Below are 114182 nucleotides of genomic sequence, written 5' to 3'. Positions count from 1 at the left end.
GTTGCCGTCCTGATAGCCGTAGTTCATCAGGGGCAGGCCCGTGCCGCCCTCGCCGGCGCCGGCCAGGGACAGGGCAGTGACCAGACCGTTGGCGAGGGACAGCTCCACCCGGTGGCCCGCCGAGTGCACCAGGGCCAGCGGCAGGCCGTCCTCGCGGCGGTCGATGGTGATCGTGTGGCCGTTGCGTTCGGTGATGCTCGACAACCAGGCCGTACCGTCGCCCCCCGGTTCGCTGCCGGGCGGGGCGGTGAAGTGGCAGATCAGGCCGTTGTCGGGGTCGGTGACCATGTAGTCGCCGTCGGCGTCGCGGGCCAGCAGGGTGCGGGCTCTGCCCGATGCCGGGGTGGTGGGCGCGCCGGGGACCGGATGCGGGTACGTGATCAGGAGCCCGTCGGCGGTGACGTGGACGACTCCGATGGCGTCGACGCGCAGATGTTCGTCGACGGTGGACGTCCAGGAGGGACCGAGGAAGCGGCCGACCGCGCAGCCGGATTCGGTGCGGCGGGTGAAGACCAGCGGCAGGATGCCAGGGATCGCCAGATCGGTCTGGGGCAGGAACATCCGGCCCGAAGCGAGGTCGACGGGGTCGGTGCCGTCGGTGGTGCGCTCGCCGTCGGGGCGGTTGTGGGTGCCGTCGGGGGCGTCGTCGACCAGGCGGCGCAGCCGTGCGGCGTCGGCGGCCTCCTCGGCGACGCGGATGCCTTTTACCGCGGCGCCGCCGCCACCGGTGGCGGCGGTCAGCGCGAGGTCGGGAATCAGCCTGCCGAAGCCCTCGGCCGGGTCCTTCATGAAGTCGCCGACCATCTGCCTGCCGGTGCCGACCGGGTCGTTCGCGGCGATCACCAGGCCTGCGGCCAGGTTGTTGAGGGATGTGGCGTACTCGGCCGGGTGCGTGATGTTGTACGGGTCCATGGGGTTGACGCTGCGGACGAAGTTGAGGATCCCGGCCGTGCCCTTGATGATGCCGCCGCCGACATGATCGCCGATGATCTGCAGTTCCTGGAGCCCGTCGCTCAACTGGTCGGCGTACGACGGCTTCTTCGGGGCCATGTCGCGGGCGGCGCGGACCGCCGTGCGGGCGGTCTCCGCCGCCGAGTTCCGCTGCTTGCGGGCTTCGGCGAGGATGTCCTGGGCATCCTGCATGAGCTTCTTGCCGGGGTCGTCGAACGTCCCCGCCGGCCTGGGAGGGAGACAGGCAGGGTCGCGCTTGTCGGCGGGCTGGGAGTTGTAGCGATCGACAGCGCTGTTGTAGTCGTCGACCTTCTTGCGATGGGCGTCGGCGGCGTCCTCGGACGCTTTGACACCCTCCTTCCACTTCTCGATCGCCGTCTGTGCCTGTGTCTGCGCCCAGGTGACGGTGCCGGCGAACGCATCGAGCGCGCCGAGCGCCCTCGCGGCGGCATCGGCGGCGGCGTACCACCTGGGCGGCTGGGTGCTGACCGCGGTGCGCAGCGCGTCGGCCGCCTCGCCCTTCAGCCGGGAGGAGTCGAGGCCCTTGAGACCGTCGCCGGTGTCGTCGAAGGCCTTCTGGAAGGCTCGGAGCTTCTTGACGGTGGCGTCGAGCTTGTCCGCGCTGCCGTAGATCAGCTTGGTCTTGTCCTCGGTCTGCCCGAGGTCCATCTCGTCGACTTCGGCGCCCATCCGGTTGGCGACCGATCGGGACTGCTCGCGCACCCAGTCGGCGCCGGACTCCCAGCCGACGTCCTGCATCCGGTCGGCGGTCCAGTCACCCGCGTCCTCGATCCGGTCGCCGGCCCATTCGACACCGTCCTCGACGGCGTTCTCGACCGAGTCGGGTGTGATGTCGCTGATGAAGTCGCCCATACCCAACGTCAGTTCCCCCCGGACTCATCCTTCTGCTGTGCCTGCTGTGCCTGCTGGGCGCGCTCCTGCGGCGACGGGCCGAAGGTGTCGTCCAGCGCCTGGTTCCACTGCCCGTCGGAGATGCCGAGCGCGTCGTTGAGCATCTCGGACCGCTGGCCGCCCTGGCCCTCGGTGAGGACGGTGCGGCCGGTGTCCTTCCACGTCTGCTCCATCTCCTGACCTGCCTGACCCCACGACTCGACGCTCCAGTCCGGGGTCAGGGAGTCGGGCGTGAACACGTCGCCCCAGTCCTGCCGGGTGATCTCCTCCTCGGTGGCGTGCGGGTTGCCGCCCATGACGGAGTTGACGCCCACCTTCAGCGTGCCCTCGACGTACTGGTCGTGCTCCCACTGGGTGCCCGCCGCCAGACCGAGGCGGTTCGCGATCGCGCTGGCGTCGCTCACCAGGGCTCGCACGCCCCACTCCCAGCGCTCGCAGAAGTCCTCGAAGTCGGCCGAGAGGCCGTGGTGCCCGGCCTCCATCCCCGTCATCGACAGCTCCGAGAAGCCCTTGCCCAGCACCGAACCGGTGGCGCCCCCGAGATCACCGAGCTCATCGATGGTCGCGCCCACGCCCTGCGTGAACTTCGCGACAGACGCCCTGTCGAATTGCAGGTCGGACCCGTCACCACCCATGGCCGCGTCCCTCCTCCGCCTCGCCGGAGTCGACGGCGACGCTGTTTGGAACGACGCCGACGACCGGCGGGAAGAACATCGACCCGTCCTCCGTGGCGATGTCGACGGCGAGGCCGGCGGGCTCGCCCAGGGACGGCACGACCTCGTCGACGATGCGCGCGCCCAGCAGCGCCGCGTAGTCCATGGGCTGATCACCGGATCCGTGCAGCACGGCGAACCGGGCCAGTGCGGACTCGTCGGTGAATCCGCAGATCCACCGCACCCCGCCCGACCGCGCCGACCAGAGGCCTCCACCGGCCATGGGTACCAGAAGGACCGAGCGCCGCATCTCACCGACCAGCGCCCGAGGGTTACCGACTCCCCTTCTCTGCTCGGCGATTCGCTCGGCGAGCGCTGTACTCGTCTGCTCCACGGACCCCCCCGGTTGTGGGTGACTGGTAGCACCGTAGTTCAACGAGCACGGCAGGACAGGGTCGGTTCTCGTGAAGGTCTGCTCGGTGCCGGATGGCCTCAGGGCACGGGAGTGGTCGGCCGATGCCCGGTCCCCGCAGGCGGGGACACGGTAGTGGCCCCGGATGGTTCACCATCGGCAACCCCGACGGAATACGACCGTGCCCGGACCGGGCAGGCAGCGGTTGGGGCGAGGTGCACAGCCTGTGGTCGTTCGCTACAGCCGCAATGAGGACCAGTCTCCATACGGGCTTGTCGAGGATGAGACCAGTGCGGAGGACCGCGACTGATCGTGAGCAGGCGCTTCAGGGCGTGTGCGGGGGCGTCACCTGTACGGGGGTGAGCCGATGTGAGCGGTGATGTTCACAGGATCGTGGACAGATCGGTCCGGCAAGTTGAGGGTGTGGCCAGGCGTAGGGGATCGTCGGACTTCAAGGGCGCGGCGATCCAGCGGCAGCGGTAGGTACCGTGTGAGTTGTCTTCACGGAGGCTGGCGGACACGAATGTCGACAACGTCGAGCGTCAGGTGCGGTTGAGCTTCCTCGGCTGATCAAGGTCGTCCTGGGGCCGGCCGTCCGGTCTCCGTACTCTGCGCGTTCGCAACGGAAGAGAGTGCGCGCGGTACGGATCGGAACATGATCGAACGCCCCTGCGGCGGCTGCGGCACGTGCCTGCCCGGCCCGCGGGCTGTCCCGGATGAAGCTCGCCACGGCCTCCCCGGAGCGGCTGCGCGCCGCTGGGCCCGGTCGGCGGCTATGTCGCCGGCCGGGCCGGCGCCGGGCCGCGGGAACAGTGCGGGCCGAAGGATTGAACATATGACCGAATGATCATCCCTTCGGATGGTTGTGCCGGTGGCCGCGATCGGACCGGCGCGGGAGGCGCCACAGTGATCACCGGGGGTCAGGCCGATGGTGAAGGGGGCGGGTGCCGGTGGCACGTCGCCGGAGGTTCGCCGGGACGGGACGGAGAGTCCTCCCGGAGCCGGGTCACCACGGGGGCGGCTCCCCGGACGGCCATGCCGGAACTCCCGGCGGTGGCGGCCCGTTCCGGCTGCCGGGGAAGGGGCGGCGCAGGGACCGGCCCGCCCGGGAGCGTCGTCCCGACCGGCGGCTGCGAGCGCTTTCCGCACACGACCGGCCCGAAGGCAGCGCACCTCGCCGACAGCGACACCGGCACACACCGTGCCTCCGCCACCGCCTTGGCCCGCCGCCGCCCCGTGCGGCACCCGACCCGCCGCGCCACCGGCCCCGACCCACTTCCACGACATCACCACACGGGCACCCGGCCGGCCACCTGGCCATGTGCGCCCACGCCGGGGCCCGATGGGAGAGGAACCACCGTATGAGCCTGCCCACCACATCCGTCCGGCCCACATCCGTCCGGCCCTGGAAGCAGCCCGGCCGCCGGCTGCTCGCGATCGCCGGTTCCTGGGGCCTGGCGATGGCCTCGCTGACCGCGATGGCCCCCGCCGCGCACTCCGCCCCCGCCGCGCCCGCGACGCGGGCCGCGGCTGAAGCGCCGCTCGCCTATGTGACGAACTACAGCGACGACACGGTCTCCGTGATCGACACCGCCACCGAGACCGTCACGGCCACTTTCCCGGTCGGCGACGGCCCCAAAGGCGTGGCGGCCTCCCCCGACGGGGCCCGGCTCTACGTGAGCAACGGGAACGCCGACTCCGTCTCCGTGACCGACACCGCGACGGGAACGGTCACCGCGACCATCCCCGTCGGCAACGGCCCCAACGGCATCGCCGTCTCGCCCGGCGGGACCCGCGCCTATGTCGTCAACAGTGCCCTCCAACGGCTCACGGTGATCGACACCGCGACGAACACCGTGACCGCCACCATCGCCGTCGGCAGCGCCCCGCAGGAGGTGGCCGTCTCCCCGGACGGCAGCCGCGCCTACGTCACCAACTACAACGCCCGCTCGGTCTCCGTGATCGACACCGCGACGAACACCGTCTCCGCCACCATCAACGTCGGCGGATTCCCGCAGAGTGTCGCCGTCACCCCGGACGGCAGCCGCGCCTATGTCACCCGTCCCTACTCCAACTCCGTCGTGGTGATCAACACGGCCACCAACGCCGTGTCCGCCAACGTCCCCCTCACCGACGGTCCGTACGACGTCGCCGCGTCCCCGGACGGTGCGCGCGTCTACGTCTCCCGGGGCCAGGGCGCCACCGTCGCCACGATCGACACCGCGACGAACACCGTGACCGCGACCACCGCCTCCGGAAACACCCCCAGGGGGGTGGCCGTCACCCCGGACGGCGGCCATGTCTACACCGCCAACGGCAACTCGGCCACCGTCTCCGTGATCGACACCGTCACCCACACCACCAGCGGCATCCCCGTGGGCGCGACCCCCGTCGACATCGCGATCGCCGAGCGCCCCACGGCCGACCTGGGCGTGGAACTGGCCGCCACTCCCCGCCCCGGCCTGCTCAACGGCCGCATCGACTACACCGTGACCCTCACCAACCACGGACCGCGCACCCTCGCCTCCGCCACCGTCACCCTGGACCTGCCCACTCCCACAGGGGCGACCAGCCCCGACTGCACCCTCACCACCGGCGAGGCCACCTGCACCGCTGCCGGCCTCGCCCCCGGCGCGAGCACCACCCGCCGGGTCACCGTGCCCGTCGGCGTCCTCAGCCTCGGCACCCCCTACACCGTCACCGCCACCCGCACCAGCAGCGCCCCCACCGACCCCAACCCCGCCAACGACAGCGCATCCCGTACCTGCACCGCCACCACCGGACTCCTCATCAACTGCACCTGACAGGCCGGCTACCGGCACCTCACCGGCCGGTTCCTCCCCGCGCACGGGGAGGAACCGGCCGGTTCGTGTCTCTGCCCCGCGGCGACCTCCGGGCCCACGCCGTTCGCCGCCCGGCGTCCAGCGAACGGGGCCGCTGTCCAGCGGGACCCGGCAGATACGACGGGCAGCGCCATCGGGGACCGTACCCAGCCCCCTCCCGCCGGCGGGGGGCTGGGCACCACCGGAGGGAAACCCGCTCAGGCGGCGATCTCTCGCTGGGGTACGGGGAGTTCAGCGCCCGAGCCGGGAGTCGAGCCAGGTGAGGACCTCGGGGGTGACGGGGTCGGTGATGTCCGCGAACTCCCGGTGCTTGGTGAGGAACTTGGCCACGTAGGGGCAGACGGGCACGATCCGCATCCCGGCGGCACGGACGTCGGTGAGAGCCTGCTCGACGAGGATCGCGGCGAGTCCCCGGCCGGCGTAGGCATCGCCGATCTCGGTGTGGAAGAAGACCCGCCGGTCGTCGCGGTCGCGGTAGGCGGTCAGGCCGGCGCGGTCGTCGTCGACGAGGATCTCGTAGCGGTGGCGGGTGTCGACGTGGCGGACGACGGGGGCGCTGGTGGTCTGCTCGCTCATGAGGGCGGCCTTCCGGTTCGGGTCAGCGGGGGAGGGGTTCTTGCGGGGTGTGATGACGGCGTTGGGCAGGGCGGGGGCGGGCAGTCGCTCGCCGGGGTAGCCCTCGACGGTGCCGAAGCGGTCGGAGGCGCGCTCCCAGTCCTCCCGCGCCTCGACGGTGTCCTGGTGGCTGCGGCCGGTCAAGTTCCACCACATACCACGTAGATCCCGTCTTCGTGCAGGTCAGGGGCTTCGCGCACGATGCGCCGTCAGCAATAGGTCAGCATCGTACGCGGGAGGTACCCGACCATGGCCACCCAGGCACCGGCCCACGGCATGGGCGGCTTCCCCAAGGTTTGCGCGTACCCGAGAACCGGTTGGTCCCGGTGCCCCCGCACGTACACCATCCGGTGGACGAGGTGCTCAAGGTGACCGTCCTGTCCGGCTCTCAGCGTCGGTCGGGGCCGGAGGGCGTCCCCTTGGCGCGACCCGCCCGGCGAAGGAGACGCCCTCGTACGCGTGCGAGTGTCTCGCCCGGGTCCCGGACGGGGCCCCGGTGCCGGGTGAGCGGCCAGCAGGCCAGGCCGATGAGAACAGAGGTGAAGTGGCCGATGTCGGTGAAGGTCCGGCCGGTGACGAGCGGGATGCCGTAGACGACCAGGACGGCCGCCAGATACCCGTATCGCCAAGGTGGCGCGAGATGATACGTCAGGACCGCGATCACACCGGCGAGCGCGTAACTCACTCCGATATCGAGAGTGTCGACAGCCGAGTGCGGCGCGAGGCCGTGCCGGATCGCCCAGAGCAGAACCCCCTCGCTGACGAGGGTGGCCAGCACATGGGCGGCGACAGCCACCATCAGCCAGCGAAGGGTTCCGAGCCAGCGCTCGGCCGGCGCGTGGAAGAGGGTGTACAGGACCGCGTAGGAGAGCCATCCGCCGCCGTCGATCCAGAAGGCACTGGAGATCAGGACCCGTACCGGATGGGTCGACAGCTGATGGATGTTGGTCGAGCGCTCCTGGAGAAAGGCTGCCTCGAACGCCGGGGACATATGGCGCATCAGGACCGTGGTGACGAACAGGACACTCAGCCACATATAGGTGCCCGGTGCGCTGCGCACAGAGCGCCAGACGCGGATGGAGCACCTGCGGACGGCTGCGGCCAGGGCCGTGGCCCTTCGTGTGACGGTGGAGCGGGCGGGAACACGCATGGGAGTATTTCTCCACATTCCGAGCCCGGGCGGTGCGACGGGGACGGCGTGTCATCCACCGGTCCGAAGGGTCCGCGGGTGTTCGGCACCGTCGGTGGGCGCCGCGCCGAATCCCGCCGGGGCGAGTGCTCCTCCAACCGCCGCCGCGTACCCGGCGAATGCCGCCCCTCGCAGGCCCTCGCGAGAACGGTCGCCCAGCCAGGCGAGCGCCACCAGTGCCGGCCCGGCGCGGACCGCCCCCACCGCGGACCATTCGGCCCTGGCCGGCCGGGCACCCAGAGAACGGCCGGCGGCCACGGCTGTGACTGCCAGGCTCGCCGCGAGCGCCGCGCCCACCGCATAGAGGGGGATGGACCGCAGGGCGACAATCTGAAGCAGGAAGCCAAGGCCGTCGAGAGCGAGCCCGGCGACCGCCGCCGAGGGGCCGGTGTCGACGATCCAGGCGTCCGAGGCGGGCAGCCCGAGCAGACCATCGGGGCCGACGGCGACACCGAACCGCGCGTAGAGGGTCCCGGCGAGGGTGCGGACATAGGCGACGACCAGGGTGCGCACCCGGCCCAGAACGATCTCCGCAATGCCGAACACCACCAGTACCTGCACTATCGCGCCCCAGACCGGCAGGCTGAGCGCAGGCGCGAAGAGCGAGAGTGGGGTACGGAGGAGGGCGAGCCACAGCGGGTCCGCGGCCCGGACGAACCCGAGGTCCCGCAGCAGTCCGTACCCCTATGCGGTGCTCTGGAGGATCTGGCAGAGCGCGATAGGACCGACCGCAACCAGTGTCAGGGGCACGGCCCGCCACCCCTGGGTGGTCAGGGCCGTCCGTACGGCCTTGTGGAGTGTCCCCCACTCGTGCCGCGCGAACGATCCGACCGGCGTTCACCTGCGGCTGCCCGGACATCCGTGGTGCGGCCTGGCAGACAGTCGCGGCACCTCCAGGAAGCCCTCGGCGCGGGCGCTCGCGAGGGCGATCCGCGGGAGGTCGGTGCTCTGCGCGTACAGCAGGAAGCGGGGTTCCCAGATGGGCCGGTACTTGGCGTTGGCGCGGTAGAGCGACTCGATCTGCCACCAGCGGGAGAAGAAGGTGAGCAGCGAGTGCCAGAGTCGCAGCACCGGGCCGGCGCCGAGGCGGGAGCCGCGTTCGAAGACCGCGCGGAACATCGCGAAGTTCAGTGAGATCTGAGTGACGCCCAGCTCGTCCGCGCGCCGGATCAGCTCCAGCACCATGAACTCGAAGAGACCGTTGTCCGCGTCGCGGTCACGGCGCATCAGATCCAGGGAGAGTCCGTCGGCACCCCAGGGGACGAAACTCAGCAGCGCCCGCGGCTGCCCTTCGGCATCACAGCAGACGAGCATCACACAGCGGCCGTCCTGTGGATCGCCGAGACGGCCCAGCGCCATGGAGAAGCCGCGTTCCGTGGCTCCACCGCGCCATGCGTCGGCCAAACCGGTCATCTCGGCTATCTCGCCGGGGGCAGGTCCTCGTGCCGGCTCATACGGACGGTGTACCCCGCGCGCCCTACACGATGGTGCGCCTGCCGGACACCACGCATCGCGCGGCCCTCCAGGGTGAACTCGGCGATGTCGACGATCGCCTCGTCACCCAGTTCGAGTGCGCTCAGCCCGTGCCGTGCGTAGCTGGTGCCGCCCTCCTCGCCCGCCCCGATCACGGCGGGTGTCCAGCCGTGCTCACGGGCCTGGACCAGCCAGCGGTCGATCGCTCCGGGCCATGCCTCCGGGTCGCCGATCGGATCACCGGATGCCAGGGACACCCCACCGATCACCCGGTAGGCGATGGCGGACTTGCCCGACGGCGACCAGATGACGCTCTTGTCCCGGCGCAGGGCGAAGTAGCCGAGAGAGTCCCGGCGGCCGTGCCGCTCCAGCAGCGCGCGTAGCGCGTGCTCGTCCTCCGCCGTCTGCGGGTCGACGGCACGGCGGGACCGGAACGCCGCGTACAGGACCATCAGGATCAGTGCCGTGCTCATGAGGTTGATGAGCACATTGGCCCAGCCGGGGGTGGAGATGTCCGCGAAGTGGATGTCGTCGTAGGCGAGCGAGAACATCCGGAGCACGCCGTAGTGCCAGCGTTCCAGGAAGTCGGAACGTTCGGGGTGGGCGGCGGCATTGGTCACCGTGACCATGGTGGCCGCGAGCAGCGAGCCGGCCAGGAGCCCGCCGGCGCCGACCGCGACCGCGAGACCGGCGTTGGCGCGGTCGCCCTTCGCGTAGAACTCGCGCCGTCCGGCGAACAGGGCGGCGACGAAGAGCGCGGTCACCAGGACCGCGATCCAGTTCTGGAGATGCTGCCGGTATGCGGGCAGCCCCAGGGCCAGGGCGGTCAGTACCAGTGTCAGCCCGGAGAGGGCCAGATTCAGGATCCATGCGGCGCGTTTGCGTCGCCGCATGGTGATCGCGAGAAACACACAGAGGGCGCCGGAGAAGAATCCCGCGGTCAGCAGATACGGGGTGAAGTACTCGTCGTCGTTGTGGCGCCGGATGTCGTTGCCGAAGGACACCCACACCGCGCCGAGGAAGTTGACGCAGGCGGCGACCCGCAGATACCAGACCGCCGAGACATAGCCGCGCCGGGACCATGTGCTGTGCTCCGCGCCCGGTCGCGAACCCCGTCGTGCATGCCCCATGCGAGCGACCCTAGAGGCTGCGGGGTCCCCGGAGGCGCCCGGTGGGATGCGGTGAACGGATGAAACCGTTCAGCAGCCTGCGCATCGTCCGCTGCCGCGATGCGATGGCACGCCCAGTGGAAGGATCGGGTCACCTCACGCGAGAAGACGTCCTCGCCGGGCTGACCGTAGTCGTCCACCGTCGAGGCCGGCGGGATATGAGGGCGTCCTGCCCCGCCAGGTCCGGGCGGTGGGGGTGGCCGAACGATCCGGAGGCCGAGTCCCGGGGTCTTGGCCTGCTTGGCAGGTGCGCTCCGGAACCGGCCCGGTGTTCGGCAAACCACTCTTTCGAGGGGCCTTCAAGGAGGGGTGCGGGGATGTTTTCGGGCGCTGAAGGAGGGGCGGGGAGTGAGAAGTGCGCCCGGTGTGACGGAGGTGAAGTGCGAAGGGAGAGGGTTGTGCGAGGTGTCGGCGGAGCCGTCCGGCAAACCGGTGGGAGCGGTTTGGCGAGGAGCCGTCAGTGTCGCTTTTCGTACTTCTCCGGCTGTGTTCTGATCCTTCATCGGTCCCGGCTCCGCCGGGGCCGTGTCCGTGGTCCGGCTGTCCGGACGCACCCCCAGCAGCGCCGAACAAGGGGAAGAACTGTGACCACACCTCCCACCACTCCGCTCCGGGTCGCCCTGGTCAACGGCGGCTTTGAAGAGCCGGTCCTCAACTCCACCTTCGAGTACCTGCCGGACTCGACCCAGCCGCAGGCCAGAAAGGTCCCCGGCTGGATCACCACCGCGACCGACCATCTGATCGAGCTGTGGCGCTCCGGCCACAACGGCGTCCCGTCGGCCGTGGGCTCCCAGTTCGCCGAGCTCAACGCGTATCAGGTGTCCACGCTCTACCAGGACCTGCCGACCACCCCCGGCACCAGGCTCTACTGGAAGCTGTACCACCGGGGGCGGGCGGGCACGGATGTCATGGCGCTGGACATCGGCGCGCCGGGGGCTGTGGTCCAGCAGCGGACCTTCAGTGACGGGAACACCGCCTGGGGCTTCTACACCGGGACCTACACCGTCCCGGCGGGCCAGACCCTGACCCGCTTCGCCTTCCGCTCCGTCTCCTCCGTCGGGGGTGCGACGTCCGGGAACTTCCTGGACGGGGTCTTCTTCGGGACCGCCCCCGTCGTGGTCCTCGAAAAGAGCGTCTCCACGGCGGGGCCGGTGGAGGTCGGCGGCGTCCTCACCTACCGGGTCAGGGCGACGAACACCGGCGGCGACGCGGCCGAGGCCCTCGTCCTGACCGACGCCGTCCCGGCCGGCACCACCTTCCTGCCGGGCTCCCTGCGCATCGTGGACGGGCCGAACGCCGGCGCGAAGACCGACCAGAGCGGCGACGACCAGGCGAACTTCGACGCCACGGGCAACCGGGTGGTCTTCCGGCTCGGCACCGGCGCCTCCGCGACGCAGGGCGGCGCGCTGGCCAACACCGCCGCCCTGCCCGCGGGGACCACGGTGGAGTACAAGGTCACCGTGAACACCGCGAGCGGCGGCGGGCGGATCACCAACACGGCCTCGGCCACCTATGAGAACCGTCTCGCGGCGACCCCCGAACAGCTGACCGCCACCTCCAACCAGACGTCCGTCGACGTCCGCCCGGCCGCCGACCTGACCGTGACCAAGGCAGCCGACGCGACCAGCGTCACCGTCGGGCAGACCGTGACCTACCGGATCACCGTCCGTAATACCGGCCCCAATCCGGCGACCGGCGTCACCGTCACCGACCAGCTCCCCGCCTCCCTCGTCTTTCTCTCGGCCGAATCCTCCACCGGGGCCTACGACCTGGCGACCGGTCAATGGGCCGTCGGCGCGCTCGCCCACGGCGCCACCGCCACCCTGACCCTGCGGGCCAAGGCCATCACCACCGGCCGGGTCACCAACACCGCCACCGTGACCGGCAGCGAGAGCGACCCCGACCAGACGGACAACGCCGACAGCGTCATCGTCTGCGTCACCGCCGCGCCCGTCTGCGGCGCGTAGGCACAGGCCGCCGGGGCCGCCCCCGTGACGGCGCCGCCCGCCCGTGGCCTCCACGGAGGCGGGTGGAGGGCTGACCCACGACCCGGCGGTGCCTCCAGGTCCGGCCTACCCCCGATGAGGTGGGGCGGATCTCCCGCATGGCGGCGGTCTGCCGCTCCACCGCTTCAGCGATGACCGGGTCCACCCGGGAGGAAGGGCTGCCTGACGGTGAGCCTTGATCGCGCGGTGGTAACCGTGGGTGCCGAGGACGAACAGATCGATACGACCGTAGGTGGCCGCCCCCGGCGTCGTTGGGGGCGGCAGGCAGGCCGCCCCAGGTGATTGTCGATGGATGGTGACGAGGGCCGGATCATAGGCCGAGGTGCCGCCGAGGTTCTCCCAGCCGCCCCGGCCCGCTCGCCTCGTTCCAAGGGCCGAAGCACCATCTCGCTCTTCGGCCCCCGTCCCACCACGGCCATCGTCTCCTCGGAGCGGGAGGCGGCGCCGGACGCCGAGATGATGTCGCCCTCCAGATTGTTCCACCGACTCCAGTGCGAACTCGGCCAGGTGCAGCAAGCCGAAGACCGGCCCATCCGCCCGCCTCTTGTCGAGCAACGGCAAGCGCGGCAACAGCGAACAGAGAACAGCGGGCAGGTAAGCGCACACCGTGTCCACCCCTGTGCACGCCTGTTGCGCGCACGTGGCCTCCCCTGGCCCGTCCGGTCCCGGGACGGAGCCTGCGGAGTGATGCAAGAACCGGATCGCCGGGTCCGGCCACCGCGACGCTCCACTGGGCGGATGGAGACCTCGTGGTGGGACGGGCCCGCCCGGCAGCACCTGACGGCCGGCTCCGTCCCGGCACCGGTGCACCCGGACGGGTGGCGAGAAGAGGAGAGGGGGATCACGTTGCGGCGATGAAGGTCCAGCCGGTTTCGAAGGACTCCCACGCGCTGAGGGTGATCGGGGTGCCGGAGGTGGCGGGGGTCGCGTCGACGGGGTTGTAGTCGACGACGCGCAGGCGGGTGCCCCGGGAGCCGGTGGGGTGCGGCCGGGAGGGTTTGGCCGGGTCGAAGGTGCTGCCGGCGAAGCCGGGGTAGCCCATGACCCAGATCTGCCGGCGATAATCTGTGTGTTTCTGATGCTCTACCAGCTTGGGCTGCTGGGTGATCGTGCGGTCCGGGTGAACGGTCAGGACCAGGCCGCTGTGGACATTGACGAGATAAAAGAACGTGTACTTGGTCCCGTCGTGTTCGACTTCGAAGCGCCACCGCTGGTGGGCGCCGTTGTTGCGGGTGTAGATGATCGGGGCGGTGCCGGGCGCGGTGGACGCGCGCGGCATGTCCCACACCAGCGTGGGATGGGACGCCAGGGCGATGTAGAGCTCGCCGTCCGGGGCCTGGTGCGACTCGTCGAGGTCACGGAACTGTGCCATGTACTCCCCCTGCTCTGTCCGCGTTCCCGTCACGGGAACGGGACCCCTGACCGCGTCTCGCCCCGGGCTGGGCCCAGGGCCTGTCCGCCACACCGTAGAGAGCCCGCCCGCCGCTGCCCAGAAGGCCAATCCGGCCACCCGGTCCGCCCACGGCGGAACAGCGGCCCCCGGCTCGTACCGAACCGCGCGGCCGTCGTCCGGCGCCCCGCAGGACAGTGGCTCCCCCGTCGTCCAGGCCGACTGCGACAGCACCTCCCGCAGCCAGCGATTCTGGGAGAACAAGCTCACCAAGGGGTTCAACACCACGGACACCGCGCTTGAGTTCGGTCTCCTCACAGCCGAGGTCGGTGAGGCGTTCACCGCCTGGCGCAAGCACCTCCCTGACCTCGGCGAAGAACTCGCCGACGTCTTCCGCTATCTGGTAGCGGTCGCCGAGATGAACGGAATTGACCTGGGTGAAGAGGTAGTCCGGAAGATCGACAAAAATGCCCGGCGGGTGTACGAGCAGAATGCTCGCGGGGCGCTGGTCCGTACCAGTGATGAAGAGAAATATTCCCGATTAATCACTTCTTGACATATTGCGAGCCTCTGACCCATCGGGTCCCATCAGCAGTGCCGAGTCCAGGAAAATCTCTCCATCAGAGGGCAGTCGCGCTGATGGAGCCACGAGGGACATGGATCGATCGGGAACTGTCGAGAGCATGCTCACGGACCGGAACTGGGTGATCGTTAGAAGGCATGGTCGTAGGGCCTCCGATGCCGACCACAACCCTTACCGGTACACCATCGAGGCGCGTTCCCCGGCAGCCGCATCAATGCCGTCAGAGGCGCACGCGAACGCATCGAGGCCCTGGCGGACTCCTTGCTGCTGGACTCGAACGTCCTGGCCGTCGACCGTGTCGACCAGGACCCAGGCCTCCTGCCCCGTTGGTTCGCCTGCATCCGGCCTGATGCCCACCCTCGCGCCGCCGCCCATTCGCGGACCGCTCCGGCGGACCCGGCCCGTTCGCTGCGGCAGCCAAACGGCAACGCCTCGCGAAACGCCAGGTCAGCGCACTCGTCCGCGCTTCCTCAGCGGCACCGTCGGGAGTTCGGGGGCAGGCAGCGGATCGCCGTCGTACCCCTTCACCTCGCCGAAGCGCGTTCCTTCCATCCAGTCCTTGCGCGCCTGGATGATCTCGTCGTTGCTTCGTGCGATGAAGTTCCACCACATACCACGTAGATCCCGTCTTCGTGCAGGTCAGGGGCTTCGCGCACGATGCGCCGTCAGCAATAGGTCAGCATCGTACGCGGGAGGTACCGGACCATGGCCACCAAGGCACTGGCCCACGGCATGGGCAGCTTCTTCAAGGACTGCGAGCACCCCGAGAGCAGCTGGTCCCGGTGTCCCCACACCTACACCATCCGATATCGCAACGCGGCGGGTCGACAGGCCGAGGAGTCCGGGTTCACCACCCAGGACCAGGCCAAGGAGCGTTTGACGACCGTCTACAAAGCGAAGAAGGAAGCGGCTCGCGGCCAGACGAAGGCGGAGCGCATCCAGAAGTACGGCTCCATGCGGTTCGGTGAGTACGCGGCGGAGTGGAAGAAGGGCCAGCGCGACCTTGCCGCATCCTCCCTCCGTCACCTGGACTCGCTCCTGGAGCACCATCTGCTGCCCGCTCTGGAGAGCCGCCGGATGGAGACCTTCGACCACAAGGTCGTGGACGGCTTCATCCGCACGATGGAGCGCAACGGCGACGGCCTCGCCACTCAGGCCAACGCCTACGACAAGCTGAAGTCCATCCTGCTCGACGCCCACCGGCTCGGCCTCTACGAGGACAACCCGCTCGACGGCGTGAAGCCCCCGCAGTACGACCCCGCGCGTGCCGTCATCCCGTCCCTGCCCCAGCTCCACGGCATACGCACCGCTGGCGACGACGCCTTCCGCCTCGTCGCCGACCTCATGAGCGGCTGCGGCATGCGCAACGGCGAGGCCGCGGCCGTTAACCTGAAGAACATCGTCGCGGACGACGTCTACCGCATCACCGAACAGGTCAACCAGACGACGAAGCAGTACGCCCGCCTCAAGCACCGCAAGCCCGGCGACTACCGCGACGTGCCCCTGCCCGCCCGGGTGAAGTTGGGAATCGAGTGGTACGCCGACACGTACGGCACGACGGCGGACGGCTACCTCCTCCGCCACCCGAACAGGCCGGACCAGCCCTTCCCGTACCACCGCATCCAGAACCAGTGGCGCCGGATCAAGGCCAGCGGTGAGGTGGACATCCCCGAGGGCATGGTGGTGTACGGCTTCCGCCACTTCTTCGCCTCGAACTGCCTCGGCCACGGCATCCCGATCACCGATGTCGCCGAGTGGATGGGCCACAAGAGCCTGGACGTCACCTTCAAGATCTATCGCCACCTCATGCCGGGCTCCATCAGCAAGGCCGCCAAAATTCTCGACGTCGGCCTCGCGGCCTGATGCGCACGGCGCCCTCCGACGGAGTTCGGAGGGCGCCGCGTGTTCTGCAGACGGTTGGCTGACTCATCGGAGTGCCCCTAGCCGAGCTTCTGCTGCCTGACCCAGCCCTGCACCTCGGAGACCTTGAACTGGATCTTTGCATTGCGGCCTCGACCGAACTTGTACGGTGTGAGCCCGGACCTTGGTGCCTCCTTGTAGATCCAGGTCACGGACATGTTCAGATACTCGGCGGTCTCCTTGACATCCATGAACTGCGCTGCCACCCGTCCTCCAAGGACCGCTCGCCCACATCATTACGCCCGGACAGTCGTCCGGCCCATGGTCACCTTCATGGCTCTCAACCGGTTTGTCGCGACCGGTTACACCTGGTAGAAGGTCCCGTTGGCCAAACTCTCGGCGGATGCACACGAGGTCTTGCAAGATCAGGGCGAGGTGTTCTGGCCAGCGCCCGGCGGCCTGAACTCGACTGACCAGCGTTGCGCTGCTTTGCCATCAATACGTTCCATGACGGCACATGCGGTACACACGTACCGTGGCATCAAGAAAAATGAGGCTTCAGACACGGTACCGATGTCATCCTGTGCTGGTGGATGCATCCTTCCCCTCCCAGCTGGGCACGGTCACGCCGGAGGCCCGTACCGCTGCCCGAGCGGTGCTCCGGAACCTGAATCTCTCCGCGTCTCCTGTGCATGCCTCACGCCAAGAGGGGGTCGCTTATGTGTGGGTGACCCGTGGGCAGTGGAAGTCGGTGCTGAGAGATGCCGACCTGTCCGCGCTCCAGCGGGAATCCGACCAGAGAATCGCGGAGATCATGCTGCTTCGGACTGCTGGAGGAGGAAGGGTCGGGAAGGAACTTCCAAGGTTGTTGCGAGCCCTCCATGCATCGGTCGCGGCCATGGGCATCGCCGCACGGGAGGTATCCCGGTTTCGTCCGTCCCACACGAGCACAGCTGAGCAGCGACTGGCGGCCGACCTGGCACAAGCGAACCGGCTTGAGGCTCAGGCGTTGTCAGCCTGTCTGGAGCAAGGATGGGCAGAATCCGCGTGGTCCCAAGTACGCCAGCATGCCCTCGAGGCCCACGATGCCGGACGCAGCCTGGAAGCTGCTGCCAGGGTTGATCAAGCCGACCACCCCGACGAGGATGTCTATCAGCGGACACTCGGGCTCTCGGCTGAGCAACTTAACCGCGGATCCGGTGTGGCAGCACGATCTCGCCTACTGGCTGCTTGGGCGAACAACGCGAAAGCGCTTGATCGTAGGATGCGCCAGAGTATGAGGCATCTGATTGACGACTCGCTCCCGCTTACGGTGAAGCTGCTTCATCACCTCACCATGCTCGCGGTGTCCGATCGTCCGTTGGTGGCGCATCGCACCACGCTCCTGGCGCGTAATCTGGTGGCATCGCGTCTGGAATCCAACCCGGAGCAGACATGCTCCGTGATTGCGCAACACGTCTCTCGTGAGCCGGAAATGCTGTTCTCCCATCGTGGCCAGGTCTCCTACTGGAATACTTACACTCACGCGGAACACCAGGAGGAGAAAGCACGTGCGGTCATGGACCTTTACCGTGCCGTACTGGAAGGCGATGTCAAGCGCACGGCCACAGTGGTCATGGAGTTGATGGGCAAGACAGTTCCGCAGGGGGCCTCACTCTCTACCGTTCGGAACATGCTGTCAGCCGAGGATGACCAGCCACTGTGCAAACTCCTCGCTTCGACGATCCGCTCCGAGTGGCGCAACGCCAACGCCCACGAGGACTTCCACTGGGACCCCGTGAACAACGTCTTGCTCCTGAGTGGACAGTCATCCGACCTTGAGCAGGTCTTGGACGCAGCGGTCCACGCTCTCACCGTCTGTCACGGCTTCGAACATGGAGTTGCGGTGGCCTATGCACAGAACCCATCACTGATTACTTGGGGTTCGGAGGGCCCGAATCATGTCAGCCGCGACCTTTCCATAGCTCAGGCAGCAGGAGAAGCGAGGTTCCCTGTTCTGGACCTCCGACGCCAAGGCAATCTCATGCGGCTGGATATAGCCGACCTTTCCATTGAGACTCTCAGAGAGGCGCTTCGCGCCCTTCTCAGGTCCGCCATGGCAGACCCTGGCGTTGAACGATGGGAGTTGCGACAGACCTCCCCTGACCGGATCTCGCTATGCGTGGACCGCTCGGGGATGAGCGCCGGGCTTCAAGTTGCGGAACTTCTTTGGGGAACGATGGACCCTCTTCCCTTTGCCAGTCTTCCATTGCTGACCAATGCGATGGCCCTCGCGGGAGAACACGAGGAGGCCACAGCTTCAGTGATTCTCTGCTTGGCCGCTTCCCATGTAGTCGGAGAACGAGACCGTTTGTCCCCTGCCCTTGCGCAGAACGGTTCAGTCGCCAAGGATGAGCTGACCAACATTACAAAGCTGATCAGTGACGGCGTAAGAGCCGCCGCGCACCTACTGGATGGCGCGGCCCAACGGAAGTTGCTGGCCTTCGCCGAAGTGCTCGCCGGAGAGAGACACCGTTTGATAGGCGCGCCCCCGTACGAACTCGTCCACGGGTTCGTCCCGGCAGATCGAACCCTGCGGCGGCATGCGCCAGCTCGTCTGCCTTGGCTCACAGCACTCAGTGCCCCGGTTGTCTGAGGCTCCCCTTGAGACCGATGCCAGGGCTGGGATGACCCTGCTCGTCCTCCTCAGGCTCCCCGTACCCGCGCGGCGCGTTCTCGGCTCTCCGCCTCTCGCAGTGCAGCCTCCTGCTGTGCTCGGCCGGCTTCGGCGACGGCAGCAAGGGCAGGGACCCTGGTTGAGAGGGTGGTGAAGTATTCGAGGAGGTGTTGGTGTCGGGTCGAGTCTTCACCCCACCAGGAGTCGACCCAAGAAACGCTGGCCGCAATGTGTGAGGGAGGTACGCCTTGGTCGAGAAGGAGGGGACCGAGGTGCTCCAGGATCTCATTGCGCTGGCCGACGATGGCTTCAAGGAGGTTGTCAGAAGTGATGGCGTGGTCGCGCAGCAGGCGTTCGGCCAGGTTACGGTCGGCTCCGATGAGCTGGATGAGTGGGCTGTGACCGATGCGTGGAAGGCTGGCGCAGCGGACGGCAAGGCGGTGACGGTGTTCTTGTGGAAGGCGGTTGAGGTTGAGCTCGCAGCCCATGGGTTCGGGGGCGATGAAGATGCCGCGTTCGGTCATTTCATCGAGCCGCTCGGTGTACCACGCTTCAAGCAGGTCAGGGTCGTGGTCAGCTAGGTGGCTGAGCAACTGGCTGGCACGCCACTGGTCTTGTTGAGGTAGATCATCAGGGCGGAGAGCCTGCACGGCCCTGCGCCAGGCGGGGCGCCAGGGCTCCGGCATTGAAGGGCCATGTGGTTGTCCTATGGCAAAGGTGAGCGCCGCGCTGGCAGCAACTGTGGGGATTGGGTGGAGCAGTAGCCGGTGAAGCACTTGATTCGGCTCGTCCTGGATGAACAGCGAGTCGATTATCCAGGCGTCCTCTTTGCCCATCATCTTGATCACGAACTGGGTAGCCTGATTGTCTTCACCTCGCGCGAGAACGGTTGAGATAACGCCGTTCCTGAAGCGGTGGTCGTCCAGTAGCGGTGTAAGAATTTCCTCCGTCAAGGTGCTGGGTGAGGTGGTAAGCCATTGCGCTAGTGCGGCACGAAGCATGAGTGGGCTGCCAGCCACTTGTGCGGCTGCGTACCAGGCAGATGGGTCTGCAAGGTGGGGCGTCGTTCGGTCGGCGACCCAGATGCCGCCCCCTTGGTTACCAGCAAGCTCGGATTGCTCGACCAGCGCGTTGAATCTCGCAACTCCGTCGCGAGGGCCGAGTGCCACGATCTTCTGTGCAAGGACTTCCACTGCGAGGGAACGGTCTTGGGCAGCTTCCCTGCTGGTGTCCATGTCAGCCCAGCGGTCCCAGTCGGTGAAGGACTCCAGATCGGGGTGGACATCTGGCACAGGGATTCTGGAATCCGCGTCATCTCTGCGGACGTATGCAGCACTGAGCATGCGTCGGGCGCGAAGAGCCAGCCCGGGAGAGTCCTGGAGCAGCGGATTCAGTGTGCCCAGGATACGAGCCCCGCCTTTGGCTCCCTGGCTCTGCTGTACCTCGCTCGGCTCGGCGTTGCGCGGAGCGAAGCCTTCGCCAAGCCGCACCCATGCGCCCGCGAGGTCCAACAGTGGAATGACCGCAGACGGGGCGTTCTTCAGGTCTTCCCGTCCTTGCGACCCTGTGAGAACGGGTGCGACCTGATCCCACAGCGAGATGAGGCGGGCGAGGTTCTCTGCACTCTCGATGCCCTGCGCGAGGGTAAGAGTGTTCCGATCCTTCGGGTCGGTCCAGGTCCCTGAGGTCTCAACGGCGAAGACGCTGGCCAAGATTTCGGTGGCCACGGCCCACTCAGACGGGGCTCGGTGGGACCGCAACCACTCCAGCACCGACCGCAGCAGGAGCCCTCGCACTTCGAACATCGTGCCGAAGTCGGGGTCGATGAAGTTGGCCACCTCACTGAGCACACGGAGCGGGTGCTGTGGGTTGGAGTGGCGTGGACGTTCATCGCCAACAGCCAGATCAAGCAGACCGGTCACTGCTTCCGGGAGCAAGTACTGGGTGGCTGACTGGGCAAGCTGACGGGCAGCGGCATCTCCCTGTGGGTCCATAGTGATCCCGTGCCACTGCTCGGTCTGACGCGGGCCAGCAAGAACACTTCGGGCCTGAGTAACCGCGAACTTGGCTGCCTCCTTGTCCAGCCGGGCGTACTCGGACACCACGGCGAAGGTTCCGACACTCCACTCGATCGGCATGGGCAACGCTCGTACCCATGTATCGGCAGCCGACCGGGCAGCGGTGGAGGCCGAGACCCGGGCAGCGGACATCACGGCAGAAGCAAGGTCACGGTCCCGGTCCGGGAAGGCATCACAGAGGGTGGACCATGGCCTCTGCGCAGGCCGCGAAAAGAACCACCGGGCAACCAGTGGTGCGCACAGCGCCGGTTGCAGGCGCCAGATATCGTCGACGGTCTCAACCAGGCCGTTCCGCGCAAGGCTCTCCATGAGCCTGGACATGCGTGCCGGCGGTTCACCTACGAGAGGCGCGAGCGCGTAAAGGGTGTCGGTCGACGCTCCTCCCAGTGCTGCGATGCAAGCCAGTACGTCGACGGCCGTTTCGGATTCGGTGACACGGCGAAGATGGCGTTCCACATTCTCTAGGTGCGCCGCGCCGCTGGCCACGCGGTCACCCTCGCCGTTCGCGAACGTCTCGCACAAGGTGACTGCCCAACCAGGCCGGCCGGACGCCTGGTCGAGGACGGCAAACCGGGCCCGGTGGCCAGTCACTCCAAGGGACGTGATCAGCGTGTCCATGTGGGAGCGTTCCAGCAGGTCGACATCTATGCGGGTAGCGCCTGGGAGGGCCGCCAAGACCTCATCCGCCCTGTCAGGCCATGTGGTCGCGATGACAGCGAAGGCGTGCTCCGTCCCTCGGCGAGCCCTTCGCAGAACACGCATTTCGTCAAGGCGGACGTGGGCGTCGTCCACGACGACAGCCGCCGGCCGAGTGTCCAGCAGCTCATCCAGAACGCGGTCCGCTTGTGCCGACTCAAGGTATGCGACCTGGCCATCGAGTTCGGCGGTGAGCCGTGTCTTGCCCACACCAGGCACACCCACCAGCACGACGTCTCGACCATGGGAAGCCGATTCAGTGAGCAACGCCTGAGTGCTCTCTCGTCCGAGAAATCGTGTTCGATCGACATTTTCCTCTGACAGGTCCAGCGGCCGATCGAGCAGAGCCTCCAGCTCTCCTCTGATGCCAAGCAGAGTGAACCGCCACGCCGGTTCCTTGACGAGACGGCCAACGAACCAGTCCTGAGCATAGATGTGCGGTGCCGGCAGGTCACGGTCGGTGCACAACCGGTCCAAGGTCGCACGCTTAGTCGCGTCAACGGGCTGCGAACAAGCCATCACAACGAGATCAGCCCGCAGACCCTCTTCACTCATTCGGCGAAGGCCCCTGCGCAAGTTCGCCACCGGATCACCGGTAGTGATCAACAATCTGCCACGGGCTTCAGAGTCCTCGGAACCCGACGGAAAGTAGATATCGGCGTCGCGACCGAAGTCATGCCCGCCCTCAACAGCGGACAGCCCTGGGTACCTCGGCTGAAGGAGGGCACAAGCGCAGCGCTCGAACTCCGTCGGGTGGATAGCCTGTTCGCCCAATGCCCGGCGTACACGTGCCACGAGGTCCATGAGCGCCCATGCTACGCGCAACCCCGTGCACTGCTGAGACCTATCGCCAGCCGCCCAGTCCGAATCTGAATCGGGCCTACCCACCGCCAGGGCGCACGAACCCGAGACCTACGCATTACGAGAGCATGAGTGATCGTGCCGCCTGGTTCCAGACCGTGCCGCGTGGTCCGCGTTTTGCCTGATCAGAGCATGTGTGGCGTGTTGGACTCCGCTGGGGCGTGCTGCACAGTCCAGAGGCGTCCGGCCGCCCCTTGGCCACCCCTGGCGTCGGGGGAGCGGCCACGGAGCGCCTGGGTGATCGTTGCAGGGTTCCTCCAATGGAGGCGTGTGTACCAGTTTCTCTGGTCGCGGTGCCGCGCGGTGTGCCTGGGTCACTCCTCGGAGAGGTCCACGAGGATGGCTCCGGCTGCGTACGGGTCGGGAGCCGTGGCGACCTTCTCTGTGCGGATCATTTGGGTGATGCGTGTGGGCAGCGGCTGCAAGGGGCGGTCGGTCATGGCGTTGAAGTTCCAGTACACCGGTGTGTCCAGGTTCACATGCCGGGGCCGGGGTGAGGCCCTCTTCAGCAGGCCGACGGGCTCGTCCGGTTCTGCCGGGCGCCGGGATGCCTTCCGGTCTTTCTGAGGGTGCAGGTCAGGGGCTTCCGTGGGGGGTGGGGCGGTCATGGCGCGATGGAGGTCGTCCACCCCGTTCCAGTGGAGGTCGAGGATGCGCGCGTGGGCGGTCTCCAGGCGGGTGCTGCCCTTGTCGGCGGGCGGGGAGCCGCACAGCAGGCGGTTCCAGGGGATGCTGTGGTCCCGGACGTGATCGTTCGACCGGCGCTGGCCTGTGGCGAGGACGCCTTGGACGACCAGTGCGGAGGCGATGGTGCAGCCCAGTTGCCGCTGGTCGGCGCGGGTGTGCTCGCAGTCGGCGGGGGCCCGGTCGGGATGGGAGGGGGTCCAGCTCCTGTGGCTGTAGAAGACGTAGAAGGGAAGGCAGTCCGAGGCTGACGCGGCTTCGATGAGGCGGTCGCTCTGGAGCGCGCCGGTTTTGCCGATGACGTGGTGGAGCACATAGCGGCCGTCCCGGTATGCCTTCTTGGCCTGGACCCGGATGCCGAACCCGCGGGTGCCGTCGTGGAACCACCACTCCCAGTCGGCTCCGTTCCTGGCCTCCTGCTCGCGGGTGAAGCGGCGGGTGAGCACGCGGTCGCCGTGCGCTCGTCGGACGTCCTGGAGGTTGAAGTCGGTGAAGGAGTCCTCTCCGATCGCCTGGCCCACCAGGTGGCTCTCGGCGAGGCGTTCGTAGGTCCGCTCCGCGCACCGGCACAAGGTGCGGCACAGGTCGGACGAGGGCTGCCCTGTCGTACGGCTGCTCTGGAGCCGGAACCCGCAGGCGGGGCAGAACCGGTCGTCTTTGCTCACGGTGCGACCGCAGTCGCAAGTGCGCTCCCACCCGTCTTGTGCCGGTATCGGTGCTGGGCTGGTCAGGGTCATCCGGCGGCCGACTCGCTGAGGGTCCGGGCAAGGGCGGCGTGGTGGCGCATGACCGGGAGGGAACCGATGTCCACCTGCCGCTGCCCGTGGTCTTCGTCGCAGGGGCAGATGCTCCAGCCGTTCGTCTCCACGCGATCGGCTACCGATTCCACCAGGTCGGCGGTCTCCGTGAGCATCCCGACGGGAACCGTCGCGGTTCCGTCGCTGTAGCGCTTGACCTGGGCGGCACCGATCTCGGTGGCCAGGTCGAGCAGGTGGGCCGCAGCGGCACTGTCACCGTTGAACATGGCGTATTTCCCCGCCTGTGCCGTGGCCATGACCAGGTGTCCCAGTGAGGTCACGGGCACGTCCACCGTCCGGCCGTCGATCCGGACCGGTCGTACGGCGTGGGGCGAAGTGGCCCCGCCATGCTGGTCGGCGGCTGACTTCATGATCGTGTCGGCGACGGTCTCCGGTGTGACCAGGTGGACGGCTTCCTCCTCGTCCAGGCCGGTGGTCTGCGCCGCGAGGCCGACCAGGCGGGCGGCAACTCCGCGCACGGCGGTGGGCTCCACCTCGGATCCGCAGGTCAGCAGCACGGCTATCGCCTGGGTGACCAGTGTCTGGAGCGGGACGTTCTCTCGGGGATCTGCCACGGGCACCAGCCTACGAGGCGCTCCCCGCCCCTGCGGGCGGAATGATCCGGCCGGCGCGGGGCCGGAGACAGCGGCCGGGGCAGGGGTCTGTCCCGCAGGGCCGCCGGGGCCAGTGGCACCCCCCCGGTCCTCACGATCACGGTTTCATACCGGCGGAATATCCGCTGGCCCTGGGGGATTCTCTGCCCAGTCGATCTGCCGATGGGCTGGGGGTTCGTGTGGGTGATCTGAAGGCGTTCCGTGTGGATGGCGGGCGTGCGGTGGAGATGGCGGGTTCGTCGGTGGCGCTGGAGCGGGAGCTGCAGTCGCTGGTCGAGGGGAACATGGAGGCGATGCTGGGGATTCGGTTCCTGGTGTCGGAGTACGAGACGGGGCGGCACCGGGGTCGGATCGATTCGCTGGGGCTGGACGAGACCGGGGCTCCGGTGATCGTCGAGTACAAGCGGACCCGCGACAAAGAGGTGGTGACCCAGGCGCTGTCGTACCTGGCGTGGCTGAACGACAGCCACGCTGAGTTCGAGGGCCTGGTGCGGGACCGGCTGGGCGCGGAGGCGGCCGGGTCGGTGGACTGGAGCCGTCCGCGGATCGTGTGCGTGGCGGGGGATTTCACGCCGCACACGGTGGTGGCGCTGGAGATGATCCGGCAGCGGATCGACCTGGTGGCGTACCGGGTGTTCGAGGACGTGGTCACGCTGCGGCTGGTGGCCTCGTTCACCGGTACGCCGGTCGCTCCCGCCGTTCCTCGTCCCCGTACCGCCCCCGGGGCGGCCGGGTTGGTGGAGGAGGTGCCGGCTTCCGGTGGGGGAAGGACGGTGCGGCAGCACCTGGACGGGGCACCGCAGGAGCTGCGCGATCTGTTCGCAGATCTGGACGCGGTGCTGACGGAGTCGGGCTCGGTGCAGCGGGAGGCCCTGCAGCAGTACATCGCGTACCGGCGGATCAAGAACGTGGCGTCGGTGAAGGTCCAGCCCCGGAAGCGGACCTTGGTGGTGGTGCTGAAGGTGGACCCGGACTCGGTGGAGTTGGTCGAGGGCTTCACCCGCGATGTCCGGGGCATCGGGTTCCATGGCACGGGGGCTCTGGAGGTGCGGATCAGATCGCACGCCGATCTGGAGCGGGCCGGGGACCTGATCCGGCGGAGCGTCGAGGCCGGCTGACCCGGGCGCGAACATGCTGAGGGCGGTTGCCGTACCCCGGACCACCGGGGGCGGCAACCGCCCTCTTCTCGTTTCCGTCCCGGCCCGGGGCGGGGGTCTTCTCACTGCTCCGGTCCGGCGAGGTCGACGCCGTCCCGGGTCAGGGACGCCTCGCGCAGGCGCTGCTCGGCGACGTCGGCGTAGTGGTCGGACAGCTCGATCCCGACGAAGCTCCGGCCCTCCCGCAGGGCGGCGACTCCGATGGTGCCGGAGCCGGTGAAGGGGTCGAGGACGGTGCCGCCGGGGCGGGCGACCTGGACGAGCTGGCGCATCACCGAGGTGGGCTTCTGGGTGATGTGGACCCGGTCCTTGCGGGGCTGGGAGGCGACGTAGTGGCCGGGGAGGTAGAGGTCGCGGGTCTTGTCGAGGGTGCCCTTGACGCCCCAGAGGATGAACTCGGAGTCCTGCTTCGGCCCGCCCTTCCTCGGCCGGGACGCGGGCTTGATCCACGGGATGGTGCCGGACCAGGTCCAGCCCGCCATCTGCAGTGCGTCGGACGTCGTCGGCTCCTGCCGCCAGTCCGTGAACACCATCACCACGGCGTGCTCGCGGGCCGCCCGGTAGGACTCGGTGAGCAGGTCGGTCAGCCACGCCCGGTAGCTGCGCTGGTCGCGGTTCTCGCCGGGGAAGTTCGCCAGGTCGTGGCCGGCGTCGCCGCTGGTGTACTTCGCGCGGGCCGTGCGGGCGGTGCGTTCCGAGGACGTCCGGCCGCCGGAGTTGTACGGCGGGTCGGTGATCACGGCGTCGACGGACTCGTCGGGCAGGGTCTTCAGGACGGTGAGCGCGTCGCCTCGGTGCAGCGTGTACGGCACGGCGGTTTCTCCTTCGGGAAAAAGACGGCTGCACGCCCGCTGGATTCATGAGCACATGCGGGCGCGGCCCGCTCAAACACCCTGTCTGGGGTGAGCGGTGCCGCGAACAGTAGCCGTCTTTCCCGGCCGTACCCAATGACGTGATCCGGGGTTCCGGGGTCGTTTGGTGCGGCCGGATTTCCTTCCTACAGTCCCCCTCGTGTTCGCCGCTCCGGGCCCTGGCCGGGGGCCGGTTGAGCTGTGCTGTTGCGTGCTGTCCCGTCCAGGAGGCCGGGGTGCGGCTCTGTTCCGAAGGGGGCTTTCGACATGTGGCGGGTGAGATTACGAGGGCGGCTTGCTGCCGCTTCTGAATGACGGACTTGGTGTCCGGGGGTTAGCCGCTCCCGGACACCCACCCGGCCCTCTTCTTCTCTTTCTTCTTTGACCCGCCTGTTTTCCCGGTGACCTTTTCGACGAGAAAGCCGGGGCCGGGCGGCCTACACGCAAGGAGCCGTCCATGCGGCATGCCCAGATACGCCCCTCGCCCTCCTTGGCGGGGCGGTCGTGAAGAAGGTCGGGGTGATCGCGGGGGGTGTCGCGCTGGCCCCGCTGCTGCTGATCGCTCCGGTCGCCGTCGCCCTGGTCGGCGCCACCAACGCCCAGGCCACCTGCGACGCCGGTGCACAGGGGGTGGATACGGGGGCGGTCGCCGCGCAGGTGTCTTCGATCCTGAACGGCGGGGACGGCGGCGGTGTTTCGGTGCCGGGCCTGACCAGCCCGAAGGAGCAGATTCCGCACGCGCGGACGATCCAGGCCACCGGGGTGGCGATGAAGGTCCCCGTCCGCGGGCAGATCGTCGCGCTCGCCACCGCCATGCAGGAGTCGGGCCTGCGGAACCTGGACTACGGGGACCGGGACTCACTGGGCTTGTTCCAGCAGCGGCCGTCGATGGGCTGGGGCACCCCGGAGCAGGTCCGGGACCCGGTGTACGCCTCGACCAAGTTCTACGAGGGCCTCCTCAAGGTCTCGGGCTGGGAGTCGATGACCGTCACCCAGGCCGCGCAGGCCGTCCAGCTCAGCGGCTTCCCCGACGCGTACGCGAAGTGGGAGCCGCTGGCCACCGCGCTGCAGAAGGCCATCGCCCCCACCCTCACCGAGGACGGCAACGGCTCCGGGTCCGAGGGCGGCGACACTCCAGGCAGTCCTGCTGGTTGTGGTCCTGGTGGGGACGGGTCGGAGTTCGGTCCGATCCCGGCCGGGGTGCTGCCGAAGGGGTACGAGATCCCGTCCGATGCGCCGAAGTCGGTGCAGACGGCGATCCGCTGGGGTCTCGGTGCCCTGGGCACCCCGTACCAGTGGGGCGGGACGTGCTCGAACCCCCGGGGGCAGGACCCGATGGGGCGGTGCGACTGCTCGTCCCTGATGCAGGCCGCGTACAAGGCCGGCGGTATCTCCCTGACCCGGACCACGTACACCCAGGTCAAGGAGGGTAAGCCGGTCGGCGTCGGGTCGATCAGGCCCGGTGACCTCCTTTTCACCCGGGGCACGGCCCAGGTCCCGGAGCACGTCGGCCTGTTCATCGGGTCCGGGCTGATCCTGCACTCCCCGCGCACCGGCGACGTCGTCAAGATCGCCACCCTCGCGGAGTGGCGGCCGGACATCCTCGCCGTCCGCCGCGTCGTCTGACGCCCTCGCGTCACCCTCCCCCTCCCTCACTTTCTCTCTTCCTCCCCGGGCATCCGTGTGCCCTGAAACAGGAGTTTTGTGGTGAACATCAGCCAGTCGGGTCAGTTCCTGGCCTTCAACCCCGGCATCAAGCCCGCGGACGGCGGCCTCCCGGGCCTGGATGTCCTGAAGGACGTCATCAGCTCGATCAACCTCTTCGGGATCATCGCGGTGGTCGGGGCGCTCGCGGTGTCGGCGCTGGTGTGGGCCTGGGGCCACCACTCCGGCGGTCACCAGGCCGAGGCGAACGGCAAGAAGGGCACGGTCGTCGCCGCCGGCTGCGCGCTTCTGCTGGGCGCGGCGAACGGCATCGTCAGCTTCTTCTCCGCGATGGGCACCCAGGTCAACTGATGCCCTCACACGAGAAGAAATCTTCCTCCCACCGCAGTCCCCGGCCCCCGAGGGGTTCGCTGGTGCCGGGCCCTGGGTCGTCGGTGCTGCACCGGTCCCTGATCGTGGCCGTGGTGCTGGCGCTGCTGACCGGCCTCGCCGGGCTGGTCGCCTTCCTCACCCGTGAGGACACCCGCACCACCGCCGAGCGGGAGTCGGTGCCGGAGACGCGGCAGTCGGCTCCGTCGGCCCCGGCACCGGTGAAGGTCCCGAAAGGGGGCCAGGTGGCGGCGCCCGTGAGCACGTCCGATCCGGTGGAGTTCGCCAAGGCCGCCGCGAAGGTCCTGTGGTCGTACGACACCCGCCGCCTCTCCCAGCCCGAGCACATCGCCGGGCTCAAACGGTGGATGACGACGGACAAGAAGTACGCGGACTGGTCCTCGGTCGCCGACCTGGTGCCGGATCCGGTGCTGTGGTCGCGGATGAGCGACCAGGACCAGTACGCGACCGCCACAGTCGGCGAGGGCCACTTCCCGCAGGCGTTCAAGACCGCGCTCGCCGCCGATCCGGGGGCGATCACCGACGCATACATCTACGCGGTCACGGTCACCGGCCGCCAGTCGATCACCTGGACCGGCTCCGACCAGGGCACCGGCGCCGAGGCCCGGTCCTCGACCCTCGCCGTCCAGTGCCGCCCCAACCGAGACTGCCGCCTCGCGGCCGTCCTGCCCACCACCGCCCCATGACCACCCCGTACGAAAGGAGGTGAACCATGCCTTCAGCATGTGACCTGCCCCTGATGAACACCGTCTGCGACGCCGTCAGCGGCGTGGCGAGTTCGACCGGCCAGGCCATCACGGACGGCATCGGCGCCTGGATCGCCAAGTCCATGGGCGAGATGGCCCAGGCCGCCGCCGACCTCGCCGCCCAGGCCGTGGACAAGACCACCGCCGTCGACCTGGACGCGACCTGGTTCCGCGAGAACTACGAGCTGCTGCTGCCAATCGGCCTGGTGCTGATCGTCGGCACGTTCTGCCTGCAGTTGATCCGGGCGGCGTGGCGGCGGGACGAGCGGGCCCTGTTCCAGGCCGTGACCGGCACGGTCGCCGGGGTGTTCTTCGCGTTCGCCGCCATCGCCTGCACCACGATCGCCCTGACCATCGTGGACGCGCTGTCCGCGGGGTTGTTCAAGGCGGCGAACTCCTCGGTGGACGACGCGATCCGCCGTGTCATCAAGGTCAATTCCTACGGGGCGATGTACGGGCTCGGCTGGGGCATCCCCGCGATCGTCGCCCTCGGCGCCACCATCGGCGCCTTCCTCTACTGGGCCGTCATGGTCGCCCGCAAGGTCGGCATCCTCATCCTCGTCACCCTGGCGGTGTTCGCCGGGGCCGGCGGCGGCTGGGAAGTCGCCCGCCGCTGGCGCAGGGGCTGGATCGAGGCCACCAGCTCCCTGATCGTCTCCAAACTGCTGATGACGATCGTGTTCCTCCTCGGCGTCTCCGCCATGGGCAAGACCGACCCCACGGACGGCCTCAGTGCCCTGTCGGACGCCATGGCCGGAATCGTGATCATGGTCCTCGTCCTCCTATGCCCCTATGCGACGTACAAGTTCGTGCACTGGGCGGCCGAGGGCAGCGGGCAGGACGATCTGCACCGCACCGGCGTCGCCGGGGTCACGGTCGCGGCCGGGGCAGCGAAGACCGCCGGACAGCTCGCCATGCAGGCCGGCACGGGTATGCCCGCGCCGCAGGGCCCGGCCAAGGTCCCCGGCCAGGGCCCCGGGGGCGTCGCCGCCGGTATCAACCCGGCCGGAGGCAACACCTCGCCGGAGGGGATCAGCGGGGACGAGCCGCCGCAGACCACCTTCCGGTTCGGCGAGGACCCGAACGCCACCGGCGACAAGGGCCAGCCCCTCATCCGCCGCCCCCGTACCGACGGCGACAAGGGCCGACCCCTCATCCAGCGACCCGGCCAACCCACCAGCACCGGCGGCGCGAGTGGCGGAGCATCCGCAGGAGCCACCGGGACGACCGGGGCAGCGACCGGAGCGACCAGCGCCCCCGGCCCGTCGGGTACCGCTGCCGCGCCGACCGCATCGGGACCGGCCCCGGCCGGCCCGGGATCATCCGGCCCGAGCGGCTCGGATGGTTCGGCAACCGCGCCGGGACCGGTGCCCACCGGGGCACCGACCGGTCCGCCCCCGGGAATCCAGGCGGCTCCGGCCAAGCCCACGCAGCCCCGGCCGCCGGCTCCGTCGGGGCTGAGTCCGCAGGGCGGGACGACCCCGGCCCGGTGGGTCTACCCGAAGCCGCCCACCGGTCCGGGCGGCTCGGACCCCCGGTCCTGACCGGCTGACCGGCACCCCTGGGGGCGCACCCACCCGTCCGCCCCCAGGGCACCACCTTCTTCCTCAAGGACGACACACCCATGCACCCTGATTCCACGGCTCCCGTCGCTCCGGCCACAGTGAAGTTCCCCCACCGCTCCCGCCGGGGCGTGCTCCTCGGCTTCACGGCGCCGCAGCTCGTCGCCGTCGCCCTGACCGGCCTGCTCCTCCTCGCCGTCCTCATGTCCACCGGCGTCCCCGGCGCGCTGAAGCTGATCCCTCTGTGGACCGTGATCCTCGCGGCCGTGTCCGTCCGGTACCGGGGGCGCTCACTCGCCGACTGGGCCCCGATCGCTCTCCGCTACACGACCCGTCGGGCGAAGGGGCAGCTCGTGTGGCTGACCCGGCCGTCGTCCCGGCCCCGGCGGGAGGGTCTGCTCCATCTCCCGGGCACGGCCGCGTCCCTTCGGGTGGTCACCTCCCCCGACCGCCGCACCGGCGCCGTGCACGACCCGCACCAGGGCACGCTGACTGCGGTCGTCCGGGTCTCCTCGCGGGCGTTCGCGCTGCTTGACCCGGCGGCGCAGAATCACAATGTCGCCGGGTGGGGCCGGACCCTGGCGGCGCTGTCCCGTACCGGGCACATCGCCCGGGTGCAGGTCCTGGAGCGGACGGTGCCGGACTCCGGTGACGCGCTCCAGAGGTACTGGTCCGAACACGGCGACCCCGGCACCCACCTCGCCGGGCCCGTCTACACCGATCTCCTGACCGCCGCCGGGCCCGCCGCCGCCCCGCACGAGAGCTACGTCGCCATCGCCCTCGACCTGAAGGCCGCCCGCCGTCTGATCAACCAGGCCGGCGGCGGACTCACCGGGGCGTTCTCCGTACTGACCCAGTTGACCGCGACGTTCGACCAGTCGGTGCGCAACGCCGGTCTCACCCCGGGCGGGTGGCTGACCGCAGGCGAGATCGCCGCCGTGATCCGTACCGCCTACGACCCGAAGGCGAGCGCCGCCCTCGACCAGTGGTCCCCGGGTGACCGGCCGGAGGCCGATCCCGCCGCCGCCGGACCGGTGGTGCTGGTGGAGAAGGCGGACCGGATCGAGACCGACTCGGCCCAACACGCCACGTTCTGGATCGAGAACTGGCCCCGGATCGAAACCAGTGCCGGGTTCCTGCACCAGCTCCTGTTCACCTCCGGCGTCCGCCGCACCCTCTCCCTCACCTACGCGCCGAAGGGCCTCGACGCCGCGCTCAAGGACGTGCAGCGGAAGAAGGCGACGGTCATCGCGGACGCGGCGGAGCGGCAGCGCAAGGGCCAGGTCGACTCCGAGGAGGACAACGTCGAGTACGCGGACATCAAGAACCGCGAACGCGAGCTGATCGCCGGCCACGCCGATGTCGCCCTCACTGGGCTCGTGACCGTGTCCGCGGATACCCCCGAGCAGCTCAACTCCGCGTGCGCGGCGATCGAGACGGCGGCCGTGGCGGCGCTGGTCGATCTGCGTCCGCTGACCTGGCAGCAGGCCGAGGCGTTCACCAACGCCGCCCTGCCCCTCGCCCGCCCGTGACCCAGGGACCGAGAAGCCGATGCCGACCGACCTGGCGTTCGCCACCGAGGCCCTGGACTTCCACCGGGCGATCACCGTCCCCGACGGCCCGCTCGCCGCCACCCGCCCGGAGCTGGACGCCCTGCACCAGCACTGCCTCGCCCTCTACGCCCTCCTCGACGCCCACACCACCCGCACCACCCCCCTCGACCGCGCCGGGGGCGAGGCCCTACGGGCAGCGCGGGTGCGGCTGTGGCAGGCGGCCGAACACCTCCACGCCGCCTGGCACCGCGCCCCCGCCACCGACACCGACCGGCTCCTCGTCCGCGGCGGCTGCCGTCCCCGACTGCCGGTCTGCGGGCGCCACCTGCGGACGTCCGTCCGCGTCCGCCGCACCCACACCCCCGCCGAGCTACGGGCCCCGTTCACCGGCCCCGACCACCTCTGAACCACCGGAGTACCCACCGATGTCCGTACGCCCCCGGGCTTCCGCGAGCCCGCTGTTCACCCCCCACCGCACCGACCGCCGGTCCTCCCGGCGGGCGAAGGCGGACTTCACCGCCGCGCAGGCGAAGGCCCGCCATGCCGCCCGTCCCCAGGACCGCCGTACCGCCACCGGGCCGGACCCGGATCTCCAGCCGACGTATCCCTCGTCCGGCCGACCCGGTCCGGCCTCCGCCCGCGGCGGACAGCTGAAGCTCCCAGCCCACCGGATGACGACCGCCGTCGCATCCGGGGCGTACCCCTTCCTCGCCGAGGGCGGGCTCGGCGCCCAGGGCATCTACGTCGGGCAGGACGTCCACGCCGAAGCCAGCTTCTGCTACGACCCCTTCGCCCTCTACGGGCGGCTGGAGGGGTTCACCAACCCGAACATCCTGCTCGCCGGGATCATCGGCATGGGGAAGTCCGCCCTCGCCAAGAGCCTGGCGCTGCGGGCCACCGCCTTCGGCTACAAGGTCTACGTCCCCTGCGACCCGAAGGGGGAGTGGACGGTCGTCGCGCGGGAGCTGGGCGGGCAGACCATCGCCCTCGGGCCCGGCCTCCCCGGCCGGCTGAACCCGCTGGACGCGCCGGAGAAGCCGTACGGGATCAGCGACAAGGACTGGACCACCGAGGTCCGCAAGCGCCGCCTGCTCCTCCTCGGCTCCCTGGCCAAGACCGTACTCCGCCGTGAACTCCACCCCATGGAGCACACCGCCCTGGACATCGCACTCGACCAAGTCGTCGCCTACACGCAGCAGACGGGGACCACCCCGCTGCTCGGCGATGTCGCCTTCGTCCTCGGCTCGCCCCAGCACCTCGACGCCGCCACCGGCGAATCGTCCGGGCGGCTTGGCCGGGCCGCCGAGGACCTCGCCCACGCCCTCCGGCGCATGATCCACGGCGACTTGGGCGGGATGTTCGACGCCCCGTCGACCGTACGGTTCGACCCGTCGGCGCCGATGCTGTCGATCGACCTGTCCCGGCTCGGCGGCACCGGCGACGACACGGGGCTGGTGCTGGCGATGACCTGCGCCAGTGCATGGATGGAGGCTGCGATCTCCGACCCCACCGCCGGGCGCCGCTGGGTGATCTACGACGAGGCGTGGCGGGTGATGCGGCACGTCGCCCTGCTGGAACGGATGCAATCCCAGTGGAAACTCTCCCGAGGCCTGGGAATCGCCAACATGATGGTCATCCACCGGCTGTCCGATCTGCTCACCGCGGGCGAGGTCGGCTCCCGAGGCCGCGCCCTCGCCGAGGGCCTGCTCACGGACTGCAGCACCCGGATCATCTACCGGCAGGAAGCCGACCAGCTCGCCTCCGCAGCCACCCTCCTCGGCCTCACCGGCGTCGAGACCCAGGCCGTCTCCGCCCTCACCAAGGGGCGCGGGCTATGGAAAGTCGCAGGCCGGAGCTTCATCACCCAACACCTGCTTCACCCGGCCGAGCGAGGGCTGTTCGATACCGACGCTCGGATGTCCGCTTGACCTGCTCCAAGCCCTACGGGAGGTTCTCGACGGCAGTCCGCGCGTCCATAGACAGCGGGTCGCCGAGAACGCTCTGGTCCCCGCGTCGCCACCGGGCCGACAAGCTCCCGGTCAGGGCTCTTGCCAAGCCCTACGCCGTAGGTTGGGACCGAGCCTTGGCCTCAACCAACGATTCCGTCCACCCTGATCGAAGTACCCGCGCGGCGGAGGCCGCTTCGTGCCCTCGACCAGCAGTATCTGTGATGGCCAAGGTGAGAACCACGCTGATTGTCGGTAGCAGCGTCTAGGGTTCGGCGCATGTCCTCCTCAACCGCTTGGCTCAACGCAAAGACACCTCTGACACCGGTGTATCCCTTCAACGCTCCAGGAACTGCGGTCACCCTCTACGATGGCCCCATAGGTGGAACGACGGGCCCCATAGCGAACGGAATTGTCCAGTACGACTGTTCCCCGGGTCCGCGTGTCTCTTGGAGGCTGTGCACTGAGACCCAGAGCCTTACCTTCGTGGAAAGAACCGAACTGTTTCTTCTTGCACGCGGCATCGAACTGCCAGTCCAGAGCCTGGATGCCATCAGCGGAATTTCCAATGGCACTTCTTACGGGGACCCGGCCGCTCCACTCAGTCGAGTCGTGGCCCACTGGTTCAATCTGCCCCGATGGCATGGAACCGACCACTTGGTAGCTCAGACCATCAACGGGTCGCCGCAAGTCGTAGCTGGTGGGCGGAGCGTGTACGAGTCGGATGGATGGAAGATCACGCTGGACGTTCGCGCCGACCACAAGGCGATCTTCTCCGACGTCCGTCAGACCGATGTCCACGTCATGACCCATGTGATGGAAGTCCGCCGCCTGGACGGAACCTCGTTCACTGCCACTGAGGTCGAGCCTCTCCTCAGCGCTCTGCACCTTGGGCTGTCCTTCGCCCTGGGCCGATGGGTCGCCCCAGCCCTGCCTGTGGGGCAGAACGACCAAGGTGAGACGGTGTGGGGCCAGTGGGGTCCGATGCTCTGTGACCCGGCGCGTAAGACCAGTTCAGGCTGGTGGTACCCCGAAGACCAGGAATCCCTGGCAGCTTTGCTGGACTGCCTCCTTCCCTCCTTTCGCGATCCCGGTAGAGAACAGTCGCTTCGTCTGCAGATTCAGTACGCGATCACAGCCATAGTCGACCGCGGGTTCGTTGAGCAGCGAATCATGAGCGGAGCTGCCGGACTGGAGCACGTAATGTGGCAGGAACTGGTACTCAACAGTCGGCTAACAGAAGCCGAGTTCAAATCCCACTCATGGCCAGCGCATAAGAAGTTGCGCTGGCTCCTGATGGACGCCGAAACCGATCTGCGAGTGCGAGCCGACCAACTGCCAGCAGCCGCGTTCTTCGTAGCTGGCCTGGAGGTGAGCGGGGAGCGATTGCCGGACGGCGCCGACGTGGTCACACGGGTACGCAACCGGCTCGTCCACCCTAAAGAGGAACAAGAGCCTGTTTATCGAATCAAAGGGCTGGTCGCTGAGACCTGGTTCCTCACCCGCCATTATCTGACGATGCTAGTCCTCCATTCGATCGGCTACCGAGGCCGCTACCAAGATCTGTCCAGGACTAACGGGTGGGTCGGCGAGACCATGCCCGTCCCATGGGCTGCCCGTCACTCTGCGACGGGGGAGTAGCTCACTTCCGTTGGCGGAGATGCCACCTCATACCGTGGTCCAGCCAGTCCAACTGAAGCAACCTCGCTGTGGCTGAGGTCGCTGCTGTGAGACTTACGCAGGAGGCTGTGCTGATCACAAGCCCAGCCCAGAGGGCCCGTCGGTAACAGTGCGCTCTGAGAAGGCGGGTGCGGTGACTGGCAGCCACCGATCCATCGCACCGCGCAAAGTACTGAGGGCGAATCGAAGCCGCGGTTACGTTGCAACCTCCGCTCTGCGTCTAGCCTGAGCCTCCCGGCTGCGCCAAATCGGCCTGTCAACGGGACCATCGCGCTCCCCGTGCTGTTCCCAGCGGCGGTCCGTCCCGTGGAGGGTGCGTTCGTGACACAGTTGGAGCCCGACGTGCCCCTTCAGGGCTGCGGTGGAGATCGCGCACGACCTGTCGTTCCTGGCCGAAGTTCTGCGCGTCCACCACTTCGCGGACTGGGAGCTGGCCGAGGAAAACACCATCGCCGGTGTCCATCAAGAAGTCACCGTTGACGACAGGCTCCTCGGCTTCCAGCTCTCGGCCGCAGTGATGCCGAGCACCTTCCCGGTAGCGGTACAGCCTGTTTCTACCAAGCCGAGCTTTCGCATGCCGATGTCGTCGCCTCCCTCTGTCATCCGTTCACCGCGACGCCGTCCGTCAACCCTGCGTCTCGGGCTCGCCCGTGGCGTTTCCATCTGGCAACCGCAGCTGATATCCCGTTTCCCTCGTTCTCCGTTCGTCTCACACCGAGGAGCACGTTCATGGCTGTGAAGACCGTCTGGCCTGTTGACCATGCCTGCGGGCACGCCGTCGAGGTGGATCTGTCCGCCCGTCCGGCCGATCAGCGGGCGGGGTATGCCCGGTGGCTGGCCGGGCGGGACTGCACCGCCTGCTGGCAGGCCGCCCGCACCGGCGATGCCGAGGCCACCGCGTCCTGGCTGGCCGGGCAGCGGGCCGCCGAGGCCGAGGTGGCACAGGTGTGGGAGGTGGAGTTCCGGATGCCGCCGCTTGAGGGCGGCGAGCGTGCGGTGGCCTGGGGTGCGCGGTGCCGCCATCAGCTCGTCACCGCCGCGTACGCCTCACTCGTCACCGAGGGCGAGACGAGTGAGGCGGAGTGGGCGGTGGTGGAGGACGCGGTGCGGCCGGTGACACGTGCCGGTTGGTGGATCGACCAGCGCGAGGCCGACCCGGCGGATCTCCCGGAGCTGCTGGCCGCCGCCACGAGGGCGGACCGGCCCACCGAGAACCCTCACTTCTGATCTCCGCCCTTCACCTTCTGGAGTCCTTGATGTCCGATTCCGAGCAGCCGCATGTGGTGATCGTCCGTGAGCGGGGCGGGAACGTCGCCGCCATCCCCCGCAGCGGCTTCCGGCGGGCCGAGCACGGCGCTCTGGCCGTGGAGGTGCTGCGGCACGCCGGGTTCATCGACGACCACGGCCTGGTCTCCCTGCAGTACCGGCTGCACTGGGACATGGGCCGGGAGTACGAGAACCGGCAGGCCACCTCGGCGGCGCGGATGCTCGGCGCGGCTGGCTTCCGGGTCGACCTCGACCCCACCCTCGACACCGACCGGCTCACCACCCCCTCCGACCCGGGCGGTCGGCAGGTCCTCGGGCAGCAGCTCCTGCGGCTGACCGACCAGCTCGGCGCCGCCCGGTCTCCGGCGGAGGCTGCGGATCTCGCGGAGCACGTCCTCGACCCGAACGACGGGGTTCTGGTGCGGCTGTCGCAGTTCTTCGAGACCGCCGTCGAGGTGGTCAGGGATGTCGGCGCCGACGAGGGCCGGGAGGTGGCGGACGTGTTCGAGGCCGCCGCCGAAGGGCTCACCACGCTCTTCGACGACCTCGATGAGACCGCCTCAGAGCTGCGCTCCCTGGGTTCCGGTGATGCCGCCCCGGAGTGGCGGGCCCAGGTCACCGACTACTACGCCACCGCACCGGCCAGGGCTGCGGCCCCGCCCTCGGGTGAAGCCGGCCCGCAGTGAACCCCGTGCCCGCTCCGGGCCGTGTCCCACCCCGTTCCCGCTGACCAGGAGGTACACAGCATGACCACCGTCCCGCCCCCGGTCACTAACGCCGCCGGGCTCGCCAACACCACCCTGGCCTCCTTGACCGACCGTCTGCTGGAGGCGGACGAGACGAGCACGGTCGCCGCCGAGGTGCGGCCGTTCTTCGACCCCGGCCACGGGGCACTAGGTAAGGCGGCCTCCGTCCTCTGGGTCGTCGGGGACCACGCCCCAGTCCCTCATCCGATCCTTGGACGAGAGCGATCCGGCATACCGGCTGTGGCACCAACTGGCTTCCGCAGCCGAGAACCTGGGCGACCTCCAGACCGAACTCGCCGCCACCGCAGACACCCTCCATGCCCTGACCACCGGCCAGGAGCCGGGGCTGCAAGAAGCCGCCCGCGCCCAGTCCCCCTCCCTCACCGGCCGGACCGTCGCCCCCTCGCCCGCTGTCCCGTCGGCCCCGGCGCCGTCCACCGTCCCGTGCCGGGGCCGGACCCGGTAACCACCCCGCTTCTTCGCTGAAAGGTTCCTGCATGTCCTTCCGCCACGAGGATTCCGGCACCGACGCCGCGATCTACCGCAAACCCCTGGGCAGCGAGGTCATCGCCGACGCCACCGATCCCCGCGCCCATCAGGTCCTGCGGGAGTGCGGATTCACCGAGAACTCGGTGCCGCCGCTGTATGTGCGGCACGACCTGCCCGAGGGCCTCTCCGCCGAGGAGGAAAGGAGCCGGTCCACCCGCGCCACGGTTCTCCTGCGGGCCGCCGGGTTCGACGCGGAACTCGACCCGTCGCTGTTCTCCGAGGCGGCGTACGAGGCCATGCTGACGGAGGTCCGTACCAGCCGGGCCGACCGGAGCGCTGCGGCCACCGCCCCCTCTCCCGCCGCGACCACCCGCGCCCCTGCCGTTCCGGAGCCGACCGCACCCGCGGCGGCCCGCCCGGCTACCACAATGGCCTCTTCCTCTTCCGTTCCTCGCCGCCGCTGAAGGAGTCCGCCGTGTTCGTGATCACCAGAGCCCTGGGCCGTCCCCGCCTCTCCGCCCGTCTGCCTGCTCCGTCTGGGACCGCTCTGTGTCTTCTTCTCGTCCGCCCTCGGCCACCACCGGGACCGACTTCCTGCTCTATCTGATGCTCGGCGCCGCCGCGCTCGGTATGGGTGCCGGAACACTCGGCTGGCTGTTCGGCAACCTCGCCAGCCTCGCCGTCGGCACGGGTGCCTGGGTCCCCTATGACCCGGCCGCTGCCCTGCTCCGTCCCGAGGAGGTGTGGCCGGGCCTGCCCACGGCGGCGATCGTCGCCGGGTGCCGGGTCCTGCCCACTCTCGGCCTGTACACCTGCGGGTTCGTCGGCGCGAAGCTGTGGCTGCGCTGGCGCGGCGGCACCAGCGGCCTCGCATCCGCCCGGGACCTGTCCGCGCTGCTGCCGAAGGAGGGCGCGGCGAAGGCGATCGGGCTGCGGCCGAGCCTGAAAGGCACGGCCCCGAAGGACGTGGCGCCGGACGACCGGGGCGTCCTGCTCGGGACGCTGAAGCCGGGGCGGGCGGAGGTGCGGTCGTCGTGGGAGGACGTACTGCTGGCGATCATGGCCCCGCGTTCCGGGAAGACGTCCGGTCTGGCGATCCCGGCGATCCTGCGGGCCCCCGGGCCGGTGCTGCTGACCTCCAACAAGGCCGCGAACGACGCCTTCACCGCCACCGCCACGGCGCGGGCCGAGGTGGGCACCGTGTGGACGCTGGACCCGCAGCAGATCGCCCACGCCCCCCGGGAGATGTGGTGGGACATCCTCGCCGACGCCCACGATCTGGCCGGGGCCCGACAGCTCGCCGGGCACTTCGTCACCGCCTCGGTGGACGAATCCAGTGCGGGGGACTTCTGGTCGACGGCCGCCGCGAACACCCTCACGGCGCTGTTCCTGGCGGCGGCGAACGACGGGCGGCCGATCACCGACGTCCTGGCCTGGCTCGCCTCGCCCGCCGACCGCACCCCCGTCGACCTCCTGCACGACGCGGGGCTGGACGCGGTCGCCGCGCAGCTCCAGGGCACCGTGGCCGGCGCAGTCGAAACCCGCGACGGCATCTACGAGACCGCCCGCCAGTACGCGAGCTGCCTCCTCGATCCGGAGATAGCCGCCTGGGTCACCCCGCCCCGGCGGATGGAGAAGATCGCCGAGTTCCACCCCGGGGCGTTCGCCACCAGCCGCGACACGCTGTTCCTGCTGTCGAAGGACGGCGGCGGCTCCGCCAGCGCGATCATCGCCGCCGCCGCTGACGCGGTGATGCGGGCGGCGGTCATCCAGGCCGAGCGCGACGGCGGACGCCTCGACCCCTGCCTGCTGGCGATCCTCGATGAGGCGGCGAACGTGTGCAAGATCCAGGACTTGCCCGACCTCTACTCCCACCTGGGCTCGCGCGGGGTGATCCCGGTGACGATCCTCCAGTCCTACCGGCAGGGGGTGCGGGTCTGGGGCGAGAGCGGCATGGACGCCCTGTGGTCCGCAGCGACGGTCAAGCTGATCGGATCGGGCATCGACGACGCGGACTTCGCCGACAAGCTGAGCCGTCTCGTCGGCGACCACGACGTCCGCACGGTCTCGGTGTCCACAAGCGAGTCGGGCAAGTCGACGTCGGTGTCGATGCGGCAGGAGCGGGTCCTGCCCGCCGATGCGATCCGCGCGCTCCCGAAGGGCTCGGCCCTGCTGCTGGCCACCGGCATCCGCCCCGCCCTCCTCGATCTGAAGCCCTGGTACAAGGAGCCGGACGCCGCCCGGCACGCCCAAGCGTCTGCGGCGGCGACGGCCGGGATCACCGAGCGGGCCCTCGCCAAGACCCTCGGCCGTGACGCTCTCGGGCCTGCCGCATGAGCGCCCTGTTCCGGTACGGCTGGTGGAGATGGACTCCTGCCACCGCGCCCCTTCCCTCGTGCCTCTTCTCCTGGAGTCCTCGTGCCCTCCCCTTCTTCCCGTTCCGGTCCGCTGGGCGATTCCCCGGTCGTGCGCCGCAGCGGCGAGTGGTGGCTCACCGCCCCCACCCTCTCCCTGCGGGTCGATGACCCGGTGCTTGCGGGGAATCTGGACCGGTTCGCCGCCGATCTCGCCGACGCCCAGCAGGCCGTCGCCGCCCTCCGCTCCTCCGGAGGGCTGGCGTGAACCCGCTCCACCGGGCCGAGCAGGCCGTGCTCGGCGCCATCTTCCTCAACCCGACTCAGCTCGAACAGCTCTCCTCGTGGCTGCGGTCCAAACACTTCTACCGGCCCGCCCACCAGGCCCTCTACGCCTCCGCTCTCGCCCTGCGCGACCGCGGCCACCCGGGGAGCACGGCGGCGGTCGGTTCGGTGCCGGTGTCGTGGGTCGCGGACGCAGTGACCGAGGCCGGCACCCGCACCCGGGGTGTGACGGCGTCGTACGCGCACCAGCTCGTCGCCGCCTGCCCCCGCCCGGAACACGCGGTGGTGTACGGGCGGATGGTGCTGGAAGGCGCCATCCACCGCACGGTCGCCGAGCACGCCGTCCGGCTCCACCAGGCCGCCCGCGCCGACACCGTCCGCGGCGGCACGGAGGAAACACTCCTACGGGCCGACGCCCTCGCCGGGGTGCTGACGGATCTCGCCCGCCGCTGGGGCACCGACCCTCGCCCTGTCCCGCCGCCGGCCCAGCCCGAGCCGGTGCCCCGGGCGACCGAGGTGCTGGACAGGGGTCTCCTCGCGGACGAGGAGTTCCTGCTGGCCTGCCTCACCGCCCGCCCGGACCAGTTCGACGCGGTCGTCGGCTGGCTGCGGCCGGGCGACTTCGGCGACCCGGGGCATCAGCAGCTCTACCGGGCGCTCGGGGCCCTGAACCACCGGGGCGAACCCGTCGACCAGCTCACTGTGCTGTGGGAGGTCCAGCGGCGCGGCGCCCTCACCGACGGTTCCCTCGACGCCGAGCGGGTCCTCGCAGTCTGCGACCCGCTGGCACTGGTCGGCTCCGCAGAACACTTCGGCGAACAAGTCATCGGGGCCGCCCTGGTCCGTACGGCGGCCGAGTCCGCCCAGCGGGTACGGGCCCTGGCAGAGGACTCATCCGTACCAGCGGGGCGGCTGATCGGGCACGCCCTGCACGCCCTCGGCCCGCTGGACGAACTCCGCCAGCGGTGGCACACCGCCCGCACCGGCCCCGCACCCGAGAACCCGCCCGCGGCACGCTCCTCGCCCGGCCGCGCGGAGGCCGCCCGCGCCCGCAGCCGCCCCCGCCGTACCGCGCCGCCAACTCCGGCCGCCGCTCCCGTCCCCGCTACTCCTGCCCGTACGTCCCGACGGAGCCCCGCATGATCCACGATCACACCGGCCGGGCCGCCATGGAAAGGGACGAGCTGTACGCGCTGGCCGACGAGGCCGAGGAACTCGGCGAAGAGATCACCGTCCCGGTCTCCCTCGCCGGCCTCCCGGACCTGGTCACCGCCTCCCAGGAACTCACCGCGCTGAACGGCCTGGTCAACGATCTGGCCGACCACGTCATGCACCGGACCGCACTCGGCAGCCCCGGGCCCGAACGAGGAATGGTCGTCCAGGGCTGCACCGCCGCCGCCGAGCACGCGGGACAGGCGGTGGCGAACTTCACCCGCGCCTACAGCCACCTCGGCCAGCTCCACCACCGCGCCGAAACCCTTCCGGCCGCGAACACCAACGCCACCTTCCGCCTGCTCCGCCACCACCTGGAGACGGCCCGGGAGAACCTGGACTCCGTCGCCCTGGAGCTGCGGACCGCGGCGGACACGATCGGCCGCCCCTTGTCCCAGGTCAGTGCCGCGCTCAGCCGCTCGACCCAGCCGTTGCCCCCGGCCCGCCCCCCAACACCGGGGCATCCCGGGCACCTGGGCCTTCCTCCCACCCCCGTCGGCACGCGCCATGCACGCTGAACCGGTGCCGCCGGGCGGGCGGCTGATCGGGAGCCTGTGCTCCGGGTACGGCGGCCTGGACCTGGGCGTCCAGACCGTCCTCGGCGGCCGGCTCGCCTGGCACGCCGACACCGACCCCGGCGCCTCGCGGATTCTGGCCCGGCACTGGCCCGGGGTGCCGAACCTCGGCGACATCTCGACGGTGGACTGGGCGAACGTTCCGGGGGTGTGCGTCCTGACGGCCGGTTTCCCCTGTCAAAGACGTCTCGGTCGCCGGTCGCCGGGCCGGGCTGTCCGCAGGCACCCGGTCCGGTCTGTGGCACCACGTCGCCCGCGCCATCAACATCCTCCGACCGTGTCTGGTGGTGATCGAGAATGTCCGGGGGCTCCTCACCTCCCCCGCCGGCCACGCCTGTGGCGAGCTGGAACCCTGCCCGTGGTGTCTGGGAAACCATGCAGGCCAGCCTGTTGTGCGGGCACTCGGTGCCGTACTCGGCTCCCTGGCCGACCTCGGGTTCGATGCGCGCTGGCGCGTGCTTCGCGCCTCCGACGTCGGCGCACCCCACCGCCGCGAGCGGGTCTTCCTCACCGCCTGGCCCCGCGCTGCTGAAGACGCCGACCAGCAACATCGGGAAGAACGGCGGCAGCCAGCACCCGCAGAAGCGCAAACAGGGAGGCCACGGCCCCAACTTGGCGGACGAGGTGGAGTGGCTGCTGCCGCCCCCGAAGGCGTCGGACGGAATCAAGGGGTCACCGAACCAGCGGCACGGCAACGGCGATCTGACGCTTCCCTCGGCGGCAGCCCGGCTGCTGCCCACCCCCAGGGCCACGGATACCGGAACCCCGGGGCGACGCGCGGGCAAAGGGTTCCGGCCGCCGCTGTCGGCGGTGGTCCTGCCCCTGTTCACCGGGACGGACAGCGGTGGGGACCCTACGCCGCCGCCGTCGCCCGATGGGAGAACGCCACTCGTCCAGCACCGGAGCCGACGGACGGCGCGGGCCGTCTGAGTCCGGCGTTCGTGGAATGGATGCAGGGCCTCCCACCCGGCTGGGTCACCGACACCCCCGGCCTGGGCCGTCCCGCGCAGCTCACCGCGCTCGGCAACGGCGTCGTCCCCCAACAGGCCGCCCGCGCGGTCGAGCTGCTCGCCCCGCCCCTGGGCCACTGCGCCCACAGGGTGGGGTGAACCCCCGGCATCTACACCGGGGTTCCCGGCCGGGCCAAACCGGGATTCCTCCGGACCATCGGCAGCCCAACACCCTTCCGATCCACGAAAAGTGAGGGCTGCCGATGTCCGAACCACTCCCCGACGAGCCGGTCCGCGTCGCGGACCACGACCTGAACGACCTGGTCTCCACCGTGAACCGGCTCGTCATCGAGACACAGCGGCAGAGCGAGACCATCGCCCGCCTCTCCGGCGAGGACGACGGTGAAGACGCCGAAGAGGGCCCCAGCGAGGCCGAACCGACCGGCACCGATGGCGGTCCGGCCGAGCCGGAGGGGCCGTCCTCGATCTTCATCCTGGCACTGGTCGGGACGGCGTACGAGGAGGAACTCGCCGCGCTCGGCGCGTGGGTGGAACGGCTGCTGCTGCCGGTGTACGGGCGGGAGATCACCACCGGACGCCCGTGGTGCTTCGAGTGGCGCGAGCACCCCGAGGCCATCGCCCGCCTTCACGGCCTGTGGCTGGCGTGGCAGCAGTTCACTGACGTCGAGGCGGGCCTTGCAGGGTCGGCGACCTGGCACCGCGACCACCTCGACCCGACCTGGCTCCAGCTCCGCGCCCCCGACGGCCCGTTCGGCGCCTGCACCACCAGTCCGGCCCGCCCGAGTCACCGGCTGCTGCCCGTGCCCGGCGCCGGGGCGGAGGTGAGCTGATCATGGCCACCAGCACCGTGCCCGACTACCGGCTCGACGGTTTCGCCGCCGCCACGGCGGAGGTCGAGCGGGACTTCTTCCACACAACACTCTCCGAAGATTCATTCGTTCCTCTGGCCGCCCACCACACAGCGGACGACCGCGACAGCTACTTGCTGTTCTTCGACCGGTCGGCCACCTGGGGCATCCCCGGCAGCCCCGCGTACGTTGCCCTCCATCTGACCCGCGACGCCGAGCTGGGGACCTTCCGATTCAGTCAGGAGACCCACCCGCTGGTCCCGCTGGGGCAGCGGTGGCTGATCGAACAGGGCTGCCCGCCGGAAGGCATCGGGCTGACGAACACCCACGGCCTGCAGCCCGCCGACCCCCTCACCACCCTGCTGGAGAACCGTCTGCGCACCGGCCCCGAGGCCCGGCTGGAGGTCCTGGACCACTACACCGACGATGAGGTGACCTGGGCGCTCCTGCGCGACACCGACCCGGACTCGGCGGAGCTGCCATTCCGGGTGTTCCTCGAAGAGGTCAGCTTCCAGGGGAACACCTACACCGTCCGCGAGGGCGCCTTCGCCACCGCCGACGCGGCCGATGACTGGCTTTCCGACCGGGACACCCCGCTGCCGCTCGCCCCGGCACCGGCCCTCACGCGGGCCGAGACCGCCGTCGCCCGCTCCTCCCGCGCACCGGCCCGGCCCGCCGTCCCCCCGAACCCGGTGACCACCCCGCGCCCGGCGGCCTCCGCCGAGGCCCGCACGGGTCGCGGGCGGTCGTGAAGCAGGCACGCTTCGGGTTCTCCGCGCACCCGGAGGCGTTGGAGGACTTGCGGTCCGTCCCCGGGAACATTCGGGATCTGGCCCTGCTGGAACTCCAGCATCTGGTCCATGGGAACGAGCGCGGGGCGCGGATGCACCGGGAGCTGGCCGGCTGCCACAAGGTGTACGTCGACCCGCAGACCCGGTGGCGGATGGTGATCCAGTTCCGCCCCGCTCCACCCTCTTCGCAGCACCGGCGGGAGATCTTCCTGGTCGCGGTGGGCGAGCGGTACGACAACACGGTCTACCGCACCGCCGCCGACCGCCTCCGCCGCCAAGCCGCCGCCGAGGCGCCGGACCAGCGGGCCGAGGCCGCCCGCTCCCGCTCCCCGCACGCCCGCCCGACCGCCGCTCCGACGGCCCCCGCTGCCGCTCCGACCGCGGCCAACGCCCCGGCCGCCCAGCGCCGGTCCCGTTCCTGAACCACCCTCCCCCTCTTCTGGAGTTGTTGTGCACGGCACCCCGCCGCCCGGCCTCGGTACCCGTCTCGTCCGCGAGACGCTCGGCGCCGACTCGGCCGCCGATCTCCTCGGCCGCCATCCCTTCCTCAGCCCCTACGGCCAGCTCACCGCCCTGATCGCTAACGCCACATTCAAGGTGGACGACCTCGACCAGCGCGTCCAGGAGCGCACCGCGCACATCGCCCGGGAGCTGGACTCCGTCCGTGGCGGGCAGAGCGCCGCCACCCTCGGCTCCGCGAGTACCGAGATCGCGCTGCTGTCCGCCCGGCGGGACCAGAGCGCCGACCACCTGCGGACCATGGCCGGCGCCTACCGCCGCTCCCTCGCCAACGACACCGGCTCCGTCCCTGTGCAGGGGCTCGGGCAGGTGTCCCGGGCCGAGGCCGCCGTCTCCCGTACTCCCGGGGGGCCTGCGTCGGCCGTGCCCCCGGTCCCGCCGATCACCGGCCTCCCCACCACCACGCCCGCGACCGCTGTCCGTCGTACCCGCTGAACCGGAGTCCTCATCGTGCCCACGCTGTCTACCGCCCTCACCGGGCGGACCGAATCCATCGACCACGCCCTGACCGCGCTCTCGCCCCGCTGGACGACCTGGCTCCTGCAGACCCTGCGTCGGCAGGACGTGATGCGGGCGGCGGAGATCGTCGCGGCGACCCCGTGGAACAGGCACCCGTACACGGTCCAGCTCCTCTCCCGGATGCAGGAGCGGGGCCTGGTGGACCGGCTGAAGTTCGGGACCTACCAGGTCACGGCCGCCGGGCGTGCGGCCGAGCCGGTGCACCGGGCCCTCGCCGACTGGCACCGCCAGAACTTCACCACGGTCACCGCCGACGCGGAACGCGCCGAGGACGTCCTCGCCCGACTCCGCTCCACCGGGACGGCCACCACCCTCATGGTGCTGGACCGGTCCGGGCCGCTCACCGCCGCCGAGGTCTCCCGGGAGACCGGGCTCCATTCCAGCTCCACGTATGTGCGGCTGAGGCGCATGGAGCAGGACGGTCTGGTCATGCGTCACCCCACCGCCACCGGGTGGGGCGGCCGGTTCGAACTCACCCCGGCAGCCGAGCAGCTCGGCGACGTATACGCGGCCCTGGCCTCCTGGACGCCCGGGGCCGAGCCGCCGACTGCCACGGCCCGGCCGCTCGCGGTCCGTACGCAGGCCGCGAACAGCGAGTGGGCGGCCGTCGCCGTTCAGCGTGCCCCCTCCACGGCGGCGGTCCCGGGGCTGTTCTCGCATCCGCCCGCGGCCCAGCCGCTGGTGCCGGCCGCCGTCACCGCGATCTCCCGCCCTCCCCGCACCCGCTGACCACACCGCCCCCGAGGAACGGAGCAATCCCGTATGCCTGCCGCTGAAGAGATCGACGGCGACGTCTATGTCTCCCCGGTCTACCTCGCCGGATCCACTTACACCGGTGACCCGGCCCTGCGGCCCCTGCTCGACGCCGGGTTCAACCGCCTGGACGACGACCTCGCCAACATCTACCTCTCCTCGCCCGACCAGCGAATACGCGTCGGGTGGCTGCCCGAGGGCGAGGACGACGCCCTGTGGCGGATCACCGGCCACGAGCAGCCGTTCGCCCCGCCCCGGTGGCTGGCCACCTTCGACCACTACACCCCGGTCGAGGTGGTCGCCGCGTTCACCACCGCCCTCGCCGAAGACCACGCCCGTGGCAGCAACGCCTCCGTCCACGGCCGTATCGGCTCCAACCGGGCGGAGCCCCTGCGCCCTCTGGCCGAGGCGGGCTGGCGCGTCGCCCACGGGCCCTACCTCAGTGTCAGCCAGCCGCCGGACCGGCTCGCCCTGGTCACCTACGTCAACGGACGGCTGGACCACCACGAGGAGATCAGCGACCAGCGGTCGAAGTGGACCGTCAGCGGCGGCGCCTCCGGCTACTCCTCCGAGTGGCTCGGCACCTTCACCACCCACACCCCGGCCCACCTGGTCACGGCGACCATGAACCGGCTCGCCGACCCCGCCCCCGTCGCCCGTTACAAGGACTTCGTTCCGGAGCGCAACCGGAGCGCGGCCCGCATCACCCCGGTCAAGCCGCCGGCCCCCAGCCCGCTGGACATCCAGCGCGCGGCGGCAGCCCGGTCCCGCTCTACCGTGGCCCGGACCGTGATCGCGTCACCGGCCCTCGTGTACCGGACGACGACCCCGCTCCCGGCCGCCGCACCGGCCCGGCACCGCTGACCAGGCTGGTCCGCCATGGACACCCCACCCCCGCCCTCAGGTGGTCCGCCGCTGCCCTTCCATCCGGTGGCCTGGGCGACCGATCCCGAGCTGACCGAACGCCTGCGCCGCGCGACCCAGACCCTCCTGGACTCCCTGCCCACCGTCATGGAGGACGGCCTGCACTTCACCGAAGCGCTCCACGGTGGAGCCCAGCATGTCTGCGACGCGGCTGAACTCGACTACGCCTGGGCCCCGATGATCGAGGCCGAAGCTGTCCGGGCGGTGACCCGGGAGGCTGGCCACGGCGAGCTGGCCCTGTTCACCCCGGAGCTGTCCCGGGCCGTTGAACGGATCGAGTCTCTGCCCCTGGTCTACCAGCGGCGGCTCGTCCAGCGGGTCGCCGACCGCTACGCCGACCCCGACCGGAACCCTCTGCGGAGCGTGGTGGCGACCGCCGTCTCCCCAGCCCGGGACACCACCCGCCCCCGGCACCCGGCCGGGCCGAACATCCCTCCCCTTCACCCCACGCCAGGGGCCACCGCCCCGTTCCCCCGGCCGCTGACCGCGCCCCCTCGGAAGGACTCGTCCCGTTGTCCCAGCCCACCGCCCTGGCCACCGCCGACAGCGTCATCGAGGCCGCCTGGCAGCTGCCCGTCGACACCCTCCAGACCCATCTGCGCGAAGGCCGCACCACCGACCCCACCCTGCTCACCGTGCTGCGCATCCGACAGAGCCTCCTCTTCTCCGACGCCGAGATCACCAGCCAGCAGGAGCAGCTCCACCACCTCACCCGCCCCGGCCACGTCCCCCTCCTCTACGAGCTGGACGCCGTCACCTCCACGGCCGCCCAGCTCCGCACCGCCCACGCCGAGGCCCACGCCCGCCTCCGCGCCATCTGCGCCGTGATCGACGCCCACCCCGAGCACCGGCTCGCCGAACAGCTCACCCGCGACCTCGGCCGCTCGGCCATCGTCCAGCCGCGCGCCGAGGCCGCCCGCGCCCGCACCACCGCCACCACCCCGGCACCGTCGGTGGTGGACACACAGGCAGCGATCCCTGCCGGGGCACCGGCGCCCGGTCCCCGGGCCGGGCGGGGCTAACGCCCTTCGTCCCCGCCAGCCTCCGGACGGACGAGGTCGGCGAGTTCCTCCACGGTCATCTCGATCCGGCGGCCGTCGGCCATCCGCGCCCGCGCCTCCGACGCTGCCCGGACGTCGTCGGTCAGCTCCGCGTACTCCCGGGCCTCGTCCCCGTTCACGCCTCACCCTTCCCTTTCTTCTCCCCTGTGACCTGCTTCTGTTCGATGGTGCCGCTCGTGGACAGCGTCCGCGGGCGGCACCATCCTTCCCTCCGCCGGCCTGTCCGGGGCGGGATTCGCCCACGGCAGACACTCACCCGCCCGAACGGACTGGAACACGTCCGCGGACCCATGTTCAAGTACGGGTGTCGGGAAAAACCGCAGGTCAACGAAGGGATACCCGTACCCGTGACGTACTCCGAACTCCTTCTTCCCCGCCCCGCCAAGCTCAGCCCCCTCCACGCCCCGGCCACCCGGGATTGGCCGCGCGGGTGCGGCTGCGCGGGCCCCGTCTTCCCCTTCCTCGAAGCACACGGCTGGACCGTGATCACCGACCCGGACGCCAACGTCCACTGCACCAGCCCAGACGGCGGGATGTACGTCGGGTTCCTCCCCGAAGCCCCCGCCGCCCGCCACGGCGACCTCTGGCACATCCGCACCCTCAACACGGACGGTGAACCGGTCTGGCAGCAGACCTTCCCCGACGGGATACCCCCGCAGGCCGTCGCCGGGTTCCTCGCCGGACTCCTCGCCACCCCCACCGCCCTCTGCGCCCACTGCTGCTCCTGATCCGCCCCACCACCTCTCACCGAAGGAGCCCCGTGGTCCACAAGATCACCGTGAACGCGTACCACCCGGACAGCACCGTCTGCCCGCCCGAACACAAGTACACGACCAGCAACAGACCCCTCGCCGAAGGCTGCCCCGGCCGCACCGTCTTCTTCGCCATCTGCGCCTGCGGGAGCTGGTCCAGCGCGGCCTCGGCGACCAAGGGCTACGCCGCCGAGATGGGCCGCCGCCACCGCGCCGCCACCGGCTGACCCACCCCTGCCCGTCTCTGAACCGGAGGTCTCCGTCCTGTCGAAGCCGCTGACCGTCGCCCAGCTCGTCCACCAGCTCCAGACCCTGAACCCCGCCCTCCCCGTCTTCCTCGCAGTCAACCCCGACTGGCCCTTCGCCCACACCGTCGGCCGGGTCATCGAAGGCACCGGCATGGACGGTCCCGCCGTCTACATCGCCGAGGACGGCCAAGACCACTACCTCCCACCCACGGTCGCCACCGAGCTGGAGTGGTCCGCCGCATGACCCCGCCCGCCACCGGCCTCTTCCCCCTGCGCGTGGCCACCCGCCGCCCCGTGCCGGACGGCTGCCGGGGAGCCCTCGTCCGCGAGGTCTCCCCGCACCACCTGGCACCCCGCCCCCATCGGACGCCGGGACCGCCTCGGCCCCGGCGCCCTCCTCCTCACCTGGGCACCGAGTCCCTCCGGCGGCATGGACGTCACCGCCCACCTCGGCCTGAACACGATGGACGTCATCCTCGCCACCTGGCCGAACCTCCACGGCGACTGGAGCACCACCGTCCACCCCACCGTCTACGAAACCCTCGCCCTCCACGCGGCGCTCCGCGTCGCCACCAAGGCCCTCGCCACCGTCTGACCCCCGTCGCCCCACGATGAGGCCGCCCGGATCTTCCGGGCGGCCTCGTTGTCGTACCCGCTCATCGCTGTGGTAGATGCCCGGCCCCGCCTTGGTTCCAGAGGAGAGGGGCCGGGCACGTCCGCAGGGTCCGGTTCACTCCATCGGTCGGGGCTCGTTGAGGTACATGCCGGTGAAGGTGCCGTCGTAGCCGGTGGCGCGGGCGGCGTCCTCCAGGCTCGGGTATACCGGGCCGGGCCCGAAGTCGATCATCGCCTCGAAGTCGGCGCGGGTGAGTTCGGGCTCGTGCCACTGGTGCGCACATCGGCAGCGGATGCCGATGCGGTTACCGTCGCAGATGACCATCCAGTCGCGGCGGGCCGAGCAGTTCGGGCAGATGACGACGAGTCCGGTGATGAAGAGTTCCTCGGGGTGGTTGGTGCTGCGCATGCGGAAGCGGGCACCCTCGGGGCCGTACTCCTGCTGGAGCTGGAGGATCGGGTCGTCGCCGGGACCCGGTGTCGGAGCTGGTGCGGGCGCGGGCTGGGCGGTGGTTCTGGGCTGCTGGTCGGTTTCGTCGTGGATCACGGTTCTCCTCCGGGGCTCGCTTCTTCGAGCCATAGCAGTAGGACTGGTGGGAGTCCAGGGGTTTGTGCTGGTCAGCGGCGTGGCCGTCGCTGACCGGACGGGGTCGGGATGGTGCGAGCGGGGGCCTCGGCGGGCTTCGGGGCACGTGTACGGACGGACGTCCGGTCGGTGACGGGCTTCGGCGCGGTGGGGAGTCCGGTGGTGTGGCGGATGCGCCATATGAGGACGTCGTTGACGTTGTCGGCGGTGTCGAGTTCGCGCTGCCCGATCACTGTGCGCAGGAGGGTGGTGGGGTCGTGGCCGACTGCCTGGGCCTGGTCGAGGGTGGCGATCAGGGCGTCCCAGCCGGTTTCCTGCCGGAGCTGGTCGGCGTACTCGGGCAGGGCCGTGGTCACCGTGGTGGTGTGCTGGTCGCGTACCGGTTTGGGTAGGCGGTAGGCGTGGTGGCGCATCGCCTTCAGCGGTGGGGCGGCGGCGGTTTGGTAGGCGATGCGGAGGTGCTGGGCGGCTTGCCGTGCGGCGGCTGCTTGTTGGGCGTGGCCGTGGGCGGAGTGCCAGCGGGCGGCGGCGAGGGTGACGAGGATGAGGGTGGACAGGACCATGGCGGTGGTGCCGCCGTCCTCGCCCCGGCCGAGCGCGTCCCCGGCGCGGAGGAGGCCCCGGGCCGCCGTGCGCAGGGCGCGGTGGTCGGCTCGGGCGGCGCGTTCGTGGGTGCGGGTGGCGCGTTCGAAGGCACGGGCCGCCTGGGACAGTTCCCGGCGGGTGGTGGCCGGGGCCGTCTTGGCGAGGGCGTCGAGGAGTTCTCCGGTGCCGACGAGGTGGGCGACCGCGGTGCCCTCCTCATCGTCCTGGTCGAGGACGGCAGCGGCCCGTACCACTGGGGTGACGGCGTCACGGCGGGCGGCGGCTGGGGGCAGCCGGGGCCCCTCTTCGGCGTCCAGGGCGTCGGCTTCCAGGCGCTGGCGGATCTTGGGGAGGGAGAGGTCGGGGGCGAGTTTGGAGCCGGAGAACCAGACTGGTTCGCCTGCCCGGTTGCGGTCGCCGGGGAGGGCGACCTTGTAGCCGAGGGCGTCCCCAGAGGGGGCAATGCGCTGTTCGACGCGGAGGCCGGCGGCGGTGAGCCGGGCGAAGAACTCGTCCTCGGTGGCGGCTCCGGCCAGTGATTGCCGGACGGTTTCACGGAGGATCTCGCGCGGCGGCTCGGCCCGCCCGGTGCGCTCCGCCTTGGAGCGTTCGGCGCTGGTGGGGCGCTGGGCGGCGGTGCGGTCGCCGGGGTTGAGGCGCTGGAGGCCGAAGTCTTTTTCGATCTGGCGGCATTCGGCCTGGGCGCGGGCGCTGTCGTTGTGGCGGTGGGGGCTGCGGCCGTCCTGGCGCTTGAGGGTGGCGACGATGTGGATGTGATCCGGTGCGTGGCGGACGGCGACCCAGCGACATGCCTGGTCGTCGCCCTCGGGCGCGATGCCGGTGGCGTGGACGATGCGTCGGGCGACCTCGCCCCACTCGGCATCGGTCAGCGGCCGGTCGCCGGGGGCGGTGCGGACGGGGCAGTGCCAGACGTGCCGGGCCGGACGGCGGCCGGCGGGGAGGGCGAGGACGGGGAGGTCGAGCCGGTCGGTCAACTGCTTGAGCGTGGCCGCCGGGTCCCGGCCCGGGTCGGGAGCAAGGAAGGGTTCCCAGGCGGCGACGATGTGGGGGGCGGTGTGTTCGTCGCGGCGGCCGGGGCCGTAGAGGTAGGCGAGCAGGCCGTAGGTGCGGCTGCCGGTGGAGATGTCCGGAACCACGGTCACCGCCGCCGGGCGATCTCGACTGCGGCGGCCTCGACCCGGACCGCCGCCTTCAGCACTCGTTCGGCCGTGCGGTCGACGCCGTCGCTGTGACCGCCCGAGTTCAAGACCCGCGCAATCTGGTTGAGGTTGTTCCCGGCGCGGGCGAGCTGGGCGACGGTGGTCATCAGCTCCTCGACCAGCGTCCGCTGGTCCACCAGCCACACTTTCGCCTCGCCGTGGGTGCGGGCGAGGGCGACGGCGGCGTCGGCGAGGAATCCGGCTGTGGTCAGGCCGACCGTGCGGGCGGCGTGCTGGACGGTGGCGAGTTCGTCGGCGGTGAGGCGGACGCTGCGGACGTGGTCGCGCTGCACGGTCTGGCGCAGGCGAGGACGCTGGCGACGCGCGGGCGGTTCGGCCCCTCCGTCTTCTGGCTGCGGTCCGCCCCCGGTCGCAGCCTCCCCTCCCGGCACCCCCTGGTGCCGGGAGGGTTCCCCCGCCCCGTCCGGGGTGGGGGAATGCGCGTCCGAAACTCCTCCGCTGCCCGTGGCTGCGGAGGAGTTTCGGACGATATAGCTTGCTCGGCCTCGTGCCGGGCAGTCGCCTCCCGCCACCACTGTGGTGGGGTCGGCGGGTTCGGGTTGGGTCATCGGCGGGTCTCCGGGGCGGTTCGCCGGAGGTCCCGGAGGATTTCGGCGGCATAGTCGAGGGCGAGTGCGGGGTGGTGCAGGGTCCACGGCCGGCTGGTGGCTGTGCGGCGGACGGTCCAGGTCCCGTCCGGGCCGCGTTCGGCGTGGTGGAGGTGACCGTGGCGGTGGAGGGTGGTGATCCAGGCGTCGGCTTCGGCCGGGGTGACCGGGGTGGTGCGCACGAGGGCCTCCGGTACGAGCAGGAGCGGGTGGGCTGGGGGTTCGGTGTCCGGGTGTCCCGGGGTGGGGTGACCGGGCCGGTCGGTGTCCGGCCCGGTCACCCCGGGGGCGGTCGGTCAGCCGGTCGCGGTGACCGGGGCCGGTCGGCTGCCGGGCCGGGTCGGGCGGTTCTCGTCGCGGAGCTGGGTGACCAGCGCGGTCAGCCGGTCATTCGCCAGCGGGATGCCCTGGCCCCGGATGGCGTCCGCGACGATCTGGCGGGTGACCTTGTCCGCCCGGGTGACCGCCGCGCGGGCGATCGGGAGGAGTTCGTCCTCGCCCTCCGGACCGGTCAGTCCGGTGTCCGAGGCCGGTCTTCTGGCCGGTTCCCCGGACGGTGCGGCCTCGTCGCGGCCGATGAGTTCCGGTTCCGGGTCAGGGAGGGTGACCAGGGCCGGGGTGACCGACTCGGTGTCCGGGTCGGAGAGGGCGTGCGCGGTCAGCTCGGCCACCGGGTGTCCGGTGATCGGGGCCGGTCGGTCGCCGTGCGGCGGGCCGGTCAGCTCCGGACGGTCCCGGTCACTGCGTCCGGTCAGTTCCGGACGGTCGCTCTCCGGCCGGTCGGTCACTCCGGGGCGGTCGGTGGTGATCCGGTCGGTGCGGACGGTCGGGGTGTCCGGCTGTCCGGAGTGACCGGGCTGGTCGGTGGGTTCCGTGCGGCGGGCGATGAGGATGTAGAGGTGGACGGCTCCGGCGAGGGCGAGCGGGGCGACCGTGGAGAGCACCCCGACGGTGAGGTCGCCGAGCTTCAGCCCGGTCCCGGGCGTGCCCTGCTGGTTGAGGCGGACGGCGTGGAGGGCGTTGGCCCAGATGCTGACCGCCGAGGCGGTGCCGAAGAGGGCCCAGGTGTAGAGGCGGGCGGTGAAGGGCGCGGTGCGCAGGACGAGGAGTCCGCGGACGCCGTAGGCGATGAAGCCGTCGATGATCAGAGGGAAGAGGTAGGTCAGGGCGCCCCGGATGTGGATGGAGGCGGCCATCTGCTGGAGGGCGTCGTAGGAGAGGGCGCAGGCGGCGGCGCCGAGGGTGACGACGGCGGCCTTGTCCCAGGCGGTGGTGGCGTGCGCCGATATCGGCGCCGGGGCGCTCACGCGGCCGTCCCGAGGTCGGCGCGGGCCGGGGTCCTCACCGGGGTGACCCGGGTCGTCCTGGTGCCGCTGGTCTTCTTGGCGGGCTTGGTCTTGGTGTTGCGGTGGCTGATCTCGCGGGCGGCGTGGCGGTAGAGCTTCTTGGCGTGCTCCACGGTGACCTTCAGCAGGCGGGCGAGCTGGTCGGCGGGGATTCCGGCCCGGTAGGCGTCGCGGGCGACCGCGCGGCGCTCGGCCCGGCTGAGGTGGACGTCGCCGCCGGCGAGGGTGGCGTTGATCCGGGCGTAGTCGAGTCGCTGGGCGAGCTTGCTGTGGAGGGCGTCGCGTTCCTCCTCGGTGAGTCCGCCCCGGATGCCGTCGCGGTCGCCGTTCTCCAGCGCGGCGTCCAGGCAGGTCCGGCGGACCGGGCACTGGCCGCACAGGGTCTTGGCCGCGCGGATGCGGTCCATCTCGTCGGGCCCGGGGAAGAACATCTCCGGGTCGATGCCGGAGCGGGTGTGGCAGGCAGCCTGGTTCTGCCAGGTGTGGTCGCCGAGGGTGCGCGGCTCGTGGGTGGTGGCGCTGTGCATGCGTGGTCTCCAGAGGATCCCGGGGCAGGGGTGTGCCCGTCCGGGGTCGGTGAAGCCGGGCCGTGGCGGGCCCGGTGGGGTCGGCAGGATCAGGCGGTCGCGGCGGCGGGGTGGCGCCGTCCGGCGGCGTGGGGGCGTCTGCGGTCGGGGCCGTCGAGGATGACCTTGTCGGCCATCTCGTTCAGCCGGGAGGCGACCCGGTCGCCGATGTGGGCGCGGAGGTCGGCCATGCCGAGGTTGGTGGTGACCAGGGTCGGGAGCATCTCGTTGTAGCGGCGGTTCATCAGCCGCATCGTGATCTCCTCAGTCCACTCGGAGTACTTCGCGGCCCCGAGGTCGTCGATGATCAGCAGCGGGCACCGGGCGAGATCCCGGAGTTCGCGTTCGCCGTCGTGCCCGGGGCGGGGGCGGAGGTCGGCGTAGAGGTCGGCGGCGGTGACCGCCTTCCACCGCAGCCGCACCCCCGCCCCGATCAGCGAGCGGACCGCGCCGTACGCCTGGTGAGTCTTGCCCGTGCCGGTGGTCCCGGCGATCAGCAGCGACCGACCCTGCGCGATCCCCGGCGCCCCGCCCGGCCCCGGGCGTCCGGCGGCGGCGATCTCGCGGACCCAGGCAGCGACCGCCGGGTGATCCGCCGTGGCACCCCGGTAGCGGGCGGGGATACGGGACTCGGCAGCGAGCAGGGCCGGGACCGGCTCCGGGCCGCCCTGCGGCGTACTGGTGGGGTCGATGCCCCGGGTGGTGAGGATGTGGGCGAGGCGGCGGGCGAGGCCGCCGACGGGCTGGGGCTGGGCGTTCGGTGCGCGCATCACAGCTCCTCGGCGTAGGCGGCGGCAGGGTCGGCGGGGTTTGCCCAGGCGCGGCGTGCGGGCACGGTAGCCGGGAAGCCCGGCCGGTCCAAGCCGCCTCCGGCGTTCATGGCCTCGTGGACCAGGCTCGGCAGGGTGCTGGGGTGCAGGCCCCGGGTCCGGTGGCGGGCGAGCCCGGCGCGGACGTGGTCCGGGTCGATGCCCTCGGCCAGCAGCCGGGCGGTCTCCCGCCCGAGGTGCCCGAGCACCCCGCTCGGGGGCCGGTGGGCGCAGGCGGCCTCGTACTCGGTGATGAGCTGCTTCGCCGAGACGGTCCGGGGTGCGGGGGCGCTCGCGCCCCGAGTAGTTGTTCCTAGGTCCAGGTTCCTAGGTCCTAGATCCGGACCGTGAGCCCTCACTGAGGGCTCACTGAGTCCTCCGTGAGTGCTCAGTGAGGGCTCACTGAGTGCCGCTTGACCTGCGGTTTTGCCATGTGCGGCGGATTGCTTGAGGGCTCCGTGAGGACTCACTGAGCCCTCAGTGAGCCCTCCGTGAGTCCTCACCGCATCCTCCGTGAGGGCTCCGTGAGCCCTCACGGCCGGCTCCGGCACGACCGTGGTCGCGGGCGGTACGGCGAGGGCTTCGTGGTGGGGGCAGGGCGGGGTCCGGACCCCGGAGGGCCGGTTGATCTTCTGGTGCTTGCGCCAGGTCACGATGTGGGCGTACCGGCGGTTTTCGCCGTCCTCGTGGACCGTGTAGCGGCAGATCAGGTTGTGGGCGGCGAGCTGGGTGAGGTCGTCTTCGACGCCGAGGGGGCCGTGGCCGGGGCGGTAGGACCAGAGGGCTCCGGCGAGGACGGCGGGCTGGTCGCGGAAGCGTCCGTAGTCGTCGGCCTCGGTGAGCAGGCCGAGGAAGGTCCGTTCGGCGGAGAGGGAGACCGCGGCGAGGGACTCGGACCGGAAGGCTTCGGGTTTGATGGTGCGGATGCGCGGCATGGTCAGCGCCCCCCGGCGGTGGCGTACGCCTTCACGGCGGGCCGCAGGGTGCCGGTGGTTAGGTCGAGGTCGTGGGCCTCGGCCCAGTCGACGGCGGGGTGGGCGCGGATGATCCAGCGGGCGGCGGTCAGCCCCTTCGCCCGGGTGACGGTGAGGAGGCGGCCGTACTCGTCGTAGGCGCGGAGGTGAGGGCTCGGCCACTTCTGGGCGGGGTCGCACTGGGAGACGCGGGCGGTGGCGGCTCCGGGGATCATCGCGGCGATGGCGCGGGCGAGCCGGAGTCCCCGGTCGGGGGCCGGGGCGGTGGCCCTTCCGTTCTGGTGCGCGGGCATGCAAGAATTCCCTACTTGTAGGTGGAGCGGGCCGGCCTTTCTCGTCGAAAAGGTCGGCCGACCCGCTTCGGTTATGTGCACCCTTCGGGGTGTCGGCGGCGCTCGGGAGCGGCTAACTCCCGGGCGCCGTTTCCGTTTCCCCGGCTTGCGGCGGTGGGCCGTTCAACCTCATCCCCCCCTTCTTCTCGCTGGTTCCCCGGCCGTCGTTGCCGGGACCAACAACATATGCACACCCCGCCCAACACTCCAGCGCACAAAAGGGGTTGGGGGACATCGACACCAACACGACATCTGCTCCTGGAGGATGCGGCCGAACGGCGCCGTGTGGCCGGGGTCGGGCCCTCCCGGAAGCCCTGGTTTCCGGCGATGTGCGGGACCGGTCCGGATTTCCCCCGCGGCGGGTTGTCAGCGAGCGGGGTCCGGCGGCGGTCCGGTGCGCGGGCAGGCGGCGGGCCAGGCTTTGGCCAGCGCCGGAGCAGCCAGGCAGGGGGCCGGCAGTTGCGTCCAGGGGACGACGCCATGCCTCATTTACTTCCACCCTCCCGGTCTGCTGACTGCCCCGTCGATCACCGGGCCCTTTGGTTTTAAACCGGGCGCCATCCCCCCGTCAACGCCCTATGAAACCGCCGGAATCACCCCTGACTGCAAGCCATAAGAGTCATTCCGGAGCTCGCCGGTAACACCAATCCCCTTGCCTGCTGGCAGATTTACCCGCGTAGAGCTCCGAGGAATTTCAAGATCGAGTAATTTCGCAGAGTCGCCGCCGGGACGAGCGTGCACAGAAAAATGGGCGTGCCAAAAAAATGGGCACACCCTCGAATAAGTCATACGAATGTCCGGTACGACCCGGAATCAACAAGATCGCCACCCCGGATCGCCGGAGTATTGGTTCAATGTCGAACAAAGCAGGAAGTGGGGGCGTCAGTCAATCCCCGGGGTGATCAATTCATGACCGCTTTGCGCATCCTTTACTCTGGTTACTGACACGTAGGGCGGGGGCACCACAAGTGCTCCCGCCTTTTTTCGTGCGCCCGGACATCCCCGGGCACCGGTACTGCCCCCCCACACCCCCTGGAGGAACCCATGGTCGACGGCGCCTTCGCGCCCTGCCCGGACACCGGCTCCGAGCCCCTGTCCCCAGGACAGCTCCTCGGGCACCCCGGTCTCCTGCGCGCCTGGCGCGCGGTCGCCGGGGAGAAGCTCGGACTGGGCGGTCCTCTGTCGCAGGTGGATGTCGCCACGGCCATCGGCCGGAGCCGGGGCTGGTACCAGAACCTGGAGAACGGCGCCCGGCCGAAGATGGACCGGGAGGTCCTGGACGCGCTGGCGAAGGTGCTGCTGCTGGGCCGGGACGAGCACCAGGCCCTGGTGCTGGCGCTCATGGACGGCGCCCTGACCACGATCCCGGACTCGTTCGGCGACGAGACCGTGCGGCGCGACCTCCAGATGATGCTCGACCAGCAGCTCCCCAACCCGGCGTACCTGACCGACCGGGTGTGGAACATCATCGGCTACAACGCCGCCATGGCCGCCCTGTGGCCCTGGGTGACCAGGCCCGGCGCGAACCTGATCCGCTGGGCCATGCTCAGCGACGAGGCCCGCTTCCAGTACGTCGACTGGCAGCACCACGCCACCGAGTACGTCAAACTGCTCCGCTTCGCCAGCGCCCAGTACCCGCACGACGCCGAGCTGTCGAAGCTGATCACCGACGTCAAGGCCGACCCGGTCTGCGGCCGGTTCTGGGACACCGACATCGCCGCCGTCTCCGAGTCCCGCGACGGGCACCTGTTCAAGATGATCCTGCCCTCGATGGACTACCAGCCGGTCGAGGTCATCAGCCACGTCCTGTTCCCGGTCTCCCTGCCCGGCGCCCGCGCCGTGATCATCACCTGGGCCGGAACGGACGAGGACGCCACCCCAGCCACGGTGACCGGGCAGCCGACCGACCGCACCCCGGAGCGGCCCTCCGTACCCTGGCCGAACCTGCCGCCCGTGCTCTCCGGGCAGGCCGTGCGCCGGCTCACCGCCACCCCGGCCGAGGCCGTCGAGCTGGCCGGGCCCCACGCCGTCCCCCTGCCGCTGCTGGGCGCCCTGCTTGGCGGGGACGACTGCCACCTCGTCCTGGCCCCGGACGCCGGAACCGTCATCCGCTCCACCCGCCACACGGACGGGGAGTGGGACGTCCGCGAATCCTCCGCCGCCGATCTCCTCCGCGAGCTTCCCACCGGGGCCCCGGCCGGGAACACACTGGCCGAGTACAAGCTCCTCCTGCGGGCCACCCTCCCCGACGATCCGGCCGAGGCCACCCACATCTGTGAAGCCCAGCTACGAGAAGCACGAGTCCGCTTGGAGACGCTGACCGAGGTCCGCAACGAGCTGGCCGACTCGTGGGCTGCCCTCGTGCCGTTGGTATGAACGGACGGCTGATGGCGGGCGCTCCGTGCTGAACGGGGTGCCCGAGCCGGTCATCGGAGTTTCTCTGCCCATCGGATCGTGTGATCGCTCGTGCGGATTGCCTCTGTGAGCTGGCTGAACAGTTCATCGGGGATCGCCCCGGCCCCCAGTGCGCACGCGTCCACGAGGGTCCGGCACCTCTTCTGCTGTACGGCGGTGGCGAGCGCGGTGAACATCGGGTGCGTGAGGTTCTCCCGCGCGGCGTAGCCGTCGTTCCCCGTTGTCGCGCGGCGGTGCAGGTGGTTGACGACATCGCGCGCCAGAGGGGCCTCGGTGGTTCCGACGATGTCCAGGATCGTCGCTCCGAGTCGGGCGTGGAAGACGGCCATGCCCGGTTCGAGTTCCAGCCGTTCGTACATGCCCGCCAAGGCGGAGGTGAGACGGCTGATCGGGAGACCGGCCGTTCGGCGGCACAGCGCGGTGAGACACGCTGTGATGGCCTCTTCCCAGGGTTCGCCGGGTGCGGAGTCGCGAAGGAGGCTGGCGGCGCGGTCGGCTCTCCCGGCGGTGAGCACGGCGAGGACGGCCACCTGCCGTCCATCGAGCATGCGCTGGCCCACACCGCGGTGCTTCTCAACGTGGCTGAGCGCTTCCCCCCACCGGCCTTGGGCTGTGAGGGCCCGTGTTCCGTCGGCGAGGAGGACCGTCCACAGCCAGGTCCGGACTTCGCGGCGATCCTCCCTCGTCGCGGTGAGGCGGGCCGGGACGACGATGCTGTCCAACTGCACCGCTGTCCCGCTGCTGACGGCCTCGTACAGGGTGAGGAGGTGCTGCCGAGCCACGTCGCCTCGTCCGGCGCGGGTGTGAAGGCGGGCGAGGTTGACGACGGGTTCGAGTGCCCGGATGGCGCTCCGGCCGGGAAGGGGACAGGCACGGAGATAGGCGTCGGCGTGCTGGTGACACAGCTCTCGGGCGAGCGCGGGCAGGCCGAGATCGGAGGCGAGGAGGGCCACTTGGTTGTAGACCGCGGAGGCCCCCGTCGGGTCTGTCTGCCGTGCCGCCGTACGGGCGAGGTCGAGCAGAGCGTCGACGCGCTCGGTCAGCGGCAGGCAGGCCGGCCGGGGCCGGGCGACGAGTGGGAAGCGCTGGGCGAGGTAGTCGTTCGGGTCCATGGTTCCCCTGTCGACGAGCGGGTCGGCGGTCAGCGGCGCGGCTGGGCGGGGTCGGGAACGGCGGTGGCCGGTCCGGCACTCGTCGCGGTGACACTGTCGTGAGCTGTGGGGTCGGGGCCGAAGACGACGTCCTTGGCGGTGGTGGCGAGGGCGGCCTGTGTGGCGTAGGGCAGGCCGAGGCGGTTCCACGCGAAGATCACGTGGTGGGCGAGGACATCGCGTAAGCCTCGGTGGAGGGTTCCGGAGGCCGCGAGGTTGTTCAGTTCGTGCCCGGCGTCGGTGTAGGCACGGGCCCACTCCGCAGTGAGGGCCAGGAGGCCGTCCGCACGGGCTTGGCCGTTAGTGTCCACAGTGATCAGCCGTTGTACGGCGGTGCGCTGCCGGACGGTGCTCCGCCAACCGGTTGGTACAGGGCGGTGAGCAGCGACGCGCGCCCAGACGTCGCCCTGCTCGTAGAAGTCGAGTCCGGCCTCGCGCATCAGGGCGCTGCACAGCAGGAGGGATATCTCCCGGCGGTGCCCGCCTGCGGCCTGGTCATCGTCGTGGAGGTAGGTGAGCAGGCTGCGGCTGTCGCGGTGGAAGAGGCGGTGGGCCGTTTCCATGGCTTCGGTGCCGCCGAAGGCATGGACCTCGGGTTCGTAGACGACGGAGGCCCAGCCGGTGATGTGGTCGGCGGCTGTCAGAGCGTCCAGCTTCCGGCCGATCGGTGGTTGGGTGCCGCCGGACGGCAGATAGCGGAGGCGCCAGCAGGGGCGCTTCCGGATATGGAACCACGCGGTGATCGCGCCTTCGTTCTCGACGGCGAACAGCAGCGGGGCGAGGTCCGTGAGGGCGGTGCGCTCGGCGCTGGTCCACTCGGGGAAGGCGATGTTCACCTGCTGCCACGCGGGGGTGTCCATGTCGTCTCCAGGGTGTTCAGGCCAGGGCGAGGAAGGTGTCCCAGTACGGGGTGGAGGCGGTGCCGGTGCCGACGGTGTGGAGCGCAAGGGCCGCTCCGGCAGTGCCGTCGAGGAGTTCGGGGTTCCGGTCGGATCGGTCGAGCGCGGCGATCAGCCGGTGAGCGACGTGCGGCAGTTCTGCGGCGATGGCGGGGTTGCCGGTCTGGTCAGCCATCCGCCATGCGGCGTGGAGGAGTCCGGCTGTTCCGTGGCACAGCCCGATCTCCGGGACCAGGTCCAGTTGGGCCGGGTCACGCAGGGCCGCCAGGATCGCGTTCTCGGCGGTGCGGACGCGGGAAGGGTCGCCGAGCGCGAGGCCAGCGAGCTGTTGGGCGCGGGCTGTGCCCGCCACTCCGTAGCACCAGGAGGGCCGGGGGCGGAGGGCCGGTTCGACGCGCCCGCTGGTCGTCTGTCCGGTCGAGACGAAGCCCGGCCACCAAGGGCTGGCCTCGTCGCCTTGCCGCCATCGGTCGATCCAGGCACAGATCCGTCCGACGGCGTCGGCCAGCCCGGGGATGTCGATGCCGCGCAGGAGCGCCAGCGAGATGACGGACAGGGCCGCGCCGATGCCGTGGGCGAGTCCGAAGTTGCCGTGGCCGCCGGGGAAGTCCGGGGTGGGCTCGCCGTTGGGGGAGACATCGGTCCACCACGGGGGCAGGTGGTCGTCTCCCCGGCCCGTCAGCGGTTCGGTCAGTCGTACGAGGTAGGCGAGCGCATCGACGGTGATCTCGCGGTCCGGGTGGCGGGCGAGGTGGTGGGCGGCGAATCCGGTGAGTCCTCGGATCAGGTCGAACTCCTTCATCGTGGGCCGTTCGCCGCGGTCGATCCGGGCGTGGGCCTGTGCCAGGCGCCGACGGGTGATCGAGATGACAGCGTCGTCCAGCTTCTCCAGCGCGTTGCGGTAGCGGCCGGTCGCGCCTGCGGCGGTGTGCAGGACAAAGGCGAGGGCGGGGGCACCGAGGTAGAGGCCGGCGTTGGGGGCGGCGGTGAGGTCGTCCGAGGCCGCCCTGGAGATCCAGGTGCGGGCGGTGTCCCAGTCGCCGTGCGCGGAGCGGGCCCGTACGACGTGGAGCAGGGCGATGCCCGCCGCGCCTCCGGCCAGGGATTGCGGCCACGCCCGTCCAGCACTGTCCTTGGGCGTTGGGGGGCACGGGTCGGTCAGCTCGAAGGCGAGGGCATCGGCGGCGGCCAGCGCCTCGGGCATCGGTCTCATGAGCCACTCTCTGCTCGTGCGGTCCAGCTCAGCGCGGCGGCGCGGGCGAGGTGCAGGCACTGGCCTTCGGCGTCAAGGTCGACCCCGGCAACACGGGTGTGGTGCAGGTGCAGCAGTTCGGGGAGGAGTACGGTCGCGTCCGCCGTGCCCGCGGTGTCGAGCGCGGCCTTGTAGTCGGCCAGCGCTTCACGCCGCCGGGTCCAGGAGGTGAGGGTCCGTCCGCCGCCGGGTATCCGGGCCACGGCATCGCGGTCATACGGATTCCCCAGGGCAACGGCCTGCTCGTACAGGTCGCGGGCGGGGGCGGTGCTGGTGGTCCGGGTGTGGTCGATGAGCCAGGCCATCGCGTCGGCGGGGTTCCCGACCAGGCCGGTCGTCAGGTCGAGCATGCTGGCGGCGGTCATGGCCTGGGCAGCGGGGCCTCCGGTCGCAGTGCCGGCCTCGATCTGCGCGGCGGCGGCCTCGGAGTCCGCCGCGAAGAACGCTTCGGCAGCGTCGATCGCGGCCGGGCCGCCGAAGCGGGCAGTCTCGGGGAAGTCGGTGTCCCACCGCACCCGCGAGATCAGCCCGGCTCGGCGGAGTGCCCGGGTCCATCCGCCGACCGCCGACGGGACACCCTCGGCGTGGTCGGCCGGAACGACGAGACGGAGCCGCAGATGCTCGTCTGGGTCGCGGTAGGGCAGGAACCACCAGCGCATCGTGCCGCCGAGTTCCGCGAGCAGTTGGGGCAGTCGGCGCAGGATGCCGGCGTGGCGTTCGGGACGGGCATAGAGCTTGATCAGGAACCGGCCGTCGCAGCCGGGGAAATGGCCGTACGCCTCTTCGGTTCCGGTCGTGTGGTTCAGCCACCACGGGGCCCTCCGGCCCCGGCCGGTCCGGGCGAGGGGAATGATCAGTTCGTGGGGGCGCCCGCCGATCCACCCGGTGTCCGGGGTCGTCTCCGCCCGGAGCACGGTGGTGCCGGAACGCCGTATCTGCGCGCGCAGCAGGACCCGGTGCGCGGGTTCGTCCAGGTCGAGGCGGAGGCGCTGGTCGCCGTCGCCAACATACGCCGCGCTCGGTGCCCCGACCTGGTCCCTCCACTCAGCCAGGGAGGCGTCCCACCGCGGCTGGTCCGCCTCGTCCGCGGCGAGGTCGGCGGGAGTGAGCAGCCACCGGGCCGGGGAGAGGATCGTGCGCCCGTAGCGCACGGCGGGGAGGAACGGCAGCGCCGTCGCAGTTCCCCAGTCGAAGACCGCGCAGGGTGCGCTCATCGCGTGGGTGGCCTCGGTCAGGAACCGGACCAGTGGATGCGTGCGGTGGACCGGTTCCACCGCGTTGAAGGTCGCGAACTCCAGCGGGCGCCGTCGGGACCGTGAGACGAGGTACAGGTGGTGGACGTCGGCGGTCACCGCGATGTCGTCCAGGAGTATCTGTTCGCCGTTGCGTTCGTGGCACTCGCCCCACGCAAGCACCGCGGGCAGCACCACGGGTACGCGGGCGACGTTCTCGGTGGACGCGTGGAGCGGGGGCGCGGATATCTGTACGAGTAGGGCGCCGTCGGTCGCGGTCGCCGCCGTCGCGTACGCCTTCGCCATCCGGTCGCGGTCGTCGGCGTCGAGGAGGTGGAGGAACCGTCCGGTCATCGTCCCGGCGGTACGGGACACCCCGGTGACCGCGAGGGTGAACTCCCCTTCCCCGAGTGCCTGGGTGGTGGGGGCGTTGATGCGGACGACCAGCTCGGTCGTCGGTTGAACACCGGCACCGGGTCCCGGCTCGCCGAGTTCGGTGATCATGGTGTCGTCCACCACGATCTCGTGCTGACGGCGCAGGGCCGCGTTCTGCGCGAGGGCGAGCAGCTTCCTGTCCCGTTTGGTCAGCGGAGTGTTCGCCGGGGCGGGCGGTCCGCCGAGAAACCCGGCCGGGTAGCCGAGTCCGGTGTCGCCGTCCACGGCATCCAGGACCGGTACCAAGGCACGGGGCCCGTACCGTTCTAGGAAGCGGCCGTGCCAGCTCGCCCACGCACGGCTGAGGAAGGGCTGGCGGGCCAGCCGTACGAGTGCGGTCGCGGCGCGCGCCGCTTCGTCGGCGACCGCGGGCGGGACCGCTGCTTCTCCGTCGATCCGCAGGTCGATGCCGAGCGTCGGCCCGGAGCAGGGGGCGAGGCTTCGCATCCTGGCCGTGAGCCGGGCTCGGCAGTCCGTGGTGGAGGGCCTGGCCAGTTCGTCGGCCAGCGACCGCAGCCGTACGACGGTGGCGGCGCCCGCGGGGATGTCCTCGGCTCCCGCCGCGTCGAGGGCGGCCAGGAGGCGGTCGAGCGGATCCGTCGCGGTGACCGGCACCCGGAGGTTCGTGACCAGGAAGCGCTGGGTGGTCAGGCCCGCCACAAGCTTGTCGATGACCGCAGCGGGCGCGCGGGGGAAGTCGCCGGCCAGCTTGGCGACGAGGTCCGCGACCCGGATGGAACGGCGTGCCGCGTCCAGGGCCGATCTGACGGGCGGGGTCGCGCGGATCCGTACCCGAGCCGGGGCGCCGCCCGAGCTGCCGGTGCCCCGGTGGTCGAGCACAAGGTACCCGTCCTTCTCGGCCGCCAGCGCATGGGTCCGGACCGTCAGCAGTGGCAGCAGCGCTCGGTCCGCTTCCAACTGTTCGATCACCGTGGTCAGCCACACGGCGTCGGGTCTGCCAACAGCGCGGTGACCGGCGCCAATGCGCACGGCCACTTCACCGGCTATCCGCACCGGCGCGACGCCGGCGAAGAAGCCGAACGGGGTGGCTCGGCTCGACGCCCGCAGAAGGTACCGCTGGACGGCGAGCGTCGCCTTCCGTACGGCGGGGCCGGGCAGGTATCGGCCGTCGCGGATGTCCTGGACGCGTTGGGCGAGCGCCGGACTGGCCTGCTCCAGTGCTTCCGCGAACCCGGGTATCCGAAGGGTGTGCTCCAGCCAGGCCCGCCAGGACTCCGTACCTCCCGCGAGGTCGGGCGGGGGCTGGACGAGTTGCCCCGGGGCCCAGGCCCCGACCCGTAACAGCGGGGCATCAAGGTGCTCGTACACCGGCAGCTCCCATCGCCGAGAGCGGTGCCCGGCCGCAGTCGGCCGGGCACCGCGATCCAGTACTCCGGGGTCCGCTACGGACAGGTGGTCGAGCAGGCGGACTCGCAGGTCACGCCGCAGCCGTCGTCGGTCATCCGGATGAGCCGGTCGGCCGACGGGCCGGACTCCACGATCGAGACATCCAGGTCCCAGTCCTCGAAGTTCTCCTGCTCGCCCGCTTCCTGCGGGTGCGGCGCCACGGCCGCGTCTTCGATCTGCTGAACGGACACAACAACCTCCCTAGTGATGGGTGGTGCGAATGCCCCGTACTCCCATGGCGTTGCCGCGGGGTCGGGGAGTCTATGACCAGGAGAACGCGACGGCGCCGAGCCGCTTCGCCACGACCCCCTCGGCCGGTTCGGCGGTTCCGGCGGGCATCGGCCGGTATGCGATCCGAGCCGCACCCCGCCGCTGGTGGTCCGACGCCCACCGGCGCAGCAGCTCGGCGTAGCGGGCCGCGACCGTCTCGGCGTCGGGTCCGTGGGCGAGGACGCCGCTCTCGAAGCCGCCGGTCTCCTCGTTCGGCCGCTTCGTGCGGTAGGCGAAGCTCCCCCCGCTGACCAGGGCCGGCACTCCGCGCGTCACCGACAGTGCGAGGAGCCCTTGGTCGACCAGGTCCTTGCTGCCGTGGAGCATCACCATCTCCGGCGTGTTCGTCACCAGGAACAGCTCCAGCTCGTCCGGCAGGTCGAAGGCCGCGCCGGACCACACCTCCAGCCGGGGCGAACGTACGGCGGCGGCCAGGGTGTCGATGTCGAAGTCCTGCTTCTGGTCATCGATGCGCAGTGCGAGCCCCTCAGTGATGTGCACGAGCCGCTCGGTGTACGCGCTCGCCCCCTGCATGGGGACGAAGCCGCACAGGCGGTAGCTGTCGCTGACCAGCTCGGCTTCAGGGCCGCTGGCCCGGTCGAACGCGATCGACCGGGTGAGCCCGCGCATCCGGAGCGGTACGACGATCCGGCCGCGCTCGGAGAGCTGGTCCAGCCACGCGGTCGGGATGTCCCAGGCCCCGGCGGTGACGATGATGCGGTCGAACGGAGCCAGCTCCGGCACTCCGGCAGCGGCGTCGGCCCGCACCACTTCGACCTGCTCGTACCCGGCCGCGTCGAGGCACTTCCGGGCACGGTCGACGATCTCCGCGTCGATGTCCACCGAGATCGAGGCGCCGTCCTTGCCGACGAGTTCGGCGATCAGCGCGGCGTTGTAGCCGCCGGAGCCGACTTCGAGGACCCGCATGCCGGGTTCGATCCCCGCCTGTTCCAGCATCACCGCCTGGATGTGGGTGGCCGACAGCGAGCTGAGGGCGGTGCCGTCCTCGTCCCGCTTGACCACCAGGGCCTGGTTGGCAGCGTACGCGGCCGTCAGCGGCTCACCGACGGCGAACAGGTGCCGGGGCACGGCCGCCACCGCGCCGGCGACGGACTCCGAGGTGATCGCTCCCAGATCGCGCAGCTCGCGCACCATGGCCGCCCGCAACGAGGCCGCTTCTTCGTCAATGCCGTTGTCTCGTACCGTAGTCACTTCGTCACCCTACCGATCATGTTTCGCGGTTCTGCCTCATCGCCGGAATCGGCCCGATTCCCCAGCAGCCCTCCGATGAGAGGTCCGTTCCGGGACGCCGGTTCGTCCGGTGCGACCGGCCCTTCCAGGGGAACGGCCGTGGTGTTCAGGTAGTGCTGGACGGGCGGGAAGAGCCCGTCGGGGATGTAGTGGAGGACATCACGGAGGGGTATCCAGGCGATCTCCTCGACCTCGTCGGGTGCGGCACGGTGGGCGGTGCCGGACCGAATGACGCAGGCGAAGTAGTGGATGCGGACACCGGTCGCCGGGTGGAGCCGTTCCCGTAGTTCTTCCATGACGGCGACGACCAGGCCGGTCTCCTCCTTCACCTCCCGTACGACGGCGGCCCGGGGCGACTCGTCCTGCTCGACCTTCCCTGCCGGGAACTGCCAGATGAGCGACCCTTCGGGCATCCGACGTTTGACGAGGAGCAGGCATCCGTCCTGGAGGATCACGCCGGCCGCGACCGCGGGCGTCCCGTCGCCACCGGCCGCTGGCTTTCTCATGCCCTCACCTCGAAGTCGAGCACGACGGGAAGGTGGTCCGATGCCGAGCGTGCCTCGGGTGTGTCGTGGGTGCGGTAGGAGGTGGGGGTGAGTCCGCGGACGAGGATGTGGTCGAGGCGGAGCGGGACCTGTTCGTTGTCCCACCAGTAGCCGACGGTGGCGTCCCGGGGTTCTTTGGTGGTGGTCTGGGGGTCGGTCCATCCGGAGTTCAGGAGGACCTGGATGGCCCTGCGGTCCATGCCGCCGAAGGAGCCGTCGTCGGTGACGAGCCGGTAGCGGGCGTGGAGGTTACGGGGTATCCGGGCCCAGTCGCCCGGGTCCTGGTCGAAGGTGCCGGAGCAGTTGAGGTCGCCTAGGAGGAGGGCCCGGCCGGGGGTGCCGGGGAAGTCGTCGCCGTAGTCGGTGAGCCAGCGGGCCTCGCGGAGGCGGGTGTCCCCGTCGGTGTGGGCGAGGTGGGTGGCGAAGACGAAGAGGTCACCGCGGTCGTCGGTGGCGCCGGCGGGTCGGAGCCGGGCGCGGAGGAGGGCGTGGTGGAGGACCTGTTCGCCGACGCGGCGGTATCCGAGGAGCCGAAAGGCGCCGGGGCGGTAGAGGAGGGCGGTGTGGTTGCGGCCGTCGCCGACGTGCGACCGTTCCATGGCGACCGGGACCATGCCGAGGGCATTGGCGAGGTCGAGCAGCCTGCGCCGGTCTTCGTCTTCCCAGCCGGTGCACTCCTGGAGGGCAAGGAGGTCCGGGCGGAGGCGGGTGAGGATCTCGATCTGCCGTTCGCGACTGCTTTCCGAGCCGTCCGGGTCGAGGCCGCCGTTGAAGGCGTTCCAGGTGACCGCGCGGGCGCGGGTGGCGGCCTCGTTCATCGCTTGTGTCCCTTGGGGAGGCCGGTGATGGTGACGCCGAGGTCAAGGAGGGCCCGGATGCGGTCGGGTGCGAGCCTGCCGTTGCGGGCATCGGCTTTCCGGTTGCTGAGCCAGGTGCCCAGTTTCTGCCCGCCGGGAGCGATGTAGTTCTGGGGGATGTCGGCGTGGCCGTACCGGTCGCGGAAGTCCCGCACGAGCTGGAGGTTCTTCTGGAAGCGGTGCTCGCGGGCGTCCCAGACGAAGCCGATACTGTTGAGGTAGGCCACCGTTTCGGGGCTGGTGAAATCTCCCCTGCCCTGGCGGTAGCGGAGCACATATCCGCCAAGGTTCCGAGGGCCGGGCGCTCCGGCTGGGGTCTTGTAGTCGACGGGGATGTCGAGGTCGCCGTGCGTCTTCTTGTAGTGGTGCAGGCCCTCGAAGAAGACGGCCTGGTCGTGGTCGCGTAGGTTCCACACCATGCCGAGCGCGTTGAGCTGGTCCTGCCGTGCCTGGGGCAATTCGCCCAGGGTGTGGCGGCGGCGGGCGTGGTCGGCGCGGAGCCCGAGAGGGTAGCCGTTGCCGGTGATGTAGTTGTAGCGGATGACCAGGTGCCCGTACTCCTCGCGGAAGACGGTACAGGCCCGTACGAACTCCTCCCAGGGGTCGGTGACCTTGCCCAGGGCGCGGACGGTGATGCCCTCGGCGAACCGGGAGATCACCGGGACGCCGGTCAGCCGGATCCAGTCGGGCAGCTCATACCCTCCGCCGGGCTCGCTGCCTGAGCTTTGTCCGTACGACCGAGCAGCGGCGAGCCGGGTGGTGAAGCCGTCGTCGTGGGCGGCCAGTGCCCGGACGATCTGCCACAGCGGGCCGAACGCGGAGGTGTTGAGCGCGGTTTCGGGGTCCTGTCCGGGGCTGAGGTGGACGGGGACGAAGATGGACGCGGTCTTCTGCCCGGCCGCGTGTCCGCCGAGGCGGAGGGCCCTGCCCACGGCCTGGACGGTGTCGATGGGTGAGTTGCGGGGGGAGATGAAGGCGATGCCATCGACGGCGGGTGCGTCCACGCCTTCGCCGAGGATCTTGCTGTTGGCGACGACGCCGAAGGAGTCGTCGGTGCTGCGGAGCCGGTCCAGGACCTTGCGACGCTGGTCGAGGGGCTGGCCGCCGTGGACGTAGTCCGCCCACACGGTGGTCGGCCGCTCTTCGGGATGAAGGAGTTCGGCAGCCTGGGGAAGGGTGGTGGCGAACCAGCGGGCGTCGCTCACCCGGTTGTGGAAGGTGATCATCCTGCGCAGGCCGTGCTCCCGGGCCGCCCGCAGCAGGGCGACCTGGGTGGCGAGCATCTCCGGGGCGAGCGCGGAGGCTCCCAGCCGGAAGAAGTCCGGATGCTTCCGGGCCGCCCGGGTGACCTCGCGGACCTGGTCGTCGGTGATGACGGGAACGACGGCCTGGTAGTCGGCGAGCAGCCCCATCCTGATCGCCTCGCCGAACGGGAGGCGGAAGACCGTCGTGCCGAAGACCTTCTCGTCGTCCATGCTGATGACGTTGGTGTCGGAGGTCTCGATCCGCGGTGTCGCGGTGAGGTTGAGCCGACGGCGGGCGGCGATCCGCCCACCGTCGTGGACAGCCGCCCACGCCTTGTCCGCCGCGCCGGCGGTGCGGTGGGCCTCGTCCGCGATGACCAGGTCGATCGACGGCATTCCGGCGTCCTGTGCCGCCGTGATCACGGCCAGGCTCTGGTACGTGCAGACGATCGTCACCCGCCCGCTGGTGCCGTGGACGAGGCGAGCGAGATGGTTGCCGTCGGCGGTGACGGTGGCGCGCTGGGCGTCCAGGTCTCCCTGGTGGTAGAGGGCGACCGCCGGGTCCGAACACACCGCGATCACCCTGCCGAGGCCCCGGTCGCCGAGTACCCGCCGCCACTCCCGCACGGTCTGGGTGAGGAGTTCGAGGAGCGGCGCGGCGATCAGCACGATCCCGCCGTCCTGCACCGTCTCCCGCGCGACGGCGGCACCCACCCTGGTCTTGCCCGTACCGCACGCCATCACCGCGGTGACGCGCTCCTCCGTCCGCAGCGCACGGGTGATGGCGGCCACGGCGTCCTGCTGATGCGACCAGAGCAGGGCGGGGTTCCTGGTGTCGGTCACTGGTTCGCCTCCCGCGCGCAGGCCGCCCAGGTCCGGCGGATCAGGTCGAGGCTGGTGTCCGTGGGGAGGGCAGCGGCGACCGCGGAGTCGATGACGTACTGGAGCCGGGCGGCCGGACGACCGGTGGAGTAGATGGTCGCAGTGGCCTCCTCGACATGCAGGCAGCGCTGGTTCGGCAGGCCGAGTACGGTGAGGGTGCCGTGGGGCGGGATCACCCCGGCGTGCAGGGGAACGATCCGGATGCTTGTGCGGGAGTGCTCCGCCAGGTGGAGCAGATGGTCGAGCTGCTCCATCATGATCGCGGGGTCGGATCTCCGTAACAGGACGGTTTCCTCCAGCAGGAGGAGGACCTCCTTGTCGTGGCCGGCGGGCAGCATCCGGGCGGCGATGGCGTCCGGCGGAGGTACATGCCCGACGGGAGTGTTCGTCCACCAGTGCGTCGCGTAGCGCTCGGTCTGCACCAGGTGGGGGATGTTCCAGGCGGAGAAGGCGGTGATCCGGTCCGCCTCGAACTCGCAGCCGGCCACCCGCTCGAACCAGCCGGGCGCGACATCGGCCGCGTAGTCCCCGCCGGCATGGGCCAGGTCCCACAGCGCTCGTACGGCGTCACCGGTGGCCGGGTCCCCGTACGCGGTCAGCAGCCGCTGAAGAGCATCGGCCGAGGGAACCGTCTGGCCGGCCTCCAGCCGGGCCGCCGCCCCGGTCGTCCATCCCAGGCTGCGCGCCGCGTCCCGCAGCAGCAGCCCGCGACGACGGCGTCGGGCCCGCAGGTAGGTGCCCACCATCTGGGCACCTACCGAGGGAACCGTCAGCACCTCACCGGTCCACCGGGCGTCGTCCGCAGGCCGCAGGACAGTTCCCTCGCTGGAGAGTGCGAGCTTCACCGGGCACCACCCGTCGGCGTCAGCTCCACCGGGGCGAGCGGCTCGAAGGACCGGGCCAGAGCCTCCACCGCCTTGCTGTACGAGAGCACCGCGACGACGGCGTGGTGGTCGCTCACCCCGGTCATATCCACGGGGAAGACCTCCAGGACCGCCTGCACCAGCCAAGGATCGAGGTAGAGCCGGTCGATCCGCCGAGGCCCGCCCTGCCCCTTCGCGGACGGGGCGTGTCCGGCCGTCGCGGCGAGTGCCCCCGGCTGGCCAAGGTAGTGGGCGGCGTACCGGGCCGGATCGTGCAGCCCCGCGCTGAGGAGGAGCCGGTCCACCGAGGTACAGCTCACCCGGGACCCGTCGGGGCCCTCGGTGGTCCGCTGCATCATGTGGACGCGGTCGGTGATGTCGGGGCTGGCCCAGTCGATCAGCGGGACGGACTCGCCAACGGGGACCGGGTACTCGTTGCAGTCCCCCGCTCCGACGAAACCCCAGCCCTTCTTCGTCTTGTCCGCCACGGCGAGGATCTCCTCCGCCTCCCGGACCCGGCCGCTCGGCGTCGGGAAGCCGCAGTGCCAGGACATCAGCGTCAGCGGGTTCTCCGCGCCCTGGAGCCGGGCGACGACGTTCGTCGGCGGTGCCCGCCACGGATCCCGGTGCTCGTGGTGCTCCAGGACATCGAGCACGTCCGGGCGGATGAACAGCGCCGTGGCGTTCCGGCTGACCCTCGGCGCGCTGAGAAAGCCCCTCATCCCGAGCACACTTTCCGCAGTGTGCAGTCGGCGCCAGCCGTGGAAGTGGCTGTAGGTCGCCTCCTGCCGGAACAGCACGTCGGGCTTGAACGGCGCGAAGACAGCTTCGTGGGCCTCGATCCACCTCGGAGGAGGGGCGCCGTTCTCGTCCGGACCGCCATCATGCTCCAGATTTGCGGTCATGAGGGTGAAGGTCCGCTCGCCGAAACGCGGCAAACTCACAGGTACTCCTTGATCACTAACGGGGGAAGAGGGCCCCGGCCGCGAGCTGACCTCCCGGCAGCCGGGGCCCGTTCGTGCCGCGTCGGCGGCACGAGGGAAGCGCGCCCTTCGGCGCAGACGGCACCTGACGGTGCGGTCGCCGATGCCGACCGCGATGGGAAGCGCCTCCCGGAGGTCGCCCCGCTGCCCGGCACAAGCACGGGGGTCCGGGCAGGCGAGGCGACCGGTCTACAGAAGATGCGCCGCGAACTGGCTGACCAGCCATCCGCAGAAGCCGGCGAAGAACAGGAACATGCCGAAGATCTTCACCAGACCAAAGCCGGTGGCCTTCAGGGATTTGCGATGTCCGGCGCGAAGCGCGCGCATCGGGTGGAGGACGGAGACGACAACTCCGTGCCGACGGTTTCCGGTCCTTGCGTGCGACGGCGTACTCACAGCCGCCCCCTGTCCATCAGGACCAGTGCCGACGCCATGGGACGGGGGATGAGCACCTCGTCGGGAAGACAGTCCGGGCCGAGCGGCAGCACCTGAGCGGGAGGAGCGCTCCGGTCCGGAGGGCTCACCTGAGTTTCAACAGTTCCGGTACCGGGACACGGATCAGCGTTCAAAGCTGTTCACCCACCAGGTCTAGGAGGTTAAGGACGGCCAGCGCCACACCCCGGGCTTCGGCCACGGAGAGTCGAGCACCCGCCGAATGTGCACATGCCCTTGCTCGTTGTGCCCGATGAACGACGTCTGGCGGGCAGCACACTGCGAGTTTCGGTGCCTGAATTCGGAGGAGGATGTGGTCGAGCACGGCGGACAGCCTCTGGACAGCGTCCGTCTCGGGTTCGGCCGTGGCGTGCTCCCCGACGAGGTCGTTGAGGTCGTCGTAGACCTCGGTCACCGAGTAAAGGTCCAGCTGTAAGGCGGACAGCAGTCGGACCAGTTGGTCCGGGGGAGCCTGGTGCCTACCAGCGGGCGGCATACAGCTCTGCGCCGGAGGAGTAGGGGGCGATGTCTGGCGAAGCAAGATCACACTTCTCGCCTCCCTTCATCGTGTTCGAACCATCACGGGCACTCACTGCGACGGCACTCGTACCGTCGGTAGGGGAGGCAGCCTTTCGCCGGGTGCCGGACTTAGCGACTGTCCTGCCGGGACTTGTGCTGCCGTATCCGGCCTTGATCGAGTCGTTCCAGGTCGGATTGGGGCCACGGGAGGCCCGCGACTTCTTCCACGGAAAGCGGACGCCTAGCGTGGGGCTAAACCGAGTAGGAGGGACCGCCATGGAGGGGTCGAGCCCGACCTTGTTCAGTCTGCTGATCCAGCAGAGAGGATGGACGGACCCCCATGTCTTCGCCCGGCGCTACGCGTCGGCGGCCCGCGAGCTGTCCGTGGCGGAGGGGCCGCCGAGCCTTGCCACCGCCCGGGTGGAAGTGCGGCAGTTCAACCGATGGCTTCGGGGCGACCTCAAGGGGCAGCCCCGACGCGAGGCCCGCAGGATCCTGGAACACCTGTTCCGGCCCACACCGGTGGATGCCCTCTTCAAGCCGCCCGCCCTCTCGCCCTCCGTCACGACGGGCCCCGCCGACAGCGCGGGGGCCGGTGACGCGGCAGGTATGGACCATGCCTTCCCGGGTGAAGATATGGTCATGGCGGCAGCTGAGGAATCAGCGGACTTCGCGGCACGCTTCGAGGGAAGCAATGTCGGGCCAGCGACGCTGGAGCAGCTGGAGGCTGACATCCGGCGCATCGTCAGCACGTATCCGAATCGTCCGGTCCAGTCCCTCTTCGCCGAGGTGCGCCGACTCCGTAACCGGACGTTCGAGCTGCTCGAAGGGCACCAGCGTCCCGACCAAACAGTTGATCTCTATCTCGCCGCTGGAACCCTCTGCGGTGTGCTGGCCAACGCGAGCTTCGATCTGGGTCGGTACGAGGCGGCCGAGACTCAGGCGAGAACCGCTTTCCTGTGTGGTGAGGCCGCCGGTCACAACGGTCTTCGGGCATGGGTGCGCGGCCTTCAGGCGCTCATGGCCTACTGGGACGGAAGGCCGGAGGCCGCCGTGCGCCTTGCCGAGGCAGGCAGTCAGTACGTACCAGAGCACGGTACCGCTGCCATCAGGCTGGCGAGCATCAAGGCCCGTTCCCACGGCCAGCTCCAGCAGTCCCCCGAGGCCCTCGCCGCCCTTCTCGAAGCCGACCGGTTGCGGGACTCAGTCAGCGAGGACGTCCTTCCGGGAATGATGGCCTTCCCGCTCGGGAAGCAGCTCTACTGTGCGAGCACCACCCAGCTCTGGCTGGGAGGCACCGCGGGCCTCAGCAATGCCGAGGCCATGGCCGAGCAGGCCGTGGCCGACTTCAATTCCGCTCCCGCCGGCCAGGTGCGACTGGGAGAGCTGAGCCTCGCCAGAATGGACTTGGCGGTCGCCCGCATGGGGCGGGGCGACCTCGAAGGGGCCGCGATCGAGGTCCACGAGGTCATCCAGGTGAACGGGCAGCGCCGTATCGAGAGCGTTCGGAAACGCTTGGGACAGTTCGGGCGACAACTCACGGCCCATCCCGGGGGACACTCACCCATGGGCATCGGGCTGCGGGAGGCTCTGATCTCCCACCAAGAACGACTCGCACGCGAACTCCCGCCGGGAGGCCCTACATGACGACCGTTACCCTGCTTCATCCTGGCTCAATGGGTGCCACCATCGGGGCGGCAGCCGTGCGCAATGGGCACCGAGTGCGGTGGGTGACGACCGGCCGCAGCACGCAGACCCGGGTGCGGGCCGAGGCCGCTGGCCTCGAACCGTGTGACACGCTCGCCGAAGCGCTCGCCGACAGCGACATCACCCTGTCCATCTGCCCTGCTCACGGAGCCGAGGACACGGCGATGTCAGTAGCCGAGCAGAGGTACGAAGGCATCTTCGTAGAGTCGAACCCCATCACCCCGGATCTGGTGCGCCGGATCAGTAACAGGATGCCTGCCAGGTGCTCAGTGCTCGACGGATCGATCTTCGGACCGTCAGCGGACTCCAGCAGAAGCGCCCGGATCTACCTGGCCGGCGACTCGGGCGCGATGGCGTTGATGGACAGCCTGTTCACGGGAACGGAGGTTGACGTCCGTACCGTCGGCTCCGATCTCGGTACGGCGTCGGCCCTCAAGTTGGCGTTCACCAGCTACCAGCGATCGGCCCGGGTTCTGGCCGCGATCTCGCACGCTCTCGCGGCACGACATGGCGTATCCGATCTTCTGGCCGAGGAGGCACAAGTCATGCCCTCCGATGTCCTCTCGGCTCCGGAGTACCTACCGAGCGTCGCGGCTCGCGCGTGGCGCTGGGCACATGAGATGGATCAGATCGCGGAAGCGTTGCGATCCGCAGGATTGCCGGACGGCCTGGCTGAACTGACCGGTGAGATCTTTCATTACTGGGAAACGGAGAGGGGTCAAAACCCGTCCGTCGAGCGCGTGCTGGCCCTCTTGGCAAGGAACGAAGGCGGTTGACCTGGTATCGCTCGGGTCACACGGCACATCTGCCAAGCCGTACTGGACGATCTTGAGCATGACGCGGCCGAGAAGGTCGTCAAGCTAGTGCCACGAGCTCGGAAGCCCTTCACGGTGGCCAGGTAACCGAGACCAGCACCGCCGACCGCAGATGACCCCACGGCAAAGGGCCCGCGAGCAGGACGAGAAGCGCTCCGTCTGAGCAGCGGCGCAGAGGAGCCCTGGTCAGCTGGTATCTGACCTCCGGCATGCGCTCCAACGGTCGGCGGGCGGGAGTCCTACGGGCGGGTCTACTGGGTGACTGCGGTCCGCCTCGTCCCAGTCGAGCTCATAACTCATGAGCAGGTCGAAGCGTGCAGGGCGTTCACAAGATACCCACACTCCGCGAGCCTCCAGCATCACGTATGTCTGCCGATCGGGCGCAACGCTACAAAATACGGTATCTCCCCGGGGCACCTTCGGTATTCTGCTCTCTTCGCCTGCGGGCGGAGTCACACGGGAACGGTTCATCCATGACTTCGCAACCGACCGGCCTGTTTCCTGTCGCCGACGCCGAGCTTCACGCCAAAGGACGTCAGAAGATGCGCGGCCTCGCGCTGTACATCTCGCGCGTATGGGAAGCTGCCGCCACCACTTCGACTTCGCTCTGTCACGTGCACGGCATGGACGTGGACACCGAGCGGGTCGCCCTGGAGATTCCACCCGCGCTGGCAGCCATCCGAACCCTCGACCAGGATGTGATCCGCGAAAGTCGGAGCCCCGCTGACGAGCGCCGGTACCAGGCTCTTCTCGCGTCCGATCCACAAGGGCAGGTCGTCCGGGGGCTCGTGCTGTTGCGCAACGCGGACATCCACCTGCCGGTCACCATCGATGTCGAGGCTGACCGCATCATCGGGGGTCCGAACCACGTCCGGGTGCTTCCTGCCTGGCAGCCGTACGACCAGCTCCCCGACGCTATCCACGCCAACACCAGAACAAGTCGCAACGTCCACGACGCTTACAGGGCCGCCGTCGGCGGCCATCTGGTGATGGACATGCTTCTCGACGCCTTTGCGTTCTTCCGCCGTTGTGACCCCACCCTGGCCCGGTACATCCCTGGCTCCGAGGACCTGGAGTACTTTCCTCTGAAGCAGTACATCAGCCATGACTACGACCGGCGCCACCCCGACCAGCCCAGCCGGCCTCAGGTCGAGGCCGAGGTGCGCATGCGGGCCCAGCAGACCCCGCCGTTGGGCAAGGAACGGGTCATCGTGCATAGCTTCAGCAGCACCGAGTCGACGATCTACTGCGGCACCACCGTCCGTTCCTTCATCCCCATGGACTTCACGGAATCCGAGGACCAGGTCACACGCGACATCCAGGCCGGCTACCCGCACGTTGCCATCACTGCCGACGGCACCCGCCACGTCGTCTCCGTGGACGGTGGCAAGCGGCTTCTCGCCGACGGCAGCCCCCTCGCCCATCTGCCGCTGCACAGTCCGCGAGATCACCCGCACACCGAGTTCTGTCACGAGAGGTGGCTGGTAGCTGTCACGGATGCTTTCGAGTACCGCGACCAACGGCACCTGCGCGACTGTTAGGCCACTGAACACACTCGGCTGGGGCCATCGGGTGATCCGGACTCAGACCGGCTTGTCGACCACCGTAAGCAGCGCGGCGGCGATGGTGATCAGCGCCTTCGCCTCGTCCCGGCTGTATGTGAAAGTCGAGGTGACGGCGTCCGCGTGAACCGATCCGCTCGTCTGGTCCTCTACAGCCAAGCGGATAGCCGCCCAGCGCTCGTCCTGGCCACGCAGGCGGTTGTCCTTGTTGAGGGGCCAGGTCCACTCGCTATGGAGTCTGATCCACTCCAGGGTGCGCCGGGCCTCCAGGATCGCGCCATCGATGTCGTCCTCAAGGAGACGGCGCTGCGCGGACCGCAGGTGTCCCGCCGGCTCGGCCCTCGGGTCGTCTTCCAGCGGGAAGGGCACCTGCATCTCGAAGGCGACCGCCGGGCCAAGCGCGTTGATCTGATCGACCCAGCGACTCCTGGCGACGCTGAAGTGGAGGACCTCCGTCGTACTCCCCGGGTAGCCGGTCGCCTGCGGCAAGGTCCCCCTCACCTCCAGCTCCATCCGCAGATCCCTGTCACGCGCTTCGTTGATCGCGTGGAGTTGTGCGGAGGTGAGCAGGAACTTGAGCTTCGGACGCTCGACACCGGTCTCCGGCGTGAACGGCAGCATCTCCGTCACCCGACCGACAAGCATCTTCTGGTACGAGCCGTACACCCCGTAGAGGTCGGCCTGGAGCACGAGGAACCGCCCGGCCTCTCCGCCTGTGGGAGCTTTCACCTCCAAGCCCAGCTCCAGGCAGATCGTGCCCAGCCCACGAATGAGCTGGACACTCTCCTCCCGGACACCGAGGACGAATTCCCCTGCCCCGGCGTCGAAGCGCATCACGTTCACGAGCGGTCCCCTTGTCGTACGACTGACCTGCTGATTCTTCCCCAGGTGCCGTCGCCGTTTCGCCTCCTTTCTCGAAACCGCCGACATCGCCGTCGGAGACCCGATCGCCCGGTGCGGCCGGCAGGACAAGGGGCGCAAGCGCCTCCTCGACCTGGGGGGGAGAACTCGTGGATGCCCGGCAGCTACGACACCGCCTGACTCATCGAGGTCCTGGAGCAGATGAAGGTGTTCTACCGCAGTGAGTCGGTGATCTTGGTTTGGGGCGATTTTTCCGCACACTGGAACCGGGCAATGCGGGCCGGGGCAACCGAGCGGGACTGGCTGCCCCTGGAACGGTTGCCCGCTTGCGCTCCCAAGCCGAACCTGGTGGAGTTGCTGTGGTCGCTGGTCAAGAAACGCGACTCTCGAACCTCACCGCCGACGTGATCAATGGTTGCGGTCATCCGTGTTGATGATGGGGCTGAGCTGCTCTGCTGGTTGGTGAACAACTCTGAGACCGGCGTGACAGCGAGTGGCACCAACGATGTTGTGGAGGCGGGTGAACAAGTCGGGTCGGATCAGCAGATCTGCCCCCTCGATCGCCGGCAACAGGGGTTTGTAGTGCCCGTCGTGGATGAGGTGGCCTCGCCATTGACGGCCGACCAGTGCTTCTCCTTGTGCGTCGTTGAGGCTGAAACCGCAGACCCCTTCCGTAGGTTCGAGGCCGAGGGCAGCGATGACGCTGACAGCCGGTGCGAGGACGAAGTGAGGCAGTCCCAAGCCGTGTGAGGGGAGGGGCGCGTTGACTAGCGTGGTGGTACTGGCATCGGTCAGAGCCACGAGGGGTTGGTCTGTGGCGCCGATATGTCTTGCTGCCGCGGCCGTCTCGACGAGGTGAGGTGCCAGACGCCGCAGTGGGCGCGTCCACAATTGCCAGGGAGCTTTAGCGAGGGGCAGTGGGCTTGACGGTGTATCGCTGCCATCGGCTTCCAGTCCGACGATGATCTGTATCTGGCGGGCGGGCTCATCTGCTGGATACCGCCGTGCAGGGGTGAGTTGCCCCTCGGCGAACCCTATCTGTACCCATCCCTCGTGGGGGCCGCCGCTCACACGAGGGAGTGCCGCGACGCCGCCCGGCAACCGTAGTAGACCCGCGACTGAGTAGAGTCCCGCAGGTGGCCAGAGAGCCGGTTCGCTAGGGCTTTCTGTGAACCAGGGGGCAGGGTCGAGTGACCACTCCAGAATCTGCGGGCGGGTGAGGGGCCGCGGCACGCGGGCCAGCTCCGCGCGCAGCGCCGCTCGTGGATCGTCACGCAGGCTCGCGGACGCGTTGCGTTCAAAAATCTGCGCTTTGCCACTCATCTGTCCGGATCGGGCAAGCGCGACGCGCAGCCCGGCGGCAGCTTGCTGAAGGGCGTCTTCGGCAGCACTCTCGTCCGCCAGGTAAGCGTCGGGCCATTGAGTCCCACTCGGGTGGGTGAGCAAGTCCAGCTGTTGACCCATCAACGTTTCCACCTGCTGAGGGAATGCCTCAGCAACGAGGTCGACAACGGTCTCGCGCAGCCCCGGAGCCTCGCCCGCGGAAATGAGACGAGTCCCTAGATGATGATCGACGATCTCGGTCGCTACCTCTTGGGAGTTCGTCATGATGTGCCCTCCCTGCGAGAAAAGACGGCACTTACGGCACGTGTGAGTGTCGGGTGGGCTGGCGTTGCGGGGGGCGGAGGAGGCTGATGCCCGGCGCTCTTAAGGATCGCGGAGGCCTCGGCCCGGACGGACAGCATGTCACTGCCGCACAAGGCCACGAGCCGGTCGAGGAGTGCCGCATCCAAGGGGCCCGGTGGGAGGTGATCACGTAGAACGGACAGGAGCCAGGTCAGTGGCCCGGCGCCGAGAGAGAAGGGGAGCACGTTCGCAAGTGCGGTCTGGGCTTGCCCGGGACGACTCGCCAGCAGCACAGTCGTTGCGATCAAGGCGCGGCGTTTGTCGCCTCGTTCGGGCAGCGCAAGGGTGGCCAGGGCAAGAGTGCACAGCGCGGTGTCGATGTCGTGCTGCGTGGCCGGTTCCGGGCTCGGTTGATAGACACCGTCATCGAGAGGGGCTTCGCCGGGTAGGCGGTGGGCGATGACTTCATAGGCCGCGTCCCAGCAGGAGAACGCGTCAGCGCCTGGCGTCCGGTCGAGCGGGGCCTGTGCGGCGAAGGCGGAGACCAGGGCCTGGCTGACCCCGAATGTCCGGTCGTATGAGGCGCCGGCCACGGCGCGTGCCACTTGGCTGGCGAGCAGGCCGGCTGCGAGGGTGGGGTCCGCCTTGCGCGCCTGCTGCCACAGATCGGTCCTCTCCTTGCCCGCGAAGGAGTGCCAGCCGCCGCCTCCCCGTATCGTGGTGAAGGCGAGTACGCTGGCCGTCGCGGCGAGCGGGCCGAGGGCGTCGGGAGCAGCCTCCTGCCGCAGACAGAGCCCGGTGGCGATATCGGCCAGAACCTCACGCGGCTTGAACACACTCGTGTCTTCGGCAAGCCGGTGCAGCAGTCGGGTCACCGCATCGGTGCCGTGTCGGTCGGCGATCTCCAGGAGCCTCCACCCGACTGCATTGGCGAGGGCGTCTGCCGACCACCGAGGGCCGGGAGGACCTTTGTATGGCTTGTCATCGTAGTCACGAACTGCAGCCAAGGCACCGGCAGCACCTTCTGGCAGTGTGGGGCGCTGTTGCGCATGAAGGTAGGCGTCTGTGGCGTAGCGCCCTTCGGGACCGGACCAATCGCGAGAGGCCTTGGCCTTGGCCTGTTTCCGTGACCACATCGGACGGCCTTCACCGCCGCACTGCTGCGCTGCTGCGGACAGCGCCATGGCCGGTGTGCCTCCGGCACCGCGAGAGGTGGAGACGAGGCTCTGGTCGTCGTAGGTGGCGGTGATCGCGTTGGCCAGTACCGGTAGCAAGCGCTGTGCCCGTGCCGCATCGTCGCGGGGTAGGTTCGCAAGCCTGCGAAGAAGAGCGATGTCGGTGTCGAGGCTGCGGCCCGCGTGGCCGGCAGCGATCCTCAGCGCGGCCAGAATTACGGGGTCGGCCGTCTCGACCTGTGTGGCGAGCAACTGGTGATGGGCTTCTTCCACTCGGGCGTCGGGCAGGCCGGGCTCAGCCAGTAGAACCCGGGCTCCCAGTTGTGCGGCGGCCTGCGGATCCAAGCGGGCCAGCAGCCCCCACCATCTATGGGGGATTCCACTGGTGCCTCCTCGTCCGTTGGTGTGCTGGGAGACGAGGTAACTGAGAGACTGCACGCGGGCGAGGCTCTCGCGGGCGCGAGCAGGTTCGGTCTGGAGGAGCTGGGTCAACGGATCGAGCAGTTCGCTGATGGTGACGTCTTTGTGGCCGCCATAGGCACCCATGAACCGGGCGGCGCGGTCCCAGCACTCCTGTGCTGCTGGCAGATCGCCGCAGGCGAGACTCACACGGGCCATCTCTAGCTCGAAGTCCGCGTCTTCCGCGTACAGAGCCCGGCGGCCTGCCTGTGCTGCGCGCAGGGTATCCATGAGTTCGCGCACGACACCGGCTCCAACCCTGCCGACGCTCTCGGCGAGCAGGGACACCAGTTCCGTCATGACGAGGGGCCCGCTGCCGGCCATGCCCATGAGGGATGTGGTGGTTCCGTGACTGATGGACTGCAAGGCCGTGATGCCCAGCGCTACGTCCTGGTCCCGGAGCACGGCGACGGCATCGTGCAGTACCTCTCGCACCAGTCCGTGGATGGCGCCGAGATCGCTGGCCTTGGGGCGGCCCGCGAACGGCTGATTGTGCTGGGCCAGCTGCTCAAGCGCCACGCGGGCGGTCAAGGAAGCCGTCTCGGATGGAATGACGCCCGCTTCGACATCGTGGCGCAGGCCCAGGGTCGCCACGGTAAAGCGCAGCCACGCACGGTAGAAGCCGACGCCTTCACAGAGCGGGAGCAATCGGGCCGTGGCCTGTGGGTCGCTGGCATGGGCCACGGCAAGCAACGACAGCCACCTGTTCACTGGAGTCGGCAGGTCGCTGGCGTGGTCGGCCAGCACCTCCCGCGTAGCCTTCTCAAGAACATCGGTGATGCCACGGGAGAAGACGTCATGCACCAGATCCGCCACGGGCACGCCGTGACGGAGCAGACGTCGTGGGTCGCAAGGCCCACTTGCCCAGGCCGCTACGGCCAGCATGCGTGCTGAAGGCAGCTCTCCTCCAGCGTCGGCCCGGGCGTCGGCGAGACACAGCAGAATGGCCACACGCCGGTCAGCACGTTCAATGAGCTCCACGCTCGCCATCAGCGCCTTGTGCCCCAGACACTCCAGCACTACGCCCAGCGCACGCTCAACAGTCCGCAGATTCTCCTGGTCAAGGAAGTGCGCCACTCTCTGCGCGACCGGGCGCGGCGCGGCATCGCCGTTGGTATTCCTGCGTGGCTGTCTGATCCGTCCACGCAGCTCCGCGAGGAACACAGCGTCGTCAACGTCAGAGCCGTAACGGACGTTGTCGTCACGTTCTTCGTCCCAGGCCGCCAGGTACGTCTCCCACGGTGCGGCCAAGCCAGCATGATCGACAGCCGCGCACAGCTGCAGACCCCATCGCGCCATCATGGTGCGCTCGCCTTCGTACATCAGGCTCGCTGCCACCCGGTCGGCTCCGCACAGCGTCACCAGGACATCGGCGTACGGCACGAGGGAGCCCGGCAGGCCCTCTTCCTCGTAGGTCACTCGGGCACGGCTGAGTTCGACGCAGCGCACCAGTGTGGGCCAGTCATTCCGGGCTGCCGCTCGCTGCGCGGCCACGGTCAAGGTGTGGACGATGGCCTGTGGGGGCTGCAGACCGGCAATCGCGCGGGAGAGGAAATCGGGTGCGATGTGCGAGGCCAGCTCTTCGTCCTGACCCAAGGCGGACAGAAGCTCCGGCAGGTGCCGGAATGCCCGCGGGTCTGTGAAGAACCCGCGCCCGGTGAGCCAGGCGGCAGCCTGTTTCCTGACGAGTTCGACCCACCCCTGATTGTTGTCGATCTTTCGGATGAAGCGGCTGAAACTCTCATGGTGGATCTTCAGCCCGCCGATGCCCGGCTGCTGCGCGACAATCGGTGCCACGCTTGTCAGCGCGGCGCCCAGCAGCGGACCCGGTAGCGGGAAGATCTCTCCCAGCTCCTGTGCGGTGACGGCGAAGTCGCAGATGGCGAGCATGCTGACGGCCTGCCGCTGTTCGCTGGTAAGGCCTTTGAGGAGGTAGTCGTAGTAGTCGTCGAGGTCTTGTGCCGAGGAAGGGACCGCGCGCAGACGCTCCAGAGGGTCCTCAGCGATGTCTCGTACCGAGAGCGATGCCACAACGGGTGTCGGTCCCAGCGCCTGTCGGCATAGGTACGTGGCATAGAGGGCATTTCCCCGTGAGCGCTCGTCGATCAGGCCGACAGCGGCCTCTGCGAGGTCAGCGGATGGCTGTTCTGAGCCCGATTCCGCCAGGGCCGACAAGACACCCAGCCGATCCGCCAGCGTATACAGCTCTCCACGATCAAGAGCAGGGACCGTCAGGTGTTCCGCGCGATCGCCCAGGGCTTGGAGATGGAGGCCGGGCTGGCTGGCCAGGACCAGGACGACACCGGGAGGCAGGCTGAGAGCAGCGAGTTCCTCGACCAAGGAGGCGGCCGGGTCCGAATGCTGCTGAAACGCGCTGCCGGTGATGCTCCCGAGGACCCGGCTGACATGGTCGAGCCCGTCCACGATCAGTGCGACCGGCTGATCCGGAACCAGGCTACGTACGGCTGCAACTGCGGCCGAGAGTGTCTCGGAGGTTGCCGCGTAGCGTGGTCTGATCTGCGCCACAGCCTCTGGGACGGCCGTCTGCAACTGGTGGAGAAGACTGCCGATCACCACTTCGGTCAGGACGCGATCGCGGAGTCGCTCGTCATCGCTTCCCAGCCAGCAGTGATGCCGCGCAGCGACCCAGGTGTCCCGGAGGGCATCACCGAGCTGCTCGGACAACCAGGACTTGCCGACGCCAGGACCACCGGTGATCACGACGACACCGCCAGACCGGGCCGCACTCTCCACGGCGGCCATCATGCCCGTAAGAACTGCGGGGCGGGTCACCTCCGCAGCACGGTCCACGGGGCGCCCTTCCTGGGCGGCCCCGAAGTCGACCCTCAATGCCATACGGGGAGCCAAGCCTTCGAGGGCAACCGTCCCCGCTCTGGCACGGGCCTCTTTCGCCGCCTCGATGAGGGCCAGGGCTACATCTTCAGGTGCACGGTCCCGGTTCGGCGGCCGCCCGGCGCCGAGTTCCTCGCGGACACGATGCAGCAATGCAGCCTCGGCCGGCCCTGGCTCGCGAACATTGAGCGAGCATGCCGGTACCCCTGTGTCGACGATCAAAGAGGCGCAGGCGTTGCTGAGCAGGTCATCGCCCACATCGACGAGTATCGACCGCCACGGCTCGTGTTCCCGCAGCGCAGTGGCACTGAACCGAAAGCGCCTGCTGCTGAGTCCCGGCAGCGCCGGCCCCGGGTCGCTGCTCGCGCTGAGAGGCTGCAGCACCCGGGACAGACCAAGGTCATCAGGTTCCGTGTCGCGTACCACGAGCCGGTGCGAGGTGCCGGGGTCTGTTTGCAGGTCCTGGTTGACGGAGGAGAACAGCAGATCCAGTTGCAGGCCGCGCTGGTCCTTGGTGAAACTCTTCAGCGACAACGCGCGATCGTGACTCGTGTGTTTGATTTGCAGCCGCTCACGGCTACCGTCGGCCCACTCGCAGGTGATGTCGTCGAACCGGTCCCCAGCGAACATCTTCGTGTCGACAAGTACCGACCTCGCACGTCCCACCGCCAGATCCACCAGACGCAGTGCGGTCAGCAGATCCTGATAGGCATATCCAAGATGTGTCGGGCGCAGGTCCACACTTACCTCCAGCACGCCCTGGCTTCACAGGGACGTTGGCCCCGGGCATGATTTTGCATGAACCCTAACCTCAGCAGCCCCATCGCTGTCCGGTACATAGCTTCGTATTGAGCCGCAGTGGCGGGACGAGTCTGCGAGGAGGCAGTGCAGCGCCAGGGGCAGGGTGTCGCCAGCGTCTTCCCAGCCTTAGTTGTCGACCCTCCACAACGGAGGCAACGTGTCCGCCCTCGCACGCGTGCAGCGCATTCTGCGGGGCCGTCCCAAGACCGTCCCCACGTCGATCCGAGAGAGCGGCCGACTTGATGCCGAGCCAGCGCCCAGGCAAGAACCGCAGGAGATCGCGTACCACATGATCTGACGAGTCATCAGCAAAGTCAGCATTGAGTCAGCATTAGGTCTACCTGACCTGACCATAGAGCGCCAAACCCGGGAATGATCACAACCCGCCCGGCGCCCGCCGGAGCAGTCTCGCAGGCCGTTCCGGCGGGCCTGGCTGTCCCAGCGCGACCGCCGCGACAGCCAAGTCGTACTGCCTCGCAAAACACCAGGTCAGCGCACCCGCCCACGCTTCTTCAGTGGCACCGTCGGCAGTTCGGGGGCAGGCAACGGATCGCCGTCGTACCCCTTCACCTCGCCGAAGCGTGTGCCTTCCATCCAGTCCTTGCGCGCCTGGATGATCTCGTCGTTGCTTCGTGCGATGAAGTTCCACCACATCACGATCTCCTCCTCGAACGGCGGGCCGCCCAGGAGGATCGTCCGGGCCGGGCGGTCGGAGTCGTTCGTGAGGGTGAGGGTGGTGCGGCCGGGGGCGGCGTAGCCGAGTTCCGCGGGGCGCAGGGGGGTGTTGTCGAGGCGGACGTCGCCGGCGTCGACGAGGAGTCCGTGTTCGTAGCGGGGGTCGACGCCGAGGGTGACGGTGGTGTTGGCGTCGATCAGGACCTCGGCGCCGAGGAGCGGGGTGAAGGTGCGCACGGGGGAGGTGTTGCCGGCGAGTGTGCCCAGGAAGACCCGCAGTTCCGCGCCGTCGACGCGGAGCGGCGTGGGCGCGTGGTGCTGGAACTCGCGCGGTGCGTGGCGGTGCCCTTCGGGGAGGGCCACCCAGAGCTGGACGCCGTGGAGCACGGTGGTGCCGGGGGTGGAGACCTCCGTGTGGCTGATGCCGTGGCCCCCGGTCATGAGGTTGATCTCGCCGGGCCGCACGAAGGCGTGCGTGCCCAGGCTGTCGCGGTGCTCGATCTCCCCGCTGAACAGCCAGCTGACGGTCTGGAGCCCGGTGTGGGGGTGGGGTGCGACGTCCATGCCGCCGGAGTCGGCGACCCGGTCGGGACCGTAGTGGTCGGCGAAGCACCAGGCCCCGATGAGCGTGCGGGCCCGCTGCGGCAGGGTGCGCCGTACGGTCATCGCCCGCGGTCCGCCCAGCGGGACGTCCCGGGCGCCGAGGACCTCGATGCCGGCCTCGGTGTCGATACCCGTGTGATCCATCTCCCCCGCCTTCCCCACGCTAAGTAGTTTTCTATTCAACAATTATGGGTGATCATAGATCCGAAGGCAACCCGGGACAACAGGCGGAGGAACACAGATGACCGAGACCGCGCAGACCGTCGAGGCCCACCGGTCCAACGGACGGATCTACCTCGACAAGCAGAGCCCCGCCGCGTACCAGGCGCTGGTCAGGACCGCCGACGTCGTCCGTACGACCGCCGCCGAGGCCGGCCTGGACCGGATCCTGGTCGAGCTGGTCAACCTCCGGGTGTCCCAGCTCAACGGCTGCGCCTTCTGCCTCGACGTCCACACCCGGACCGCGCTGCGCGCCGGGGAGTCCACGCGGCGCCTCGGGGTGCTCGCGGCCTGGCGGGACACGGAACTCTTCACCGCCCGGGAGCGCGCGTCCCTCGCGCTGGCCGAGGCCACCACCCACCCCGCCGACGCCCTCGCCCAGGAGCGGGCGTACGCGGAGGCGGGGCAGGTGCTCGACGACGACGAGATCGCCGCCGTGGTCTGGGTGGCGATCACGATCAACGCCTTCAACCGGGTCTCGATCCTGAGCAAGCACCCGGTACGGGAGACTCCCGCCCGCTGAGCCGTCGCCCGCGGCGGGGCCCCGGGGGATGTCAGAACAGGCCGTTGGTGTGGGGGAGCGCGGCCGGGATCGGAGCGATGACGTCCCAGTGCTCGACGATCCTGCCGTCGGCCACCCGGAAGAGGTCGTAGTACGCCACCGGGACACCGAACTCGCCCTCGGACTGGACCAGGACGAACTCGCCCTCGGCGATCACCTTGTGGACGGTCTTGTAGAGGAGGCTCTTGCCCTGCGCGGCCCAGGTTTCGGCGGCCGCCCCGAAACCGGCCAGACCGTCGGCGGCCTCCGGGTTGTGCTGGTGGTAGGTCTCGGTCGAGATGTAGTCGGTGAGCACCGAGTAGTCGGCCCCGACCAGGACCTTCCGCGCGAATTCGGTGACCAGGGCGCGGTTGGCCGCGGTCGTCCCCGGCGCCGTGACCCGGTCGGGGCCGTCGGTCTGCGAGCGGCCGGAGGCGGTGTCCCCGACCACCGGGGTCAGGGCGTCCCAGTGCTCGGCGAGCCTGCCGTCGGCGTCCACGCGGAAGATGTCGAAGGCGACCAGCGGCTCGGGGCCGAAGCCGTGGTAGGTGCCGTGCAGGGCCACCAGGTCGCCGTCGGCGATCACCCGGGCTCCCTCGTAGCGGAAACCCTCCGGCAGCCCGGCGACCAGCTCCCGCAAGGCCTCGGGGCCGTCACCGGCCAGGGCGCTGTGCTGGCGGTAGTCGGCGGCGACCCAGCGGTCCACCGCGCCCGGGTCCTTCCGGCCGAACAGTTCGCCGGCGGCGGACAGGACGGTGTTCTTGGCGTTGGTCATGGCGGATCGTCTCCTTGCGAGGTCGGGTCAGGTCGGCAGCGTCGGACAGGAGGTGACGCGCAGGCGGCGGAGTCGCTTGCCGATTTCCGACAGTGTCTTGTTGTCGGATGAGCTGACCCTCTTAAGCTAACCGCGATGAGCAGGGTGAACCGGATACGCTGAGGACTTACGATGGTCAAAAAGCGACACGATGCCGCTCGTGGCATCCCGGAGATCTTCTTCGCCGCGCCTGCCGGAACCCCCGCCGGCGTCGAAGTCCTGCCCCTGGCGGACCTGCGCCGGCGCGTGCCCGCCGAGCGGCTCAGGGCCCCTCAGCGCCCGGACTTCCACCACCTGATCACCCTCACCGGGGGAGCCCTGTCGCATACGGTCGACTTCACCGCCTACGCACTCGACCCCGGCCCCTGGCTCTGGGTGCGCCCCGGTCAGGTCCAGCAGTGGGGCGACCTCTCGCACGCCGAAGGCACCCTGATCCTGTTCCGCCGGGACTTCCTCGACCCGGCCACCACCGACGGCGCCCGTCTGGAGGACCCGCACGCCCCGGTCCTGCGGTGTCCCCTGCCCGCCGATGCCGCGGCCCTGAGGCTGGCCACCGAGCACCTCACCGCCGAGTTCCACGCCCTGGGACGCCTGCCCCTGGAGGTCCACACCGCGGCCCTGCGCCACCTGCTGGCCGTCCTCGTCCTGCGTCTGGCCCACCTCACCACGCCCGCCGGCAGCCCCGCACCCGAGCCCGACGCCACATATCTGCGGTTCCGTGACGCCGTGGAGAAGGACTTCACCCGCACCCGCCGGGTCGAGGACTACGCTCAGGCGCTCGGCTACGCGCCGCGCACCCTCTCCCGCGCCACCCTCGCCGGCGCCGGCCTCGGCGCCAAGGAGTTCATCGACCGCCGCGTCGTCCTCGAAGCCAAACGCCTCCTGGCGCACAGCGACCGGACCGCCGCCCGCATCGCCCACCAGCTGGGCTTCTCCAGCGCGACCCACTTCAGCAAGTACTTCAACCAGCGCACCGGACAGACCCCGATCGCCTTCCGCGACACGGTCCGCGGACACCCCGCGAGATGAGATGCCGGGTACCCGCTCGGCGCGGCTCTGGCCCAGACCTCCACCGGGGTACGGGCCCTGCGCGAGCCTCTGCGCGCCGCCCCTGGCCCGGTGAGGGGGACCGCCGGCGGGCGCAGCGGTGGCGGCCGATCGGCGATGTGGTGGGGGGCATCACCGCCACGGTCTTGTGCCGGCGCCGGAAGGAGCCGATACCTGGGTGTGCGGTCCGCCGAGCAGCGGCGGCCATCCATCACGGAGGTCAGCAGATGACCGAGCGTTCCGGGGCGACGCAGTACCCGATCCCGCCCGCGGTCGAGGAAGCGTACGGTCCGGCCGATCTCAGTTCGATGTCCCTGTTCGGCGGGGGGTTCATCAACTTCGGCCACTGGCAGGGCATCGACCTCGGCCGGCCGCTGACCGAACACGACCGGATCAGCAGCCAGCAGGCCATGTACCGGCACGTGCTCGGCACCCTGGCGCCCACCGGGGAACTGCGGGCCCTGGAGGTCGGCTGCGGGCTGGGGGCCGGCGCGGCGGTGGCACTGGAGGAGTCCGGCTTGGACCATGTCACCGGCATGGACATCCATCCACAGCAGCTCGAACGGGCCGGGCAGGCCAACGCCCGCCTGCTGGCCCGCCGGCCCGAGCAGCTGCGCTTCGTGCGCGGCGCGGCGGAGGAAATGCCGTTCGGCGATGGCGAGTTCGACTGCCTGTACACCGTCGAAGCCGCCCAGCACTTCCGCGACCTCGACGCGTTCGCCCGGGAGACCGCGCGCGTGCTGCGGCCCGGTGGCCGCGCCGCCGTCGCCAGCTTCTTCGTCCCCGGCGCCGATCCGGCGGCCTCCGGGCGGCTGGCTGAACTTCTCGACACGTTCGCCGGCGGCCTGGACGTCGCGCACACCATCCCCTCGCTGGTCGGCACTCTCGAACGAGCCGGCCTGGCAGACGTGCGTGTCTCCTCGATCGGAACGTGGGTGTGGCCCGGCTGGGACCGCTGGCTGGCGCGGACCTGGGAGCCGGGCACCTGGCCCCGCAACTTTCTGCGGGCCTTCCGCGAAGGCATCCTCGACTACTTCACGGTCACGGCGGAACGCCCCGGGGCGTGACGGGCCGGATCGACCGGGACGGCGTTCCTCGCCCGGCCCGGCTCAGGCGCGCCCCTGGCCCCGCACGCTGACGCGACGAAGCCCCGCCCCCCGGAATGCACCGGAGACCGCGGGCGTCAGCGCTTCCAGACGGTCGCGCGCCAGGTCGTCGCGTTGCCGGCGCCGTCGGTGCCGACGGCGAATCCGGCGATCACTCCCGCGTCGTTGATCGCGAACGCCGCGGCGTAGGGACCGAGGGACGACGGCGGCAGCGGGACGACCGTGCCGTCGGGCTTCCACAGCAGGGCCTTGTCCAGCGCGGGGTTGCCGGCCGGCGGCCACGCGTACCCGACGGCCGTTCCCCGGTTGTTGATCGCCAGTACCTCCCCGGCCGCTTCCGCCGGATTGGCGAGCACGGTCCGGGTGCCGTTCGCGTTCCAGCGGGCCGTGTCGCCGTTCGGGTTGTCCTCCAGCGAGGCCCCCACGGCGGTGCCCGCCCGGTTGACGTCGTATCCCCGTCCGCGCCCGGCGTCGCGGACGGTGCCGTCGGCCGCCCACACCAGGACCCGGTCGTACGCCGTGCTCCCGGCGAGCCGCCCGTGGCCGAGGACCACGCCGTTGTCGGTGATCCGGCTCGTACGGGCCCCGGTGAACCCCGCCGGGAGGGGCAGCGCGCTCACGGCACCCGCCGCGTTCCAGCGCACGGGGTGCGCGGGGCCACCGGTGCCGTCGCGCTTCTCGGTCCACCCGACCGCCGTGCCGGCGTTGTTGATCGACGTCGCGGTGCCGCTGTCGTCGCCGGGCAGCACGGGCAGACCGGTCCTGCTGCCGTCGGACTCCCAGCGCAGGGGATGGGAACGGTTGTCGGCCGCGGGCGCGTCGCCGACCACGACCCCGGAGTTGTTGACGGCCGCCGCGTTACCGCCGCGGGACCCGCCGGGAAGCGCCAGCCGCGTCGGGGTCGCGCCCGGTGTCCAGCGGACGGGATGGGAGTCGGCCGCGCTGTTGTAGGACAGACCGACCGCCCATCCGCGGTCGCTGAGCGCGGTGGTGCGGCTGAACTGCTCACCGGGCAGCGGCGCCAGGAGGGTGTAGCCGGGGCGGTTCGCGTTCCACCGGATCGCGAGCGGCCCGTCGGAGCCCTCCCTGTAGTAGTCGCCGACGACCGTGCCGCCGCTGTTCAGCCCCTTGACGAAACTGTGGAGCCCTCCCGGCGGGATCGGGAGCAGCCGTGAGGTCCGCTCCCGCTCGGAGGGGGCGGAGGGTTCGGAGGGCTCGGCCACCGCGAGGGGCGCCGAGCCCAGGAGGAGCAGGGCGGTCGCCGTCGCGGCGGCGAGGGTCGCAGGTCGGGACATGCGTGAGCGGGCCATCCGGACACTCCTGCTCTCGTCAATGACATTGACGTCCAAGGGCATGGGTATTTCGTCTGTTCCCGGCCGGCGGAGGACCCAGCCGTCGCCCGCACCGCAGCTCAATTCTGCGAGTCCGGTGACCCCTTGGCAGTCCGATCTCCGAAACGGCTGGATTCGAACAGTGTTCCCTTGCTTCGCGCCACCCGCCGTCCCACGTACCCGCCCCGCCCCACGGAGGGGCCCGGCCTCCACGTGACGCCGCTCCAGCAGCCCTTCCCGTCCCACGGCGACGGCCGCGGCCGACGATCGGTGAGCGCCCTCGGCCGCCCCGGGCGCGGCAGGAGGCAACAGTGGCTTTCGGCCACCTGTTCGACCCCGCGTCCCGGGCAGGGCGGGGAACGCCGGCGTGTTGCCCCTTGCTCCTGCACTGGTGAAGAACGCACCGGTCCTCATCTCATCCTCGATGAAGCGACGACGGCGCTCGACACGACAACAGAGCAAAGCATCGTGGAGACGCTGCGACAGCTGCCCGTGACGATCAACGCGTTCACCCATCGCGACCCGGGCATCGGGGGACGCCACGGATGTCATCTCCCTTGGCGGTGATGGGAAGGCCGGCGGAGACGAGGCTGCCGAGAAACGCGCACGAGAAACAGCCCGCGCCGTCGGACGATGCCGGGATTCCTCCGCCGACCGGGGCCGGGACAGCCCGCTCCCCCCACACTCCTACCCCGGCAGCGGCGGGCGGATCGCTCCCTCCTCGGCGGAGCGGTCGAAGGCACCCGGGCGGGAGAGGTCCGCGACGAGTTCGTCGACGAGGTCCCGGGTCACATGGGGCATGACATAGACATGGCTGTAGTCGTGGCGCTGTCCGCCGAGGTTGAGCGGGACGCAGGCCAGGGTGTACTTCGCGGTGATCTCGGCCCGGGGCTGCTGGAACCACACACTCAGGGCGTGGTCGCCGTGGCCGACCTCGATGCCGTCCTCCGCCCAGGGTTCACCGCGCTCCCGGAGGAGGGCGCTCACGGCCCTGAGCCGGTCGGCCGTGTACTCGGCGACGGCCAGCGTCTCGGCGGCCTGCCGTGTCTGGTCCTCCTCGCCGAGTTGTGCGAGGTGGTTCCACATCGCCAGGGACGCGAATCCGCTGCGGGAGCCGGCGAAGGTGCTGTCCGGTGAGGAGACGACCGCCGGATCGGACGGCGGGCGCAGCTTGAACCCCGCGCGGGACAGGTAGATGCCGGTGGGCACCGGGGCGCCCGGGTATTTGTGTCCGCTCGTGACGATGGATGAGACCTCCGGGATCCGGAAGTCGAAGACCGGCGGTGCGCTCTCGACCAGCCCGGCGTCGCGGGCCTTCTCCAGATAGGGGGCGTAGGAGCCGCCGAGGGCGCCGTCGACGTGCACCCAGTACCCGTTCCGTACGCTGGTCCGGTCCGGGTCGTCGGGGTCGAAGCGGACGGTGCGGTCGACGAGGCCGTATCGCTCGAAGACCGGCCGGAGCCGTGCGCAGGCGGTCGCGACGTCGTCGTAGGCGCCCTTGAAGACGCTGCCGACGTTGAAGTTGACGATGACGGGGTGGCCTTGGGCGGCGAAGAACTCCACGAGCGGGACCAGGGCGTCGATGTCGACCGTGCCCGGGCCCTCGTCGCCGCCGGTGGTGGGGACGCCGCCGAGGGGCCAGCCGTGGTACGTCCGTGAGCCGGTGCCGGACAGGTCGACCGGGCACTGGCCGGGGTACAGACTGCCGCCCAGGTCGTAGAAGGTCGGGATGTCCAGCACCCGCATGGCCTTGATGTGGGAGTAGTGGGTCTCCTGGGAGAAGAAGGCCACGGGGGAGTAGGCGTTGGGGTTGTCGTCGGGGTGCCGGGCCCGGACGTAGGTGGTACGGCAGCTCGCCTCTCCGGAGATCTCGTCGCGGACGAGGGCGTTGCCGTCGAGGTAGTCACGGGCGTTCCACAGGGCGTAGAGGTTGCCCTCGGTGCTGCCCATGGAGAGGACATAGCCCCAGGCGTCCTCGTCACGGGGACGGTTGGGGTCCTCGGACAGCGGGGCGTGCCACAGCCGGGCGTAGTGTTCCAGCACCGCGCGCTCCAGCCAGCGGGAGTGCAGGTTGTAGTTGCCGTCGACGAAGGGGTCCCCGGCGTTGTTGATGTGGTGGCGCAGGAAGCGGCCGAGGGGCGCGTGGCCGTCGAGGGAGAGGTTGACCTGGTAGCCGAGCATGCGTGCGCGGTGCCGTTCGAGATGGTCCTCCAGTTGGGCGAGAACCGCCGTGCGGCGCTCGTCGGAGAAGGGCTCGGTCCCCAGCCGGAAGTCGCTGTCGGACGGCGGCGATAACGGTGTCCCGCCGTCGGCGGAAGTGTCGGCGGAAGTGTCGGCGGAAGTGTCGGCGGAAGTGTAGGCGGGAGCGTCGGCGGGGGTGTCGGCGGGTACGTGGGTCATCGTGTTCCGTCCGTTCTGAGCGCTGTCCTGCCGTGCCGTGGGCGGCAGCTGCGGGATCCGCTCGGTCGTCTGGTGCGGACCTGGGGTGGGCCGAGGACGGGCAGTGGCCGCGGGGCCCGGCCCGGTCCGTTGCGCTGAACTGCGGCGACAGAGGTCGACGGGAGGTCCGGACGGCTGATTGCCGAGGCCCGGCGGCATCATGGTAGGGGCGGATCGTCCGCCCTGTGAGCGCTCATTCGGTGTTTGTTTCCTCCGCACTCCTTCCGGTGAAATGCGGGGATCGCCGGCATGGTCCGGGGCAGGGCTGACCCGGCAGACCTCGTACGCACGCTCGAACGTGCGCCGGTCGCCCGTGCGGAAGCCCGCCGGGCCGTCGCTTCCTGTGTGTTCTCCGGAAAATGGCGGCACACCGGGGAGGCGAAAAGGGGTGATCCGCTCGTTTCCCGGGCGGGTTGGGTGCGGAGTTCCCAGGAGACTCTCAGGAAACTCCCAGGAACTCCCCGGAAGCCGCGATGTCGGATTGCGAGAGTGCAGCCACGCCGTCGGAAGCCGGCCCGCGGGACCGTCCGCCGAAGCCGGCCCCTTCGACGGACTCCAGATCGCCGTTTCGCATTCCAGGAGCCACCCGTGGCAGCCCTTCTCTGCAAACTCGGCCGGCCGGCCGGCTGCCCGTCCGCTCCGGGCTCCGGCCGCTGACCCGCATCGAGGAGACCGCGGCGGCCATCGCCCACGGCGACTTCTCCAGCCGGGTGCCGGCCCTCGCCGGGCCGCGGACGAGGCACGACTGCGGCAGGTCGTCACCGACCTGGTCGGCAACGCGCTGAACCACACCCCGCCCGGCAGCGCCGTCCGCGTCGGCGTCGGCGTCGGCTCGACGCAGGACCAGGCCGTCATCGAGATCGAGGACACGGGCCCGGGTCTGACGGCCGAGGAACAGAAGCGGGTCTTCGAGCGCTTCTACCGCGCGGACCGTTCGCGCAGCCGTACGGCGGGCGGGGGCTCGGGACTCGGCCTCGCCATCGTCCACGGCCTGGTCGGCGCCCACGGAGGCCGGATCGCACTGCGGTCCGTATCCGGGGTATCCGGGGAGGGGTGCTGCTTCAGGGTGCTGCTGCCCAGGCTGAGCGGCGAACCCTGGGGCCGGGGCCGGGGCCGGGGCCGGGGCCGGGGCCGGGGCCAGGGCCGTCGCCTCCGCCCCGGCCCCCGCTCACGCGGCTTTCGGCGGGCTGGAATGGGCGGTGTCCGGACGGTCGGCTTCCGCCCGCGCGACCGCCTCGATGACACTGTGGCCGCGCGTGGTGGCCAGGCCCGGGTCGTCCCACACCTGCCGCATGGTGAATCCCGCCGACTCCAGAAGCTCCGCCCACTCGCTCTCCGTGCGTTCCCTGCCTCCCAGGACCACCAGCATGAGCAGGTCCCCCAGAACACTGCGCAGATCCCCGTCGGCCGGCCGCAGAACGCTCTCCACGAGGATGAGCCGGCCATGGGCGGGCATGGCCTCCCGTACCCTCCGCAGGATCCTTCCGGCGTTGTCGTCGTCCCAGTCGTGCAGGACCCGCGACAGGATGTACACGTCCCCACCGGTGGCGACCGCGTCGAAGAAGCTCTCCCCGACGAGCGTGCACCGGTCGGCCACGCCGCTCAGGTTCTCCCCGGCCTGCGAGACCGTCCCGGGCAGGTCCTGGAGCACGCCGTGCATCCCGGGATGGCGCGAGAGCACGGATGCCAGGAGCCTTCCGTCGCCACCGCCGACGTCGACGACCGTCGCGCACGTTCCGAACGCGTAGTGTTCCAGCGCCGCGATCGCCGCCGGCATGGTGGCCCCCATGGCGCGGTTGAAGACGCGCGCTTCCTCGGGGTTGGCGGCGAGGAACTCGAAGTAGTCCATCCCGAGCGCGTGGTCGAAGGCCGGACGGCCGGTCCTGACGGTGTGCAGGACATCCGCCCAGGCCCGGAAGACGGCTCCGCTCTGGAGGAGCACTCCGTCGCGGAACCCGTCCGCCGCGTCCCGCCGGAGGGCCCTGCCCGCCTGCCGCAGCGTGAAGGACCTTCCGGGGTGTTCGGCCAGCATGCCGAGTGCGGTGAGGGCCCGGCAGAAGCGGTAGAGCGCGTCCTCGTCGCTGGCGGTCGCCTTCGCGATGTCCCCGATCCCGCGGGGATCGTCGTCCAGGAGGTCGGCCAGGCCCAGATGCGCGGCCACGTAGAGCGTCTGCCCCGTCCACGGGCCGGACGCGTGGTAGATCGATCGAAGGTCGGGTTCTTCCTGACCAGCGGTGGACATGCTCTCCTCCAGCGGAGTCGGCTGCGGTCTTGGCAGGGTTCTGTTCCGTACCGGGCCCGGCGCATCCGGTCGCGGCCCGGCGCGGGCTGTGGCAGGAGGCCGGCGGGGGCCCGTCACGCGGGAGGCCGGCGGGGCCCGTTCCGCTGTCAGCCGTCGGCCCGCGGGAGTTCGGCGACGACGAGGAGGTAGCCCAGCTCCCACACCTCGATGAGCGCCGAGAGGTCGAGATCGTCGGCCAGGTCCGCACCGAGCGTGTCGTCGATGTGCCGCCTGTCGTGCGCGATCCGCCGGGCGATTCCCTCCAGGGTCCTCTTCATCACCTGTTCGCTGATGTCGCAGGCCTCGACCAGGCGCAGGCCGGCCGCGCGCACCAGCGCCGGGTAGTCGTCGATGGTGACCATGGGACCCATGACCCAGTTCTCGTAGAACTTCTCGACGGCCGGCCGCTTCCGCTCCGGAATGGGGGCGCGCTCGAAGAAGTCGGTCAGGACGAGCCGGCCGCCGGGCCGCAGGACCCGGGCCGCCTCCCCGAGCGCCTGGAGGCGGTCGGGCATGTGGATGATGGACTCCAGCATCCAGACGGCGTCGAAGGAAGCATCCTCGAACGGCAGGGCCGCGGCGTCCGCGTACCGGAACGAGACACGGTCGGCGAGCCCCGCCGCGGACGCCCGCGCGGTGGCGCGTTTGACCTGCTCGTGGCTGACGGTGACCCCGAGCACCTCGCTGCCGGTCGCCCGGGCCAGGCGCATCGCGGGGGTTCCCATACCGCAGCCGACATCGAGGACCCGCTCCCCGCGCCCGGCCCCAAGCTTCTCGATCATCAGCTCGGTGAAGCGCTCCTCGGCACGTTCCAGGGACCAGGCGTCCGCGGGGCTGTCCCAGTAGCCGAAGTGCAGATTGTGGTCACCGGTGAAGTTGTCCGACTCGAAGCCGGCCATCTGGTCGTAAAGCGCTCCGACCCGATCGGAAGAATTTACTTCCGCATGGGACATGTGATTCTCCATTCCGTTTCCTGTGAACGAGGAGCACAGTGCCGCGGCAGGACCGCGCGAACCTCCGCAAGAATGTCGAACCTTGCGGTTCCATTTCTTCTGGGAGTGTGTTTTCGGTTGATTCTCCGAGCGCCGAGGAGGACGCTACCAACCGGTCCTTCGATCGAGCAAGAAATTATTTTGTCTTTGAGTTTGTTTCGGTCTTTGTTTCGGTGGTCCACGGATGACATGTCCTCGCTGGATTTGCGGGTGCGGAGTCGAGCCGTGACGAACACCGGTGCCGCCCGGTCCGGTTATCACTCGGTCATCGGGGTGGCGTGGGGTTGGACGCAATGATTGAATCTGGCCGATGGGGGTGGAGAAAATCACTCCCCGTCGGTAGCTGGACGAGTAGGTCGCCGCTGGCCGACCGCTCAGCCGGTGGATCGATCCGCCATGGGGGCATGGTGCTGCAAACGGGGTTTCCGGGGGGATTTCCAGTGATGAAAAGTCCGAAGTGATGGCGGCCTTCGGTTTCGATCGCTGGTCCAGCCGTTATCTGCGACCCATGGATAACCCGTAGGTCCCTCGTCGGCCGGCGCATCCATTGAATGGGTCCGTATGCCCCTGCCCGACTGCTCCGAATCGGTACGGCCGTGCCCGCCGGACAGCGTTGTCCGGTCCGCCCTTCCGCTGCCGCGCGTCATTCGCGCGCCCCTGCCGGAACACGTGACTCCCGCCCCGATCAATGCCTGAGGAGAAATATCGTGCCTGCCACCTCCGCCCCGTCCCGCAATCCGGACCTCATGCAGCTCTACCACATGGGCGGCCCCTGGATCGGACAGACGATGTACGTCGCCGCCGAACTCGGCCTCGCCGACCACCTGGGGCCGGAACCGAGGTCCGTCGCGGAACTCGCCGCCCTCACCGGGGCCGACGAGGACGTCCTGTACCGGTTCTGCCGCGTCCTCGCCGCGATGGGCGCGCTGCACGCCCACCCCGGCAGGCGGTTCTCCCTCACCGAGGCGGGCGGCATTCTGCGCAGCGACGCTCCCGGCGGCTTCCGCTACGGCGTCATGCTCCAGAGCGGTGCCTGCTTCCGCGCCTGGACCGAGGTGATGCACACCGTCCGCACCGGCAGGCCGGCCTTCGACAAGGTGCACGGTGCCGCGTACTACGACTACCTCGAAGCCAACCCGGCGGAGAACGAACTGTTCAACCGGGCCATGGGCGTCACCTCCCTGGCCCCGGCCGTCGCCGCCCTCGAACGGTACGACTTCTCGGGCATCGGGCGCCTCGTCGACGTCGGTGGTGGCGTCGGCACCCTGCTGGCCGCCGTCCTGCGGATGAACCCCGGCATGACGGGCGTCGTCCAGGACCTCGCCACCGTGACCGCCGAAGCTCCGGACCATCTCGCGGAGCAGGGCGTCGAGGGGCGGGTCGAGGTGGTCAGCGCCAGCTTCTTCGACTCCGTCGTGCCCGGCGCGGATGCCTATGTGCTCTCCCGGGTGCTCCACAACTGGAGCGACGAGGACTGCCTGAGGATCCTCGGCCGCGTCCACGAGGCGATGCCCCCGCACGCCAGGCTCATCGTCGTCGACAGCGTGGTCCCCGACGGGGGCGGTCTGCACCCCAGCATGCTCGCCGACCTCTTCATGATGGTCATCCTCGGCGGCAAGGAGCGCACCGAGCAGGACTGGCGCGAACTCCTCGACGCGGCGGGCTTCCGCATGACCCGGGCGGTGCAGGCCGAGAACACCGGCGACACGCTCGTCCACGCACTCGTCGAGGCGGTCCGGCGCTGACGGCGCCGGACCGACCCGGCGCCGGCCCTCTCCCCACCACCCACCACCGCACGACCAGCGCGCAGCGACACCCGCACCGCATCGGAGAAGAGGTACTGGCATGGTTACCCGCAGAGCGTTCATCCGCACCGGCGCGATGGCGACGCTGGCAGCCACGGGCCTGTCGACCGGACTGCCGGCCGTCCTGGCCCACGCGAACGAATCCCCCAACTGGTCGCTGCTCCGGAGGCATCTGAGCGGCACCCTCGTCCTGCCGTCCGATGCGGTGTACGCCGCCGCGAAGCAGCTCTCCTGGACCGAGTACGACAGTGTCACCCCCGCCGCCATCGCCTACTGCCAGTCGGAAGCCGATGTGAGCACCTGCCTGACGTTCGCCCGGGCCAACGGCATCCCCGCCACGGCCCGCGGCGGAGGGCACAGCTTCATGGGCTTCTCGCTGACCACGGGGCTCGTCATCGACGTCTCCCGGCTCAACGGCGTCACGGCCGCCGGCAACAAGGTCACCATGGGCGGTGGAGCGCTCCAGATCGACACGGTCAGCGGCCTGTCCCGCACGGGACTGGCCCTGCCCGGCGGCCTCTTCCCGACCGTGGGCGCCGGCGGCTTCATCCAGGGCGGCGGCCTCGGCTGGCAGACGCGTTTCCTCGGCATGGCCTGCGACCCGCTGGAGCAGGCACGCGTGGTCCTGGCCGACGGCAGCGTGGTCGTCGCATCGGAGAGCCGCAACGCCGACCTCTTCTGGGCGCTGCGCGGGGGCGGCGGCGGCAACTTCGGCATCGTCACCTCCTACCGGGCCGTCGCGACCGCGGTGCCCACACTCTCGCGCTTCACCCTCAACTGGGCCTGGCACCAGGCCGCCGACGTCCTGACGGCCTGGCAGCACTGGGCCATCGCGGCCCCGCGCCGCCTCAGCTCCGGGCCGGTCCTCGCGCTCTTCGACGCCGCGCCCGGCAATGTCCCCACGGTGGGCGTGTCCGGAGTGTGGCTGGGCGACCCCGCCGGGCTGACGGCCCACCTGGACACCCTGGTCGGAGAGGTCGGCCACGCCCCGGCCGTCCGGACCGTGCACGACTCCACCTACACCGACGGCATGCTCGCGCTGTACGGCTGCGCCGACCTGACGGTGCCGCAATGCCATCTGCCCGGCCCCACGGGAGTCGGCCGGATCAGACGCTTCGACTGGTCGTTCGACCGGAGCCGGCTCTTCGGGGCCGCCATACCCGCGGTGGGCGTCGACGCCCTGCTGGCCGCCTTCGACGCCGACCGGGTCGCCGGCCACTCCCGGTTCATCCGCGTCCTCGTCCTCGGCGGACGGGCGAACGACCCGGGCCGCACGGAGACCGCGTACGTCCACCGCGACACCCAGTTCGTGATGAGCATCGCCACGGGCCTGCCCACGGCGGCACCGCCCGAGGCCGACCGGACCGTCGCCCGGAACTGGGCCGGCAGCGTCTTCTCCACGGTCAACCCCTATGCGAACGGGGAGAGTTACGTCAATTACCTCGACCGCGTCCTGCCGGACTGGGCCGATGCCTACTACAAGGAGAATCTGAACCGGTTGCGGACCGTGAAGAACCACTACGACCCGGCCAACTACTTCCGATTCGCGCAGAGCATCAGCTGACTCCCGTACGTGGCCGGCCCGGACCGCGGCCGGCCACGTACGCCGTCGTAGCAGGAACCAGGGGGTGTCTGACGGATCTTGCTGGGGCTCGCGTGCCCTGGCACCGCGCCTCGCCGCGTTGTCGTCGGTCGCCGATGCTCCGCATGGACTCCCTCCTCCGCCTTGCGATCCACGGCACCAGACCCCGCTCCCTGACCCAGCCTGATCCGACAGACACCCCCTAGCGTCCAGGAGAGCCGTGCACCACATCTTGGTTGAACGTTGGTCGGAGATACTGCTTCTTAACCGCGCCGTCGACGCCCTCTGCCAGGGCACCGGCGACCTCTTCATGATCGAAGGGGGATACGGAATCGGCCGTACCGCCTTACTGCTCGAACTGGAGAAAATCGCCTCCGCGCGCCAGCTGACGGTCTGCACGGCTCGTTGCAGCACCATGGAGGCCGACTTCCGCTACGGAGTGATGCGCCAGCTCCTGGAGCCGCACCTGTCCACCCTGGCGGCGGACGGCACCGAAGCGGCCCGGTCCGTCGCCGAGCTGCTGCGGACCGCGGACTCCGCCACCGGCGGGCACGACGACGTCCACGTCCTCCAGACGATGCTCCAAGCCGTCCGCGGCCTCGCCGAGCGCGCCCCGGTCGTCCTGGCCGTCGACGACCTGAACTTCTGCGACGCCCCCTCCCTCCAGGTCCTCGCCTACGCCGCCCGCCGGCTGAAGGGCTGGCCCGTCGCGATCGTGGGCACCCGGCGGCGCGGCGAGCCGGTGACCGCGCCCGCCATGCTGGCCGCGCTCCAGGAAGCCGGCGGGTGGACCGCGCTCCACCCGGCGTCGCTGACCGCGGCCGGCACGAGGGAACTGGTCGACAGCCGCCTCGGCCGCACTCCCGTGTCGGTCGTGGAGGAGGTGCACGCGCTGACAGGGGGCAATCCGATGCTTCTCGACACCGTGATCAGGGCCCTGAGCGGACCTCACCGCAAGTCGACCGGGGCCGACTGGTCCCCGGGAGCACTGGAGAGCCTCGTCGGCGCCACGGTACGGACCCGGCTCTCGCACCTGCCCGCCCAGGTGCCGCGCATCGCCGAGACCATCGCCCTCCTGGAGGGGCGGGCCGACTGCGCCCTCACCGCCGAAGCCGCCGGCCTGCCGGAGCGCGAGGGCGCGGGCGGCCTGGCCGTCCTGGCCGGCATGGGGCTGCTCACCGACGCTCCGTACCCGTCCTACGTCCACCGGGTCGTCGGCAAGGCGCTACGGCGACTGCCGGAGTCCGTGGTGCCGGAGCGTGTGCACCGCCGCGCCGCCGAGGGCCTGCACCGCCGCGGCGCCCCCCGGGCGGATGTCGCCCGCCACCTGCTCCGTACCGGTCCGACAGGGACCGAATGGGCCCCCGAGTTACTGCGCACCACGGCCGTGCAGGCCGTGCACGAACGCAGGGCGACCTGGGCGCGGACGCTGCTGCGGCGCGCGCTGGAGGAATCCCTGCCGGACGAGGTGCGCGCCTGCATCCAGACCAGCCTGGACGGCGTGGAACTCATCACGGACCCACACGGCCTGGTGCCCCGGCTGCGGGTGCGGCTCGGCCGCGAGCTGACCCCGCACGCCCGGGTGCGTACCGTCCTCGCCTATGCCCAGGGGCTCCTGCTCACCCATCAGGTCGAGCAGGCGGCGGAGGCTCTCGAAGAGTGCCGCACCGTCCTCGCGGCGCTGCCGCTGTCCCGGGCGCGCGAGGCGCTGCTCTGCCAGATCGACGGCGCGGAGGCGATGACGGCGCTGTTCGGCCCGTCGGCGGCGGCGCGGATCACCGGCCTGCTGGCGAAGCTCCCCGAGACGTCCGGCAGCCCGCTGCACCGGCTGTCCCTGGAGGGCCTGAGGGCCGCCATCGAGGTGCGGGCCCCGGCGGACGAGGTCATGCACACCCTGGACGAGGCGCTCACGAGCCAGCTGTCCATGGGCCGCGAGACGCTGTCGATGCCGTACACACCCTTCACCCTGCTCTGGACCGATCAGCTGGAACTCGTGGACCAGTGGTGCGACGCGATGCTCACCGGGCGGGGCGCGGTCACTCTGTCGACAACGGTCGTCGCGCTGGCGCTCCGGTCCGCCTCGCGGCTGGAGTCCGGGCGGCTGGACGAGGCGGAACGCGACGCCCGGCAGGCCCTGGACCTGCTCGGCGAGCAGCGGGGCCCGGACCCGATGCAGTCCCTGGTGCTCGCGCCGCTGCTGAAGATCCTGGTCGAACTCGACCGCACCGAGGAGGCCGTGGCCCTGGTGGAGGACCGCGGCTGTGCGGGGGAGCTGCCCGATCTCTGGCCGCACACCATGGTGCTGGAGGCCCGTGGCCGGCTGCGGGGCGCCCGGGGCGACATCGAGGGAGCCCTGGAGGATCTGACGGAGAGCGGCCGGCGGATGGAGCGCTGGGGGACGGCCAATCCCGCCGTCTCCCGGTGGCGTTCCGAGGCGGCCTTCATGCGCGACCGGCTGGGGGACACCCGGGGCGCGCTGCGTCTGGTGGAGGAGGAGCTGCACATGGCCCGGCGGTGGGGCACGACCCGGGCGATCGGCGTGGCCCTGCGGGCCAAGGGCCTCATCCTCGGTGGTGAGGAAGGGGCCGCCGCGCTGGCCGAGGCCGTGGACGTGCTCGGGTCCGGCCCGGCCCGGCTGGAGGAGGCGTACGCCGAGACCGGCCTCGGCATCGTGCGGCGGCGCGGGAACAACCGGCGGGCGGCGCGGGAGTCGCTGCGGCGCGCCCTGGCCCGCGCCCAGCAGCTCGGCGCGGTGCGGCTGGCCTCGCGCGTCCACGCGGAGCTGCTGGCCGCCGGCGGCTTACCCAGACGCGACGAGCACTTCGGGGCCAAGGCGCTCACGGCGAGCGAGTACCGGGTGGCGCAGCTGGCCGCGGGCGGCAGGACCAACGGATCGATCGCCCGCGAACTCTTCGTGACCCGGCGGACCGTCGAGACGCATCTGACCCGTGCCTATCGCAAGCTCGGCATCCAGGGCCGCTCCGAACTGGGCCGGGTGCTCCAGGCGTGAGCCGGGCCCGGTGCGGCCGGCCTGTGACACGTGTCGGCCGTCAGGGCTGCCGCGGGGCGCAGCCGTCGCTGTACTGCTGTCCGTTCTCGATCCGGGCGACCGGGGTGCCGACGAGCCGGCCCAGGACGGCGCTCAGCGCCTGCCGGGCCGCCGGTTCCAGGTCGGCGAGCAGGCCGTTCTCGATGGCCCGTACCTCCTCGCGCGCGGCGTCGAGGACGCGCCGGCCGGTGTCGGTCGCCTCGACGATGCGGGCCCGCCGGTCCGCCGGGTCGGGCCGGCGCCGGACCAGCCCGGCCGCCTCCAGCTCGTCCAGGACAAGGACGAGCTTGCTCTTGTCGACCGACACGGCCTGGGCGAGGGCGAGCTGGCTCCTCGTGGGCGCGTCCACGATCGCCATCAGCACCGTGTAGCCCCACAGGGACAGGCCGTGCTCGCGGACGACCGGGGCCTCCGCGGTGGCTAGGCCCTGCTTGAGCCGGGCGAAGAGCCAGTGCAGATCGCTGTGGAGCCGGCTGGACGACGCCTGGTCCGAGGCCAGGTCCGAGGCCAGGTCCGAGGCCTGATCCGACGCCTGGTCGCCGGCGGGGCTGGTGAGGGACATGTCAGCAGAATAGCAAAGGACCAATATCGTCTTGACTTGAGATTATCTTTCTCTAATCTGGTCTGGACGGCAGATCGTCTTTGAAGGGAATCGTTGTGGCGCAGCTCTTACATCTCGACGCCAGTGCCCGGAGCGACTCGTTCTCCAGGCAGCTGGGCGTCGCCTTCGCCGACCACTGGAAGGCGGCCCACCCGGACGGCGCGTACACCTACCGCGACCTGGTGGCGGACCCGGTGCGGCCCATCGACGAGGCCCGGGTGAAGCTGTCCACCCAGTCCTCCCTGAACGGGGTGAAGGACCTCGCCGCCATGGACGAGGTGGCCGCCACGGCCGGGCTCGCCGACGCCTGGGCCGCGACGCGCCCCCTCATCGAGGACCTTCTCGCGGCGGACGTCCTGGTCATCGGGACGCCCATGTACAACTTCTCCGTGCCCGGCGCCCTCAAGACCTGGATGGACCGGGTGACCCTGCCGTGGCTCCCCCTCGCGGGCAAGTCCGCCGTGATCCTGAGCGCCCGCGGCGGTGCCTATGGACCCGGCACCCCCCGGGAGCAGTTCGACTTCCAGGAGCCCTTCCTCCGCGCCTACTTCGCGGCGCTCGGAGTGGAGGACCTGGAGTTCGTCCACACCGAACTCACCCACGCGCCGGTCATGCCGTTCCTCGCGCAGTTCCGGGACGCCCACGAGGCGTCGCGGAGCGCCGCGCTGGACCGGGTCAAGACACTGGCCGCCCGTGTCGTCGCCGCCTGAGCCGTCCGTCGTGTCACGCCCCGCACTTCCGTAAGAGAGGACACCCCGCACGATGGAAACCGCACTCAAGGACCGTGTGGTCCTGGTCACCGGCGCGTCGAGCGGCATCGGCGCCGCGACCGCCCGGGCGTACGGCCAGGAGGGCGCCCGGGTCGCCATCACCTACCGCAACCACCCGGAGAAGGCCGAGAAGGTCGTCTCCGGGATCGAGGGCGCGGGCGGTCAGGCGCTCGCCGTCCGGCTCGACCTGGAGGACCTGGACACCGTCGAGGAGGCCGTGGCCACCGTCGCCGGACAGTGGGGCGGGATCGACGTCCTCGTCGCCAACGCCGTGCGCTGGGGCGGGGACGGCCCCCCGGATCCGGGCGTCCGCTTCGAGGACGTACCCCTCCAGGAGTGGCAGGCCATGATCAGCGCCAATCTGATCGGAGCCGCCGCCCAGGCGCGGGCCGTCCTGCCGGGCATGCGCTCACGCGGCTGGGGCCGGATCGTGCTGATCTCCTCCAGCGTCGCGGAGGAGGGCGTGCCCGGCCCCGGCCCCTACGGGACGGCCAAGTCGGGCCTCTACGGCCTCGCCCGCAGCCTCGCCTGGGAGGCCGGCCGCGACGGCATCCTCGTCAACGTGGTGGCCCCCGGCTTCACCCTGACGGACAGCCGTCCCCCCATCCCCACGGCCATCACCGACCGGCTCGCCGCCGGCACGCCCACCCGCCGTCTCTCCGACGCGGACGACGTCGCCCGGCTGGTGCTGTTCCTCGGCTCGGGAGCCAACGGCAACCTCACGGGCGAAATGGTCCGTGACGGCTCGTCGGCCGCCCGCGCCCCCCACGTGGGCCCCTGACCCACCCCGCCCCCCGACCGGGGTTCCGTCCCGCCGACGCGGGCCGGAACCCCGGTTTTTTCGTGCGCCTTCTTGTGCGCCCGCCCATCGAGGAGTGACGGAGATTGTGACGGTGGGGCTCTGACGCCCCGGCACCGCCCCGCCCCGGAGGATGGCTCATGACGGGACGGCCGAGGAGCCGCCCCGCAGGGGAGAGGAAGGGCAGCAGGACATGCAACCCCGAATCGCCATCATCTACTTCAGCTCCAGCGGGGTGATCGCGCAGATCGCCGCGTACCTGGCGGAAGGGGCCACGGCACGGGGCGCGGAGGTCCGCGTACGGGCCCTGGAGGCACCGGGCGGGTCCACCGGCCCCGGCTCCCCGGCACCGGACAGGGCCCCGGCCGCCCCGCCGACCCTCGCCGACCTCGACTGGGCCGACGGACTGCTGATCGGGACCCCGACCTGGTTCGGCAACATCGCCGCCCCGCTCAAGGCCTTCCTGGACACCACGAGCCCCCTGGCCCTGCACGGACGGCTGGCCGACAAACCCGTCACCGGATTCACCAGCGCCTCGCTGCCCAACGGAGGCCAGGAAGCCGCGCTGCTCGCGCTGTACCACACGATGTTCCACTGGGGCTCGCTGATCGTCCCCACCGGATACACCCACCCCGTGCTGCGCAGGATCGGCGGCAACCCCTACGGCCTGTCCCTGACGGCCCCCGACGCGGGCCGGCTGACCGACGACCAGATCGAGGCGGCACGGTTTGTCGGCGACAGGATCGCCCGGACGGCCGAGCGGTACGTACCCGCCGGACTGCCGTCCGCTCACGACCTCTGGACGTCGCAAGCCCCCGGGGACGCCGCGGGGGCCCTCGCCGCCGCGGACTCCCGGCACGCGTGACCCCGGGTACTCCCACCACTGAGACGAGAGGGCTCCGTTGAACGCGAGAATACGAGTGGCGGTGGTCGGCGCGGGCTGGGCCGGCGGACTGCACCTGGAAGGATTCCGGCGCGCGGGCGCCGAACTGGCGGGTGTCTTCAGCCGCACCCGGAGCAGGGCCGAACAGCTCGCCGCCCGGTACGGCGTACCGGTGGTCACCGACAGCCTCACCGCCCTCCTGCGCGAGGCCCGGCCCGACGTGGTGTCCATCGCCTCACCTCCGCCCGCCCATCACCGGCAGGTCGTCGAGGCCGTCGAAGCGGGCTGCCACGTCCTGTGCGACAAGCCCGTGGCCATGACGGCGGCCGAGGCGGAGAAGATGCTCGCGGCCGCCGTCGGACAGGGCGTCCACCACGCCACCGGCTTCATCTGGCGCGGCGACCCCGGGCTCGCCCGGATGCGGGACCTCCTGCGGGCCGGCCGCGTGGGCCGGCCGCGCGAAGTCCACAGCACCTGCGCACTCGGCGCACCGCTCATGGCCATGAACTGGATCTACGACGAGTCCGCGGGCGGCGGCGGGCTCATGCAGCACGGCACCCATGTCATCGACCGTCTTCGCTGGCTGCTCGACGCGGAGTTCACCGCACTGACCGGCCGGCTCCTGCACGACGTGCGCACCGCCCCGGTCGGCCCCGACTTCCATCACACCCTGGACGCCTTCGCCTGGGCCCGGGACAACCACGGCCGTGAACACCCCGGGCTGCCGGTCGCCGAGGTCACCGCCGATGTCGGCTACGACGTCCTCGCCGAGCTGAGCACCGGAGCGCGGGTGCGGCTGTGGGAGTCCACCCACCTGACCGGCCCGGCGGCGGAGGAGATCACGGTCATCGGCGACGAAGGGTCCTTGACCTGGGGCGGTACGGACGGGCTGACCTTCCGGCCCCCCGGCGGCCCCGCGGAGTCGCTCACCGTGGACGGAATGTCCGGCTCCGGGGCCAGTACGCGGCACGAGGTGGGGCTGCGGCGCTGGGAACGGCTCGCCTCGGCCTTCCTCACCTCCATCCGGACCGGCACCCCGCAGGACCATCCCACCCTTGAGGACGGCTGGCGCGTCGCCCGCGTCGTCGACGCCGTCAAGCGCAGCCATACGACCCGACGCTGGGAGGACGTGTGAGCGGGCAGTCGTCCACCGCGCCGAGCACTCGCCTGAGAGTCATGTTCTTCCTCACGGTCCGGGAAGAGGCGCAGGGCCGCTTCCTCGCCGCCTACGACCGCATCTGCGCCGACGTGGCCGATGTCCCCGGGCACCTCGTGGACCAGGTGTGCCAGTCCCTCACCGACCCCGAGGAGTGGGTCATCACCAGCGAGTGGCGCAGCGCCGAGGACTTCCTCGCCTGGGAGGCGGGAGAGGGGCACCGGGAGCTGGCGATGCCCCTCGTCGCCGAGACCACGAGCCGCCGGTCGCTCCGCTTCACCGTACGGCGGGAGACCCACCCGAAGACAGGCGCCCGATGAGCGCCCGGGGACGTGTCCTGATCGCGGGCGCGGGCATCGCGGGACTCGCCACGGGCATCGCCCTGCGGCAGGCCGGCTTCGACGTCGTCGTCCTCGAACGCGCCGACGACCCCCTCGCCGCCGCCGGTTCGGCACTGGGGCTGCACCCGACGGCCGTTCTCGCCCTGCGCTCCCTCGGCCTCGACGGCCCCGTCGTCGAGGCCGGTGCGGAGGTCCACCGGTGGGAGCTGCTGGACTGGCGCGGCGAGCGCATCGGAGGCTGGCCGCAGACCGAGGTCTCCCGGGTGTTCGGGGCCCCGAGCATCACCCTGCCCCGTGCCCGCCTCCACCAGGCCCTCCACGCGGCCACTCCCGCCGGACAGGTGTGCCGCGGCGCCACCGTGGCGGGATACCGCGAGACCGGCGCCGGGGTCGAGATCCTGCTCGCCGACGGCACCCGCGAGAGCGGTGACCTGCTCATCGGGGCCGACGGACTGCACTCGGCGGTCCGCCGCCAGACACACGGGGACGCACCGCCGCGCGCGGCCGGCTTCACCGCGTGGAGAGCCGTCGCCGACCAGGTCCTCCCCGGTGACACCACCGTACCGACGGCACGTCAGATACTTGGCACCGGTGTCACCTTCGGCTCCTGGCCCCTGCCGGGCGGACACACCTACTGGGTCGCGACGGTGTCCGACGACGCGAAGGCAGCGGCGGGGCTCGCCGGCCGCCCGGAGGGATCCGCGCACACGGCAACAGCGCACGCCCTGCTCACGGACGTCTTCCGGACCGCGCCGTCCCGCGCCGCCGGACTGATCGCGGCGACACCGCCGGACCGGGTCGTCCGCACCCCCATCGCCGACCGGCCGCCCCGCGCCGGCTGGTCCACCCCGCGCACCCTGCTCATCGGTGACGCGGCCCACCCCATGGTGCCCACCACCGGCCAGGGCGCCGGGCAGGCACTGCTGGACGCCGAGGCGCTCGGCACCGTACTGCGCGGCGTCGACCTGCGCGAGCACCACGCCCTCGGCGAGCGGCTCCGCGCCTTCGAGGAACAGCGCTTCCCGGTGGCCACCGGAGCCGCGCAGGCCGCATGGCACCTGGGACGCCTCCACCATGAACGGGACCCCGAGCAGGTCGCCCTGCGCAACCGCCGTCTGCGGGCCACCACCGAGGCCGAATGGCTCAGCCGCCAGGGTCTGGGCCCGGCATCCATCGCCGACTCCAGGAGCGCCGGATGAACCGCTACGCACTCACCTTCACCGTGAAACCGGGCAGCGAACCCGATGTCGCCCGCATCCTGTCCGGCTACGGCCGTCCGGCCGCCGGGAGCCGTCCGGACGGTCCCGCGCTGCTGCGCCGGACCTCCGTCTTCCTCGCCGGCAACCGGGTGGTCCGGGTGGTCGACGTCGACGGAAGACTCGCCGAGGTCATGGCCCACCTGGGCAACCAGCCCATGGTCAAGGCCGTCGAGGAGGCGCTCGACCCGTACCTGGAAGAGCCCCGGGACCTGTCCGGAGCCGACGGAGCCCTCGCCTTCCTGCACCGGGCACTCCTGCCGGTCGTCCACGACCGGCGCACCCCCGAACACCTGCTGCCCGGCTCCCCGGGGGACGCCCCGGACCGCGTCGGCCTGCTCTACCCGGCCCTGCCGGGCCGGGGCGGCCGGCTCGCCGAACTCCTCGCCGCCACCCGTGTACTGAGCCCCGACAGCCCGACCACCCTCGCCCGGACCACGATCTTCCGGCGCGGGGACGTGGTCCTGCGGCTGGTCGAGGTACGGGGCTCCACCGGGGACGCCCTCGACCGGATCGCCGCGGCCGCCACCCGCCACGGCGGCGGCGGCCGACTGGCCGAACTGGTCGAGTCCACCGAGAACCTCCACGGGACGGAAGGCTTCAGATCCTTCCTGGCACGGATCTCCCTGCCCCTCCTCACGGACCGCCGGACCGGGGTGTCGACATGAGCGCCACCACCGCGGCCGTACTGGGCCTGGGCGTCATGGGCGGCGGCATCGCCCGCCGCCTCCTGGACCGGGGGGTCGCGCTCACCGTGTGGAACCGCTCGCCGGAGCCCGCCGAAACGCTCGGCGCCCTGGGTGCCGCCGTGGCGCGGACACCCGCCGAAGCGGCCCGCGACGCGGACGTCGTCCTCGTCTCCCTCGCCGACGGCGCGGCCACCGAACAGGTGCTGCTGGGGCCCGACGGCGTCCTCGCGGACGGCCCCGTCGACGGTGTCCTCGCCTCCGCGAGCACCATCTCGCCGGATCTCCTGCGCGTCCTGCGTGAACGCGCGCCCGCCCTGCTCGACCTGGGGCTGCTCGGCAACGGCGACCACGCCAGAAGCGGTGAACTGCGGATCTACGCCGGCGGGACGGACACGGACCTGGCGCGCGCCCGCGGCATCCTCGACCTCCTGGCCAAGCAGGTGGTGCACGTCGGCGGACCGGGCGACGGCATGCGGCTGAAGCTCCTGATGAACACCCTGATGGGCATTCAGGTGCAGGCCATGGCCGAGGCGACCGCGCTCGGCGAGGCGGCCGGACTCCCGCGCCGGACCGTCCTCGACGCCATCACCACCAGCGGATTCTCCACACCGGTCATGGGCTTCAAGGCCCGCCGGATCGCCGCGGACCGATACGACACCCCCGACTTCCGGCTCCGGCTCATGGCCAAGGACCTCGCACTCGCGGTGTCCGAGGCGGACCGCACCGGCCTCCACCTGCCCCTCGTCGCGAGCGCCCTGGCCACCCACGAGCAGGCGGTGCGCCACGGCGACGGAGACCTGGACTGCGCCGCCATCGGCCGCACCCTCACCGCATCCGACGGGGAAGGGGGCAGGCCGTGACCATCGACGTGCACGGCCATCTCAGCCCGCCCGAGTCGCTGCGCCGGTACCCCATGCCCCGCTCGCTCGGCGACGCCGACGCGATGATCGAGACCAAGCTCGCCGCCGGCGTCGATCTGACGATCATCGGCAGCCCGGTGGGAGGCGGCGCGATGGTCCCCCTGCCCGGGGTGGACAACTACGCGCAGACCGAGGAGGAACTGGCCCGCTTCCACGACTGGCTCGGCGACCTGGTCGCCCGCCACCCCGACCACCTGCGCGCCTACGTCTACGTCAACCCGTTCGGGGGAGACGCGCACCTCGCGGCCGTCCGCGCGAGACTTGCCGACGACGGGTTCGCCGGGCTCATCGCCAACAGCAGTGTCGCGGGCCGCTACCTCGACCACCCCGACGCCGCCGACTTCTTCGCCCTCGCGGCGGAGACCGGGGCCCCCGTGCTCCTGCACGCCCCCGCCGCCCCCGCCGCGGGCACCGGACTCGCCGACCTCATGGCCGTCGAACAGCTCGGCCGGTTCGCCGACGTCACGATCGGCCTCGCCTGCTGCGTACTCGGCGGCTGGCTGGAGCGCCACCCCCGCCTGCGGCTCATCGGTCAGGGAGCGGGCGGCGCGCTCGCGCTGCTCGCCGAGAAGCTCGACCGCGCCTGGTCGCCCGAGCACTGGCAGCGGGACCGGGGGCCGCGCCCGGGACCCGCCACCCCGCCTCTGCCCCGGCCGCCCAGCGCCTACCTCCACCGACTCTGGGTGGACACCGCCACCCCGAGCGCCGCGGCCGTGGAACTCGCCCTGCGCGTCTTCGGCCCGGACAAGGTCCTCTACGGCACCGACTCCCCGCCCCTGCCGGGCGGCTCCGTGACCGAGGGGCTCCGGCTCGTCGACGGCCTCGGCATCCCCGAGACCGACCGGCAGGCCGTCCGCGAGGGGAACGCCCGCGCGCTGTTCGGCGCGAGGCTGCCGCCCCCGGCCCCGGCCCCGTCCCGGGCCTGACGGACCGTCACCCGCCCGCCGTCCCTTCCCGTACCGCTTGGAGCATCAGTGACCACCAGCAAGTCCACCATCCGCGTCGTCTCGATCGACGACGTCCCCGCCAACCGCAGGCGCGGCGGCGACCTGCGTACCCTGCTGAGCCCCGGCACCGTCGGATCCACCTCGGGTTTCATGGGCGTGGCGATCCTGGGGCCCGGGGAGCGGGTGGTCGAGCACTACCACCCGTACTCCGAGGAGTTCCTCTACCTCACCACCGGCGCGGTCACCGTCGACCTCGACGGCGTGCCCCACGAGGCCCACGCCGGCCAGGGTCTCCTGGTCCCGGTCGGTGTCCGCCACCGCGTCCGCAACACCGGCGACGAGGAGGCGCGGATCGTCTTCCACCTCGGTCCGCTCGCCCCCCGGCCCGAACTGGGCCACGTCGACACCGAGGTGTTGTCGTGACCCGACGCGCGGTCGTGACCGGCGCGGGGGTCGTGGCACCGGGAGCCACGGGCACCAAGGCCTTCTGGGAACTGCTCTCCTCCGGCCGCACCGCCACCCGGGGGATCACCCTCTTCGACCCCGCGGGCTTCCGCTCCCGCATCGCCGCCGAGTGCGACTTCGACCCCGGCACCGTCCTCACACCGGAAGAGAACACCCGCATGGACCGGTACGTGCGGTTCGGTGTCGCCGCGGCCCGTGAGGCGGTCGCCGAAGCCGGCCTGGTGACCGACGAGGCCCGCTCCTGGCGCACCGCCGTCTCGATGGGCAGCGCCGTCGGGGGCACCACCCGGCTGGAGGCCGAGTACGTCGCCGCCAGCGCCCGCGGCACCACCTGGACGATCGACCACCGCAAGGTGACCCGGGACCTCTTCCGGGTCTTCTCGCCCGCCCCGCTGGCCGGGGAGGTCGCCGAAGCCGTCGGCGCCCGGG

General features: G+C 70.4%; 103 protein-coding genes and 6 pseudogenes (2 of these 109 cut by a window edge). 61 read left to right on the top strand and 48 right to left on the bottom strand.

The window, feature by feature from the left end:
* The 3 genes in view from SYYSPA8_RS14960 to SYYSPA8_RS14950 are tightly spaced (at most 2 nt apart) and all read right to left on the bottom strand, a layout consistent with a single transcriptional unit that may run on beyond the window.
* Positions 1-1830, bottom strand: the beginning of a protein-coding gene (locus tag SYYSPA8_RS14960; protein ID WP_323447638.1) for a putative T7SS-secreted protein. The gene continues 2892 nt to the left of window position 1, outside the view; 1830 of the gene's 4722 nt are visible here — the first part of the coding sequence; its start codon is at positions 1828-1830; its stop codon lies off the left edge, out of view.
* A gap of 2 nt (positions 1831-1832) precedes the next feature.
* A complete protein-coding gene (locus SYYSPA8_RS14955; protein WP_323447637.1) occupies positions 1833-2498 on the bottom strand; it encodes a hypothetical protein in 666 nt (221 codons plus the stop codon).
* Positions 2488-2826, bottom strand: coding sequence for an SseB family protein (locus SYYSPA8_RS14950; RefSeq protein ID WP_323447636.1), 339 nt, complete (start codon positions 2824-2826; stop codon positions 2488-2490). Before SYYSPA8_RS14950 ends, SYYSPA8_RS14955 begins: the two co-directional genes overlap by 11 nt.
* A 1463-nt stretch (positions 2827-4289) precedes the next feature.
* Here SYYSPA8_RS14950 and SYYSPA8_RS14945 point away from each other — a divergent pair.
* Entirely contained in the window at positions 4290-5732 is a 1443-nt protein-coding gene (locus SYYSPA8_RS14945) for a YVTN family beta-propeller repeat protein (RefSeq protein WP_323447635.1), read from the top strand.
* A 270-nt stretch (positions 5733-6002) separates the two neighbouring features.
* Here SYYSPA8_RS14945 and SYYSPA8_RS14940 read toward each other — a convergent pair whose 3' ends face one another.
* The 5 genes and pseudogenes from SYYSPA8_RS14940 to SYYSPA8_RS14920 form a co-directional block, all read right to left on the bottom strand.
* A complete protein-coding gene (locus SYYSPA8_RS14940) occupies positions 6003-6347 on the bottom strand; it encodes a GNAT family N-acetyltransferase (RefSeq protein ID WP_323447807.1) in 345 nt (114 codons plus the stop codon).
* Between the two features lie 30 nt (positions 6348-6377).
* A pseudogene (locus tag SYYSPA8_RS14935) lies at positions 6378-6542 on the bottom strand (pirin family protein); the annotation flags it as partial.
* Positions 6543-6774: 232 nt separating this feature from the next.
* Positions 6775-7536, bottom strand: coding sequence for a rhomboid-like protein (locus SYYSPA8_RS14930; RefSeq protein WP_323447634.1), 762 nt, complete (start codon positions 7534-7536; stop codon positions 6775-6777).
* Positions 7537-7587: 51 nt separating this feature from the next.
* Positions 7588-8124, bottom strand: a complete 537-nt coding sequence (locus tag SYYSPA8_RS14925) for a hypothetical protein (RefSeq protein WP_407706004.1) — start codon at positions 8122-8124, stop codon at positions 7588-7590.
* 288 nt (positions 8125-8412) lie between these two features.
* Positions 8413-10178 (bottom strand): annotated as a pseudogene (locus tag SYYSPA8_RS14920) (phosphatidylglycerol lysyltransferase domain-containing protein).
* 623 nt (positions 10179-10801) lie between these two features.
* Between SYYSPA8_RS14920 and SYYSPA8_RS14915 the strand changes: the two are divergent.
* On the top strand, positions 10802-12184 hold the full coding sequence (locus SYYSPA8_RS14915; protein WP_323447633.1) for an isopeptide-forming domain-containing fimbrial protein: 1383 nt from the start codon (positions 10802-10804) through the stop codon (positions 12182-12184).
* An 880-nt stretch (positions 12185-13064) separates the two neighbouring features.
* Here the strand turns inward: SYYSPA8_RS14915 and SYYSPA8_RS14910 are convergent.
* Positions 13065-13595: an RICIN domain-containing protein gene (locus SYYSPA8_RS14910; RefSeq protein ID WP_323447632.1), complete on the bottom strand. Its 531-nt coding sequence runs from the start codon at positions 13593-13595 to the stop codon at positions 13065-13067.
* Between SYYSPA8_RS14910 and SYYSPA8_RS14905 the strand changes: the two genes are divergently transcribed.
* Positions 13594-14169, top strand: coding sequence for a MazG nucleotide pyrophosphohydrolase domain-containing protein (locus SYYSPA8_RS14905; protein ID WP_323447631.1), 576 nt, complete (start codon positions 13594-13596; stop codon positions 14167-14169). The two genes, SYYSPA8_RS14910 and SYYSPA8_RS14905, sit on opposite strands and share 2 nt — an antisense overlap.
* 474 nt (positions 14170-14643) lie before the next feature.
* On the opposite strand, the pseudogene SYYSPA8_RS14900 reads toward SYYSPA8_RS14905, so the two are convergent.
* A pseudogene (locus SYYSPA8_RS14900) lies at positions 14644-14808 on the bottom strand (pirin family protein); the annotation flags it as partial.
* Positions 14809-14901: 93 nt separating this feature from the next.
* On the opposite strand from SYYSPA8_RS14900, the gene SYYSPA8_RS14895 reads away from it, so the two are divergent.
* Positions 14902-16059, top strand: a complete 1158-nt coding sequence (locus tag SYYSPA8_RS14895; RefSeq protein WP_323447630.1) for a tyrosine-type recombinase/integrase — start codon at positions 14902-14904, stop codon at positions 16057-16059.
* A 77-nt stretch (positions 16060-16136) separates the two neighbouring features.
* On the opposite strand, the gene SYYSPA8_RS14890 is transcribed toward SYYSPA8_RS14895, so the two are convergent.
* Complete coding sequence (locus SYYSPA8_RS14890; protein WP_323447629.1) at positions 16137-16307, bottom strand: helix-turn-helix domain-containing protein; 171 nt, start codon at positions 16305-16307, stop codon at positions 16137-16139.
* 1025 nt (positions 16308-17332) lie between these two features.
* Here SYYSPA8_RS14890 and SYYSPA8_RS14885 point away from each other — a divergent pair.
* Positions 17333-18691 (top strand): hypothetical protein, encoded by a 1359-nt coding sequence (locus SYYSPA8_RS14885; protein ID WP_323447628.1) that lies wholly within the window; start codon positions 17333-17335, stop codon positions 18689-18691.
* Between the two features lie 50 nt (positions 18692-18741).
* Here the strand turns inward: SYYSPA8_RS14885 and SYYSPA8_RS14880 are convergent, their stop codons facing one another.
* From SYYSPA8_RS14880 to SYYSPA8_RS14870, 3 genes are all read right to left on the bottom strand, one after another.
* On the bottom strand, positions 18742-22290 hold the full coding sequence (locus SYYSPA8_RS14880) for a hypothetical protein (protein ID WP_323447627.1): 3549 nt from the start codon (positions 22288-22290) through the stop codon (positions 18742-18744).
* Positions 22291-22661: 371 nt separating this feature from the next.
* Entirely contained in the window at positions 22662-23696 is a 1035-nt protein-coding gene (locus SYYSPA8_RS14875) for a DUF6615 family protein (protein ID WP_323447626.1), read from the bottom strand.
* A gap of 68 nt (positions 23697-23764) precedes the next feature.
* A complete protein-coding gene (locus SYYSPA8_RS14870) occupies positions 23765-24403 on the bottom strand; it encodes a hypothetical protein (protein WP_323447625.1) in 639 nt (212 codons plus the stop codon).
* 218 nt (positions 24404-24621) lie between these two features.
* Between SYYSPA8_RS14870 and SYYSPA8_RS14865 the strand changes: the two genes are divergently transcribed.
* Complete coding sequence (locus SYYSPA8_RS14865) at positions 24622-25560, top strand: DUF5655 domain-containing protein (protein ID WP_323447624.1); 939 nt, start codon at positions 24622-24624, stop codon at positions 25558-25560.
* A 101-nt stretch (positions 25561-25661) separates the two neighbouring features.
* Here the strand turns inward: SYYSPA8_RS14865 and SYYSPA8_RS14860 are convergent, their stop codons facing one another.
* A complete protein-coding gene (locus SYYSPA8_RS14860) occupies positions 25662-26411 on the bottom strand; it encodes a DNA-methyltransferase (RefSeq protein WP_323447623.1) in 750 nt (249 codons plus the stop codon).
* Between the two features lie 543 nt (positions 26412-26954).
* Between SYYSPA8_RS14860 and SYYSPA8_RS14855 the strand changes: the two genes are divergently transcribed.
* The 28 genes and pseudogenes from SYYSPA8_RS14855 (at position 26955) to SYYSPA8_RS14720 (ending at position 49266) form a co-directional block, all read left to right on the top strand.
* A complete protein-coding gene (locus SYYSPA8_RS14855; RefSeq protein WP_323447622.1) occupies positions 26955-28076 on the top strand; it encodes a C40 family peptidase in 1122 nt (373 codons plus the stop codon).
* An 81-nt stretch (positions 28077-28157) separates the two neighbouring features.
* Complete coding sequence (locus tag SYYSPA8_RS14850; RefSeq protein WP_040914073.1) at positions 28158-28466, top strand: DUF6112 family protein; 309 nt, start codon at positions 28158-28160, stop codon at positions 28464-28466.
* A 62-nt stretch (positions 28467-28528) separates the two neighbouring features.
* Positions 28529-29191 carry a hypothetical protein gene (locus SYYSPA8_RS14845; protein ID WP_323447621.1) on the top strand — a complete coding sequence of 221 codons (663 nt, stop codon included), beginning with the start codon at positions 28529-28531 and terminating at the stop codon, positions 29189-29191.
* Between the two features lie 26 nt (positions 29192-29217).
* Complete coding sequence (locus SYYSPA8_RS14840; RefSeq protein ID WP_456115164.1) at positions 29218-30795, top strand: SCO6881 family protein; 1578 nt, start codon at positions 29218-29220, stop codon at positions 30793-30795.
* 80 nt (positions 30796-30875) lie between these two features.
* Positions 30876-32345, top strand: a complete 1470-nt coding sequence (locus tag SYYSPA8_RS14835) for an SCO6880 family protein (RefSeq protein WP_323447620.1) — start codon at positions 30876-30878, stop codon at positions 32343-32345.
* A gap of 19 nt (positions 32346-32364) precedes the next feature.
* A complete protein-coding gene (locus SYYSPA8_RS14830) occupies positions 32365-32772 on the top strand; it encodes a DUF6238 family protein (protein ID WP_323447619.1) in 408 nt (135 codons plus the stop codon).
* A 19-nt stretch (positions 32773-32791) separates the two neighbouring features.
* Positions 32792-34294: an ATP-binding protein gene (locus tag SYYSPA8_RS14825; RefSeq protein WP_323447618.1), complete on the top strand. Its 1503-nt coding sequence runs from the start codon at positions 32792-32794 to the stop codon at positions 34292-34294.
* A 504-nt stretch (positions 34295-34798) separates the two neighbouring features.
* Positions 34799-35953, top strand: coding sequence for a hypothetical protein (locus SYYSPA8_RS14820; protein ID WP_323447617.1), 1155 nt, complete (start codon positions 34799-34801; stop codon positions 35951-35953).
* 400 nt (positions 35954-36353) lie between these two features.
* Positions 36354-36731 carry a hypothetical protein gene (locus tag SYYSPA8_RS14815; RefSeq protein ID WP_323447616.1) on the top strand — a complete coding sequence of 126 codons (378 nt, stop codon included), beginning with the start codon at positions 36354-36356 and terminating at the stop codon, positions 36729-36731.
* Positions 36722-37219, top strand: a complete 498-nt coding sequence (locus tag SYYSPA8_RS14810; RefSeq protein WP_323447615.1) for a hypothetical protein — start codon at positions 36722-36724, stop codon at positions 37217-37219. Before SYYSPA8_RS14815 ends, SYYSPA8_RS14810 begins: the two co-directional genes overlap by 10 nt.
* A 29-nt stretch (positions 37220-37248) precedes the next feature.
* Positions 37249-37944: a hypothetical protein gene (locus SYYSPA8_RS14805; protein ID WP_323447614.1), complete on the top strand. Its 696-nt coding sequence runs from the start codon at positions 37249-37251 to the stop codon at positions 37942-37944.
* Positions 37945-38215: 271 nt separating this feature from the next.
* Complete coding sequence (locus tag SYYSPA8_RS14800) at positions 38216-38470, top strand: hypothetical protein (RefSeq protein WP_323447613.1); 255 nt, start codon at positions 38216-38218, stop codon at positions 38468-38470.
* Positions 38471-38501: 31 nt separating this feature from the next.
* Positions 38502-38957, top strand: a complete 456-nt coding sequence (locus SYYSPA8_RS14795; RefSeq protein ID WP_323447612.1) for a hypothetical protein — start codon at positions 38502-38504, stop codon at positions 38955-38957.
* Positions 38958-39099: 142 nt separating this feature from the next.
* A complete protein-coding gene (locus SYYSPA8_RS14790; protein ID WP_323447805.1) occupies positions 39100-40830 on the top strand; it encodes a type IV secretory system conjugative DNA transfer family protein in 1731 nt (576 codons plus the stop codon).
* A gap of 81 nt (positions 40831-40911) precedes the next feature.
* Positions 40912-41115 carry a hypothetical protein gene (locus SYYSPA8_RS14785; RefSeq protein ID WP_323447611.1) on the top strand — a complete coding sequence of 68 codons (204 nt, stop codon included), beginning with the start codon at positions 40912-40914 and terminating at the stop codon, positions 41113-41115.
* Positions 41112-42275, top strand: coding sequence for a DnaB-like helicase N-terminal domain-containing protein (locus SYYSPA8_RS14780; RefSeq protein WP_323447610.1), 1164 nt, complete (start codon positions 41112-41114; stop codon positions 42273-42275). Before SYYSPA8_RS14785 ends, SYYSPA8_RS14780 begins: the two co-directional genes overlap by 4 nt.
* A complete protein-coding gene (locus SYYSPA8_RS14775; protein ID WP_323447609.1) occupies positions 42272-42862 on the top strand; it encodes a hypothetical protein in 591 nt (196 codons plus the stop codon). The genes SYYSPA8_RS14780 and SYYSPA8_RS14775 overlap by 4 nt, the downstream gene beginning before the upstream one ends.
* Positions 42852-43040 (top strand): annotated as a pseudogene (locus tag SYYSPA8_RS14770) (DNA cytosine methyltransferase); the annotation flags it as partial. The gene SYYSPA8_RS14775 and the pseudogene SYYSPA8_RS14770, both read left to right, overlap by 11 nt.
* Before the next feature lie 91 nt (positions 43041-43131).
* Positions 43132-43425: pseudogene (locus SYYSPA8_RS14765) on the top strand (DNA cytosine methyltransferase); the annotation flags it as partial.
* Positions 43361-43849 (top strand): hypothetical protein, encoded by a 489-nt coding sequence (locus tag SYYSPA8_RS14760; RefSeq protein WP_323447608.1) that lies wholly within the window; start codon positions 43361-43363, stop codon positions 43847-43849. The pseudogene SYYSPA8_RS14765 and the gene SYYSPA8_RS14760, both read left to right, overlap by 65 nt.
* Before the next feature lie 20 nt (positions 43850-43869).
* Complete coding sequence (locus tag SYYSPA8_RS14755; RefSeq protein WP_323447607.1) at positions 43870-44028, top strand: hypothetical protein; 159 nt, start codon at positions 43870-43872, stop codon at positions 44026-44028.
* 104 nt (positions 44029-44132) lie between these two features.
* On the top strand, positions 44133-44720 hold the full coding sequence (locus SYYSPA8_RS14750; protein ID WP_323447606.1) for a DUF4913 domain-containing protein: 588 nt from the start codon (positions 44133-44135) through the stop codon (positions 44718-44720).
* A gap of 2 nt (positions 44721-44722) precedes the next feature.
* Positions 44723-45490 carry a hypothetical protein gene (locus SYYSPA8_RS14745; protein WP_323447605.1) on the top strand — a complete coding sequence of 256 codons (768 nt, stop codon included), beginning with the start codon at positions 44723-44725 and terminating at the stop codon, positions 45488-45490.
* Complete coding sequence (locus SYYSPA8_RS14740; RefSeq protein ID WP_323447604.1) at positions 45487-45951, top strand: hypothetical protein; 465 nt, start codon at positions 45487-45489, stop codon at positions 45949-45951. Before SYYSPA8_RS14745 ends, SYYSPA8_RS14740 begins: the two co-directional genes overlap by 4 nt.
* Before the next feature lie 28 nt (positions 45952-45979).
* Positions 45980-46483 (top strand): hypothetical protein, encoded by a 504-nt coding sequence (locus tag SYYSPA8_RS14735; protein ID WP_323447603.1) that lies wholly within the window; start codon positions 45980-45982, stop codon positions 46481-46483.
* A gap of 15 nt (positions 46484-46498) precedes the next feature.
* Entirely contained in the window at positions 46499-47296 is a 798-nt protein-coding gene (locus SYYSPA8_RS14730) for a MarR family transcriptional regulator (RefSeq protein WP_323447602.1), read from the top strand.
* A 33-nt stretch (positions 47297-47329) separates the two neighbouring features.
* A complete protein-coding gene (locus SYYSPA8_RS14725; RefSeq protein WP_323447601.1) occupies positions 47330-48184 on the top strand; it encodes a DUF317 domain-containing protein in 855 nt (284 codons plus the stop codon).
* Between the two features lie 572 nt (positions 48185-48756).
* Positions 48757-49266, top strand: coding sequence for a hypothetical protein (locus tag SYYSPA8_RS14720; RefSeq protein ID WP_323447600.1), 510 nt, complete (start codon positions 48757-48759; stop codon positions 49264-49266).
* On the opposite strand, the gene SYYSPA8_RS14715 is transcribed toward SYYSPA8_RS14720, so the two are convergent.
* On the bottom strand, positions 49263-49424 hold the full coding sequence (locus SYYSPA8_RS14715) for a hypothetical protein (RefSeq protein ID WP_323447599.1): 162 nt from the start codon (positions 49422-49424) through the stop codon (positions 49263-49265). The genes SYYSPA8_RS14720 and SYYSPA8_RS14715 overlap by 4 nt on opposite strands.
* A gap of 228 nt (positions 49425-49652) precedes the next feature.
* On the opposite strand from SYYSPA8_RS14715, the gene SYYSPA8_RS14710 reads away from it, so the two are divergent.
* The 3 genes from SYYSPA8_RS14710 (at position 49653) to SYYSPA8_RS14700 (ending at position 50900) form a co-directional block, all read left to right on the top strand.
* Positions 49653-50033: a DUF317 domain-containing protein gene (locus SYYSPA8_RS14710; protein ID WP_323447598.1), complete on the top strand. Its 381-nt coding sequence runs from the start codon at positions 49653-49655 to the stop codon at positions 50031-50033.
* Positions 50034-50065: 32 nt separating this feature from the next.
* On the top strand, positions 50066-50284 hold the full coding sequence (locus SYYSPA8_RS14705) for a hypothetical protein (RefSeq protein WP_323447597.1): 219 nt from the start codon (positions 50066-50068) through the stop codon (positions 50282-50284).
* A gap of 451 nt (positions 50285-50735) precedes the next feature.
* Positions 50736-50900 (top strand): hypothetical protein, encoded by a 165-nt coding sequence (locus SYYSPA8_RS14700; RefSeq protein ID WP_323447596.1) that lies wholly within the window; start codon positions 50736-50738, stop codon positions 50898-50900.
* Between the two features lie 135 nt (positions 50901-51035).
* Here SYYSPA8_RS14700 and SYYSPA8_RS14695 read toward each other — a convergent pair whose 3' ends face one another.
* The 9 genes from SYYSPA8_RS14695 to SYYSPA8_RS14655 form a co-directional block, all read right to left on the bottom strand.
* Positions 51036-51467: a hypothetical protein gene (locus SYYSPA8_RS14695; RefSeq protein ID WP_323447595.1), complete on the bottom strand. Its 432-nt coding sequence runs from the start codon at positions 51465-51467 to the stop codon at positions 51036-51038.
* 71 nt (positions 51468-51538) lie between these two features.
* Positions 51539-53248: a relaxase/mobilization nuclease domain-containing protein gene (locus SYYSPA8_RS14690; protein WP_323447804.1), complete on the bottom strand. Its 1710-nt coding sequence runs from the start codon at positions 53246-53248 to the stop codon at positions 51539-51541.
* A gap of 2 nt (positions 53249-53250) precedes the next feature.
* On the bottom strand, positions 53251-53604 hold the full coding sequence (locus tag SYYSPA8_RS14685) for a plasmid mobilization protein (RefSeq protein ID WP_323447594.1): 354 nt from the start codon (positions 53602-53604) through the stop codon (positions 53251-53253).
* A gap of 272 nt (positions 53605-53876) precedes the next feature.
* Positions 53877-54101 carry a hypothetical protein gene (locus SYYSPA8_RS14680; RefSeq protein WP_323447593.1) on the bottom strand — a complete coding sequence of 75 codons (225 nt, stop codon included), beginning with the start codon at positions 54099-54101 and terminating at the stop codon, positions 53877-53879.
* Between the two features lie 114 nt (positions 54102-54215).
* Positions 54216-55226 carry a DUF2637 domain-containing protein gene (locus SYYSPA8_RS14675; RefSeq protein WP_323447592.1) on the bottom strand — a complete coding sequence of 337 codons (1011 nt, stop codon included), beginning with the start codon at positions 55224-55226 and terminating at the stop codon, positions 54216-54218.
* Positions 55223-55792 carry a WhiB family transcriptional regulator gene (locus SYYSPA8_RS14670; RefSeq protein WP_323447591.1) on the bottom strand — a complete coding sequence of 190 codons (570 nt, stop codon included), beginning with the start codon at positions 55790-55792 and terminating at the stop codon, positions 55223-55225. Before SYYSPA8_RS14670 ends, SYYSPA8_RS14675 begins: the two co-directional genes overlap by 4 nt.
* An 89-nt stretch (positions 55793-55881) precedes the next feature.
* A complete protein-coding gene (locus SYYSPA8_RS14665; RefSeq protein ID WP_323447590.1) occupies positions 55882-56601 on the bottom strand; it encodes an ATP-binding protein in 720 nt (239 codons plus the stop codon).
* Positions 56601-57575, bottom strand: a complete 975-nt coding sequence (locus SYYSPA8_RS14660) for a hypothetical protein (RefSeq protein WP_323447589.1) — start codon at positions 57573-57575, stop codon at positions 56601-56603. The genes SYYSPA8_RS14665 and SYYSPA8_RS14660 overlap by 1 nt, the downstream gene beginning before the upstream one ends.
* Before the next feature lie 2 nt (positions 57576-57577).
* Positions 57578-57907: a hypothetical protein gene (locus tag SYYSPA8_RS14655; RefSeq protein WP_323447588.1), complete on the bottom strand. Its 330-nt coding sequence runs from the start codon at positions 57905-57907 to the stop codon at positions 57578-57580.
* 1083 nt (positions 57908-58990) lie between these two features.
* On the opposite strand from SYYSPA8_RS14655, the gene SYYSPA8_RS14650 reads away from it, so the two are divergent.
* Complete coding sequence (locus SYYSPA8_RS14650) at positions 58991-60322, top strand: helix-turn-helix transcriptional regulator (RefSeq protein WP_323447587.1); 1332 nt, start codon at positions 58991-58993, stop codon at positions 60320-60322.
* A 50-nt stretch (positions 60323-60372) separates the two neighbouring features.
* Here the strand turns inward: SYYSPA8_RS14650 and SYYSPA8_RS14645 are convergent, their stop codons facing one another.
* The 13 genes from SYYSPA8_RS14645 to SYYSPA8_RS14585 all read right to left on the bottom strand — a co-directional run bounded on the left by SYYSPA8_RS14645 (position 60373) and on the right by SYYSPA8_RS14585 (position 74479).
* Positions 60373-61473 carry a hypothetical protein gene (locus tag SYYSPA8_RS14645; protein WP_323447586.1) on the bottom strand — a complete coding sequence of 367 codons (1101 nt, stop codon included), beginning with the start codon at positions 61471-61473 and terminating at the stop codon, positions 60373-60375.
* Positions 61474-61502: 29 nt separating this feature from the next.
* Positions 61503-62372: a thiopeptide-type bacteriocin biosynthesis protein gene (locus SYYSPA8_RS14640; RefSeq protein WP_323447585.1), complete on the bottom strand. Its 870-nt coding sequence runs from the start codon at positions 62370-62372 to the stop codon at positions 61503-61505.
* A 16-nt stretch (positions 62373-62388) separates the two neighbouring features.
* Entirely contained in the window at positions 62389-63624 is a 1236-nt protein-coding gene (locus SYYSPA8_RS14635; RefSeq protein WP_323447584.1) for a lanthionine synthetase C family protein, read from the bottom strand.
* The gene (locus SYYSPA8_RS14630; protein ID WP_323447583.1) at positions 63621-66659 is read right to left on the bottom strand and encodes a lantibiotic dehydratase; all 3039 of its coding nucleotides are present in this window, start codon (positions 66657-66659) and stop codon (positions 63621-63623) included. The genes SYYSPA8_RS14635 and SYYSPA8_RS14630 overlap by 4 nt, the downstream gene beginning before the upstream one ends.
* Positions 66660-66733: 74 nt before the next feature.
* Complete coding sequence (locus SYYSPA8_RS14625) at positions 66734-66928, bottom strand: FxLD family lanthipeptide (protein WP_323447582.1); 195 nt, start codon at positions 66926-66928, stop codon at positions 66734-66736.
* Between the two features lie 70 nt (positions 66929-66998).
* A complete protein-coding gene (gene fxlM, locus SYYSPA8_RS14620) occupies positions 66999-68219 on the bottom strand; it encodes a methyltransferase, FxLD system (protein WP_323447581.1) in 1221 nt (406 codons plus the stop codon).
* Positions 68216-68764 carry an NUDIX hydrolase gene (locus SYYSPA8_RS14615; protein WP_323447580.1) on the bottom strand — a complete coding sequence of 183 codons (549 nt, stop codon included), beginning with the start codon at positions 68762-68764 and terminating at the stop codon, positions 68216-68218. Before SYYSPA8_RS14615 ends, fxlM begins: the two co-directional genes overlap by 4 nt.
* Positions 68761-69621, bottom strand: a complete 861-nt coding sequence (locus tag SYYSPA8_RS14610; RefSeq protein ID WP_323447579.1) for an endonuclease/exonuclease/phosphatase family protein — start codon at positions 69619-69621, stop codon at positions 68761-68763. The genes SYYSPA8_RS14615 and SYYSPA8_RS14610 overlap by 4 nt, the downstream gene beginning before the upstream one ends.
* A complete protein-coding gene (locus tag SYYSPA8_RS14605) occupies positions 69618-71747 on the bottom strand; it encodes a DEAD/DEAH box helicase (RefSeq protein ID WP_323447578.1) in 2130 nt (709 codons plus the stop codon). The genes SYYSPA8_RS14610 and SYYSPA8_RS14605 overlap by 4 nt, the downstream gene beginning before the upstream one ends.
* Entirely contained in the window at positions 71744-72532 is a 789-nt protein-coding gene (locus SYYSPA8_RS14600; protein WP_323447577.1) for a Scr1 family TA system antitoxin-like transcriptional regulator, read from the bottom strand. Before SYYSPA8_RS14600 ends, SYYSPA8_RS14605 begins: the two co-directional genes overlap by 4 nt.
* Before the next feature lie 95 nt (positions 72533-72627).
* Positions 72628-73593, bottom strand: coding sequence for an endonuclease/exonuclease/phosphatase family protein (locus SYYSPA8_RS14595; protein ID WP_323447576.1), 966 nt, complete (start codon positions 73591-73593; stop codon positions 72628-72630).
* Between the two features lie 228 nt (positions 73594-73821).
* The gene (locus SYYSPA8_RS14590) at positions 73822-73959 is read right to left on the bottom strand and encodes a hypothetical protein (protein WP_323447575.1); all 138 of its coding nucleotides are present in this window, start codon (positions 73957-73959) and stop codon (positions 73822-73824) included.
* A 238-nt stretch (positions 73960-74197) separates the two neighbouring features.
* The gene (locus SYYSPA8_RS14585; RefSeq protein WP_323447574.1) at positions 74198-74479 is read right to left on the bottom strand and encodes a hypothetical protein; all 282 of its coding nucleotides are present in this window, start codon (positions 74477-74479) and stop codon (positions 74198-74200) included.
* Between the two features lie 380 nt (positions 74480-74859).
* Here SYYSPA8_RS14585 and SYYSPA8_RS14580 point away from each other — a divergent pair, with 380 nt between their 5' ends.
* The 3 genes from SYYSPA8_RS14580 (at position 74860) to SYYSPA8_RS14570 (ending at position 78646) form a co-directional block, all read left to right on the top strand.
* Positions 74860-76230 carry a tetratricopeptide repeat protein gene (locus tag SYYSPA8_RS14580; protein ID WP_323447573.1) on the top strand — a complete coding sequence of 457 codons (1371 nt, stop codon included), beginning with the start codon at positions 74860-74862 and terminating at the stop codon, positions 76228-76230.
* 29 nt (positions 76231-76259) lie between these two features.
* Positions 76260-77066 (top strand): NAD(P)-dependent oxidoreductase, encoded by an 807-nt coding sequence (locus tag SYYSPA8_RS14575; protein ID WP_323447572.1) that lies wholly within the window; start codon positions 76260-76262, stop codon positions 77064-77066.
* A 512-nt stretch (positions 77067-77578) separates the two neighbouring features.
* Positions 77579-78646: a hypothetical protein gene (locus tag SYYSPA8_RS14570; RefSeq protein ID WP_323447571.1), complete on the top strand. Its 1068-nt coding sequence runs from the start codon at positions 77579-77581 to the stop codon at positions 78644-78646.
* A 42-nt stretch (positions 78647-78688) separates the two neighbouring features.
* Here the strand turns inward: SYYSPA8_RS14570 and SYYSPA8_RS14565 are convergent, their stop codons facing one another.
* On the bottom strand, positions 78689-79510 hold the full coding sequence (locus SYYSPA8_RS14565; protein WP_323447570.1) for a hypothetical protein: 822 nt from the start codon (positions 79508-79510) through the stop codon (positions 78689-78691).
* A 201-nt stretch (positions 79511-79711) separates the two neighbouring features.
* On the opposite strand from SYYSPA8_RS14565, the gene SYYSPA8_RS14560 reads away from it, so the two are divergent.
* Complete coding sequence (locus tag SYYSPA8_RS14560; RefSeq protein ID WP_323447803.1) at positions 79712-79936, top strand: hypothetical protein; 225 nt, start codon at positions 79712-79714, stop codon at positions 79934-79936.
* Here the strand turns inward: SYYSPA8_RS14560 and SYYSPA8_RS14555 are convergent, their stop codons facing one another.
* The 3 genes from SYYSPA8_RS14555 to SYYSPA8_RS14545 form a co-directional block, all read right to left on the bottom strand.
* Positions 79937-81136, bottom strand: coding sequence for a hypothetical protein (locus SYYSPA8_RS14555; RefSeq protein ID WP_323447569.1), 1200 nt, complete (start codon positions 81134-81136; stop codon positions 79937-79939).
* Positions 81133-86382, bottom strand: coding sequence for a P-loop domain-containing protein (locus SYYSPA8_RS14550; RefSeq protein ID WP_323447568.1), 5250 nt, complete (start codon positions 86380-86382; stop codon positions 81133-81135). Before SYYSPA8_RS14550 ends, SYYSPA8_RS14555 begins: the two co-directional genes overlap by 4 nt.
* A 549-nt stretch (positions 86383-86931) precedes the next feature.
* Positions 86932-87864 (bottom strand): pirin family protein, encoded by a 933-nt coding sequence (locus SYYSPA8_RS14545; RefSeq protein ID WP_323447567.1) that lies wholly within the window; start codon positions 87862-87864, stop codon positions 86932-86934.
* Positions 87865-87961: 97 nt separating this feature from the next.
* Between SYYSPA8_RS14545 and SYYSPA8_RS14540 the strand changes: the two genes are divergently transcribed.
* The gene (locus SYYSPA8_RS14540) at positions 87962-88462 is read left to right on the top strand and encodes a carboxymuconolactone decarboxylase family protein (protein WP_323447566.1); all 501 of its coding nucleotides are present in this window, start codon (positions 87962-87964) and stop codon (positions 88460-88462) included.
* A gap of 31 nt (positions 88463-88493) precedes the next feature.
* On the opposite strand, the gene SYYSPA8_RS14535 is transcribed toward SYYSPA8_RS14540, so the two are convergent.
* On the bottom strand, positions 88494-89255 hold the full coding sequence (locus tag SYYSPA8_RS14535) for a nuclear transport factor 2 family protein (protein WP_323447565.1): 762 nt from the start codon (positions 89253-89255) through the stop codon (positions 88494-88496).
* A 171-nt stretch (positions 89256-89426) separates the two neighbouring features.
* On the opposite strand from SYYSPA8_RS14535, the gene SYYSPA8_RS14530 reads away from it, so the two are divergent.
* Together SYYSPA8_RS14530 and SYYSPA8_RS14525 are read left to right on the top strand one after the other, a co-directional pair.
* Positions 89427-90323, top strand: a complete 897-nt coding sequence (locus tag SYYSPA8_RS14530) for a helix-turn-helix transcriptional regulator (protein ID WP_323447564.1) — start codon at positions 89427-89429, stop codon at positions 90321-90323.
* Between the two features lie 245 nt (positions 90324-90568).
* Complete coding sequence (locus SYYSPA8_RS14525) at positions 90569-91408, top strand: class I SAM-dependent methyltransferase (protein ID WP_323447563.1); 840 nt, start codon at positions 90569-90571, stop codon at positions 91406-91408.
* A gap of 116 nt (positions 91409-91524) precedes the next feature.
* Here the strand turns inward: SYYSPA8_RS14525 and SYYSPA8_RS14520 are convergent, their stop codons facing one another.
* Together SYYSPA8_RS14520 and SYYSPA8_RS14515 are read right to left on the bottom strand one after the other, a co-directional pair.
* A complete protein-coding gene (locus SYYSPA8_RS14520) occupies positions 91525-92757 on the bottom strand; it encodes a hypothetical protein (RefSeq protein WP_323447562.1) in 1233 nt (410 codons plus the stop codon).
* Between the two features lie 708 nt (positions 92758-93465).
* Positions 93466-95178, bottom strand: coding sequence for a PLP-dependent aminotransferase family protein (locus tag SYYSPA8_RS14515; protein ID WP_323447561.1), 1713 nt, complete (start codon positions 95176-95178; stop codon positions 93466-93468).
* Between the two features lie 512 nt (positions 95179-95690).
* Between SYYSPA8_RS14515 and SYYSPA8_RS38380 the strand changes: the two genes are divergently transcribed.
* The gene (locus SYYSPA8_RS38380) at positions 95691-96002 is read left to right on the top strand and encodes a HAMP domain-containing protein (protein WP_407706003.1); all 312 of its coding nucleotides are present in this window, start codon (positions 95691-95693) and stop codon (positions 96000-96002) included.
* Positions 95963-96238 (top strand): annotated as a pseudogene (locus SYYSPA8_RS38375) (ATP-binding protein); the annotation flags it as partial. The gene SYYSPA8_RS38380 and the pseudogene SYYSPA8_RS38375, both read left to right, overlap by 40 nt.
* Positions 96239-96385: 147 nt before the next feature.
* On the opposite strand, the gene SYYSPA8_RS14505 reads toward SYYSPA8_RS38375, so the two are convergent.
* Both SYYSPA8_RS14505 and SYYSPA8_RS14500 read right to left on the bottom strand, forming a co-directional pair.
* The gene (locus SYYSPA8_RS14505) at positions 96386-97459 is read right to left on the bottom strand and encodes a methyltransferase (RefSeq protein WP_323447560.1); all 1074 of its coding nucleotides are present in this window, start codon (positions 97457-97459) and stop codon (positions 96386-96388) included.
* 146 nt (positions 97460-97605) lie between these two features.
* Entirely contained in the window at positions 97606-98451 is an 846-nt protein-coding gene (locus SYYSPA8_RS14500) for an SAM-dependent methyltransferase (protein ID WP_323447559.1), read from the bottom strand.
* A 746-nt stretch (positions 98452-99197) separates the two neighbouring features.
* Here SYYSPA8_RS14500 and SYYSPA8_RS14495 point away from each other — a divergent pair.
* From SYYSPA8_RS14495 to SYYSPA8_RS14485, 3 genes are all read left to right on the top strand, one after another.
* Complete coding sequence (locus SYYSPA8_RS14495) at positions 99198-100235, top strand: methyltransferase (RefSeq protein ID WP_323447558.1); 1038 nt, start codon at positions 99198-99200, stop codon at positions 100233-100235.
* 100 nt (positions 100236-100335) lie between these two features.
* Complete coding sequence (locus tag SYYSPA8_RS14490; RefSeq protein WP_323447557.1) at positions 100336-101859, top strand: FAD-binding oxidoreductase; 1524 nt, start codon at positions 100336-100338, stop codon at positions 101857-101859.
* 238 nt (positions 101860-102097) lie between these two features.
* Positions 102098-104887 (top strand): AAA family ATPase, encoded by a 2790-nt coding sequence (locus SYYSPA8_RS14485; protein WP_323447556.1) that lies wholly within the window; start codon positions 102098-102100, stop codon positions 104885-104887.
* 40 nt (positions 104888-104927) lie between these two features.
* Here the strand turns inward: SYYSPA8_RS14485 and SYYSPA8_RS14480 are convergent, their stop codons facing one another.
* On the bottom strand, positions 104928-105488 hold the full coding sequence (locus tag SYYSPA8_RS14480; protein ID WP_323447555.1) for a MarR family winged helix-turn-helix transcriptional regulator: 561 nt from the start codon (positions 105486-105488) through the stop codon (positions 104928-104930).
* A gap of 95 nt (positions 105489-105583) precedes the next feature.
* Between SYYSPA8_RS14480 and SYYSPA8_RS14475 the strand changes: the two genes are divergently transcribed.
* From SYYSPA8_RS14475 to SYYSPA8_RS14425, 11 genes are all read left to right on the top strand, one after another.
* The gene (locus SYYSPA8_RS14475) at positions 105584-106237 is read left to right on the top strand and encodes an FMN-dependent NADH-azoreductase (RefSeq protein WP_323447554.1); all 654 of its coding nucleotides are present in this window, start codon (positions 105584-105586) and stop codon (positions 106235-106237) included.
* Positions 106238-106289: 52 nt separating this feature from the next.
* The gene (locus SYYSPA8_RS14470) at positions 106290-107078 is read left to right on the top strand and encodes an SDR family NAD(P)-dependent oxidoreductase (RefSeq protein ID WP_323447553.1); all 789 of its coding nucleotides are present in this window, start codon (positions 106290-106292) and stop codon (positions 107076-107078) included.
* A 211-nt stretch (positions 107079-107289) separates the two neighbouring features.
* A complete protein-coding gene (locus SYYSPA8_RS14465) occupies positions 107290-107961 on the top strand; it encodes a flavodoxin family protein (RefSeq protein WP_323447552.1) in 672 nt (223 codons plus the stop codon).
* A gap of 37 nt (positions 107962-107998) precedes the next feature.
* Positions 107999-109114, top strand: a complete 1116-nt coding sequence (locus SYYSPA8_RS14460; RefSeq protein ID WP_323447551.1) for a Gfo/Idh/MocA family protein — start codon at positions 107999-108001, stop codon at positions 109112-109114.
* Positions 109115-109155: 41 nt separating this feature from the next.
* Positions 109156-109455, top strand: a complete 300-nt coding sequence (locus SYYSPA8_RS14455; protein ID WP_323447550.1) for an antibiotic biosynthesis monooxygenase family protein — start codon at positions 109156-109158, stop codon at positions 109453-109455.
* Positions 109452-110675, top strand: coding sequence for an FAD-dependent monooxygenase (locus tag SYYSPA8_RS14450; RefSeq protein ID WP_323447549.1), 1224 nt, complete (start codon positions 109452-109454; stop codon positions 110673-110675). Before SYYSPA8_RS14455 ends, SYYSPA8_RS14450 begins: the two co-directional genes overlap by 4 nt.
* Positions 110672-111400, top strand: a complete 729-nt coding sequence (locus tag SYYSPA8_RS14445; protein ID WP_323447548.1) for a SchA/CurD-like domain-containing protein — start codon at positions 110672-110674, stop codon at positions 111398-111400. Before SYYSPA8_RS14450 ends, SYYSPA8_RS14445 begins: the two co-directional genes overlap by 4 nt.
* Positions 111397-112281 (top strand): NAD(P)-dependent oxidoreductase, encoded by an 885-nt coding sequence (locus SYYSPA8_RS14440; protein ID WP_323447547.1) that lies wholly within the window; start codon positions 111397-111399, stop codon positions 112279-112281. Before SYYSPA8_RS14445 ends, SYYSPA8_RS14440 begins: the two co-directional genes overlap by 4 nt.
* Positions 112278-113267 carry an amidohydrolase family protein gene (locus SYYSPA8_RS14435; protein ID WP_323447546.1) on the top strand — a complete coding sequence of 330 codons (990 nt, stop codon included), beginning with the start codon at positions 112278-112280 and terminating at the stop codon, positions 113265-113267. The genes SYYSPA8_RS14440 and SYYSPA8_RS14435 overlap by 4 nt, the downstream gene beginning before the upstream one ends.
* A gap of 69 nt (positions 113268-113336) precedes the next feature.
* Positions 113337-113711 carry a cupin domain-containing protein gene (locus tag SYYSPA8_RS14430; RefSeq protein ID WP_323447802.1) on the top strand — a complete coding sequence of 125 codons (375 nt, stop codon included), beginning with the start codon at positions 113337-113339 and terminating at the stop codon, positions 113709-113711.
* Positions 113708-114182 carry the 5' end (the start) of a beta-ketoacyl-[acyl-carrier-protein] synthase family protein gene (locus SYYSPA8_RS14425; RefSeq protein ID WP_323447545.1) on the top strand. Its footprint extends 788 nt past the window's final position, so the window shows 475 of its 1263 coding nt (coding positions 1-475); it begins with the start codon at positions 113708-113710; the stop codon falls past the right edge of the window. Before SYYSPA8_RS14430 ends, SYYSPA8_RS14425 begins: the two co-directional genes overlap by 4 nt.

Origin of the sequence: Streptomyces yaizuensis (assembly GCF_034961445.1) — a bacterium.
Taxonomy (GTDB): Bacteria; Actinomycetota; Actinomycetes; order Streptomycetales; family Streptomycetaceae; genus Streptomyces; species Streptomyces yaizuensis.
This window is presented reverse-complemented; position numbering and strand designations above follow the sequence as displayed.

Coding starts and splice junctions, on each gene's coding strand:
- SYYSPA8_RS14640 (WP_323447585.1), bottom strand. CDS start 62,372: ATGGACACCCCCGCGTGGCAGCAGGTGAACATCGCCTTCCCCGAGTGG.
- SYYSPA8_RS14590 (WP_323447575.1), bottom strand. CDS start 73,959: ATGCGCGCGCTTCGCGCCGGACATCGCAAATCCCTGAAGGCCACCGGC.
- SYYSPA8_RS14750 (WP_323447606.1), top strand. CDS start 44,133: ATGTCCGAACCACTCCCCGACGAGCCGGTCCGCGTCGCGGACCACGAC.
- SYYSPA8_RS14810 (WP_323447615.1), top strand. CDS start 36,722: ATGGCTGTGAAGACCGTCTGGCCTGTTGACCATGCCTGCGGGCACGCC.
- SYYSPA8_RS14575 (WP_323447572.1), top strand. CDS start 76,260: ATGGGTGCCACCATCGGGGCGGCAGCCGTGCGCAATGGGCACCGAGTG.
- SYYSPA8_RS14930 (WP_323447634.1), bottom strand. CDS start 7,536: ATGCGTGTTCCCGCCCGCTCCACCGTCACACGAAGGGCCACGGCCCTG.
- SYYSPA8_RS14835 (WP_323447620.1), top strand. CDS start 30,876: ATGCACCCTGATTCCACGGCTCCCGTCGCTCCGGCCACAGTGAAGTTC.
- SYYSPA8_RS14530 (WP_323447564.1), top strand. CDS start 89,427: ATGGTCAAAAAGCGACACGATGCCGCTCGTGGCATCCCGGAGATCTTC.
- SYYSPA8_RS14760 (WP_323447608.1), top strand. CDS start 43,361: ATGCGCGCTGGCGCGTGCTTCGCGCCTCCGACGTCGGCGCACCCCACC.
- SYYSPA8_RS14615 (WP_323447580.1), bottom strand. CDS start 68,764: ATGAGAAAGCCAGCGGCCGGTGGCGACGGGACGCCCGCGGTCGCGGCC.
- SYYSPA8_RS14540 (WP_323447566.1), top strand. CDS start 87,962: ATGACCGAGACCGCGCAGACCGTCGAGGCCCACCGGTCCAACGGACGG.
- SYYSPA8_RS14555 (WP_323447569.1), bottom strand. CDS start 81,136: ATGACGAACTCCCAAGAGGTAGCGACCGAGATCGTCGATCATCATCTA.
- SYYSPA8_RS14955 (WP_323447637.1), bottom strand. CDS start 2,498: ATGGGTGGTGACGGGTCCGACCTGCAATTCGACAGGGCGTCTGTCGCG.
- SYYSPA8_RS14830 (WP_323447619.1), top strand. CDS start 32,365: ATGCCGACCGACCTGGCGTTCGCCACCGAGGCCCTGGACTTCCACCGG.
- SYYSPA8_RS14600 (WP_323447577.1), bottom strand. CDS start 72,532: ATGGTGGGCACCTACCTGCGGGCCCGACGCCGTCGTCGCGGGCTGCTG.
- SYYSPA8_RS14535 (WP_323447565.1), bottom strand. CDS start 89,255: ATGACCAACGCCAAGAACACCGTCCTGTCCGCCGCCGGCGAACTGTTC.
- SYYSPA8_RS14455 (WP_323447550.1), top strand. CDS start 109,156: ATGTTCTTCCTCACGGTCCGGGAAGAGGCGCAGGGCCGCTTCCTCGCC.
- SYYSPA8_RS14490 (WP_323447557.1), top strand. CDS start 100,336: ATGGTTACCCGCAGAGCGTTCATCCGCACCGGCGCGATGGCGACGCTG.
- SYYSPA8_RS14775 (WP_323447609.1), top strand. CDS start 42,272: ATGATCCACGATCACACCGGCCGGGCCGCCATGGAAAGGGACGAGCTG.
- SYYSPA8_RS14450 (WP_323447549.1), top strand. CDS start 109,452: ATGAGCGCCCGGGGACGTGTCCTGATCGCGGGCGCGGGCATCGCGGGA.
- SYYSPA8_RS14580 (WP_323447573.1), top strand. CDS start 74,860: ATGGAGGGGTCGAGCCCGACCTTGTTCAGTCTGCTGATCCAGCAGAGA.
- SYYSPA8_RS14545 (WP_323447567.1), bottom strand. CDS start 87,864: ATGGATCACACGGGTATCGACACCGAGGCCGGCATCGAGGTCCTCGGC.
- SYYSPA8_RS14755 (WP_323447607.1), top strand. CDS start 43,870: ATGCAGGGCCTCCCACCCGGCTGGGTCACCGACACCCCCGGCCTGGGC.
- SYYSPA8_RS14840 (WP_456115164.1), top strand. CDS start 29,218: ATGCCTTCAGCATGTGACCTGCCCCTGATGAACACCGTCTGCGACGCC.
- SYYSPA8_RS14910 (WP_323447632.1), bottom strand. CDS start 13,595: ATGGCACAGTTCCGTGACCTCGACGAGTCGCACCAGGCCCCGGACGGC.
- SYYSPA8_RS14570 (WP_323447571.1), top strand. CDS start 77,579: ATGACTTCGCAACCGACCGGCCTGTTTCCTGTCGCCGACGCCGAGCTT.
- SYYSPA8_RS14470 (WP_323447553.1), top strand. CDS start 106,290: ATGGAAACCGCACTCAAGGACCGTGTGGTCCTGGTCACCGGCGCGTCG.
- SYYSPA8_RS14515 (WP_323447561.1), bottom strand. CDS start 95,178: ATGACCCACGTACCCGCCGACACCCCCGCCGACGCTCCCGCCTACACT.
- SYYSPA8_RS14945 (WP_323447635.1), top strand. CDS start 4,290: ATGAGCCTGCCCACCACATCCGTCCGGCCCACATCCGTCCGGCCCTGG.
- SYYSPA8_RS14525 (WP_323447563.1), top strand. CDS start 90,569: ATGACCGAGCGTTCCGGGGCGACGCAGTACCCGATCCCGCCCGCGGTC.
- SYYSPA8_RS14440 (WP_323447547.1), top strand. CDS start 111,397: ATGAGCGCCACCACCGCGGCCGTACTGGGCCTGGGCGTCATGGGCGGC.
- SYYSPA8_RS14745 (WP_323447605.1), top strand. CDS start 44,723: ATGGCCACCAGCACCGTGCCCGACTACCGGCTCGACGGTTTCGCCGCC.
- SYYSPA8_RS14520 (WP_323447562.1), bottom strand. CDS start 92,757: ATGGCCCGCTCACGCATGTCCCGACCTGCGACCCTCGCCGCCGCGACG.
- SYYSPA8_RS14650 (WP_323447587.1), top strand. CDS start 58,991: ATGGTCGACGGCGCCTTCGCGCCCTGCCCGGACACCGGCTCCGAGCCC.
- SYYSPA8_RS14655 (WP_323447588.1), bottom strand. CDS start 57,907: ATGCCCGCGCACCAGAACGGAAGGGCCACCGCCCCGGCCCCCGACCGG.
- SYYSPA8_RS14465 (WP_323447552.1), top strand. CDS start 107,290: ATGCAACCCCGAATCGCCATCATCTACTTCAGCTCCAGCGGGGTGATC.
- SYYSPA8_RS14905 (WP_323447631.1), top strand. CDS start 13,594: ATGTACTCCCCCTGCTCTGTCCGCGTTCCCGTCACGGGAACGGGACCC.
- SYYSPA8_RS38380 (WP_407706003.1), top strand. CDS start 95,691: ATGTCGGATTGCGAGAGTGCAGCCACGCCGTCGGAAGCCGGCCCGCGG.
- SYYSPA8_RS14610 (WP_323447579.1), bottom strand. CDS start 69,621: ATGAACGAGGCCGCCACCCGCGCCCGCGCGGTCACCTGGAACGCCTTC.
- SYYSPA8_RS14795 (WP_323447612.1), top strand. CDS start 38,502: ATGTCCTTCCGCCACGAGGATTCCGGCACCGACGCCGCGATCTACCGC.
- SYYSPA8_RS14665 (WP_323447590.1), bottom strand. CDS start 56,601: ATGCGCGCACCGAACGCCCAGCCCCAGCCCGTCGGCGGCCTCGCCCGC.
- SYYSPA8_RS14950 (WP_323447636.1), bottom strand. CDS start 2,826: ATGCGGCGCTCGGTCCTTCTGGTACCCATGGCCGGTGGAGGCCTCTGG.
- SYYSPA8_RS14880 (WP_323447627.1), bottom strand. CDS start 22,290: ATGGACCTCGTGGCACGTGTACGCCGGGCATTGGGCGAACAGGCTATC.
- SYYSPA8_RS14480 (WP_323447555.1), bottom strand. CDS start 105,488: ATGTCCCTCACCAGCCCCGCCGGCGACCAGGCGTCGGATCAGGCCTCG.
- SYYSPA8_RS14660 (WP_323447589.1), bottom strand. CDS start 57,575: ATGCCGCGCATCCGCACCATCAAACCCGAAGCCTTCCGGTCCGAGTCC.
- SYYSPA8_RS14670 (WP_323447591.1), bottom strand. CDS start 55,792: ATGCACAGCGCCACCACCCACGAGCCGCGCACCCTCGGCGACCACACC.
- SYYSPA8_RS14890 (WP_323447629.1), bottom strand. CDS start 16,307: ATGGATGTCAAGGAGACCGCCGAGTATCTGAACATGTCCGTGACCTGG.
- SYYSPA8_RS14790 (WP_323447805.1), top strand. CDS start 39,100: ATGCTCGGCGCCGCCGCGCTCGGTATGGGTGCCGGAACACTCGGCTGG.
- SYYSPA8_RS14645 (WP_323447586.1), bottom strand. CDS start 61,473: ATGGACCCGAACGACTACCTCGCCCAGCGCTTCCCACTCGTCGCCCGG.
- SYYSPA8_RS14805 (WP_323447614.1), top strand. CDS start 37,249: ATGTCCGATTCCGAGCAGCCGCATGTGGTGATCGTCCGTGAGCGGGGC.
- SYYSPA8_RS14635 (WP_323447584.1), bottom strand. CDS start 63,624: ATGAGACCGATGCCCGAGGCGCTGGCCGCCGCCGATGCCCTCGCCTTC.
- SYYSPA8_RS14725 (WP_323447601.1), top strand. CDS start 47,330: ATGCCTGCCGCTGAAGAGATCGACGGCGACGTCTATGTCTCCCCGGTC.
- SYYSPA8_RS14700 (WP_323447596.1), top strand. CDS start 50,736: ATGGACGTCACCGCCCACCTCGGCCTGAACACGATGGACGTCATCCTC.
- SYYSPA8_RS14895 (WP_323447630.1), top strand. CDS start 14,902: ATGGCCACCAAGGCACTGGCCCACGGCATGGGCAGCTTCTTCAAGGAC.
- SYYSPA8_RS14885 (WP_323447628.1), top strand. CDS start 17,333: ATGAGGCATCTGATTGACGACTCGCTCCCGCTTACGGTGAAGCTGCTT.
- SYYSPA8_RS14445 (WP_323447548.1), top strand. CDS start 110,672: ATGAACCGCTACGCACTCACCTTCACCGTGAAACCGGGCAGCGAACCC.
- SYYSPA8_RS14825 (WP_323447618.1), top strand. CDS start 32,792: ATGTCCGTACGCCCCCGGGCTTCCGCGAGCCCGCTGTTCACCCCCCAC.
- SYYSPA8_RS14500 (WP_323447559.1), bottom strand. CDS start 98,451: ATGTCCCATGCGGAAGTAAATTCTTCCGATCGGGTCGGAGCGCTTTAC.
- SYYSPA8_RS14505 (WP_323447560.1), bottom strand. CDS start 97,459: ATGTCCACCGCTGGTCAGGAAGAACCCGACCTTCGATCGATCTACCAC.
- SYYSPA8_RS14940 (WP_323447807.1), bottom strand. CDS start 6,347: ATGAGCGAGCAGACCACCAGCGCCCCCGTCGTCCGCCACGTCGACACC.